General features: G+C 66.0%; 89 protein-coding genes. 56 read left to right on the top strand and 33 right to left on the bottom strand.

Going from position 1 to position 89,865, the window contains the following annotated elements; genetic code table 11:
- Positions 1 to 40 precede the first annotated feature (40 nt).
- Entirely contained in the window at positions 41 to 2,425 is a 2,385-nt protein-coding gene (locus NU1_RS21690) for a PEP-utilizing enzyme (protein ID WP_067523646.1), read from the bottom strand.
- Positions 2,426 to 2,592: 167 nt separating this feature from the next.
- Here NU1_RS21690 and NU1_RS21685 point away from each other — a divergent pair, with 167 nt between their 5' ends.
- From NU1_RS21685 to NU1_RS21670, 4 genes are all read left to right on the top strand, one after another.
- Positions 2,593 to 4,101, top strand: coding sequence for an FAD-dependent oxidoreductase (locus tag NU1_RS21685; RefSeq protein ID WP_067523645.1), 1,509 nt, complete (start codon positions 2,593 to 2,595; stop codon positions 4,099 to 4,101).
- A gap of 112 nt (positions 4,102 to 4,213) precedes the next feature.
- Positions 4,214 to 5,374 carry a 3-hydroxy-9,10-secoandrosta-1,3,5(10)-triene-9,17-dione monooxygenase oxygenase subunit gene (hsaA, locus tag NU1_RS21680; protein WP_067523644.1) on the top strand — a complete coding sequence of 387 codons (1,161 nt, stop codon included), beginning with the start codon at positions 4,214 to 4,216 and terminating at the stop codon, positions 5,372 to 5,374.
- Positions 5,375 to 6,229: an alpha/beta fold hydrolase gene (locus NU1_RS21675; RefSeq protein ID WP_067523643.1), complete on the top strand. Its 855-nt coding sequence runs from the start codon at positions 5,375 to 5,377 to the stop codon at positions 6,227 to 6,229.
- Between the two features lie 30 nt (positions 6,230 to 6,259).
- Positions 6,260 to 6,781: a DinB family protein gene (locus NU1_RS21670; protein ID WP_067523642.1), complete on the top strand. Its 522-nt coding sequence runs from the start codon at positions 6,260 to 6,262 to the stop codon at positions 6,779 to 6,781.
- Positions 6,782 to 6,787: 6 nt separating this feature from the next.
- Here the strand turns inward: NU1_RS21670 and NU1_RS21665 are convergent, their stop codons facing one another.
- The gene (locus tag NU1_RS21665) at positions 6,788 to 9,088 is read right to left on the bottom strand and encodes a LuxR C-terminal-related transcriptional regulator (RefSeq protein ID WP_067523641.1); all 2,301 of its coding nucleotides are present in this window, start codon (positions 9,086 to 9,088) and stop codon (positions 6,788 to 6,790) included.
- 195 nt (positions 9,089 to 9,283) lie between these two features.
- Between NU1_RS21665 and NU1_RS21660 the strand changes: the two genes are divergently transcribed.
- Positions 9,284 to 9,562, top strand: coding sequence for a TetR/AcrR family transcriptional regulator (locus NU1_RS21660; RefSeq protein WP_067523640.1), 279 nt, complete (start codon positions 9,284 to 9,286; stop codon positions 9,560 to 9,562).
- Positions 9,563 to 9,608: 46 nt separating this feature from the next.
- Positions 9,609 to 9,974: an MmcQ/YjbR family DNA-binding protein gene (locus NU1_RS21655; RefSeq protein WP_212762055.1), complete on the top strand. Its 366-nt coding sequence runs from the start codon at positions 9,609 to 9,611 to the stop codon at positions 9,972 to 9,974.
- Here the strand turns inward: NU1_RS21655 and NU1_RS21650 are convergent.
- Positions 9,952 to 10,794: an alpha/beta fold hydrolase gene (locus tag NU1_RS21650; RefSeq protein ID WP_067523638.1), complete on the bottom strand. Its 843-nt coding sequence runs from the start codon at positions 10,792 to 10,794 to the stop codon at positions 9,952 to 9,954. The genes NU1_RS21655 and NU1_RS21650 overlap by 23 nt on opposite strands.
- Positions 10,795 to 10,847: 53 nt before the next feature.
- Here NU1_RS21650 and NU1_RS21645 point away from each other — a divergent pair, with 53 nt between their 5' ends.
- Positions 10,848 to 11,450, top strand: coding sequence for a TetR/AcrR family transcriptional regulator (locus NU1_RS21645; protein WP_245720239.1), 603 nt, complete (start codon positions 10,848 to 10,850; stop codon positions 11,448 to 11,450).
- Positions 11,451 to 11,570: 120 nt separating this feature from the next.
- On the opposite strand, the gene NU1_RS21640 is transcribed toward NU1_RS21645, so the two are convergent.
- The 4 genes from NU1_RS21640 to NU1_RS21625 all read right to left on the bottom strand — a co-directional run bounded on the left by NU1_RS21640 (position 11,571) and on the right by NU1_RS21625 (position 16,159).
- Entirely contained in the window at positions 11,571 to 12,800 is a 1,230-nt protein-coding gene (locus NU1_RS21640) for a bifunctional 3,4-dihydroxy-2-butanone-4-phosphate synthase/GTP cyclohydrolase II (RefSeq protein ID WP_067523637.1), read from the bottom strand.
- Between the two features lie 155 nt (positions 12,801 to 12,955).
- On the bottom strand, positions 12,956 to 14,674 hold the full coding sequence (locus tag NU1_RS21635; protein WP_067523636.1) for an MFS transporter: 1,719 nt from the start codon (positions 14,672 to 14,674) through the stop codon (positions 12,956 to 12,958).
- Between the two features lie 81 nt (positions 14,675 to 14,755).
- Complete coding sequence (locus NU1_RS21630) at positions 14,756 to 15,379, bottom strand: PadR family transcriptional regulator (protein WP_067523635.1); 624 nt, start codon at positions 15,377 to 15,379, stop codon at positions 14,756 to 14,758.
- Between the two features lie 30 nt (positions 15,380 to 15,409).
- Positions 15,410 to 16,159, bottom strand: a complete 750-nt coding sequence (locus NU1_RS21625) for an IclR family transcriptional regulator (protein WP_307644502.1) — start codon at positions 16,157 to 16,159, stop codon at positions 15,410 to 15,412.
- A 308-nt stretch (positions 16,160 to 16,467) separates the two neighbouring features.
- Here NU1_RS21625 and NU1_RS21620 point away from each other — a divergent pair, with 308 nt between their 5' ends.
- The 7 genes from NU1_RS21620 (at position 16,468) to NU1_RS21590 (ending at position 22,963) form a co-directional block, all read left to right on the top strand.
- On the top strand, positions 16,468 to 16,971 hold the full coding sequence (locus NU1_RS21620) for a flavin reductase family protein (RefSeq protein WP_245720238.1): 504 nt from the start codon (positions 16,468 to 16,470) through the stop codon (positions 16,969 to 16,971).
- 105 nt (positions 16,972 to 17,076) lie between these two features.
- Positions 17,077 to 18,225 carry a 3-ketosteroid-9-alpha-monooxygenase, oxygenase component gene (locus tag NU1_RS21615; RefSeq protein WP_067523633.1) on the top strand — a complete coding sequence of 383 codons (1,149 nt, stop codon included), beginning with the start codon at positions 17,077 to 17,079 and terminating at the stop codon, positions 18,223 to 18,225.
- 11 nt (positions 18,226 to 18,236) lie between these two features.
- Positions 18,237 to 18,482 carry a hypothetical protein gene (locus NU1_RS21610; RefSeq protein WP_067523632.1) on the top strand — a complete coding sequence of 82 codons (246 nt, stop codon included), beginning with the start codon at positions 18,237 to 18,239 and terminating at the stop codon, positions 18,480 to 18,482.
- 182 nt (positions 18,483 to 18,664) lie between these two features.
- Positions 18,665 to 19,753 carry a ferredoxin--NADP reductase gene (locus tag NU1_RS21605; protein ID WP_067523631.1) on the top strand — a complete coding sequence of 363 codons (1,089 nt, stop codon included), beginning with the start codon at positions 18,665 to 18,667 and terminating at the stop codon, positions 19,751 to 19,753.
- A gap of 16 nt (positions 19,754 to 19,769) precedes the next feature.
- Positions 19,770 to 20,648, top strand: a complete 879-nt coding sequence (locus NU1_RS21600) for a VOC family protein (RefSeq protein WP_067523630.1) — start codon at positions 19,770 to 19,772, stop codon at positions 20,646 to 20,648.
- Between the two features lie 70 nt (positions 20,649 to 20,718).
- Positions 20,719 to 21,930, top strand: coding sequence for an LLM class flavin-dependent oxidoreductase (locus tag NU1_RS21595; RefSeq protein WP_067523629.1), 1,212 nt, complete (start codon positions 20,719 to 20,721; stop codon positions 21,928 to 21,930).
- A gap of 1 nt (position 21,931) precedes the next feature.
- Positions 21,932 to 22,963: a zinc-binding dehydrogenase gene (locus tag NU1_RS21590; RefSeq protein WP_067523628.1), complete on the top strand. Its 1,032-nt coding sequence runs from the start codon at positions 21,932 to 21,934 to the stop codon at positions 22,961 to 22,963.
- A gap of 248 nt (positions 22,964 to 23,211) precedes the next feature.
- Here NU1_RS21590 and NU1_RS21585 read toward each other — a convergent pair whose 3' ends face one another.
- Positions 23,212 to 24,936, bottom strand: coding sequence for a nitroreductase family deazaflavin-dependent oxidoreductase (locus NU1_RS21585; RefSeq protein ID WP_371859824.1), 1,725 nt, complete (start codon positions 24,934 to 24,936; stop codon positions 23,212 to 23,214).
- Positions 24,937 to 25,054: 118 nt separating this feature from the next.
- Between NU1_RS21585 and NU1_RS21580 the strand changes: the two genes are divergently transcribed.
- Positions 25,055 to 25,642: a TetR/AcrR family transcriptional regulator gene (locus NU1_RS21580; RefSeq protein ID WP_067523626.1), complete on the top strand. Its 588-nt coding sequence runs from the start codon at positions 25,055 to 25,057 to the stop codon at positions 25,640 to 25,642.
- A 52-nt stretch (positions 25,643 to 25,694) separates the two neighbouring features.
- Positions 25,695 to 26,495, top strand: a complete 801-nt coding sequence (locus tag NU1_RS21575) for an NAD(P)H-binding protein (RefSeq protein ID WP_067523625.1) — start codon at positions 25,695 to 25,697, stop codon at positions 26,493 to 26,495.
- An 8-nt stretch (positions 26,496 to 26,503) separates the two neighbouring features.
- Here NU1_RS21575 and NU1_RS21570 read toward each other — a convergent pair whose 3' ends face one another.
- The 6 genes from NU1_RS21570 to NU1_RS21545 all read right to left on the bottom strand — a co-directional run bounded on the left by NU1_RS21570 (position 26,504) and on the right by NU1_RS21545 (position 31,730).
- Entirely contained in the window at positions 26,504 to 27,358 is an 855-nt protein-coding gene (locus tag NU1_RS21570) for a ribokinase (protein WP_067523624.1), read from the bottom strand.
- Positions 27,359 to 27,468: 110 nt separating this feature from the next.
- A complete protein-coding gene (locus NU1_RS21565) occupies positions 27,469 to 27,801 on the bottom strand; it encodes a GNAT family N-acetyltransferase (protein ID WP_067523623.1) in 333 nt (110 codons plus the stop codon).
- A 33-nt stretch (positions 27,802 to 27,834) separates the two neighbouring features.
- Positions 27,835 to 28,380, bottom strand: a complete 546-nt coding sequence (locus NU1_RS21560) for a YceI family protein (protein WP_067523622.1) — start codon at positions 28,378 to 28,380, stop codon at positions 27,835 to 27,837.
- An 11-nt stretch (positions 28,381 to 28,391) separates the two neighbouring features.
- Complete coding sequence (locus NU1_RS21555) at positions 28,392 to 28,991, bottom strand: FMN reductase (RefSeq protein ID WP_067523621.1); 600 nt, start codon at positions 28,989 to 28,991, stop codon at positions 28,392 to 28,394.
- Positions 28,988 to 30,079 carry an LLM class flavin-dependent oxidoreductase gene (locus tag NU1_RS21550; RefSeq protein ID WP_067523620.1) on the bottom strand — a complete coding sequence of 364 codons (1,092 nt, stop codon included), beginning with the start codon at positions 30,077 to 30,079 and terminating at the stop codon, positions 28,988 to 28,990. The genes NU1_RS21555 and NU1_RS21550 overlap by 4 nt, the downstream gene beginning before the upstream one ends.
- 127 nt (positions 30,080 to 30,206) lie before the next feature.
- A complete protein-coding gene (locus tag NU1_RS21545) occupies positions 30,207 to 31,730 on the bottom strand; it encodes a DHA2 family efflux MFS transporter permease subunit (RefSeq protein ID WP_067523619.1) in 1,524 nt (507 codons plus the stop codon).
- A 405-nt stretch (positions 31,731 to 32,135) separates the two neighbouring features.
- On the opposite strand from NU1_RS21545, the gene NU1_RS21540 reads away from it, so the two are divergent.
- The 6 genes from NU1_RS21540 (at position 32,136) to NU1_RS21515 (ending at position 38,316) form a co-directional block, all read left to right on the top strand.
- Positions 32,136 to 33,404, top strand: coding sequence for a glutamate-5-semialdehyde dehydrogenase (locus NU1_RS21540; RefSeq protein ID WP_067523618.1), 1,269 nt, complete (start codon positions 32,136 to 32,138; stop codon positions 33,402 to 33,404).
- Between the two features lie 62 nt (positions 33,405 to 33,466).
- The gene (locus NU1_RS21535) at positions 33,467 to 34,351 is read left to right on the top strand and encodes an AAA family ATPase (protein WP_170264321.1); all 885 of its coding nucleotides are present in this window, start codon (positions 33,467 to 33,469) and stop codon (positions 34,349 to 34,351) included.
- A 55-nt stretch (positions 34,352 to 34,406) separates the two neighbouring features.
- Entirely contained in the window at positions 34,407 to 35,849 is a 1,443-nt protein-coding gene (locus NU1_RS21530; protein ID WP_067523656.1) for a vWA domain-containing protein, read from the top strand.
- Between the two features lie 177 nt (positions 35,850 to 36,026).
- Positions 36,027 to 37,685 carry a BCCT family transporter gene (locus tag NU1_RS21525; protein WP_067523655.1) on the top strand — a complete coding sequence of 553 codons (1,659 nt, stop codon included), beginning with the start codon at positions 36,027 to 36,029 and terminating at the stop codon, positions 37,683 to 37,685.
- 74 nt (positions 37,686 to 37,759) lie between these two features.
- Positions 37,760 to 38,095, top strand: a complete 336-nt coding sequence (locus NU1_RS21520) for an MmcQ/YjbR family DNA-binding protein (protein WP_067523617.1) — start codon at positions 37,760 to 37,762, stop codon at positions 38,093 to 38,095.
- Between the two features lie 17 nt (positions 38,096 to 38,112).
- Complete coding sequence (locus NU1_RS21515; protein ID WP_067523616.1) at positions 38,113 to 38,316, top strand: hypothetical protein; 204 nt, start codon at positions 38,113 to 38,115, stop codon at positions 38,314 to 38,316.
- Positions 38,317 to 38,331: 15 nt separating this feature from the next.
- Here NU1_RS21515 and NU1_RS43385 read toward each other — a convergent pair whose 3' ends face one another.
- Positions 38,332 to 38,934 carry a hypothetical protein gene (locus tag NU1_RS43385; protein ID WP_245720237.1) on the bottom strand — a complete coding sequence of 201 codons (603 nt, stop codon included), beginning with the start codon at positions 38,932 to 38,934 and terminating at the stop codon, positions 38,332 to 38,334.
- Here NU1_RS43385 and NU1_RS21505 point away from each other — a divergent pair.
- On the top strand, positions 38,858 to 39,634 hold the full coding sequence (locus tag NU1_RS21505; RefSeq protein ID WP_371859826.1) for a helix-turn-helix domain-containing protein: 777 nt from the start codon (positions 38,858 to 38,860) through the stop codon (positions 39,632 to 39,634). The two genes, NU1_RS43385 and NU1_RS21505, sit on opposite strands and share 77 nt — an antisense overlap.
- On the top strand, positions 39,625 to 39,981 hold the full coding sequence (locus tag NU1_RS21500) for a DUF397 domain-containing protein (protein ID WP_067523613.1): 357 nt from the start codon (positions 39,625 to 39,627) through the stop codon (positions 39,979 to 39,981). Before NU1_RS21505 ends, NU1_RS21500 begins: the two co-directional genes overlap by 10 nt.
- Before the next feature lie 94 nt (positions 39,982 to 40,075).
- On the opposite strand, the gene NU1_RS21495 is transcribed toward NU1_RS21500, so the two are convergent.
- Positions 40,076 to 40,717, bottom strand: coding sequence for a TetR/AcrR family transcriptional regulator (locus NU1_RS21495; RefSeq protein ID WP_067523612.1), 642 nt, complete (start codon positions 40,715 to 40,717; stop codon positions 40,076 to 40,078).
- 70 nt (positions 40,718 to 40,787) lie between these two features.
- Here NU1_RS21495 and NU1_RS21490 point away from each other — a divergent pair, with 70 nt between their 5' ends.
- Both NU1_RS21490 and NU1_RS21485 read left to right on the top strand, forming a co-directional pair.
- Positions 40,788 to 41,681 carry an NADP-dependent oxidoreductase gene (locus tag NU1_RS21490; protein ID WP_067523611.1) on the top strand — a complete coding sequence of 298 codons (894 nt, stop codon included), beginning with the start codon at positions 40,788 to 40,790 and terminating at the stop codon, positions 41,679 to 41,681.
- 220 nt (positions 41,682 to 41,901) lie between these two features.
- The gene (locus tag NU1_RS21485; protein ID WP_245720235.1) at positions 41,902 to 43,032 is read left to right on the top strand and encodes a serine hydrolase domain-containing protein; all 1,131 of its coding nucleotides are present in this window, start codon (positions 41,902 to 41,904) and stop codon (positions 43,030 to 43,032) included.
- 84 nt (positions 43,033 to 43,116) lie between these two features.
- Here the strand turns inward: NU1_RS21485 and NU1_RS21480 are convergent, their stop codons facing one another.
- Positions 43,117 to 43,527: a RidA family protein gene (locus NU1_RS21480; protein WP_067523610.1), complete on the bottom strand. Its 411-nt coding sequence runs from the start codon at positions 43,525 to 43,527 to the stop codon at positions 43,117 to 43,119.
- A gap of 79 nt (positions 43,528 to 43,606) precedes the next feature.
- Here NU1_RS21480 and NU1_RS21475 point away from each other — a divergent pair, with 79 nt between their 5' ends.
- Complete coding sequence (locus tag NU1_RS21475) at positions 43,607 to 43,990, top strand: winged helix-turn-helix transcriptional regulator (RefSeq protein WP_067523609.1); 384 nt, start codon at positions 43,607 to 43,609, stop codon at positions 43,988 to 43,990.
- 60 nt (positions 43,991 to 44,050) lie between these two features.
- Here the strand turns inward: NU1_RS21475 and NU1_RS41620 are convergent, their stop codons facing one another.
- The gene (locus NU1_RS41620) at positions 44,051 to 44,194 is read right to left on the bottom strand and encodes a hypothetical protein (RefSeq protein ID WP_157552738.1); all 144 of its coding nucleotides are present in this window, start codon (positions 44,192 to 44,194) and stop codon (positions 44,051 to 44,053) included.
- Between the two features lie 186 nt (positions 44,195 to 44,380).
- Between NU1_RS41620 and NU1_RS21470 the strand changes: the two genes are divergently transcribed.
- Positions 44,381 to 45,079 carry a glyoxalase/bleomycin resistance/extradiol dioxygenase family protein gene (locus NU1_RS21470; RefSeq protein WP_067523608.1) on the top strand — a complete coding sequence of 233 codons (699 nt, stop codon included), beginning with the start codon at positions 44,381 to 44,383 and terminating at the stop codon, positions 45,077 to 45,079.
- Between the two features lie 6 nt (positions 45,080 to 45,085).
- Here the strand turns inward: NU1_RS21470 and NU1_RS21465 are convergent, their stop codons facing one another.
- The gene (locus tag NU1_RS21465; protein ID WP_067523607.1) at positions 45,086 to 45,670 is read right to left on the bottom strand and encodes a GrpB family protein; all 585 of its coding nucleotides are present in this window, start codon (positions 45,668 to 45,670) and stop codon (positions 45,086 to 45,088) included.
- 175 nt (positions 45,671 to 45,845) lie between these two features.
- Entirely contained in the window at positions 45,846 to 46,313 is a 468-nt protein-coding gene (locus tag NU1_RS43380) for a sigma-70 family RNA polymerase sigma factor family protein (protein WP_067523606.1), read from the bottom strand.
- On the opposite strand from NU1_RS43380, the gene NU1_RS44320 reads away from it, so the two are divergent.
- Positions 46,209 to 46,742: a TetR/AcrR family transcriptional regulator gene (locus tag NU1_RS44320; protein WP_371859825.1), complete on the top strand. Its 534-nt coding sequence runs from the start codon at positions 46,209 to 46,211 to the stop codon at positions 46,740 to 46,742. The genes NU1_RS43380 and NU1_RS44320 overlap by 105 nt on opposite strands.
- Before the next feature lie 41 nt (positions 46,743 to 46,783).
- Here NU1_RS44320 and NU1_RS40525 read toward each other — a convergent pair whose 3' ends face one another.
- Positions 46,784 to 47,431: an HD domain-containing protein gene (locus NU1_RS40525; protein WP_245720233.1), complete on the bottom strand. Its 648-nt coding sequence runs from the start codon at positions 47,429 to 47,431 to the stop codon at positions 46,784 to 46,786.
- A 289-nt stretch (positions 47,432 to 47,720) separates the two neighbouring features.
- Here NU1_RS40525 and nadD point away from each other — a divergent pair, with 289 nt between their 5' ends.
- The 8 genes from nadD to holA all read left to right on the top strand — a co-directional run bounded on the left by nadD (position 47,721) and on the right by holA (position 55,714).
- On the top strand, positions 47,721 to 48,362 hold the full coding sequence (nadD, locus tag NU1_RS21445) for a nicotinate-nucleotide adenylyltransferase (protein ID WP_157552732.1): 642 nt from the start codon (positions 47,721 to 47,723) through the stop codon (positions 48,360 to 48,362).
- Entirely contained in the window at positions 48,359 to 48,772 is a 414-nt protein-coding gene (gene rsfS / locus NU1_RS21440; RefSeq protein ID WP_067523603.1) for a ribosome silencing factor, read from the top strand. The genes nadD and rsfS overlap by 4 nt, the downstream gene beginning before the upstream one ends.
- The gene (locus NU1_RS21435) at positions 48,769 to 49,428 is read left to right on the top strand and encodes a histidine phosphatase family protein (protein WP_067523602.1); all 660 of its coding nucleotides are present in this window, start codon (positions 48,769 to 48,771) and stop codon (positions 49,426 to 49,428) included. The genes rsfS and NU1_RS21435 overlap by 4 nt, the downstream gene beginning before the upstream one ends.
- Complete coding sequence (gene octT, locus NU1_RS21430) at positions 49,418 to 50,323, top strand: diglucosylglycerate octanoyltransferase (RefSeq protein WP_245720232.1); 906 nt, start codon at positions 49,418 to 49,420, stop codon at positions 50,321 to 50,323. The genes NU1_RS21435 and octT overlap by 11 nt, the downstream gene beginning before the upstream one ends.
- Entirely contained in the window at positions 50,320 to 51,162 is an 843-nt protein-coding gene (locus NU1_RS21425; RefSeq protein ID WP_067523601.1) for a DegV family protein, read from the top strand. The genes octT and NU1_RS21425 overlap by 4 nt, the downstream gene beginning before the upstream one ends.
- 110 nt (positions 51,163 to 51,272) lie before the next feature.
- Positions 51,273 to 52,304, top strand: a complete 1,032-nt coding sequence (locus NU1_RS21420; protein ID WP_084521681.1) for a ComEA family DNA-binding protein — start codon at positions 51,273 to 51,275, stop codon at positions 52,302 to 52,304.
- A gap of 512 nt (positions 52,305 to 52,816) precedes the next feature.
- Positions 52,817 to 54,148, top strand: coding sequence for a ComEC/Rec2 family competence protein (locus tag NU1_RS21415; RefSeq protein WP_245720241.1), 1,332 nt, complete (start codon positions 52,817 to 52,819; stop codon positions 54,146 to 54,148).
- Positions 54,149 to 54,745: 597 nt separating this feature from the next.
- Complete coding sequence (gene holA, locus NU1_RS21410) at positions 54,746 to 55,714, top strand: DNA polymerase III subunit delta (RefSeq protein ID WP_084521679.1); 969 nt, start codon at positions 54,746 to 54,748, stop codon at positions 55,712 to 55,714.
- A 143-nt stretch (positions 55,715 to 55,857) separates the two neighbouring features.
- On the opposite strand, the gene NU1_RS21405 is transcribed toward holA, so the two are convergent.
- Positions 55,858 to 56,337 carry an acyl-CoA thioesterase gene (locus NU1_RS21405; RefSeq protein ID WP_084521678.1) on the bottom strand — a complete coding sequence of 160 codons (480 nt, stop codon included), beginning with the start codon at positions 56,335 to 56,337 and terminating at the stop codon, positions 55,858 to 55,860.
- A 184-nt stretch (positions 56,338 to 56,521) separates the two neighbouring features.
- Complete coding sequence (gene rpsT / locus NU1_RS21400) at positions 56,522 to 56,785, bottom strand: 30S ribosomal protein S20 (RefSeq protein ID WP_067523598.1); 264 nt, start codon at positions 56,783 to 56,785, stop codon at positions 56,522 to 56,524.
- A gap of 361 nt (positions 56,786 to 57,146) precedes the next feature.
- Between rpsT and NU1_RS21395 the strand changes: the two genes are divergently transcribed.
- The 4 genes from NU1_RS21395 (at position 57,147) to NU1_RS21380 (ending at position 61,420) form a co-directional block, all read left to right on the top strand.
- Positions 57,147 to 58,745 carry a circularly permuted type 2 ATP-grasp protein gene (locus NU1_RS21395; RefSeq protein WP_245720240.1) on the top strand — a complete coding sequence of 533 codons (1,599 nt, stop codon included), beginning with the start codon at positions 57,147 to 57,149 and terminating at the stop codon, positions 58,743 to 58,745.
- Between the two features lie 15 nt (positions 58,746 to 58,760).
- Complete coding sequence (locus NU1_RS21390) at positions 58,761 to 59,729, top strand: alpha-E domain-containing protein (RefSeq protein WP_067523597.1); 969 nt, start codon at positions 58,761 to 58,763, stop codon at positions 59,727 to 59,729.
- A gap of 2 nt (positions 59,730 to 59,731) precedes the next feature.
- Entirely contained in the window at positions 59,732 to 60,574 is an 843-nt protein-coding gene (locus NU1_RS21385) for a transglutaminase family protein (RefSeq protein ID WP_067523596.1), read from the top strand.
- A 66-nt stretch (positions 60,575 to 60,640) separates the two neighbouring features.
- Positions 60,641 to 61,420 (top strand): aquaporin, encoded by a 780-nt coding sequence (locus tag NU1_RS21380; RefSeq protein WP_067523595.1) that lies wholly within the window; start codon positions 60,641 to 60,643, stop codon positions 61,418 to 61,420.
- Between the two features lie 280 nt (positions 61,421 to 61,700).
- Here NU1_RS21380 and NU1_RS21375 read toward each other — a convergent pair whose 3' ends face one another.
- Positions 61,701 to 62,282, bottom strand: a complete 582-nt coding sequence (locus NU1_RS21375; RefSeq protein WP_067523594.1) for a type II toxin-antitoxin system PemK/MazF family toxin — start codon at positions 62,280 to 62,282, stop codon at positions 61,701 to 61,703.
- Between the two features lie 144 nt (positions 62,283 to 62,426).
- On the opposite strand from NU1_RS21375, the gene lepA reads away from it, so the two are divergent.
- The 3 genes from lepA to NU1_RS21360 all read left to right on the top strand — a co-directional run bounded on the left by lepA (position 62,427) and on the right by NU1_RS21360 (position 69,225).
- Positions 62,427 to 64,286: a translation elongation factor 4 gene (gene lepA, locus NU1_RS21370; protein ID WP_067523593.1), complete on the top strand. Its 1,860-nt coding sequence runs from the start codon at positions 62,427 to 62,429 to the stop codon at positions 64,284 to 64,286.
- An 818-nt stretch (positions 64,287 to 65,104) separates the two neighbouring features.
- Positions 65,105 to 67,429: a hypothetical protein gene (locus tag NU1_RS42305; RefSeq protein WP_067523592.1), complete on the top strand. Its 2,325-nt coding sequence runs from the start codon at positions 65,105 to 65,107 to the stop codon at positions 67,427 to 67,429.
- Between the two features lie 23 nt (positions 67,430 to 67,452).
- Positions 67,453 to 69,225: a P-loop NTPase family protein gene (locus NU1_RS21360; RefSeq protein ID WP_307644486.1), complete on the top strand. Its 1,773-nt coding sequence runs from the start codon at positions 67,453 to 67,455 to the stop codon at positions 69,223 to 69,225.
- A 320-nt stretch (positions 69,226 to 69,545) separates the two neighbouring features.
- On the opposite strand, the gene NU1_RS21355 is transcribed toward NU1_RS21360, so the two are convergent.
- On the bottom strand, positions 69,546 to 71,621 hold the full coding sequence (locus NU1_RS21355; protein WP_245720231.1) for a glycoside hydrolase family 15 protein: 2,076 nt from the start codon (positions 71,619 to 71,621) through the stop codon (positions 69,546 to 69,548).
- A 64-nt stretch (positions 71,622 to 71,685) separates the two neighbouring features.
- On the opposite strand from NU1_RS21355, the gene NU1_RS21350 reads away from it, so the two are divergent.
- On the top strand, positions 71,686 to 71,925 hold the full coding sequence (locus tag NU1_RS21350; protein ID WP_067523591.1) for a hypothetical protein: 240 nt from the start codon (positions 71,686 to 71,688) through the stop codon (positions 71,923 to 71,925).
- 146 nt (positions 71,926 to 72,071) lie between these two features.
- The gene (locus tag NU1_RS21345; protein ID WP_067523590.1) at positions 72,072 to 72,323 is read left to right on the top strand and encodes a hypothetical protein; all 252 of its coding nucleotides are present in this window, start codon (positions 72,072 to 72,074) and stop codon (positions 72,321 to 72,323) included.
- A 138-nt stretch (positions 72,324 to 72,461) separates the two neighbouring features.
- Here the strand turns inward: NU1_RS21345 and NU1_RS21340 are convergent, their stop codons facing one another.
- Together NU1_RS21340 and NU1_RS21335 are read right to left on the bottom strand one after the other, a co-directional pair.
- Entirely contained in the window at positions 72,462 to 73,943 is a 1,482-nt protein-coding gene (locus tag NU1_RS21340; RefSeq protein WP_084521687.1) for a serine/threonine-protein kinase, read from the bottom strand.
- 85 nt (positions 73,944 to 74,028) lie between these two features.
- Positions 74,029 to 75,081 (bottom strand): M48 family metallopeptidase, encoded by a 1,053-nt coding sequence (locus NU1_RS21335; protein WP_067523588.1) that lies wholly within the window; start codon positions 75,079 to 75,081, stop codon positions 74,029 to 74,031.
- A gap of 41 nt (positions 75,082 to 75,122) precedes the next feature.
- Between NU1_RS21335 and NU1_RS44315 the strand changes: the two genes are divergently transcribed.
- From NU1_RS44315 to NU1_RS21310, 6 genes are all read left to right on the top strand, one after another.
- The gene (locus NU1_RS44315) at positions 75,123 to 75,236 is read left to right on the top strand and encodes an Ms4533A family Cys-rich leader peptide (protein ID WP_371859823.1); all 114 of its coding nucleotides are present in this window, start codon (positions 75,123 to 75,125) and stop codon (positions 75,234 to 75,236) included.
- A 185-nt stretch (positions 75,237 to 75,421) separates the two neighbouring features.
- Positions 75,422 to 76,462 (top strand): sulfate ABC transporter substrate-binding protein, encoded by a 1,041-nt coding sequence (locus NU1_RS21330; RefSeq protein ID WP_067523587.1) that lies wholly within the window; start codon positions 75,422 to 75,424, stop codon positions 76,460 to 76,462.
- 128 nt (positions 76,463 to 76,590) lie between these two features.
- Positions 76,591 to 77,391 carry a sulfate ABC transporter permease subunit CysT gene (gene cysT / locus NU1_RS21325; RefSeq protein ID WP_212762047.1) on the top strand — a complete coding sequence of 267 codons (801 nt, stop codon included), beginning with the start codon at positions 76,591 to 76,593 and terminating at the stop codon, positions 77,389 to 77,391.
- Positions 77,388 to 78,194 (top strand): sulfate ABC transporter permease subunit CysW, encoded by an 807-nt coding sequence (cysW, locus tag NU1_RS21320; protein ID WP_067523586.1) that lies wholly within the window; start codon positions 77,388 to 77,390, stop codon positions 78,192 to 78,194. The genes cysT and cysW overlap by 4 nt, the downstream gene beginning before the upstream one ends.
- On the top strand, positions 78,191 to 79,186 hold the full coding sequence (locus NU1_RS21315; protein ID WP_067523585.1) for a sulfate/molybdate ABC transporter ATP-binding protein: 996 nt from the start codon (positions 78,191 to 78,193) through the stop codon (positions 79,184 to 79,186). Before cysW ends, NU1_RS21315 begins: the two co-directional genes overlap by 4 nt.
- A gap of 95 nt (positions 79,187 to 79,281) precedes the next feature.
- Positions 79,282 to 79,617, top strand: coding sequence for a hypothetical protein (locus tag NU1_RS21310; protein ID WP_157552720.1), 336 nt, complete (start codon positions 79,282 to 79,284; stop codon positions 79,615 to 79,617).
- Here the strand turns inward: NU1_RS21310 and NU1_RS21305 are convergent.
- Positions 79,581 to 80,708: a CobW family GTP-binding protein gene (locus NU1_RS21305; RefSeq protein ID WP_067523583.1), complete on the bottom strand. Its 1,128-nt coding sequence runs from the start codon at positions 80,706 to 80,708 to the stop codon at positions 79,581 to 79,583. The genes NU1_RS21310 and NU1_RS21305 overlap by 37 nt on opposite strands.
- Positions 80,709 to 80,779: 71 nt before the next feature.
- On the opposite strand from NU1_RS21305, the gene NU1_RS21300 reads away from it, so the two are divergent.
- A complete protein-coding gene (locus tag NU1_RS21300) occupies positions 80,780 to 82,342 on the top strand; it encodes a PucR family transcriptional regulator (protein ID WP_084521677.1) in 1,563 nt (520 codons plus the stop codon).
- Here NU1_RS21300 and pucL read toward each other — a convergent pair.
- On the bottom strand, positions 82,324 to 83,244 hold the full coding sequence (gene pucL, locus NU1_RS21295; RefSeq protein WP_067523582.1) for a factor-independent urate hydroxylase: 921 nt from the start codon (positions 83,242 to 83,244) through the stop codon (positions 82,324 to 82,326). The genes NU1_RS21300 and pucL overlap by 19 nt on opposite strands.
- Before the next feature lie 183 nt (positions 83,245 to 83,427).
- Here pucL and NU1_RS21290 point away from each other — a divergent pair, with 183 nt between their 5' ends.
- Positions 83,428 to 84,834: a uracil-xanthine permease family protein gene (locus tag NU1_RS21290; RefSeq protein WP_067523581.1), complete on the top strand. Its 1,407-nt coding sequence runs from the start codon at positions 83,428 to 83,430 to the stop codon at positions 84,832 to 84,834.
- Positions 84,835 to 85,149: 315 nt separating this feature from the next.
- Here NU1_RS21290 and NU1_RS21285 read toward each other — a convergent pair whose 3' ends face one another.
- The 4 genes from NU1_RS21285 to NU1_RS21270 all read right to left on the bottom strand — a co-directional run bounded on the left by NU1_RS21285 (position 85,150) and on the right by NU1_RS21270 (position 88,330).
- Entirely contained in the window at positions 85,150 to 85,566 is a 417-nt protein-coding gene (locus tag NU1_RS21285; protein ID WP_067523580.1) for a molybdenum cofactor biosynthesis protein MoaE, read from the bottom strand.
- Positions 85,559 to 86,698, bottom strand: a complete 1,140-nt coding sequence (gene moaCB / locus NU1_RS21280; RefSeq protein ID WP_067523579.1) for a bifunctional molybdenum cofactor biosynthesis protein MoaC/MoaB — start codon at positions 86,696 to 86,698, stop codon at positions 85,559 to 85,561. Before moaCB ends, NU1_RS21285 begins: the two co-directional genes overlap by 8 nt.
- A 34-nt stretch (positions 86,699 to 86,732) precedes the next feature.
- Positions 86,733 to 87,047 carry a hypothetical protein gene (locus NU1_RS21275; protein WP_157552717.1) on the bottom strand — a complete coding sequence of 105 codons (315 nt, stop codon included), beginning with the start codon at positions 87,045 to 87,047 and terminating at the stop codon, positions 86,733 to 86,735.
- 77 nt (positions 87,048 to 87,124) lie between these two features.
- A complete protein-coding gene (locus NU1_RS21270) occupies positions 87,125 to 88,330 on the bottom strand; it encodes a molybdopterin molybdotransferase MoeA (protein WP_067523577.1) in 1,206 nt (401 codons plus the stop codon).
- Between the two features lie 85 nt (positions 88,331 to 88,415).
- Here NU1_RS21270 and moaA point away from each other — a divergent pair, with 85 nt between their 5' ends.
- Positions 88,416 to 89,474, top strand: a complete 1,059-nt coding sequence (gene moaA / locus NU1_RS21265; protein ID WP_067523576.1) for a GTP 3',8-cyclase MoaA — start codon at positions 88,416 to 88,418, stop codon at positions 89,472 to 89,474.
- Positions 89,467 to 89,709 carry a MoaD/ThiS family protein gene (locus tag NU1_RS21260; protein WP_067523575.1) on the top strand — a complete coding sequence of 81 codons (243 nt, stop codon included), beginning with the start codon at positions 89,467 to 89,469 and terminating at the stop codon, positions 89,707 to 89,709. The genes moaA and NU1_RS21260 overlap by 8 nt, the downstream gene beginning before the upstream one ends.
- The last annotated feature ends 156 nt before the right edge of the window (positions 89,710 to 89,865 follow it).

Genomic DNA, 89,865 nt, shown 5'->3' with positions numbered 1-89,865 from the left:
GAGGTGGGGCCGCTGATCTCGAGATGCGGCCTCGGAGGGGCTACTCCGCGTCGGTCAGCAGCGTCACCGTTCCTGCCGCACCGTCGACACGTACCCGCTGGCCGTCGGACAGCCCCGTACTGGCGGTCTTGGTATCCACCACGCAGGGCACGCCGAATTCGCGGGCCACAATGGCGGCATGCGATGCGGCACCACCGATATCGGTGACCACCGCGCCCGCGTAGGAGAACATGGCGGTGTGGCCGGTATCGGTGACCGCGGCGACCAGGATATCGCCGGGCTCGATATCGTCGTCGAGTGTCAGTACCCGCTTGACGGTCCCCTCCACGACGCCGGGGCTGACGCCGAGGCCGGTGAGGGTATCGCCGACCGCGATGGCGCCGGAGATCTCCTCCGGCTCCCAGCGGCCATTGACCAGATCGGGCATGCGGATGCCCTTCAGTCGAATGCGCTCGGCGCGGCGTCGGGCCACACGTTCCTTCAGATTCGCCGGGGCCCACAGGATTTCGTCGAGGGTCAGGAACGCCGAATCCTCGATCTCGGTGAGCTTGCCGACCTTGACCAGCCGCGCGGCGCGCTCCTGGGTGGCCAGACGCAGGCAGTTGGTGACGCGCACGACCGCGTCGCGGGCGCGCTCCCGGTTGACGGTCGCTCCGACGGCCATCTTGGCGGTGCGCGACGTCGGCTCGGCCACCGATTCACGGTGCGGGGCAGGCATTTCGGCCGCCCGCCCGGCGGCGGTGACCAGCAGTTCGGGGCGGTCACCGAAGGTCGGGTTGATGAGCTCGCATTCGCCGGGACCGCGATGGCCCATCGTGGCGAGTTCGGCATCGAGAGCCTTGGCGAATTCCGGCGACTTCTCGCGTGCGGCAGCGACATCGCCGCTGCGGGCTACCTCGTGCAGTCCGGCGTCCTTGCGGCACAGTGCCGCCAGTCGCTCCACGGCCAGCATGGGCCGGGCCGATTCCAGGCGCTCCAGGTTGATCTTCACCTCGCCCTTGTGGATGGCGGTGGCCGCACCGGTCATCATGACGCCGATGGACGCCGCCTGCCAGCCCTGGTTCAGGCGGTCGCGCCACAGTAGGGCGCGGGCGTGCAGCTGCTCGTCGGTGAGTTCGGAAATCTGTTCGCGGGTGAGAGCTTCCGCGTGTGAGGCGGCATTGATGTGCTCGGCGGTCCTGCCGTAGGCGAGGGCGGTCGCGGCCACCCGTCCGGTCGCCCTGAGCGTGCCGAGGCGGCCGCCCGCCATGGGCGGACGGCCCAGCGGGTGCAGCTCCAGATCGCCGATCGCGCCGTACACGTCCTTGCGGATGGATTCCTCATCCCAGCCGGGCATGTTCTCGGCGGTGAACACACCGATCGACGGGTTGATGTACATATGGTGGCCGAGCACGCTGGTGACGCGGGAAACCCAGTGCTCCAACGCGATTCCCTCGAGCGCGATCATGGCGCCCATGGCCTCGTTGCCGAGCCGAATCGCACCGGCCTGCAGGTCGATGGTGAGTGGGGTGAGCGGCCCGGGTAGCGCCTCGGAGGTATTGGTGGCGGTGTGCACCGGGATGCGCTCGTCGATCTTGTCGTCGAACTCGCCCTCGAACCCCTCTGGCGCGCCGGAGACCAGCCGATGGCCATCGGAGGTCGGAGCCGATTGCGGCACCACATGACTCGGCAGCGGGATAGCACCGCGGCGGGTGCGGAAACCGGAGCCGTCGGCCTTGCGGCCATGGAGGCCACGCGCGGTATCCGTGACCGTTTCGCGGGCGGTCCAGCCGTAGCGGAAATGCCATTCGTCGCGCGCGGCGCTGGTGTCCACCAGGGTGCGGCCCGCCGTCGAACGCGACAGCCACGCGGAGTATTTGACCCCCGCGTCCTTCAGGATCGTGCGTACGTCATCACCGGAAACCGTACCGGGAGCGGCCAATCCGACAACACCGGTGCGCTGCGAGACGGCGGCGAGCACCAGGAAGCGCTCCAGATCGTCGTAGTGCAGGACCTGCAGTCCCTCGGCTCGGCGGGTACCCGCCAGGCTCTCCAGGGCGCGCCAGCTGCCGCGGTCGACTCGGCGACCGGCCACCACCGGGATGCGCACGATCAGCGCGTCCGCGCCGCTACCGGTGACAATGCGCTCCACCGTCGAATCCGAGCCCGCCACAACGGGAATCACCAGTCGAGCGCCCGCACTCTCGGCGGCGCGGGCAATGGCGGCTACCGAATGTCCGGCCAGATGCAGCACGGTGTCGGCCTTGTCGACCGCCCGAGCGCACACCTTCGGATCGGACAGGTCGCCGACGATCGCCTCGGCCCGCGGGTCCACGTAGCGATGCCGTTGCCGGTCCAGGCCGACAACCTCATGGCCCGCGGCCAACAGCATCCGCGCCACGGCGCGACCACTGGGCTCGGTGACTCCGGTGACCAGAATCCGCATTGCTCTCCTCCTCGTGAGGCGTCGGAAACCGAGACGTGACGCCGTTCACACACCATCGCCCCAGGTGCTGGTAGGCGACGGGTTCCAGTCCCGGTCATCGGGATCTGAGAGTCATTGAGCAAGATGCGCCGCTATGTCGTTCGCCTTTCGAAGGGAATGTCGAGGGTATGACGGTGCGGAATTCGGTGACCCCACGCGCGGCGACCGACGTGAGCAACTACGACATCGAGACCGATGTGCTGGTGGTCGGCTACGGCGCGGCGGGCGCCTCGGCGGCCTTCGAGGCCGCGCGAACCGGGGCACGGGTGCGGGTGCTGGACCGGGCCGGTGGTGCGGGTGGCGCGTCGGCCATGTCGGGCGGCGAGATCTACCTCGGCGGCGGCACCCCCATACAGCTGGCGTGCGGATTCGACGACACCCCGGAGGATATGGCGGCCTTCCTGACCGCGGCCTTGGGACCGAGCGCCGATCCGGCCAAGATCGCCGAGTACAGCTCGGGCAGCGTCGAGCACTTCCAATGGTTGGTCGATCGCGGAGTGCCGTTCAAACCCTCGATGTGGGATGCGCCGACCTGGGTACCGCCGACCGATGACGGTCTCATGTGGCTCGGCGAGAACAGTTGGCCCTTCACGGAATTGGCGAAGCCCGCACCACGGGGACATCGACCGACCGCCAAGGATTTCGGCGGGAATCTACTGATGGAGTGCTTGGCGGGCGCCGCCGAAAAAGTCGGGGCGGAAACACTATTCGACACGTATGTCACCAGGCTGGTGGTCGCCGACGATCGGACCGTGGTGGGCGCGGTCGCGCGTCGGTACGGCAGGGAGATCACCATTCGCGCGCTGCGCGGTGTGGTGCTGACGACCGGTGGCTTCGTCGACAACGACGCCATGCTCGCCGATCACGCGCCACAGTTGTTGGGGCACACCAAGGTCAGCGCAGGAACCGATGACGGTAGCGGTATCCGAATGGCGCAGGCGCTCGGTGCCTCGGTGCGGCATATGGGTGCCGGGCAGGTCGGCATGTCACTGATTCCCGGACTCGCGGCACGCGGCATGGTGGTGAACGCGCGGGGGCAGCGGTTCATGAACGAGGACACCTATCCGGGGCGCATCGGGCAGGCGGCACTGTATCGGCAGAATATGGGCGGGGCCTGGGCGGGCGGCGATACCGCCGTGTGGGTGATCGTCGACGAGACGGGCTTCGAAGACGTACCCGCACCGCAGCGCTGGGGCGTACAACCCACCCACGTCGCCGAAACCCCCGAGGAACTCGAGCGGCTGGCCGGGCTCCCCGCCGGATCTCTCGTCGACACGATCGCGCGCTACAACGAATTCGCCGTCCACGGCACCGATCTCGACCTGCACAAAGCTCAGCGCTGGCTGCGTCCGCTGACCCCGCCCCTGGCCGCCATCGACGTCAAGGCCGGAATCCGCCCACCCTCGGAATCAGGTGACCGCCGCGGCACCGGTGCTTCGGTCTTCACCCTCGGCGGCCTGCACACCGATCTCGACGGCCACGTTCTCGACCACGACGGCTACCCGATCGGCGGCCTCTTCGCCGCCGGCCGCGCCGCCAACGGCCTGCACGGCTTCGGCTACATCAGCGGCACCTCATTGGGCGACGGCACCTTCTTCGGTCGCCGCGCGGGGACGGCCGCCGCACGAAATCTGTGAAGTGGCCGGTCGGTGGTGGGCGACGTCCGATCACCGGGACTTTTCCGGCCGGGTGGCATCGGCGGCCATAGCGTCGATGGTCAGAGGAATTGGACCAGGAGGGAACAGCTCAATGACGAACAAGGTGCTCGATCGGGTCCGGGATCTGCTGCCCGCGATTCGGGAACGGGCCGTGGCGGCCGAGGAGCAGCGGCGGGTCCCCGACGCCACGATTGCGGAACTGACCGAGGCCGGGGTGTTCCGCATGCTCCAGCCGTCGCGGTTCGGGGGCGCCGAGGAGTCGCCGGTGGCGTTCTACGAGGTCATCCGCAGTATCGCCACCGCCTGTCCGTCGAGCGCCTGGGTGGCGTCGGTGCTGGGCGCACATCCGTGGCAGTTGGCCCTGTTCACCGATCAGGCGCAGCAGGATGTGTGGGCCGAGAACCCGGACACCCTGGTTTCGTCCTCGTACGCGCCGACCGGCAAACTGAAGCCGGTCGAGGGCGGTTACGAGATGTCGGGCCGCTGGAGCTTCTCCTCCGGTTGCGATCACGCGCAGTGGGTGTTTCTGGGTGCGCTGGTGCCGTCGGAGCAGGGGATGGACTATTTCACGGTCCTGGTCCCGCGCACCGACTACCGCATCGAGGACGTGTGGAATGTTTCCGGCCTGTCCGGTACCGGCTCCAATGACATTGTCATCGAGAAGGCTTTCGTCCCCACCCACCGCACCTACAGCGCCACTGATCAGGCCAACCTGATCGGACCCGGTCAAGAGCGCAATACTGCTCCGCTGTACCGGATCTCGTTCGGCAGCGTCTTCTCCAACACCATTACCGCGCCCATTATCGGTGCCGCGCAGGGTGCGTACGAGGCGCATATCGCACGACAGCAGGAGCGCGTACGCCTGTCCTACGGCGGCCAGAAGGTGTCCGAGGACCCCTTCGCACACGTCCGAATCGCCCGCGCCGCTTCGGAAATCGATGCCGCCATTCTGCAGACCGACCGCAATATGACCGAGCAGCTGCGCTATGCCGAGGCGGGCGAGCCGATTCCCTTCGAATCCCGTCTGCGTGCCCGCCGTGATCAGGTCCGTGGCACCGAACGAGCGTTGGAGGCCATCGATTTGCTGTTCAAGAACTCCGGCGGCCACTCCATCCGGCGGCCGAATCCCATCGAACGGCACTGGCGCGACGCGCACGCGGGCAGCGTCCACGCCATCAATGATGTGGAGCGCGCCCTGGCCATGTTCGGCAAGGGCGCAATGGGTCTCGAAGTGACGGATCGGATGCTGTAGATGACTCTCACCGCCGAGAACACCAGCCGTTGGATCACCGTCGGCGGCATAAAGCTGCGGTATCACGAGGCGGGCTCCGGCGCGCCCCTCGTGCTGCTGCACGGCTCCGGCCCGGGTGTATCGGGCTGGGCCAATTTCGGCAATAATCTCGAGGTGCTGTCGCGGCATTTCCGCTGCCTGGTGCTGGACCAGCCCGGCTTCGGGGGGAGCGAGCGCCCGGAGGTCTACGAGCGCAATTATCTGCGGATCGCCTCGGACGCGGTAATCGCACTACTCGATGAGCTGGGCATCGAAAAGGCAAGTCTGCTGGGCAATTCCATGGGCGGCGGCGTCGCCACCCTGACCGCACTGGAGCATGCCGACCGGGTGGACAAGCTGGTCTTGATGGCCCCCGGGGGTGTCGGGGTGAACATTCTGGGTCCGGAGCCGTCGGAGGGCATCAACCGACTGATGGCCTTCAACGCCGACCCCACCGCCGAACGTGCCGTCGACTGGTTGCGGACCATGGTCTTCGACCCGGCCGTGCTGACCGAGGAACTCATCGCGACCCGAACCGCCGCCGCGACCGATCCCAAGCAGACCAAGGCCCTCGGCGACGCCTACGCCACCTTCTACAACCCGAAGATGGCTGAGACGCTACCGCTTTGGGCCCGGCTCAAGGGTCTGCGGCATCAGGTTCTGATGATGTGGGGTCGCGACGACCGCGTCACCCCGGTGGAGGGCGCACTGTTCCCGGCCCGCCAGCTCCCGAACGTCGACCTGCGCATCTTCTCCCGCTGTGGCCACTGGGTGCAGGTGGAGCGCAAGGACGCCTTCGAACGCTCCGTGGTCGACTTCCTCGAAAACGGGCTGTAACGACGAGGCGATCGGGATTAGATTGCGACCATGACGTGGATCGCACCCGAAACCGATCGCACCCCGTTCCTCGTGGTGGGTGATGAGCGGGCAATGCTCCGATCATTCCTCGATCGCAGTCGTGCCACTCTGCTGTGGAAGTGTCAGGGGCTCAACGAGACTCAGCTCGCTGCCCGGAGCGTTGAACCGTCGATCATGTCGCTGCTCGGATTGGTGCGGCATATGACCGAGGTGGAGCGGGGGTGGATGCGCGTAGTAGCGGCGGGGGAGCAGGTCGAGTACGCCTATTGCAGCGAGACCAATCCGGACGGCGACTTCGACGACGCCGTGGCGGCCGGTGCCGAAGCCGACCTCGCTCGGTACCGCGGAGAAATCGCACTGTGCGACAAGGCTACTGGTGAGCTGCCGCTCGAACATGTCGGGGTGCATCCGCATACGGGCGCGGAGCGGTCGGTGCGGTGGATCTATCTGCATCTGATCGAGGAGTACTCGCGCCACAATGGGCATGCCGATCTGCTTCGGGAGCGCATTGATGGGGCAACGGGATACTGAGCCCGTCTACAGCCCGTTCTCGTGCACCCAGGCCGCCACCTGGGTCCGCGACGTGAATCCCAGCTTCGTCAGAATGTGCTCGATATGAGTCTCGGCGGTCCGCACGGAAATCACCAGGTCGGTGGCGATGCGCTTATTGCTGTGCCCGGCCGCGACCAGCCGGGCGATTTCCTTCTCCCGCCGGGTCAGCACATTGGTTTCGGTGGTGGCCGCAGGCGATTTCCGAACCGGCCGACTCGCTACCTCGGGCTCGGGTTCGACGGGTGCGGGTGTGCGGCGCAGGGCATAGTCGATGGCCTCCTCGAGAGGTAGGTTGGCTCCCGCTCCAAATGCTTCACGGAAAGCCTTCTCGCCCAGCACCTCTCGTACTCGGCGACGTTCCTCGTCGGCGATGACGCCGGTAATGTGATGGGCCAGCAGCACTGTGCTGCGCTGCAAGGTTTCCCCCGCGCCCATGAGGCGGGCAGCACGGTCGAGATCGCCACGGGCGGCCTCGGTCCACGCAAGTCCGTCGAACGCCGAAGCGAGCCACACACAGCGTTCGAAAAGGGCCAGCTGTTCTATTGCGCGGCCGTGGAATTCGGCGGCGGTGTCCTGGTCGCCTCGACGCCAATGGACAATGCCCACGGTCCAGAGGGCCAGGCCGCCCAGTAGGTGCGAACCCGTGGCTTCGGTGAGTTCGAGGAAACGTTTGGCGATCTCGGGACCGCCGGGAGCCGATGTCACCTCCGCGCACATGAACGCGAATGCGTGGCTGTCCATTTCAATGGCGGGCTGGCCACCGTCGGCGGCGAGTTCGATGGCCCTGCGCGCCAGCTGCAGTGCCTGCGCGCCATCGCCCTCGGTGAAGGCCAGCAGGGATCGATCGAGATTGATCTCCGGCATGATGTCGGTGGTGCCGAGTGACGTCGCCAGTTCCAGGCATTCGGCCACCAGGCGGGCGGCCGATGCCCGATCCGAGAGCAGCGCGGCCAGTGAAGCCGCCGACGACAGTGCCCGGGCCCGCGCTCGGGTGGGTTCCGGATTGCGGTCCAGGGCTTCGGTGAGCCAGCGGTAGCCCTCCAACAGGAACCGATGGTGCTCCCAGAACGGCCGCAGCACGCTCACGGTCTCCATGGTTTCGAGCGGATCATCGCGGAGCCCCGAGCGCAGTGCCGCACGGAGATTGGCGTGTTCGCGGGCGAGATCTCTGAACCAGGCCACATCCTCGCCCGTCCAGTACGCGGTCTGCCCGCGCAATGCCAGTTGCCGGTAGTGCTCGCGGTGTCGAGCCCGCACCGCCGCCTCATCGCCGCGCTGGGTAAGCCGGTCGGCCGCGAACTGCCGGATCGGCTCCAACATCGAGTACCGGCCCACCGCACCGTCATAGCGCGGGGTCAGCACCGACTTGTCCACCAACCCGGTGAGCGCCTCCATGATCGATGCGCCACCCAGATCGCACACCGCCTCCGCGGCGTCGATGTCGAATCCACCCGCGAATACCGAAAGCTGTTCCCACAGCCGCTGTTCGGCAGGAGTGCACAGGTCGTAGCTCCAGCGGATCGCGCCTTCGATGGTCTGCTGGCGCTGCGGTGCGGTGCGCGGTCCGGCGCTCAGCAACTCCATGGTGTCGTCCAACCGCGCCAGTATCTGTTCGGGAGTGAACATCCGCAGGCGCAGCGCGGCCAGCTCCAGGGCCAGTGGCATACCCTCCAATCGCCCACAGATCTCGGCGAGCGTGGCCCGGTTGGCGGTGGACGCGGCGAAGCCGGGATTGGCCGCGGCGGCACGTTCGACGAACAGTCGCATGGCGTCGCTGTCTTCTCCGACACCGGCTCCCCGCACCGGCAGCGGCGGCACCGGCATCACCTGTTCGCCCGGAATACCCAGCACCTCCCGGCTGGTGGCCAGCACGCGCACATCCGGTGTGGTCGCGATAATTCGCCCGACCAGGGCCGCACAGGCATCGATGAGATGCTCACAATTGTCGAGAATGATCAGCAGCCGCTTATTGGCGAGAAATTCGGTGAGCCGGGGCAGCGGGGCCGAGGTCTCGTCACGCAGTTCCAAAGTCTCGGCGACGCTCAGGGTCACCATATTCGGATCCAGCACATCGGCCAGCTCCACCAGCCACACGCCATCCGGAAATGCGCGAGCCACCAATTGCCCGACCTGTCGTGAGAGCCGGGTCTTACCCATCCCGCCCGGGCCGAGCAGAGTCAGCACTCGCGTCGACGGCAGTAGCCGTTTCGCGGTAGCCAGCTCATCGCGGCGCCCGACGAAACTGGTGACCTCCGAAGGAAGGTTTCCGGTGACACGCCGCGCCATGGCCCCAACCTAAGGGATCGCTCGCCATTGCGACCAGTGACCGGCCATAAATCCAGTTCGCGACCGTGTGGTAAGCGCGATGTGCCGACGCTTACACCGGATCGACCGCCGAACAGGGCAACCAGTTGAGGGCTGTCCGATATACCCGGATCGGTGATGTGTACCGCGCATTAGTTCTCCGCGTAGCCTCGGGGTGTGACTGGACGGGCGCGACCGGGGTTCTCCGAGCGACAGCGGCGGGCCGAACGCCGTATCGCGATACTGGCCGCGGCTCGCGAGATTATCGAAACGCAGGGTGCGGATGCGCTCAGTGTGGCGGAGATTTGCCGTCGGGCCGGGGTGACCGAGCCCTTCTTCTATAAAGATTTCGCCGACCTGGACGCGGTTGTGAATACGGTCGCCGACGAGGCCGCGACGGAAATTCGTCGAAAGAATCGCCCGGGTTCGACCTCGAATCGACGCCGTGCCGAGTGAATCGCGCGGGGCCCGCCTCGACGATGTGCATGAGCGCGCCCAGGGTATGCCGCACGTCGCCCTGCTGCACGGGCCGAACGGCAATCCGATCTACCAGGTCGGCGGGAAGTCCTTTATCTACTTTCGCACTCCGAGTCGCGATGCCGTCGACCCCGAGACCGGTGAACGCTACGACGACGTAATCATCTTCTGGGTACCCTCGGAGTCCGACAAGCTCGCTCTCACTCAGGACCCCGACTCCCCGTTCTTCACCACCTCGCACTTCGACGGGCACCTCTCGGTGTTGTTGCGCGGCAGCCATATCGGCGAGCTCACCCCGCAGGAGCTCACCGAGGTGATACAGGACGCCTGGCTATCGCGAGCCTCCGCCACCCGCGCCCGTAAGTGGCTCAGTGAGCGGCGGCTCCCGTGAGGAATGACGATATGGCAGACCCGACGGCGTCGGGGCGATCGAGCATGGACAGCACGTAGGCGTTGTCGATCTCGACCAGTCGACCCTTCGGGATGAGTTCGGCCAAACGGCGGCCGTGCTCGCGTGGCATGACTTTGTCGGCCGAGGACCAGAGGATCAAAGCCTCGCCCGAGAAGTTCCGCAGCGCTTCGGTATTGGCAATGAGCTCTGCCGTCGTGAAACCGGATCGAGTGTAGGAGAGCAGGTCTCGGCGGATCCGCTTATCGCGCAGTCCGGGTTCGGTCCAGCCGTCCACCATCTCGTCCGAGAGTGGTCGGCGCGCCATCCATCCGAACATGAGCGGCGAGCTGCGGAGCCAGGAGACGCGTAGCTGCTTCAGTGCCAACCACACTCCGCCGGGCAGATACGCCGCGAGTTTCGCGGTCTTGCCCGGCAGCCCCGGCGGAAAGTTGTCGAAGGCCTCACTGGGCGTGATGATCAGCGCGCCGACCCGATCATCGAGGCCGTAGGCGGTGAGGAAGAGGCCCCCGCCCCAATCGTTGTGCACCAGCGTCACATCGCGCAGATCCAATGCGGTCAGGAAATCCGCGATGAGCTGATTCAGCCCCCGCAGGCTCAGGTCCGCATCCGGGCGCATCGGCTCCGGATGTGCCCCCAGCGGCAGATCCGGCAGGACGTACCGGAACCCCTCGGGCAGCCGGTCGAGTACCGGGTCCCACACTGTGTGATTCATCAAAAGGCCGTGCAGCAGCACCACCGGCGGCCCCTCGCCGTGTTCGACATAGTGGATTCGACCTGCGGGAATATCGACGGTAGCCATACCACTCCTCCGGTAGAGCATTTGCTCTAGTGTATTTGCTCTAGTCTGTGGGGGTGACCGAGAAGATGTCAACAGGTACCCGCGATCGCCTCGTCACGGCGGTCGCGGAGCTCATGCGGGTGCAGGGCTACAGCGCGATCACCGTCAAACAGATCACCGCTGCCTCGGGCGCGCCGATGGGCTCGCTGTACCACCACTTCCCAGGAGGTAAGGCGCAGATCGCGGCCGAGGCGCTGCGCACCTCCGGCGCGGCCTATATCCAGCTGCTGCCACTGTTGATGGACCCGTACGACGATCTGCGCGAGGCCGTGCCCGCCGCCTTCGCCGCCGCGGCCGAAACCATCGAGCAGGGCGGATGGCTGAATATGTGTCCGGTCGGCACGGTCGCGGGGGAGATCTCCGATAGCGAGCCGGAGCTGCGGGAGGTCGCCGCCGAGGTCATCGGATCCTGGATCGAGGAGGGCACAGGCTATTTCGTACGGCGGGGGTTGGTGGAATCCGACGCCCGCGAACTCATCCTGGCATTCCTGTCCGCGCTGGAGGGCGCGTTCATCCTCAGTCGCACCTTGCGCTCGGCGGAACCACTGCATGCCGCCGGACGCGGCATGGCCGCGCGTATCGACACCGTATTGGCCAGCGCCACGCCTCACTACTGAGGTTGAAGGGGCGGTGTCGGCACACCGCCCGTCATCCCGGCATGTTTGGCCGGGTTCCACTACTGCTGAGGTGTGGATTCCGGCCGAAAGCACGCCGGAATGACGAGGAAGGCGGTCCGTTCAGGAATAGCCGACGGCGGTATCGACCTCGGTCAGTTGGTGTCGCATCCGGTCCCGCTTGGTGCGCAGATAGTGGACATTGTGTTCGGTCGGCTGAGTTTGCAGCGGGATCCGGTCCGCGACCGCGATACCGTGCGCTTCCAGTCCGGATTGCTTGGCCGGGTTATTGCTGAGCAGCCGCACCGACCGCACACCGAGATCCGCCAGTATGCGCGCGGCGGCGCCGTAGTCACGAGCATCGATGGGCAGTCCGAGTCGCACATTGGCATCCACGGTATCGGCCCCATCATCCTGTAATTCATAGGCGCGCAACTTGTTCAGCAGACCGATGCCCCGGCCCTCCTGACCGCGCAGGTAGACCACCACACCGCGGCCCGCCGCGGCGACAGCCGCCAGCGCGGCATCGAGTTGCTCTCCGCAATCGCAGCGCAGCGAACCGAAGGCGTCGCCGGTCAGGCATTCGGAATGGACGCGGGTGAGCACGTCGGCGCCGGATGGATCGCCATAGACCAGGGCGAGGTGTTCAGCGCCGGAATGCTCATCGGCGTATCCGATCACCTGGAAATCCCCCGCGGGGGTGGGGAGCCGCGTCTCGACCACCCGAGAAATTCCGTGCTCCAGGCTTTTTCGGTGCTCGATGAGATCGGCGATGGAGATAATCGGCAGGTCGTACTCACGCGCCATCACCAGTAGTTCGGGCAGGCGCGCCATGGAGCCGTCATCGACTACCACCTCGGCAATGACTCCGGCGGGTCGCAGCCCGGCCAGTCGCATGAGGTCCACCGCGGCCTCGGTATGCCCCGGACGGCCAAGTACCCCACGGGGATCGGCGCGCAGCGGGAATACATGACCCGGCCGCGAGAGCTCCTCGGGTCCGGTGCGCGGATCAGCCAGCAGTCGCATGGTCCGAGCGCGGTCGGCGGCCGAAATGCCGGTGCTCACACCGGAAATCGCATCCACCGAGACGGTGTACGCGGTTCCCTTGGGGTCCTCGTTGACCGTTGTCATGGGCGGCAGTCGCAACCGGTCCAGATCCGCACCCGCCATCGGCACGCACACCACGCCGCTGGTGTGGCGCACCATGAAGGCGATGTTCTCCGGTGTCGCCCTCTCGGCGGCGAGAATCAGATCACCCTCGTTCTCGCGATCCTCGTCATCCACTACGAGCACCATGCCGCCGCGCGCGATCGCGGCCACCGCGACAGCGATCGCATCGAGTTCACCGGTCATCGTCGACCACCTCTCTGACGTGTATTTCAAATAGAAATATGTTTGCCGGAGAACAGCGAGGTCAGGTCCCGCTCAGCGGAAAGGAAATGACCAACGGCCCGGAGATGACAGGCCTCCGGGCCGCTGGCTGTTCAGTTGTGTATTCAGTTGTGGGTTCAGTGGGCCGTGCCGCCGGTGGCCGGGGTGCGGCCGTGCTTCATCCAGATCGCGCCGAGCAGGGCGATGAGTGAGGTACCGGCAATGAACCAGAAGGTGATCACGTAACCGCTATCGGCGAACACCAGCGGAATATCCTGGGTGACCGTCGGGGCGCCGGTTACCGTCACATCCGCTTTCACCGGATTGGCATGCAGGAAAGCGGTTGCCACCGCCAGGCCGATGGCCACGCCCATGGCCTGCATGACGCCCAGCATGCCCGCACTGACGCCCTGCTGTTTCGCGGGTACCGCCTCTACTATGAGGTTGGGGGTGGCCGCGTAGTAGATACCGAACGCGATCCCGAAGACCGCGCTGATCAGGGCCAAGGTCACCCAGCCGTGGCCGAGGACGGCATAGGCGACCGCCGAGCCGACAAAGATGACCAGGGCCAGGATCAGTGGTGCCCGCGCTCCGGATCGGCGGATCCACAATCCGGCGACGAGGCCGAAGATCATGGCGATGACGGCCTGGGCCAGGGCTATGTGGGTGGCGAATTTCAGCAGAGTGAAGCCCTCACCGTAGCTATAGCCCGGATTCATCTGTACCTGAACCATATTCGGCGGCAGCTGGGACAGCACCGCGTCCTCGGGCACCGTCACCGAACCCGGCGGCAGTTCGACGCCCGGTGGCAGCTGCGCCTTCGCCATGGCTTCGGCCTGCCCCTGCGCCTGAGCGAGTGCGCCCGCCTTGACCTGCTCGAAGGTGGCTGCCTCGATCTCGGTCACCACGGTGGCCTGCGGGGGCGACTGCGTCATATAGCCGACGGCGTAGGACTGGAAGCCGATCATGAACGAGGCCAGCAGGGCAATGAACAACACGACGCTCACCCGCGGCGTGAAGAGCAGCTTCATATCCATAATCGGTTGCTTGACCCGCATTTCCACGATCGGGAACAGTGCGAGCAGCGCCAAACCACCGATCAACCAGACCAGCGAACCGGGCTTGGTCCAACCCCACGCCTGACCGTTGTCCAGATAGATGAGGGTGAGCACCGCGCCCGAGCCCAGCAGCGCCGCGCCGATCACATCGAGCTTCTGTGGCACCCGCAGTTTCGACTCGGGCACCACGACCATCACCAGCGGAATCATCACCACGGTGAAGATGAACAGGAACCAGAAGATGGCCCGCCAGCTGTTGTGCTCCACGATCCAGCCGCCGATGAGCGGACCGGCGAGTGCGGAGATGCCCAGACCGGTTGCCGCTACGCCGATTCCGACCGGAACCAGATGGCGCGGCATGAGATCTCGAATGAGTCCGTAGGAGATGACCGCGGTCGCGATGGCCGTCGCCTGGAGGCCGCGGCCGATCAGGAACAGCATCCAATTGCTGGTGACCGCGCAGATGACGCAGCCGATCATGAACAGCACACCGCAGACCAGGAACATCCGCTTCTTGCCGTAGATATCGCTGAGCTTCCCGATCAGCGGTGAGGTCGCGGCACCGACGACACCGAAGATAATGATGGCCCAGTTCAGATTCGCGCCCTGCGTGGGAAAGGTGGGAGCGATCTGACGCAACGCCGCCGACACCATGACGTACTGCATGGGTGCGACCTCGGTGAACAGCACGATCACCGCGAGGACAGAAAAGATCCGGAACTTCGATGCGCCGTCGAGACGGCCGGTGTCCTCATCGCCGACGTCGGGTAACGCCGTGGTTTCGACGGAGGTGGACATAATGCGTCCTCCAGGTGGGTAGGTAACACGATGTCGTGAACCGTGTCACACCGGGAGATCGCCGAGAATAAGTCGATCCGGTCAGTGGGAATTGTTGGAATTCTGCTTCCCGATCGCCTTCCGGTGGTTACGCTTCCTCGCCAATTTGTCCAGGTCGGCCAGCAGCTCTTCAGCGAATTCCTTCTCGGCCTCGTAATGCTTTACGCACCAGCGCAATACCGCACTCGGATATGCCCAATCCGGATTGACTTCCGCGCCGTCCGCATCCGCCTGTGCCCGCCGCTGCATCGTTTCGGTGTATTCGATGTGCCGGGTCAGGATTTCGCGCATTCGATCCGGCTCGGCCAGATGTCCGAGCCAGGCTCGCAGCATAACGCTGTGTTTCAGTACGGGCGGCTCCACGGGCGCGTGGTTCACCCAGTGGGATGCGGCCTCGCGCCCGGAGTCGGTAATGGCGTACATACGTTTACCGCGCATACCGTCCTCGGACACCACGGTCCGGGACGTCGCGTAACCGTATTTCTCGAGGCGTTTGAGTTCGGCGTAGATCTGACTGAACGATGGACTCCAGTAGAAGAACTGCAGGCTCCAGTCGGCCCACTTCTTCAGGTCGTAGCCGGACAATTCCTCTGCGTGCGAGAGCATTCCGAGGACGGCCCAGGAGGTGGTCGGCAGGTCGGGCCGCGCGGAAGCGCCATCGGTCATCACTGAAATGTACCCCCGGGTAGCTTCGGGTCAGCGCCAGTGGGCACGACGCGGGAACAGGGTGCGGCCGGCCTCGTGCGCGACCTCGAGGACGACGCGGGCCAGTCGGTCGAAGCTCATGGCGTCGGCGCGACCGGATAGCGAGATGGCGGCCGGAGCGGCACCGCGACCACGGAGCGGCGCTGCCACGCAGGCGATTCCGACGACGGCCTCTTCACGGTCGATGGCCACGCCCTGCCGCATGCGGATCTGCTGGAGTTCACGGTTGAGTGCGTCCGCCTCGCAAATCGTGCGCGGGGTCAGGCGCGGCAACCGGGAGCGGACCGCGGCCTCGGCGATATTCGGTTCCAGACAGGCGAGCATGGCCTTGCCGACACCCGTCGCGTGCGCGGGCATCCGGCCGCCGAGCCGGGTCGGCAAACTGGCGGCGAAGCGGCCCCCGGCCTTGTCCAGGTAGACCACATCGCGCCCGTCGAGCACCGCGAGGTGACCGACCATGCCGGTGCGCTGGCTCAACTCGTGCAGCAGCGGGCTGACGGCATCGCGAATCTCATTGTGGTCGGCGGTGAGTCCGCCCAGTTCCAGGGCACGCATACCGAGGCGGTAGCCACCGGAGGTGTGTGCCAGCCAGCGCAGCTTGATCATCTGATCCAGAATGCGATGAACCGTCGAACGCGGCAGCCCGGTGCGCTCGACCAGGCCGAGCAGGGTGAGCGTCGGGGTGGAGGCGTCGAAAGCGTCCAGGATGAGCGTCATTCGCTCGATCATCGAGACCGGCACTTCGCCGATGCTACGGGATTCCTTGGCGCGCATTGGGTTTCGTGTCTCCGCCGGAGGGAGCAGGACGACGGACATATGTACCTCCGTTGGTTCATATCCAGTCTAGGAACATTCCGATTAGGCATGTGCCGGTTTCGGACCTTGTGCTACCCATCACAGTGCCCCGCGCCACACGCTGGGGAATCGGGGGAACTACGTAGTTTCTACGGATCCGTGTCTCGGTGACCGAACCCCGATATTGACGCCGCCACGCCCCGACCTGCTGTCATGACTGGTAGCTATATTTCGGATCGAAATAAGGAGGCGCCGTGGAACCGGTGCTTGCACAAGCCCCGGCGATCGATGCGACGGCCTTCAAGGCCGTACTCGGACGGTTCTGTTCTGGGGTTACGGTGATAACCGCCCTCGACGACGGCGAACCTGTCGGCTTCGCCTGTCAGTCCTTCGCATCGCTGTCCATCGACCCGCCGTTGGTGAGTTTCTTCCCCGCGAAGACCTCGAGTACGTGGCCGCGCATCCGGCGCGCGGGCCGATTCTGCGTGAATATCCTGGCCGACCACCAGATCGACATCTGCCGTCGGTTGGGGCGTTCCGGCGCGGATAAGTTCGCGGGCGTGGACTGGATCGCTTCCAGCAATAGCTCACCGCTATTGACCGGTGCGCTGGCCACCATCGACTGCGAATTGCACGACGAGGTCGACGGCGGCGATCACACCATTGTCATCGCCCGGGTGACCGGTCTGAACGAGCATTCCGACGCGACGCCGCTGCTGTTCTACCGGGCGGACTTCGGGCGTCTGGCCGCGCAGTAGCTGCGTCTCGCACACCAGTAGCAACCTCCCGGCCAGTGGGACTCGGCTGTCATCGCCATCACACCGGCCGCGACCATCGAAATCAACGCTAGGAGAGGAATTCACATGACCACCACGGACGGTGAAGTGCGAGTTATCGATGCGGGCGCTCCGCCTACTCGATTCGCGCGCGGCTGGCACTGCCTGGGTCTGGCCGATTCCTTCCGCGACGGAAAGCCACACGCCATCAAGGCTTTCGGCACCGAAATCGTGGTGTTCGCGAGCGAGGACGGCGCGCTCAATGTACTCAATGCCTACTGCCCCCATATGGGTGGCAATTTGGCCGACGGCACCGTAAAGGGCGATTCCCTCGCCTGCCCATTCCACGATTGGCGCTGGAACGGCAAGGGGAAGTGCACCGGCATTCCATACGCGCGCCGGGTGCCGCCGCTGGCCCGCACCAGGGCGTGGCCGACACTCGAGGAGAATAAGCAGCTCTTCGTGTGGAATGACCCGGAGAACAAGCAGCCGCCCGCCGATATCGGTATTCCGCGTATCGACGGCGCGTTCAGCGATGAGTGGACCGACTGGACCTGGAACACCATGGTCGTCGACGCCAATGCCCGCGAGGTTATCGACAACGTGGTCGACATGGCGCACTTCTTCTACGTGCACTACGGCTTCCCGACCTTCTTCAAGAATGTCTTCTCCGGCCACACCGCCAGCCAGTACATGACCTCCATCTCACGCGAGGACATGATGGGCGAAACCGCGAAAGCGCTGGGCGGCAAGAATGTTCTGCAATCGGAGGCGTCCTACTACGGCCCCTCCTACATGATCGACTACCTGAAGAGCGAAAGCGCCGGGCTGACGGTCGAGGGCTACCTCATCAACTGCCACTACCCGGTCTCGGAGAACCAGTTCGTGCTGCAGTACGGCGCGATCGTGAAGAAGCCCGCCGGACTCCCCGAGGAGCAGGCCCTCGATATCGCCAATAAGTTCGCGGGCGGTCTGGGTAAGGGCTTCGAGCAGGACGCCAATATCTGGAAGCGCAAGTCGCGCATCAACAATCCGCTGCTGTGCGAGGAGGACGGGCCGGTCTACCAGTTGCGTCGCTGGTACGAGCAGTTCTACACCGATGTCGCCGACGTGACGGAGGAGATGACCGCCCGGTTCGAATTCGAGGTGGACACCACGCGCGCGGTCACCGCGTGGGAGGCCGAGGTCGCCGACAATCTGGCCAAGCGCGCCGAAACCGCCTCGGCTCAGGGCTGAGAGCGACTGCCATGGAACAGGTTTCGTGCCGGTCCTGCGGGACATGCGTGCTGGCGGAGAAGTTCAGCCCGCAGCACACCAGCGTGCAGTGGAATAACGCGGCCGTCGCGGCGTGCACGGAACTGTCCGGCAGCGGGGTGAACTCGCACACCTGCCAGGCGCTGCGGGCCAGCATCGACCACGCCGTCGAGTCGGGTGCGCTGACCGTCAACACTCGGGACTTCGACGTCCATACGCGCGGAAGGACGTTGGCATGAGCGACTCTCTCATCACGCCGGAGTGGATACGCCCCGTCATCCCGGCGTGCTTTTGGCCGGGATCCACCGCTCGAGCAACTCCCACAGTGTGGATTCCGGCCAAGAACACGCCGGAATGACGATGTGCGTCGGGCACGAATCGACCGAGATCGAACAACTCAGGAACGGAACTGGGAACGCGGATGGGAACGGTGACAGAACTCGAACCGGCAGAGGTGCTCGAAGCATCGGCCAGCGGTGTCGCGTCGGTGCGAGTCGTGCGGGTAGTGCGTGAGACACATGACGCGGTATCACTCGAGCTCACGCCGGATACCGCGCATGCCGATCGATTCGGTTACCGGGCCGGACAATTCCTGACGCTGCGCATTCCCAGTGATATGACCGGTTCGGTGAGCCGGTGCTATTCGCTGTCCAGCGCACCGCACGAGGGTGGCCCGCTCAAGGTGACCGTCAAACGTACTCCGGACGGCTACGGCTCGAACTGGTTGTGCGACAACGCCACCGAGGGTATGGCCCTGGAGGTGTTGCCGCCCGCCGGGCTGTTTACGCCGGGGTCGTTGGATACCGACCTCTTGCTCTTCGGCGCGGGTAGCGGTATCACTCCGGTGTTGTCGATCCTGAAAGCCGTACTGGCCGAGGGCACCGGCCATATCACCCTCTTCTACGCCAATCGCGATGCCGATTCGGTGATCTTCGCCGCCGAACTCGCCGAACTCGCTGCGGCGCACCCGGATCGACTGCTTGTATGGCACTGGCTCGAAGCTGTGCAGGGCCTGCCGACCGTTGCGCAATTGGCCGCGGTAGCTCGTCCATGGGCGAGCCGGGAAGTCTTCGTCTGCGGTCCCGGCCCGTTCATGGACGCGGTGGGCGCGGCCATGACCGCCCTCGGCGCGGAACGCACCCGGGTGCACCTGGAGAAGTTCGTATCCCTGTCCGGCGATCCGTTCGCCGACGCGGCCGCACCGCTCGACCTGGAGGCCGCCGTCGCGGTCGGTGACAATGCCACCGTCGAGGTCGAACTCGACGGCGAAAACCACGAAATCACCTGGCCGCGGCAGCAGACACTCTTGGATGTGCTGCTCGCCAAGGGCTTGGAAGCACCGTACTCGTGCCGCGAGGGCGCCTGCAGCGCCTGTGTGTGCCGAGTGGTGTCCGGCGCGGTGACGATGCGGCGCAATGAGGTTCTCGAGGACGAGGACCTGGCCGACGGCTATGTGCTGGCCTGCCAAGCCGTTCCGGTCACCGACGACGTATCCGTCACCTATTCCTGAACCGCGAGGAGAGAACATGGCTGCCTTCAGCTCGCTCGGCTACGTACGCGCCCGCATCGCCGATGTGCAAGCCTGGCGCGAATTCGCCTTCGACACCATCGGTTTCGCCGAAGGGAACGGGCCCAACGCGGAGTCCGTCTATCTGCGCACCGATGAGCACACCTATCGCTTCGAGTTGGTGCCCGGTGAGCGCGATGAAGTTCTCGCAATCGGCTGGCAGGTCGCCGACAGCGGATCCCTCGGCCTGGTTCGCGAAACCTTGGAGAAGGCCGGTGTCGCGGTGACACCGCTGTCGCTCGCCGAGGCGGCCAACCGGCATGTCGAAGAGGCCATCAGCTTTACCGACCCGTCCGGTTTCACCATCGAGGTGTTTCACGGTCCACTGCTCGACCACAGCCCGGTCCTCACCAAATACGGCGCACGGTTCGTCAATGGTGATCTGGGCCTCGGCCATGTGGTGCTGCCGGTGCGCGATATCGAGTCCGCCCGCCGGTTCTATACGGAGGTCCTGGATTTCGCGTCCCGTGGTTCCTTCCGCGTCGGTCCGCCCGACCATCCGATCTGGATTCGGTTCATGGGCGTCAATCCGCGCCACCACAGCCTCGCGTTGATACCGGGCAGCCGTCCGGACGGTCCGGGCATCGTGCACGTCATGGTCGAGGTCGACGCCCTCGACGATGTCGGCCGGGCCCTGGACCGCGTCACCAAGGCGGGCTACCACCTCTCGTCCACGCTGGGCCGCCACACCAACGACAAGATGATCTCCTTCTACGTCCGCACCCCGGGCGGGTGGGATCTCGAATTCGGCTGCGAGGGCATGCTCGTCGGCCCGGACCATGTCGCCGAGGAAATGACTGCCGACAGCTACTGGGGCCACGAATGGGCCAGGGGCTAGCCCTCCGCCCGGACTCGACCCCGTAGAGGTTTCGACCCACAACTGCATACGCGCAAAGGAGCGTCCAAAATTGAATCAGCCCACCGCACCCGAACCCACCCGGTTCGGATTCTTCATCGCGCCGTATCACCCCCTCGACGGCAATCCGACCCTGCAAATCCAGCGTGACCTGGAACTGGTAGAACTGGCCGACCGGCTCGGCTACGCCGAAGCCTGGGTGGGCGAACACCATTCGGCCGGTATGGAGATCATTGCCGCCCCCGAGGTATTCCTGGCCGCCGCCGCCCAGCGCACCACCCACATTCGACTCGGCACCGGTGTGAATTCGCTGCCGTACCACCAGCCGATGATGCTGGCCGACCGGCTGTGCCTGGTCGACCACCTCACCAAGGGTCGGTTGATGATGGGTATCGGACCGGGCCAATTGGCTTCCGACGCTTCGATGATGGGCGTTCCGCAGCCGCGGCAGCGGGACATGATGCACGAGTCCATGGATGTACTCGCGCAACTGTTCCGCGGCGATGTGGTGACCGCCAAGACGGATTGGTTCGAGCTCAACGAAGCGCGCCTGCAACTGCTGCCCTATCAGCCGGGCGGTCTGGAAATGGCTGTGGCATCGACGATCTCACCATCGGGCGCGGTGCTGGCCGGACGCCACGGCGCGGGCCTGCTCTCCCTCGCCGCCTCCGACCCGAGCGGTTACGAGGCGCTGCTGCCGAATTGGAAGGTCTACGAGAAGACCATGGCCGACAACGGTCATGCGGTGAACCGCGCCAACTGGCGGCTGGTGGCGCCCATGCATATCGCGGAGACGCGGGAGCAGGCGCGACGTGAAGCCGAATGGGGCGTCGGACATCTCGTGGAGTACATCAAGCGGCTCAGCGGTATGGAGGTGCCGTGGGGTGATACCGCCGCCGAAGCCGTCGAACAGTGGACCGGACCGGGCTTCCCGGCGTTCGGTCGCGCGGTCATCGGCACCCCGGAGGATGCGATCGCCGCCATCGAGGCGCTCACCGAACAGTCCGGCGGTTTCGGCACCTTCCTGCAGCTGGCCCTGAATATCGGCGACTGGGATGCCACCCGGCGATCGGCACGTCTGTTCGCCGAACACGTCATCCCGCACTTCACCGGCGCGAACCGCAATCGCATCGCCTCCCTGGACTGGGCGAATGCCAATAGCGAACGGCTCATGTCCGGTATGCGGGCCGGTGTCGAGGCCGCCTTCGAGCGGCACGGCCAAGCACTCGCCGCCGCTCTACAACCCGGTACGGAAGGACAGTGATATGCGTGCGGTAGTAATGCGCGACCGGAAACTCGTCGTCGACGACGTGCCGGAACCGGTACCCGGACCCGGACAGGTGCTGGTGGAAACCATTGCCTGCGGTGTGTGCGGATCGGATAAGCAGGCCCTCGACTACACCGATGAGTTCCTGCAGGCCTCGCGCGACAGCGGTGTGCCGACCTTCCTGTTCGATCCGCACCGCGACCTGGTCATGGGGCATGAGCTGGCAGCCCGGGTCATCGGCGCGGGGCCGGACACCGCATTCGTCGAGGGGCAGAATGTCGTTGCCCTGCCGTGGGCGCTCGATACGGCGGGCGGTATCCACGGCGTCGGTTACTCCAATGACTTTCCGGGCGGGTACGGCGAGCGCATGGTGTTGCAGGCCATGGCGCTCGAACCCATTCCCGACCATGTCCCGGCGCACGTCGCCGCCATGACCGAACCCCTGGCGGTCGGCTTCGGCAATGTGGCCCGCACCGGTATCGGGCCGGAAGGTACCGGGATTGTGATCGGTTGCGGCCCGGTCGGTTTGGGTGCGGTGGCGGCGTTGGTCGAACGCGGCGTCGCGCCCATTGTCGCCTCCGATCCCGCCAAGCTGCGGCGGGAGGCCGCGCTGCGGCTCGGCGCGCACCGGGTGGTGGATCCGGCGGTCGAGGATCCCCTCGAGGTGTGGCAGGAGCTGGCCTCGCCCGGCCAGCAGCTGCACATCTGGGTGTGCGCCTCGGTGCCCGGACTGCTCAACGAACTCATGTACAAATGCCCGCGCGAAACCAAGATCCTGCAAATCGGCGCGGTCATGACCGATGACGTCATTCGGCCGATCGTGGGTATCTACAAGGACATCTCACTGCAGATGTGCATGGTGTACCCGCACGAGGAATACGCGAAGACATTGCAGCGCATTGCCGACGGCACCGTGGACGCGGCATCGCTGATCACCGATCAGGTCGGGCTGGACGGCGTCGCGGGAGCCATTGAGTCGCTGCGCAATCCGGAGGATCACATCCAGATCCTGGTCCGACCGGAGTTGTAGCGCGCGGCCCGCTCACCCAGTTGTCATCCGGGCTGTCTCCCGTCATTCCGGCGTGCTCCGATCGCCCCGTCATACCGGCGTGTCTCCCCCCCCCCGGGTCATACCGGCGTGTCTCCCTCCGTCATACCGGCATGCTTTTGGCCGGGATCCACTACCTGCCAGAGGGTGGATTCCGGCCAAAAGCGCGCCGGAATGACGGCGAATGACGGGGTGAGGGTGGTTGGGCCGTGACGGCTTGCGCGGTCCCGCTACCGGCTCGAGTCTGGGAAGGTGACTCGCACCGATATCGGTGTGGTCTCCAGAACGGCGAACATGGATCGGGCCAGCGGCGCGAGCAGTGGATGCGGCGCGAAGGTGCGGGCGCGGGCCACCACATTGTCCTCGGGGAGCAGCACCGCAGTGCCGGTGCGCCACCGATCACCCTGGCGCACCCTAACTTCCGGATTGGCGCTGATATTGAGGCCCCAGCCCGAGCGCATACCGTGCTGGCAGATCATCCACGCGCCGTCCTCGTCGAACAGCACCGATACCGGAACTCGACGCGGCTGGCCCGACTTACGGCCGATGGTTTCGATCTCGGTCGCGAGGGCGGTGCGCACACCGATGCGGTCCAGGGCGCGAACCGTCGGGTTCATGATGTAGCGACCCAGCGCGCGCTCCCTGCGGAACTTGCGGGCCGCGCGATCGGCGGGGGAGCTCGGTGCGGGAGACCGCTTGGAGCGGAAGGCATCTACACCGTGATGGCGCACCATCATCACGGCGGTACGCCACGGGGACCGGGCCGGGTCGGGATCCGCACCGGACCCGATCAGATGCAATTGGTCTGTGTGCCACTGCAGGTCGAGAGCACCGTCGAAGGCCTTGAGATTGCTATTGGTGCCGAGGCGGGGCGGTAGATTGAGCGAGATCTGCGGCGGGCGCAGCGCATCCGTGGCTCCGGTGAGCAGATCGGCTGCGGCGGTAGGGAATACGGCCGCCGGGCGACCGAGACCGACCATATCGCAGATGCCGGAGTCGACCGCCTCGGACATGGCCGCCCGGGACCGGAAGCCACCGGTCACCGCGATCGGCGTCGCACCGGCAATGCGGCGTACCGTTTCGGCGTAGTCGAGGAAGTACGCCTCCCGCGCCCGGGTACTGGCGCCCACCGTCTGCGGCCGACCCATCATGGCGGGGGATTCGTAACTGCCACCGCTGATTTCGATGAGATCCACCGCTTCGGCCGCCAGCCGGGCAATAACGGTCTGCGACTCCTCCTCGGTGAATCCGCCGCGCTGGAAATCGGCGGAGTTCAGTTTGATGCCGAGGGCGAAACCGGGACTCACCTGTGCCCGAATCGATCGCACCACCTCGAGTACGAACCGAGCCCGCCGTTCCGGATCGCCACCCCAGGCGTCGGTGCGCTGATTCGACAGCGGAGACAGGAACTGCGACACCAGATATCCGTGCGCGCCGTGAATCTGCACACCATCGAATCCGGCGGCCTCCACCACCCGAGCGGCCGTGCCGAAACGGGCGATGATATCCACGATCTCGTCCTCGGTCAGCGCCCGCGGGGCGGGCAGACCGGGAATGGTCAGCGCGATGGCCGATGGTGCCACCGGGCGATTGCGCGTGACCAGGGGATTGGCCTGACGGCCGGGGTGGTTGAGCTGCACCCAGACCGGCGTTCCGCCGTCCTTGCCGGCCTTCGCCCATCGGGTGAGCGCGTCCAGATGCCGGTCGTCCTCGATGGCCACATTGCCCGGCTCGCCGAGATGGCGGCCGTCGACCATGACATTGCCGGTGACAAGGAGCCCGAACCCGCCCGCGCCCCAGCGGCGGAACAGCCGCTCCAGGCGCTCATCGGGTCGGCGGTCGGGGGTGCCGAGCCCTTCGCTGAGGGCCGATTTCATAATTCGGTTGGGGAGGGCCTGGCCGCAGGCCAGCGGCAGGGCATCGTGCAGGGTCGTCATCGCTGGGGCCCCGTTCATGGCGGTGTGAATACGATCCGAGTAGACCGATCAGTGTAATCCGACGGTAGTACACCGATTGGTCTAGAACAAGCCGTAGTATGGCAATACGACGTCGACGCGGGAAGGGGGTGTGCTCATGGGAGCCAGAGATAAGCTCATCGACAGCGCGATTCACCTCATGCGCCGCTACGGCATCGCGGGCACCGGGATCGCACAGCTACTCGACCACAGCGGCATCTCCCGTCGCTCGGTCTACCTCAACTTTCCGGGCGGCAAATCCGAACTCGTCGCCGAGGCCACCCGCGCCGCGGGCGAAGCCTCCAGCGCCCTCATGCGCACCTTGACCGCCGGTGCGGATGTGGCCTCCTCTATCGCCGCTTTCCCCGCCATGTGGCGCGAAACCCTCATCGCCAGCGACTTCACCTCGGGCTGCCCGATAGTCGCCGCCGCTCTCGGCCGTTCGGAATCCGACGCCGCCGCCGACGCGGCCGGGCAGACCTTCGCCGACTGGGAACGGATCATCGCCGACCGCCTGCGCGCCGAGGACGTCGAAGCCGATACGGCCGACACCCTGGCCACCACCATTGTCGCGGCCGTCGAGGGCGCGATCGTCATGTCGCTGGCCGCCCGCTCCACGGTGCCGCTGGACCGCACCGGAAAACAGTTGGCGGAGCTGGTATCTCAGCACACCGGTCAGGCCCACAGCGTCGCGACGCGGGGATGAATCGCTGAAATTGCCATATGCGCGAATCCTGCGCGCCGCCTAGCTTGGGGGCATGAAGATTCTCGTGACAGGCGCCACCGGAAGTGTCGGCCGAATGGTCGTAGACCACCTGGTGAGCATGGGGGCCGACGATATTCGCGCACTATCGAACCACCCGGAACGCACCGCGTTCCCGCCCGAGGTGGAGGTGGTCGAGGGCTACCTGCGGCGGCCGTCCTCACTGCCGGCGGCATTCGAGGGCGTCGACCGGATGTATCTCGCACCCGCCCTCGAAACCGTCACCGAGGTAGTCGATCTGGCGCGTCAGGCCGGGATCGGGCAGATTGTCGATCTCTCCGGCGATGAAACCACCGACTGGCTGCCCATCGCGCAGGCGGTCGAGAAGTCCGGTGTCGGCTGGACACACCTGTTCACGGGTGAGTTCATGGAGAACACGGTGATGTGGGCCGAACAGATCCGCACGACGGGCGAAGTGCGCGAACCGTATCCGGCCGCCGCCAACGCCCCGATCGCCATGGACGATATCGCCCGGGTGGCGGCGACGGTACTGCTCGGCACCGGACACCTCGGCGCGACCTACAACCTCACCGGCCCGGAAACCATTACCAGGGCAGGGCGGGTGCTGGCGTTGGGTGAGGCACTCGGCCGCGATATCTCTTTCGTGACGGTGCCACCCGGGGAGGCGGTCGCGCTGCTCGAACCGGCGATGGGCGAGTTCGCGCAGTGGTACGTCGACGGCCTGGCCGCCATGGTCGAACACCCGCAGGTCGCCACCACCACCATCGCCGACCTCACCGGACGCGCCACCACGTTCGCCGAATGGTCTGTCGCCAATGCCGAAGAGTTCCGCTGAGTAGGTCGTCAGACGAGGGCCTGTTCGATAGCCTCGCGGGTCGGAATCGAAGCGCTCGCACCGAGTTTGGTGGTGGCGAGCGCCCCCGCGGTGCAGGCCCAGGACAGTGCGGTCTCGGGTCCCTCGTGCCAGTGGGCGGCCAGCGCGCCCGTGAAAGTGTCGCCGGCGCCGGTGGTATCCACCACTTCGACGGGAACGCCCGGGTGGGAACGGGTCTCGCCATCGGCTCCGCGGTAGTTCGCTCCGGCCGCGCCGAGGGTGGTGATCACATGGGGGACCGCTTTCAGGACGGTACCGAGGTGAGCGGCTTCGCCCTCATTGACCACCGCCACATCTATCTCCGCCCACAGCTCGGGTGGCAGTTCGCGTACCGGTGAGGGATTCAGCAGCACCGTGGTGTCGTGTGCCCGTGCGTGCCGGGCGGCGGCGAGGACGGTCGACACCGGAATCTCCAACTGGCACATGAGGGTATCGGCGGCGGCGATGGCGTCGAGGTCCGCCGGGGTCAACTCGGTCATGGCCGCGTTCGCCCCACCGACCACGATAATGGTGTTCTCGCCGCCGCCGTCCACGACTATCGCCGCCACACCGCTCGGCCCGGCGACGGTGCGCAGCTGTTCGGTTCCCACGCCGGAATCGCTCAATACCCGACGCAGTTCCGCCGCGAATACGTCATCGCCGACCGCACCCACGAACTCCGCCTCGGCCCCGGCCCGTCGCGCGGCAATCGCCTGATTCGCACCCTTTCCGCCGGGCACCAGCGCGAATCCCTCCCCGGCCACGGTTTCGCCGGGTTCCGGCCGCCGCCGCACGCGCGTCACCAGATCCATATTGACACTGCCCACCACCACAATCCGCGCCATGGGCGTCACGCTAGTCGTCGCTCGGGCCCGGATCCGTGATTTCATCGGCGGCCTGCCGTGGCGTGAACCGGCCCGTGTCGGTTCGCTGCGTATCCGACCTCGAGGTCGGATCAGGCCTGCGCGGCCTGGGCCGCGGCCAACGCCTGCGGTGTCACGGGATCCACCAGATCGTCGAATTCATGGTGCTTGCCTACGAATTTCGCGACGAACGGGCAGACCGGGACGATGCGCTTACCCGCCGCGCGCGTGTCGGCGAGAGCGGCGCTGATGAGCTTGCTGGCCAGTCCCTGACCAGCGAAACGCTCATCCACCTCGGTGTGGAAGAAGATGCGCTGCTCGTCGTTGTCCACGTAGGCGGTCAATCCCGCGTGTTCGGCGTCCACACTGATTTCGTAGTGCTGCGGGCTGGCGTCGGGCCGTTGGATGACGGTGGTTTCGCTCATGGCTCCTCGCTTCGATCAATCCGCCGGGACGGGTCAGCTCTGCTTGACGACCTCGATGCCGAGGGTCAGGGTGATCTTGTCACCGATCACCGCGCCGCCATCGGCCAGGGGCATATCGATGGTGATGCCGAAGTCGCGGCGATTGATGACGGTGGTGGCCTCGAATCCGGCGACCGGACCCTGGCCCATACCCGCGTTCACGCCGAGGAATTCGATATCGAGGGTGACCGGTTTGGTGACACCGGCAATGCTGAAATCGCCCTCGACCACGAAATCCGAACCATTGACCCGGAATCCGGTGGCCTCGAAGGTCGCGACCGGGAAGTTCTCCGCATCGAAGAAGTCCGCGGTGCGTAGGTGAGCGTCGCGCTGCGGGTTATCGGTGCTCACCGAGTCGACGCGAATCTCGGCGTCGGCCTGCGCGGAACCGTCCTCGCCGACAACGAGCTTGCCGGAGAAGTCGGTGAAACGGCCGCGGATCTTGCTCACCATCAAATGGCGTACCGAGAAGGCGAGCGTGGAGTGAACCGGATCGATGGTCCAGGTACCGGCGGTCAGGGCGGTGGTGCTGGCGGTCATGTGTTTCTCCTCTAGTTGTTGGCGAGCAGTTGTTCGAACGGGATGGGGTTGTCGTAGGGGTCCTGGACGCGCCGCGTGGGACGTCCGGTCAGTAGGTCGGCGAATTCGGTTGCGGCACGGTCGATACGGGTATCGAGTCCGTTGTCCGCTCCCCAATCCTCGGTCGCCGCGTATACGGCGGTCGGGCTGGTGAGCGCCCGCAGATAACTGAACAGTGGGCGCATGGCGTGCTCCACCGCCAAGGAATGGCGAGCGGTGCCGCCGGTCGCGCCCAGCAGCACCGGCATACCGGTCAGCGAATCCGGTTCCAGGACATCGAAGAATGTCTTGAACAGGCCGCTGTAGGAGGCGGTGAAGATGGGGGAGACCGCGATCAAGGCATCGGCCTTCACCACCCGGTCGCTGGCCGCGCGCAGCTCGGCGGCCGGGAAGCCGGTCAGCAGGTTGTCGGCGAGTTCGTGTGCGTGGTCCCGTAATTCGACGATATCGAAGTCGACCTGCTGTCCGGTGGTGGCCAGTGCCCGTTCGGTCGCGGCGGCGAGCCGATCGGCCAGTAGTCGTGTCGACGAGGGCTGTGACAGCCCTGCCGTGACGACGGCGATCCGGGTCATGACTTCACCTCCGCGGTAGTGCGAGCGACCAGGCGCGCGGCGTGGGTGGGTCCGTCGGGCACCTGCGCCGGTCGCCCAGCGGCGAATTCCTCGCGCAGCACCGGAATCACTTCCTCACCGAGTAGATCCAGCTGTTCCAGCACGGTTTTCAGCGGCAGCCCGGCGTGATCCATCAGGAACAACTGCCGCTGGTAATCGCCGAAGGATTCGCGGAAGGTCAGCGTCTTGTCGATGACCTGCTGCGGGCTGCCCACGGTCAATGGGGTCTGGTCGGTGAAATCCTCGAGTGACGGGCCGTGTCCGTAGACCGGCGCGTTGTCGAAGTAGGGCCGGAATTCGCGGACGGCGTCCTGGGAGTTCTTACGCATGAACACCTGCCCGCCCAGACCGACAATGGCCTGGTCGGCGGAGCCGTGCCCGTAGTGCTCGTAGCGCTGCCGGTACAGCCGAATCAGGCGCTGGAAGTGCTCTTTCGGCCAGAAGATGTTGTTGGCGAAGAAGCCGTCGCCGTAATAGGCGGCCTGCTCGGCAATTTCGGGACTGCGGATCGATCCGTGCCATACGAAGGGGGGTACCCCGTCGAGCGGGCGAGGCGTCGATGTGAACGATTGCAGTGGGGTGCGGAACTTCCCCGACCAGTCGACCACATCCTCGCGCCACAGCTTGTGCAGCAGCGCATAGTTCTCGATGGCGAGCGGGATGCCGTCGCGAATGTCCTTACCGAACCAGGGGTAGACCGGTCCGGTATTGCCGCGGCCGAGCGTGAGGTCGACGCGGCCGTCGGCCAGATGCTGCAGCATGGCGAAGTCTTCGGCGATCTTGACCGGGTCATTGGTCGTGATCAGCGTGGTCGCGGTCGACAGGATGATTCGCTCGGTGCGGGCCGCGATGTACCCGAGCATGGTGGTCGGCGAGGACGGTACGAATGGCGGATTGTGGTGCTCGCCGGTGGCGAATACATCCAGCCCCACCTCCTCGGCCTTCTGCGCGATCGTGACCATGGCCTTGATGCGCTCGGCCTCGCTGGGGGTGCGGCCGGTCGTCGGGTCGGTGGTGACATCCCCGACCGTGAAGATTCCGAACTGCACGCGTCCTCCTCGGATCTCTGACATCCACGCTTGGTGGATGTGGCAACCATATCTACCTTTTGTGGACATGGCAACCAAGTCAACGGCGGAGTGGTGCGCGAATATTCCAGGAGCGGTCAGTTCACTGCTATAGATCCGGGTCCGAGGTCGAAAGCCCTGGTCGGCCACTCGGCTCCAGGGGCGGCCCGGTTACGGCGCAGTGGATCTTGCATTCCGGCTCGGCCGACGGCGGTGCGGCGCTCAGGGTGTCATCGCGGACGGTGAGGACGGTGAGGACGGCGGCACCCACCATGAGCACCACACAGACCATCAGGGCGATACGGAAGCCGCTCGCGAAAACCGACGGGTTGTTGTAGGCATCGCCGGTGAGGCCCACGAGCGGCGGAATGGCGGCGACGGCCAGCAGACCCGCCGTGCGGGCAACCGCATTGTTGACGCCGCTGGCCACGCCCGCGCGCCGGTCGGAGGCGGCGGCGAGGACGGCCGCGGTGAGGGGGGCGACGGCCAGTGCGAGTCCGGCGCCGAAAACCAGTGCGGCCGGTACGACATCGGCGAGGTAGGAGGCGTCGGGGCCGATCCGGGTCATGAGCAGCATTCCGGCCGCGGACAGCAGGATGCCGATGGTGATGGGTAGTCGTGGACCGATGCGCTGAGCCAGGGCTCCGGCGCGGGCGGAGAACAACAGCATGAGGACGGTCACGGGCAGCAGGGCCGTACCCGCCGCGATCGGATTGAAGCCCGAGACCACCTGCAAGGTCAGCACCAGCAGGAAGAACACCACACTCATGGCCCCGTACATGACGAACGTGACGAGGTTGATGGCCGTGAACTGTCGAGAGGTGAAGACATCCACCGGCAGCATGGCCTGCGGATCGCTCCGGGCGGCCGAGCGGCGCCGCTCCACCACCACGAAAGCGGTCGCGGCGGCGATACCCGTGACCCCGGTGGCCACCACCAACGGCGACGTCACCCCCGCCTCGGGACCCTCGGTGAGCGCGTAGGTGAGTCCGCCCAGGGTCACCGCCGCCAGCACCGCGCCGAGTACATCGAACCTGCCGTGCGCCTCCTCGTCGAAGGTCTCCGGCACATGCCGAATCGCGACGGCGATCACCAGCGCCGCCAGGGGCAGATTCAAGAGGAACACCCACCGCCAGCCCGCCGCGTCCACCAGCCACCCGCCCAGAAACGGCCCGATGGCACCCGCGACACCACCGAGTCCGGACCACGCGCCCACCGCTTTCGCCCGATCCTCCGGTGCGAACGACGCCTGAATAATCGCCAGCGAGCCGGGCGTGAGCAGCGCCCCGCCCACACCCTGGAGCGCTCGCGCCGCGATGAGCATCGAAATATCTTGCGCCGCACCGCATAACGCCGACGCGATGGCAAACCACACGACACCGATCAGGAATATCCGCTTCCGGCCGAACCGGTCGCCGAGCGATCCGCCCAGCAGGATCAGCCCGGCCAGCGTCAGGGTGTAGGCATTGACCGTCCACTGCAATCCGGCCATCGATGACCCGAACTCACCGGCGATCTTGGGCAGCGCCACATTCACGACGGTCGCGTCGAGCATGGCCATTCCGGACCCGAGCACCGTGGCGAGCAATACCCAGCGGCCGGTTCCCGACGACATCTGAACGCTCACAGCCATGCGCTCACCGTAAACCGGACTTACCGGCCCCGCCCGGCAATACGTCCCCCGCGGCGCTGAGCGGGGGTCTGGTGCTGAGTCTCAGAGTCGGCTGCGTGTCGGCAGTGCTGAGCGGGGGTCCGTTGCCGAGTCTGCGGGTCGGTAGGTATCTGCCGGTGCTGAGTCCGAGAGTCGGCTGTGTGGCGGAGGTGCCGAGCGGGGGGAATGGTGCCGAGCCTGAGAGTCGGTGCGTGTCCGCCTGGCGAGCTGTGGTCCGGAGTGGAGGCCCCGACCGTTGACGCGTGCGCGCCGCGCCGCGAAGGGGGTTCGGGGGCGAAGCCCCTGAGGGTCTTCGACAGTCGGACTTCCCGCTCTCGGCGGCAGTGCCCGGTGGGCGCGACCGGCCCGGTCAGTAGGCTGTAGCCCATGACAGCAGGAACTGCCACTGATACGGACGCTGTCCGCGCGGTGGTGCATGAGGCGGCGCGCCGAGGTCGGGTGGCGTCGCGGACGCTCGCACAGCTCACCACCGCGGCGAAGAACACCGCACTGCACGCGGCCGCCGATGCGCTGCTCGCCGCCAAGGATCGGCTGCTCGCCGCCAATGCCGAGGATATCGAGACCGCCAAGGCCGGGGGCACCGCCGAAGCGCAGCTCGACCGTCTGCGCCTGACCGCTGCCCGGATCGACGGCATCGCCTCGGGTCTGCGGCAGGTCGCGGGTCTGCCGGATCCGGTGGGCGATGTGGTGCGCGGCTCGACGCTGCCGAACGGACTGGAACTGCGGCAGGTGCGTGTGCCGCTCGGCGTGGTCGGCATGGTCTACGAGGCGCGGCCGAATGTCACCGTCGATGCCTTCGGTCTCACGCTGAAGTCGGGTAATGCCGCCCTGCTGCGGGGTTCCTCATCGGCGGTGCGTTCCAATGCCGCGCTGGTCGAGGTGCTGCGGGAATCGCTTACCGCACAGGGGCTTCCGGCGGATGCCGTGCAGCTGCTGCCCGCCGATGACCGGTCCAGCGTCACCCATCTGATTCAGGCGCGCGGACTCGTCGACGTGGTGATTCCCCGCGGCGGTGCCGGGCTCATCAATGCCGTGGTGCGCGACGCGCTGGTGCCGACTATCGAGACCGGTACCGGCAATTGCCACGTCTTCGTGCACCGGGACGCGGATCTGGATATGGCGGAAGCGATTCTGCTCAATGCCAAAACCCGTCGCCCGAGCGTGTGCAATACCGCCGAGACGGTGCTCATCGACAAGGCCATCGCCGATACCGCCGTGCCGCGGCTGCTCGAGGCCCTCGAGGGCGCGGGCGTCACCATTCACGGTGATCTGCCCGGGCTGGTGCCGGCCACCGATACCGACTGGGCCGATGAATACCTCTCCCTCGATATCGCTTTGAAGGTGGTCGACGACCTCGATGCCGCCGTCGAGCACATCAATGAGTGGGGCACCGGGCATACCGAGGCCATTGTCACCGGTGACCTGCGGTCCGCCCGGGAATTCACCAATCGGGTGGATGCGGCGGCCGTTATGGTCAACACCTCCACCGCCTTTACCGACGGCGAGCAGTTCGGCTTCGGCGCGGAGATCGGTATTTCCACCCAGAAGCTGCACGCGCGCGGTCCGATGGGCCTGCCGGAACTGACCTCCACCAAGTGGATCGTGTGGGGTGACGGGCAGGTTCGGCCCGTGTAGTACAACGGTGTGGGTGGGTTGTACGCCGTACAGCCCATTCGCCTCCAGGAAGGACAGCACCCTTGGCTCCGATATCCACTCCCCTCCAGGAGCCGATCTTCTCGTCGGTCGACGATGTGATCGCGCGTCTCGCCACGACCGGCTATCTGGCCGATAAGGCCACCGCAACTTCCGTTTTCCTCGCCGACCGGCTCGGTAAGCCGCTGCTCGTCGAGGGTCCGGCCGGCGTCGGCAAGACCGAGCTGTCCAAGGCTGTCGCCGAGGTCGCCGGGGCGGAACTGGTGCGCCTGCAGTGCTATGAGGGCGTTGACGAGTCGCGTGCGCTCTACGAGTGGAACCACGCCAAGCAGATCCTGCGCATTCAGGCGTCGTCGGAGAACGATTGGACCGAAACCAAAGCCGACGTTTTCACCGAGGAATTCCTGCTGTCGCGGCCGCTGCTGACCGCCATCCGGCGTGACGAGCCGACCGTCCTGCTCATCGACGAGACCGATAAGGCCGACGTCGAGATCGAGGGCCTGCTGCTCGAGGTACTGAGCGACTTCTCGGTCACCGTGCCGGAATTGGGCACCATTACCGCCACCCGCAAGCCGTTCGTGGTGCTGACCTCCAATGCGACGCGCGAGCTGTCCGAGGCCCTGAAGCGTCGCTGTCTCTACCTGCACATCGACTTCCCGGATGAGGACTTGGAACGTCGCATTCTGGCCAGCCGGGTGCCGGAGCTCAAGCCCGCGGTCGCGGCGCAGTTGGTGCGGATCGTGCATGTGCTGCGCGGTATGCAGCTGAAGAAGCTGCCGTCGGTCGCCGAATCCATCGACTGGGCCCGGACTCTGCTCGCGCTCGGTGCGAAGGATCTCGACGATAAGACCGTGCGCGCCACGCTGGGTGTGGTGCTCAAACATCAGGCCGACCACTTGCGGGCGCAGTCCGAGCTGAAGCTGGCGTGACATGCCCGGTGGCGGACCCAACCCACGTGCCATTGTCTCGGCCGCCAAGCGCGCCGTGAGCGGTAGTGCGACACCGTCTTCCAAGCGCGAGGCTACCGGGCTCAGCGCGCCGCACGGATTCTCCGGGCACCTGGTCGGCTTCGTAGAAGCCCTGCGCGCCAGGGGAATTCCCGTCGGACCCTCCGAAACCGTCGATGCCGGACAGGTTGTCACCGTCCTGGACTTGATGGATCGAGAGGTGCTGCGCGAAGGTCTGGCGTGTGCGCTGCTGCGCCGCACCAGTCAGCGCACCACCTTCGACGGGCTGTTCGACCTGTGGTTCCCGGCCGCGCTCGGGGAACGCCTCGGTGCCGAGGATGTCGATATCCCACGCAAGCCCAATGGCGAGGTCGACATTATCGAGCTGCGGAAGATGTTGGCGGAGTTGCTGCTTCAGGACCCGACCGGGGAGCGGTCGCAGCAGTTGCAGATGCTGGCCGCGCAAATGGTCGAGGAGATGGGGCAGTACCAGTCCGCCAGCGGGCCGTCGTTCTCGGCGTATCAGGCGATGAAGGATCTGCAGCCGGAGTTGCTGGTCAGCAAGCTGTTGGCCGGGCTCGCGGCGGGTATGGACACCTCCGACTTCGATAGCGAGGTCGCCAGGCGTACCGCGCGTCAGCGCATCAAGGCCTTCCGCGGCACCGTCGAGGCCGAGACCCGCCGACGGGTCGCCGAACGCCTCGGCCGCGACCGCGTCGCCACCTACGGTGTGGCGCGACAAGCCGAGGACGCCGACTTCCTGCGCATCTCCGAGAACGAATTGGCCGAACTGCGTCGCAGCAGTCAGCGCATGGCGCGAATCATGGCTTCGCGCTTGGCATCTCGTCGTCGTCGCGCCCGCCGCGGTGAGATCGATCTGCGCAAGACGCTGCGCAAATCCATGTCCACCGGTGGTGTGCCGGTCAACCTTGTTACGCGCAAGCCGCGCCCCGGTCGTCCGGATCTCGTGCTGCTGTGCGATATCTCGGGTTCGGTCGCCGGATTCTCCAGTTTCACCATGCTGATGGTGAACGCGCTGCGCGAACAGTTCTCCCGGGTGCGGATTTTCGCATTCGTGGACCGCGCGGACGAGGTGACCGGGCTGTTCGATCAGGTGACCCCGCTCGATCAGATCACCCGCCGCATCTTCACCGAAGCCGAGGTCGTCGGCGTGGAAGGGCATTCGGATTACGGCTCGGCCCTGAAGGGTTTCGCCGAGAAGTGGCCCGACGCCGTCACCAGCCGCACCTCCCTGCTCATCCTGGGCGACGCCCGAAACAACTACCGCGACCCGGAACTGGCAATCCTGCGTCAGCTGGCCGATACCGCCAAGCATTCCTATTGGCTCAATCCGGAGGCGGAGAAGATGTGGGGCACAGGCGATTCCGCTGCCAACCGCTACGCGGAAATCGTCGAGATGCACGAATGTCGCAATGCCCGCCAGCTCACCACCGTCGTCGGCCGCCTGCTGCCGGTTTGACGAGTAAACACGCCGCGCGCCAATGGTCCGGCGGGTCTCGATGTCGCTGAGCCGCGCCCATGAGGTTTCACCAGTATTACGAAACTCGCGGCAAACTGCACCACGAACTCCTTCATGCCATCATCATCGACACGTATCGGAATTCCCGACCGGGTCTGCTGAAGGGGAGTGGTGGCAGTGACCAAAGTCGATCCGCCCAAACGCCAGCAACACGTATACACCGGGTTCGGACTACGCACCGACCCCTATATCTTCTTCGTTTCGGCGGGGTTGGTCGCGTTGTTCGTCTTCACCGCGATCGTGTTCACCAAACCGCTCAATGACGGCTCCAAGGCAGCCAAAGACTGGATCGTCAGCAACCTGAGCTGGTTCTTCATCTTCAGTGTCACCGGCATGCTGCTGTTCCTGATTTGGATCGCGCTCAGCAAGTACGGCAATGTGCGACTCGGCGCACAGGATTCGAAACCCGAGTACAGCAACCTCTCCTGGTTCGGCATGTTGTTCGCGGCGGGTATCGGCACCGTGCTGATGTTCTGGGGTGTCGCCGAGCCGATCTCCCACTTCGGCAACCCGCCCCGTGAGGGTGTGGTTCCCGAATCGGTCGAGGCGGCCGACGACGCGATGGCCTTCTCGCTCTACCACCTCGGCCTGCACACCTGGGCGATCTTCTGTCTGCCCGCCCTGGCATTCGCCTACTTCATCTACCGGCGCGGGCTGCCGATGCGTATGAGTTCGGCCTTTCATCCGCTGCTCGGGGACCGGATCTACGGACCGATCGGGAAGGCGATCGACATCCTGGCCGTGCTCGGGACGCTATTCGGGGTCGCGACCTCGATCGGGCTCGGCACCTTGCAGATCAATAGCGGGCTGAACTACCTGAGTGACTCGATCCCGGTCGGCAAGGGGACACAACTCGCGATCATCGCGGTCGTGACGGCCATTGCGACAGTATCGATCGTGGTGGGCCTGGACAAGGGCATCAAACGGCTGTCCAACCTCAATATCGTGATGGCCGTAGCGCTGCTTATCTTCGTCTTCCTCGCCGGATCCACCCTGTTCCTCGCCCGGGGCGTCTTCGAGACATTCGGCAATTACTTCGGTGAATTGATCGGGCTCTCCTTCTGGAACGACAGCTACGCCAACCTGCTGGAGAATCGCAGCTGGGGCTGGCAGGGTGATTGGACGGTGTTCTACTGGGCGTGGACCATTACCTGGGCACCGTTCGTCGGCATCTTCGTAGCCCGAATCTCCAAGGGCCGCACCATCCGTGAGTTCGTGCTCGGCGTACTGGCGGCCCCGACCGCGTTCACCATAGTGTGGTTCTCGATCTTCGGACTGTCCGCGATCGATATCGAGATCAACGGTGGTGGCGGCCTGGTCGAGGAAATGGACACCGACTCCGGTGGCGGCGGCGCGCCCTTCGCCTTGTTCACCTTCTTGGAGAACTTCCCACTGACCACACTGATGGTCGCCTTCTCGGTGCTCATCGTGGTCATCTTCTTCACCACGTCCTCCGACTCGGCTTCCCTCGTGGTCGACATGCTCTGCTCCGGCCAGCAGGAAACCGGAACCCCGACCCGGCAGCGCGTCTTCTGGGCGATCACCGAGGGCGTGGTCGGTGGCACGCTGCTGGCGGCCACCACCGGCAGTAGCGGATTGGAAGCGCTCCGAGAAGTCATTACGATCGCGGGCCTGCCCTTCCACGTCCTGGCGTTCTTCATGATGTGGGCGCTGGTGCGGGCCCTGCGCGAGGACGTCGAAGTCGTCACCGTGACCCCGAGGGAAAAGACACCCATCGAGACTCCGAAGGAAAAGGCGACACCCATCGAGACCTGAGGCCCGTGTCGGTCCCCGCGCGTAGTGTGCGGGGACCGGCCATCGGCCGCCCGCTACTGGCCCGAGGAGGAGATATGGACGAGTGGCTCGCCTACTGCCTCACCAAACCCGGTGCGTGGCAAGACGAACCGTGGGAGAACGACGTCGTCGCGAAAGTCGGCGACAAGATCTTCGCCTTCCTCGGCGGCACGTCCATCGGCCTCAAATGCGGCCGCAACCGCGAAGAGGCAGACGAACTAGTCCGGATCTATCCCGACGACGTCTCCTCTTCCCACTACATCGGCCGCTACGGCTGGAACAGCGTCGGCATCACCGGCAAGGTCCCCGAGGATGAGATCCGCGAACTCATCGACCAGTCCTACGACGCCATCGTGAGCAAGCTGCCGAAGTCCAAGCGGCCGGTGATCTGAGCACCATCGCGTGGTCAGTGTCAGGGAGACGGTCCTCGCGGCCGGAACGGCTTCCGCTACCCCTTGCCAAGGGTGCTATTTCATTCCGCTCGGGCGGCGACGAGATCCCCGATGCCTACGAGTGGGACATCGGCGGAGTCACAATCTTCTACACCCTGATCGAAACCGGCCCGCTTTTGATTCAGGTGGTCGTACAGGTGATCGTGATCGACGCTCTTTGACTCCGGCGCGGAGTCTCACAGGATCGATGTGATCGCCGCGACGACTTCCGATAAGAACGGCAGTGATTCGTCTCGTTGGGGAGCGCGGGCCCACCAGCGGCCCTCCTGGGTGTGGCGGCCGAAACTGGTTGGCAGGATGACGTTTCCGCGATGGAGGCCGATGTCGATGCCGTTGCGTTCCAGGAGGGTAAGGCGGTCGGGGGAGGGGGTGCCGTCGGAGACTACGAGGAAGGTGCGGCGGGGTGGGCGTTCGCGGACCAGGACGGGGCCGGGGACGCCACGGATGGTGAGTTCGCCGAGAATTAGAACTCCGAGTGGCTCGGGGGTGTTGATCGCCGCGATCGAGTCGATCAGCGGTAGGACGACGAAGCCGGGGGCGGTGACGTGTACTCGTGGTAGTCCGAACAGTGATCGGTAGGTTGTTGCCCAATCCTGGGCTGTCGCAAGCTCTCTCAGACGTATGGCCGACTCGCGAAACGTGGCGACACTCCGTTCCCAGTGGCTTGGCCAGCGCCTTCGGGACCTACGGGACGCCGCAGGCATAACCCTGGCGGATGCCGCGGAGTACTTGGGGGTCAAGAACACCTCGACCATGAGCCGGTACGAAACCGGCATCATCCCGCTCAGGTGGACTGACGTCGACGCTCTGCTCACCATGTACGGCGTTGCAGATCAGGGGTTACGGTCGGAACTGATCAGCCTCGCCAAGGAAGCCTGGCGCAAGGGGTGGTGGGATGAGTACCGAGATGTGGTGGGCGACAAGCGGTATCTCGATGCCTTCTGGCTCGAGGGTCGCGCCCGCCACATCCGTACCTTCAATCTCGGCTTCATCCACGGGCTCCTCGAGACGCCGGGCTACATGGGCGCGATCTTCCGCAACGACTCGTCGTTCGATGAAGCGGCGGCAGCACGTGCTGTCGAACTTCGGCTCGCCCGCCAGCGGATTCTCGATACCGGGCAGGCGTCAATGACCGCCATCATCAGCGAATTGGTTCTGCGCCAAAGGATCGGGAGTCCGGCGATCATGCGCGAACAGCTGACTCATCTGTTGACCTTGAGCGAACGCGACAGCATCACGATCCGCGTATTGGACTTCGACGCCACCGTTTACCACGCGCTCGCAGGCGCTTTCACGCTCTTCGATCTGGGTGAACCATTCACGCCGGTCGCCTATGTCGAGAACCTCGCAGGCTGCCTCTACGTCGAATCTCCGGCCGTTGAACGCTATCTCGGTGCGTACGATGAGATCGAGAAGGCAGCGCTCACCCCGAGCGAGTCCGCGAGAGTCATCAGGCAAGCGTGCGAGGTATGGAAGTGACGGAAGGGTGGCGCAAGAGTAGCCGCAGCCAGGGCAGCGAACATTGTGTCGAGGTCCGCTATGTCGGGGAAACGATCCTCATCCGCGACAGCAAATACCTGCGGGACAGCGCGAATGACCCTGCGCTGCAACCCATCATCGCAGTAGCAGCAACGGATTGGCCCGCATTTCTGGGTATCGCCGCTGGCCGATCCATCGTTCGGCCACGTGAGCTACCGAGCGTCGAGCGCTTGTCCGACGGCACTGTGACAGTTCGCGATGCCGAAGGTGTCACCCTCACCTACACAGCAGCGGAGTGGCACGCTTTTACCGCGGGGGTTCTCGCCGGAGAGTTCGACGCAGCTTGATCTGAGCCGTCGGAATCGTTGTCGGTTCTCAAACTGGTGTTCTCCAGAATCCGCATGCCAGCTGCGTGTGCGGATCGACGTCGAAACCAAGCGTTCAGCGACTTGTAGCAGCCTGATCGGCCTCCGTCCTACCTGGAGGAACAGTTCCGCGCGCACGTCGAGAAGGGCGGGCGACCTCCCAGGCCGCTTCGATCATCTGGAAGATCTCGTCTACCGCGGCGTCGGGATCGGTGGCTTCGCGGGCCAGCGAATGGGCGTCGATCACGAATCTCGCGATGGTCGCGCAGGCCGTTGTGGTCTGGGGCAGGTCGAGGTCGGCTGCGATGGCCGTTGCGAGGGACTCGGCGTGGCGCAGCCGCATCGATTTCTCGTACTGCAGCAGGGCGGGCGATTCGTCGATCAGGCGCCGGATCGGGGCGCCGCCCGGCGCCGTGCAATGCCGCACCAGAGCCCGGATTTCGGTGCGCAGCGCGGGGATGAGCGGCTCGTCCGGCGTCCGGCTGCTGACCGCCTGCGTGAGGCGTTGCTCGAAGTCTTCGTCCTGCTCGAAAACCAGCGCTTCCTTCGAGGCGAAGTGGGAGAAGACCGTGGTGACGGCCACGTCGGCGGCGGCGGCCACCTCACGGATGCCTACCGCGTCGTATCCGCGGTCCAGGAATAGCCGCAGGGCCGTATCGGCGATCTTCTGGCGGGTCGCGGCCTTCTTACGTGCACGGCGCCCGGGCGGCATGGTCATCCCTTGACGCTATCAGATACAAAATAGGAGCAGCTTCAAAATGCTAACCGTTAGTGTTAGCGTCGATCGCATGAAGAGAGTGAGCTTCGCCGAGTTCGGCGGCCCGGACGTGCTGCGACTCGTCGACGCCGAGGAACCTCACGCGGGCCCCGGCCAGATACGCATCGCCGTCCGGGCGGCGGGCGTGAACGCCGTCGACTGGCGGATTCGTGAAGGCCAGTTCCAGCAGGCCCATCCGATCGAATTGCCCGCCGGAGTCGGTCTCGACGCCTCCGGGGTGGTGGACGAGGTCGGCGCGGGTGTCGAAGGGGTCGAGGTCGGCGACCACGTGTTTGGCGAAGGCTCGAGCACCTATGCCGAGTTCGCCGTGCTGTCGGCCTGGGCCCGCATGCCCGAGGGCTTGACGTTCGACGAGGCGGCCGGATACCCCTCCGTCGTGGAGACCGCGCTGCGCATTATCGGTGAGGTAGAGGTGCGATCCGGGCAGACGCTGCTGGTCAGCGGTGCGTCCGGGGGTGTGGGGTCGGCGGTGCTGCAGATCGCCCGCGACCGCGGCGTCACGGTGATCGGCACGGCGGGGGCCGCGAACCAGGACTATCTGCGAAGCCTGGGCGCCGTCGCCACGACGTACGGTGAGGGCTGGGTCGAGCGGGTGCGGCAGCTCGGACACGTCGACGCGGCTCTCGATCTGGCGGGCTCGGGCGTGATCGGCGAGCTCGTCGAGCTGACCGGGGATCCACGGAAGGTGGTCTCCATCGCCGATCTCGGTGCGCCGGAGTTCGGTGTCCGATTCTCCGGCGTGGCCGGGAGCGTATCGGCGGCGCTCGCCGAGGCCGTCGACCTCATTTCGCGGGGAAAGCTCCACCTCCCGGTCGAGAGGTCGTACACGCTCGCCGAGGCCGCGGCGGCGCATGTCGACAGCCGTTCCGGTCACACGCGGGGGCGACGGGTCATCGTCGTCTGAGCCGTTTGTCGCACAGTCGCACAGTCCGGCAAGCCTGAATGGCGGAACGCACCCGTCGCCGAGTCTGCTGGGCAGGGATGGCGGTCGTTGAGCCGGTGCCCGTGGCAGCATCCGCACACGCACCGGCTCACCCGTCCTGTGCGGCCTGGTGCTCCAGTGTGATGTGCTGCGGTACTGCGGTCCGATGTGTTCGCGGGCCTTGGGTTCCTACCGTCGGGGCATGCGCATACGAGCCTTCGCTCTTCCGATCTGCACAGCCGCGGTGCTCCTGGTCGGCTGCGCGACTAGCCCGGTCGAGCCCGCTTCCGTACCGTTGGTCGCCGTCGACCGTGCGGACACGGTGCGCGGCGATCTCGACGCGGTGGTCGACGCGGGAGCCGTCGGGGCCATCGCGACGCTCACCGAAAACGGTGCCACCACCGTGGTGACCTCCGGCCTTGCCGATATCACCGCGGGGACCCCGATCCCGACCGATCCTCCCCAGTACGTCCGGGTCGGAAGCCTCACCAAGACCTTCACCGCCGCGATTGTGCTGCAACTGGTGGCCGAGGACCGGATTGTTCTCGACCAGTCGATCGATACGTATCTGCCCGGTCTGCTCGCCGGTGACGGCGTGGACGGGCGCGCTATCACGGTCCGCCAGATCCTGGGCCATCGAAGCGGGCTGCCCGACCCGGCCGCGTCCCCGGAACTGAACGAGTTCGCGGCGGCACGCGACGGCCGTACCTTCACCCCGCCGCAGGAGATCGCACTCGCCCTGCAACATCCCGCGCGGTTCACCCCCGGTGCTCAATTCGAGTACGCCAACATCAATTACATTGTCGCGGGCATGCTGATCGAGGCGGTGACCGGACACCGCTACACCGATGAGCTGCGTGATCGCGTCCTCACTCCGCTGAGTCTGTCGGACACCTATCTGCCGACTACCGGTGAAACCGGTCTGCGCGAACCGCATCCGACCGGTTACGCCACCGTCGACGGGGCGGTTGTCGATACGACGCTGATGGAGCCGTCGCTGCCATGGACATCGGGCGCGATGGTCAGCACCGGTCCCGATCTGAACCGGTTCTTCCTCGCGCTGCTGGCCGGTCAGGTGGTGCCGCAGACTCAACTGCGGCAGATGCTCGACGGCGTCGATATGGGCAACGGTGACGGCATGTCCTATGGTCTCGGCATCGGGTACACCCAACTACCTTGCGGCGCACAATATGTCGGCAATGTTGGTGGCGTTGTCGGTTTCTCCGCCATATCCGGTGCCACCGCGGCTGGGCGCGCCGTTACCTTCTCCTACACCGGCACACCCTCCACCGTGGATATCGGCAAATCGCTCACCCATGCACTATGCGAGTGAGCCTCCGCCCCCACTGAAGCGGTGCGGCCCCACCCGGGAATCCGAACGGGGCCTACCTGCTGTCCGTAATGCGACGGCCCGTCCTCAGTCGAGTACGGCGACCGCCTCGACCTCGACGAGCACGTCGGGCTCGAAAAGGTAGTCGACGCCGATCGCCGACAAGGGCGGCATCGGCCGCGGGATCGCGAGCTCGTCGGCGACGCGCTCGATACCCGCGACGAAGTCGTCGTACTTGTCCGGGCTCCAATGCGTGACGAAGAACCGCAGTCTGACGACGTCCGCGAAACTCGCTCCGGCACCGGCCAGCCCGCGCGCCGTATTGCGCATCGCCTGCGCGACCTGCCCGGCCAGATCGCCCGTCGCGACAGGATTGCCCTCGCTATCACGTGCGATCTGGCCCGCCACGTGCACCTGACGAGTGCCCGTGCTGATCGAAACGTGGTGGTACGGAACAGGAGCGAACATGCCCTCCGGGGTCAGCAGCTGCACTGCCATGGTGTGGTCCCTTCGTCAACGGAGTTGGTATCCGATGTCTACCTGGTGCTAGGAGGGAACTTCAACGAGACTAGGTGTCATGCTGGAAACCTCCCCACCCGCTCCGCAGCTCACCGAGCACCACCGTGAGCTGCTCGATCAGGTCCTCGACAAGTGGTCGCTGCAGATCCTCGACGCCCTGTGCGAGAAGCCGCTGCGCTTCAACGAACTTCGTCGCGCCATCCCGGTCGTGACGCAGAAGCCACTGACGGCCGCCCTGCGTCGCCTCGAACGCAATGGAATGGTCGAGCGCGTCGTCACCAGCACGCGACCGGTCGCCGTCGAGTACCGAATCACGCGGATCGGCAAGTCATTACAGGACCTCATCGACGCACTCCTGCGCTGGACCACTGTCACATTGCCCGCTGTCGAACGCGCACGGGCGCGGTTCGACGACCAGGCTGAAGCCGAAGAAGCGACATAACCTCGAGGGCGGAAGCACTGGCGGCGGTGTCACCGGGATGACAGTTGCGGCAACCAACGACTACTGCAGGACAAGGTCCGGGCTGTAGATCCGAGCAATGCCCTGACCATCCTTGGTGATCTCGGTGAAACTGCGATAGAGATGCCCGGGCTGCGCCAGCGCCGCGTCCACGGTCAACGGCGGGGAGGGATACCGCCCGTTCATACAAGGCCCTAGTAGTCGGGGCACCCGAGACGGTAGCGATCGGTGCCGTGAAGCGATGAACTGCGCCGACCAGCGGGCAAGTCTTGATTGACCTCCACAGATAGATCCGAACCGCCGATGACCAGGGAAAGTCGGGGTTCTCACCTTTATGTGCGTGCGGAGGAGTCGATCTCTACCTTCGGAAACATGACGGAGAAAACGATTCCCAGGCTGATGGCCCAGTCGATCGAGTCGGTAGCCGACTTCTACACCGCATTGGGGTTCGAGATCACTTTTCAGCAGACGGCGCCCTACCAATTTCTGAGCGTGAAGCGCGGCGGTATCGAGCTGAACTTCTACGGAGACAAGAAGTTTGATCCGATGTCCGCCACACATGGCTGCCTCGTCGATACCGATGACGTCGACTACCTGTACGCGGCCTTCACCGAAGGACTACGGGAGGCCTTCGGGGCGGTGCCCACGCAGGGACTGCCGCGGGTGGGTGCGTTGAAGGATAAGACCTACGGGGTGCGAGAGTTCCTGGTGAACGATCCCGGTGGGAACACCATCCAGATCGCGCAGCCGATCAGCGAGGACCAGCGCCACCGGCCACTGCCGAAGGCGACATTCGACCGAGCCATCCACATGGGCTCACTATTCGCCGATTCCAAGCAGGACCTGGAGCTGGCGGTGAAAGTCCTGGACCGAGCCCTGCACCGAACCGATGAGCAACCGACCCCGGTCCAGCTCGTGAAGCTGCTGATACTCCGGGCCGATGTGGCGGTCCGCCGCGGTGAGCCCGCCCTGGCCCAGGAACTGCTGGCCCGCGCCAGGGCCGCCGAGGCCAGCGGACCGGAACTCGCTGACGACCTCCGCCGACTCGCGGAGCTCGAAGCCGGGCTGTGAGCACGGTCAGCCCTGCAGGGCGCGGGCCATGATCGCCTCGACGACATCGCTTTTCGCGTCGGCGTAATGCTGCACGTATTTCCAGCTGCGTTGGGCGAGTTCCCGCTTGGTCGCGTCGTAGTACGCCCGATCCCCGTCGTGCGTACGCAGTCGGTCACGGAAGGCGAGCATGCGTTCGATCTCCACAGCCGCGAGCTCTGGCGAGAAGACATGCAGGTTGACGTTGTACGGCGCGCCGTCCTCCACTCGTCGGATGAGGCACCGGTGCTCGTACCAGTGCGGTTCGCGGATGCGCAGCGTGTACCCGATACCTTCGAGCGCCGGGATATAGGCGGCCTCGTCGGTGGTGTCGGGGACGGCCAGCAGGATGTCGATGACCGGTTTGGCCGCCAGCCCCGGCACCGAGGTGGAACCGGTGTGCTCGAGGCGCAATACCAGCGATCCGAGCGCGTCGCGCACCGACGCCGCTTCGGCGGCATACCAGTTCGGCCATCGCGGGTTGTAATCCTCGAGAACCACCTGAATCGCATACGGTTTCAACTCGCCGATCGTGGCGGCGGCAAGGTCATCATCTGAGCCCGAGGTTGCCATGCCTCACCATATCGGCGGTCTTCGTGACCGACAGCGCGGCGGTCGATCCGGTCGGGTTTTCCGACGCCCACGGGCCGCACTCATGGCCCCGCTGACGTGGTGGCGGCTCGGCGGGCGGGCAACCACGGCGACAGTGGTGGTGGTCCGGGCGTGTAGGCGCCGTGCTGTCTGCTGCTCAGCGCAGGGTGAGTGGGGTTTTGGATTCGATGTGAGTCAGTTTCTCCGGGTTGCGGACGAAGTAGACACCGGTGATGTGGGCGTCGTCGATGCGGAAGGTCATGATGCCATCGAGTTCGCCGTTCAGGCGCACGGCGAGTGCGGGGTTGCCATTGGCGGTGGTGAGTTCCGTGGTGAGGGCGGCGCCGACTTTCTCGGTGCCGGTGATGAGGTAGCGGATTACCTTCTCGGCGCCGCAATAGGCACGATGACCAGCGACGACCCGATCCGTCGCGGCGGACGAGAAGCGCAGCGCCGCCGCACCCGCAAAGCGATCCTCGACGCGACGGTCCAACTCAGCGCCAGTGGCGCGACGCCGAGTATCGACGAGATCGCCGCCGCCGCCGACGTATCGCGCCGCACCATCTACACGTACTTCCCCGCTCTGGACCAGTTGCTGATCGACGCGACGGCCCGCGCGCTTCATGAGCCTCCCGTCGAAGCGGCCCTCGCGGATCCCGCGCTCGCCGACGACCCCGCCGGTCGCGTGGACGCTCTCATTCGAACCCTGCTGGCATACTCGCCGCAATCACTTCCCCTAGGCCGCCGAATGATCCGCCTGACCGTCGATACGCCCACGAGTGACACCCGAGAACCAGGTAACCCGATCCGCGGCCACCGCCGGGTGGAATGGCTGGAGCAAGCCTGTGAACCGCTGCGAAAAACCCTGAGCGAAGCGGCTTTTCAACGTTTGATCTCGGCCCTGACCATCGTTGTCGGCTGGGAGGCTCAGATCGCCCTGCGTGACGTGCGCGGCCTCGGCCCGCAGGCGGAAGAGGAGGCCATTACCTGGGCCGCGCGTGTACTGGTTGAGGCTGCGATCGAGGAACACGAGGCAAGCGCCGACGTAGGTTGATTCGCCGGTCGCCGCGCCGGCCTTCGATCAAGCGGACCGAATCAGTCCTGCCACCCGCTCGCCTCGATAATGGAATCCCAAGTCATATAGGGCAGTTCGGGGTGCCGCTGGTGGACGATCTCCCCGGCGAGGGTGGCCGGCCACGCTTTGCGCGGATTGGCGAGGGCCTGCGTTTCGATCGACGTGGTGAGGGCTCGGGTGCCACCGAGGCGCGGGTAGGTCGCGTGCACCTGGTCCGCATAGCCCGACGGTAGATCCGATGGGCCGCCTCCGACGTCGATTCCTATGCCTTCCACGGCAATCCAGCTCGCCGCCGGACGCCGGCGGCGGTAGACGGGGGAGTCGGTGAAGCCGGAGGTGTGGGAGGCGATGGCGTCCCACACGGTGTCGACGCGAGTGTCGGTGACGCCATTGTCTTCGAGGAACTGGGCCGCGTAGTCCGCGCCGTCGATTTCGAATGGCTGGTCGCCATTGGCGATTTCGGCCAACCCGATGTCGTGCAGCACACAGATGAGAAACATCGTCTCCTCGTCGTAGTCCGTGTCCGGACGTAGGCCTTCCCGCGACGCGACGGCCTGCCCGAACAGGAACCCGCGCACACTGTGATTCAGCAGGTGCGGCTTCAGCGTTCGAGTGGCGAGTTCAATTGCCTTGTCCGCGAGTGGAGTTGATGGCAGCGGTTGGGGCACGGTGGTCTCCTCGAGTGAGTGGATGCGACTGTGCCCAGTCTGCGAAAACACGGGAATGTCGACAAGGACATACTGCCCACAGATCCAGTCATCGTGTGCCGATCGCCGGATACGTTGACCTACTCGTCCACACAGCGCGAAAGAGGTCGGGGAGAACCCCACGACCCCGGCGAAATCATCTGTGTCGCGGTGGGCGTGATCCAGCAATTCAGTGAACAGCAAATTTCTGGCAGCGATCGGTGCCTGGCGCGGAGGTATATCGGTAACCCTCCCGGTAAGCTCGGCATTCGTGCATACGACAGGGCGCCGCAAGTTGGGGGTGATGGGCGGCACCTTTGATCCCATCCACCATGGACACCTGGTTGCCGCCAGTGAGGTGGCCAATCGGTTCGATCTGGATGAGGTCGTATTCGTACCCACCGGGGTGCCCTGGCAGAAGTCGGGGAAGACGGTGAGTGCCGCCGAGGATCGGTACCTCATGACCGTTATCGCTACGGCGTCGAATCCGCGATTCTCCGTGAGTCGGGCGGATATCGATCGCGGGAAGATGACGTATACCGTGGATACTCTGCGCGACCTGCGGGAACACTATCCCGACGCGGATCTTTACTTCATCACCGGTGCTGACGCACTCGCGAACATCCTGACGTGGCAGGATTGGTCGGAGTTGTTCGAGCTGGCGAAATTCGTGGGCGTGAGCCGTCCGGGGTTCGAGTTGAATATCGATCATCTGGCCGAGCATCTTCGTGACTACCCTGCCGACGCGGTCACCATGATCGAGATCCCCGCCCTGGCGATCTCGTCCAGTGAGTGTCGTCGGCGGGCGAGCGAGGGGCGGCCGGTGTGGTACCTGGTTCCGGACGGGGTCGTGCAGTACATATCTAAGCGGCATCTCTATGTGCCGGAAGCGAACGGGAAGGTGGCAGGGTGAGCGCATCGGTCGAGGCACTGGAGATGGCACGGGTGGCCGCTCGGGCGGCCGACGAGAAGCTGGCCTCCGATGTGTTGGTGCTGGACGTTTCGGAGCAGTTGGTAATCACCGACTGTTTCGTGATCGCGTCCGCGCCGAACGAGCGGCAGGTCAACGCGATCGTCGACAATATCGAGGACAAACTGCGAGACGCCGGACGCAAGCCGGTCCGTCGGGAAGGCACCCGCGAAGGGCGTTGGGCGCTGCTCGATTACGTCGACATCGTGGTGCACATCCAGCACAACGACGAGCGTGACTTCTACGGCCTCGATCGGCTGTGGAAGGACTGCCCGCAGGTGCCGGTGGACGGTCTCCAGAACGTCAATGGCGCGGCGAAGGCCGATGAGAACGAGGTCGGGGACGACGAGTGAGCAAGCTCGCCGGCGTGCGTCGGTTGGTCCTGCTGCGGCACGGGCAGACCGAATGGAACGCCACGGATCGTATGCAGGGCCAGATAGATACCGAACTCAGTGAAGTCGGTCGACGGCAGGCCAAGGACATCGCACGCGAATTGTCCGGCTGTGGTGCCGTCCATATTGTTTCATCGGATTTGAAGCGCGCCCACGACACCGCCCTCGCTGTCGGTGACAGCATCGGGCTGGACGTGGTGACCGATGAGCGGCTGCGGGAAACCAATCTGGGCGATTGGGAGGGCCTGACTCATATCGAAGTCGACGCCATCGCACCCGGCGCGCGCGTCGCGTGGCGAATGGATGCCAATTGGACTCCGCCCGGCGGCGAATCCAAGCTCCAGGTCGGGATGCGCGCCCTGCCGGTGGTGCACGAACTCTTTACCGAGCGGGCGGACTGGCCGGGTCGTACCATCATCCTGGTTGCGCACGGCGGGCTGATCGCGGCGCTGACCGCGGCCGTGCTCGACCTGCCGCCCCAGAACTGGCCTGCGTTCGGCGGGCTGGCCAATACGAGTTGGGTGCAGTTGAGCAGCCACGGTCCCAGCCTCGACCGGCCCGGTTGGCGTCTCGATGTATGGAATGCGGCGGCGAAAGTAGCTCCAGATGTCCTCTGACTCGGTTCAGAATCCCGGCGAACGACAGGTGTCCGACGAGCTGCTGCGGCAGGCGTCCGACGTGAAGCGGGTCCGGCATTTGCCGGACACGCTCTTCGGTGGGCCTGCGGCACCGCCGGAACAGGAGCCGGAACCCGAACCGGAGGCAGAACTAGAACCGGTGGTGAAAGAGCGACCGGTACTGTTGGTGATCGCCGATTCGCTGTCCTACTTCGGCCCGAAAGGCGGCCTGGCCGCCGACCACCCCCGGATCTGGCCCAACCTGGTTGCGGCCGAGCTGGATTGGGATGTGGAACTGGTGGCGCGGATCGGTTGGACCTGCCGGGACGCCTACTGGGCACTGATCGGCGATCCGCGCGTGTGGGCGTCGGTGCCGCGCGCCGGGGCCGTGGTGTTCGCGACCGGCGGTATGGATTCGCTGCCCTCGCCGCTGCCGACCGCGCTGCGTGAGCTGATCCGCTATACCCGCCCGCCTTTCGTGCGACGGCTGGTGCGCAATGCGTACAACTGGTTGCAGCCCAAGCTGTCTCACCTCGGATTCCCGGTGGCGCTGCCGCCGTCGGTGAGTGTCGACTACCTGGAGCAGTCGCGAAACGCGCTGGCGGGGTTGCGGCCCGAGCTGTCGATGGTTGCCGTGCTGCCCTCGGTGCACAGGTGCGACGCGTACGGCCGGGTGCACAAGGGGCGTGAGCCGCAGGTGCGTGCGACCACGGCGTGGGCGGCGAAACACGAGGTGCCGCTGGTGGATCTGGCTGCGGCCGTGCGTGACAATATCTTCTCCGATGACGCTAATCCCGATGGCATCCACTGGGGTTGGGAAGCACACAGCGCCGTGGCGCGCGCCATGGTCAAGGTGCTGTCCGAAGTGACATCCAACGAGGTCCACACTGCATGACCGTGGTCGTTGTCACCGACTCATCGGCGAGTCTGCCCGCGGATCTCGTCGCCGACCTCGGTGTGGTCACCGTGCCACTGCATGTGCTGGTGGACGATCGTGAAATCCGCGAGGGCGTGGATGAATTCGAGATCGATTACGCGTCGTCGTCGGTGACCACCTCGGCGGCGTCGCCGGGTGAACTGCGGGCCGCATACGAGCGGGCCCTGGAGCTCAGTGATGGCGATGGTGTTGTGGCCGTGCATCTTTCGCGGCAGCTGTCCGGCACCTGGGAGGCCGGACGGCAGGCGGTGCGCGATATGGATGCCGCCCACCGGGTGCTATTGGTCGATTCCCTCAGTGCCGGTGTCGGTACCGGACTGACGGTATTGGCCGCTGCTCGCCGTGCCCGTTCGGGTGCGGAGTTGGATGTCGTCTACGACACGGCCGTGGCGGCCTCGGTTCGCGGTCGCGCGTTCATTGTGGTCAACCGCACCGAGCAATTGCGTCGTGGTGGGCGATTATCCAGTGCGGCAGCGTTTTTCGGCACCGAATTGGTGACCAAGCCGATCCTGCAGATGGTGGACGGCCGTCTCGAACTTCGCGAGAAGGCGCGCACCCGCTCCAAGGCGTTCACGAAACTTGTTGCGGCAGCGGTTGATGCGGCGGGGGAGGACGGCGCCGCGGTCGCCGTGCAGCATCTCGGCGCGGAAGAGGCCGCCAACACCATCGCGGGCCAGCTGCGCGATCTCATCCCCGGGATTCGTGAGCTGATCGTCTGCGAATTCGGTCCGACGCTGGGTGTGCACCTCGGTATGGGAGCCGTCGGCGCCCTGGTCGTGCCGGGCGGATGCGGCTGAGATACGGCCGTTCGAAGCTGGTTGTCCACAACCCGTGAACTATCCACAGACTTTCTGAAAGCCCAGGTCACCGGCATCGAGGGCGATTTGGGCCGCCATACCGTGGGCCTATGCCACGAATCGACGAACATACGCAGGTCCGCCAGCGGCTCGGCTCGCTCACGGGACCCGAGCCGCCGCAGGACCCGGACGAACTCGTTCCGGGCCCGCCGCATGCCGGGCATTGGGATGACGACGCACTCGACCCTCCGGAACGGCCCGCGGCACGCGAAGGGGCATACGGGCAGGGAGCTGGTTCTCCAGCATGGGTAGGCGAGCCGGGTGGCGGGATGGCGGCGTGGCACGAGCGTCTGGTGCCGCAGCGGGTCCGGGGGACTCGGTGGGATCCGGGGCATCGGGGAGCGTTGGTGCTTGCCGGGGTGGGATTGACGGTGGTGTTGGTGGCCGGGGTGGTGTCGCTGCGGGAAAGGCCGGTGGCGCAGGCGGTGCCGTCGATCGCCGCGGTGCGTACCGAAGCGCTGTCGACCGCCGAGCCGGGCCAGTTGACCGCGGCGCCCGGATCGGCGAATCCGGAGGGTGGTGCGCCGTCGACCGTGGCCGCGCCGCCGGGCAGCCGGGATCCTTCGGGTGGTCCCACCGGTATCAATGGGCATCCGGCCGCCAGTGAGCTCGTTGTCAGTGTCATCGGCATGGTCGAACGTGGTGGGCTGCTGCGGTTTCCGGCCGGGGCACGGGTCGCGGACGCGCTGACCGCGGCGTCTCCTCGGGCCGACGCCGACCTGTCCGGATTGAACCTTGCGCAGCATCTGGCCGACGGGGATCAGATCGTCATCGGAAAGACCGGTCCCCGTCCCGACGTATCCCAGGTCGGCAGCACGATCGTGGGTGCCGCACCGCCATCGCCCACCGGCGCGGCCGCATCGGGTACGTCGCAGCCGTCCGGTGTCGCGAAGAAAGTCGACCTCAATACCGCTACCGAGGCCGACCTCGAAGCTCTTCCCGGCGTCGGACCGGTTACGGCTCGCGCCATTCTCGGCTGGCGGACGCAGCACGGCCGGTTCACCTCCATCGATCAACTCGCTGATATCGATGGGATCGGACCGGCTCGCCTCGCCAAACTCCGCGTGCTGGTGACGATATGAGCACCGCTACCGGGAACCCGCGCGGTGCGAACTCGGCTTCCGGTGACCGGGAACCGACCCGGGTGCAGGAGACGCTGGACGCGCGACTGGTAACCCCGGCGCTGTGCTGTTGGGGCGCAACGATTGTGGCGATCACAATCGGCTCCCGAGCGGGTGCACTGCTGGCCGCCGTATTCATGACGGGGGCTCTCGTGCTGTGGGCCTTGATGGTTCGGGGGCGGCCGGATGGGGGAGCGGGTGTCAGCCCGGACGGCGAGACAGGGAGGAGGCCCGAGGGGGATTCGCGGGGCAGGCCGGTCGGGAATGTGCGGGGGACGTCAGAAGGAGCTGCGCAGGGGAGGCCGGTTGGGAATGCGTGGGGGAGTCCTGATCGGGCTGCGCTGGGGAGGCTCGAGGGAGCTGCGCGGGGCGGGCTGGTTGAGAACGCGCTGGGGAGGCCCGCGGGGGCTGTTCGGGGCAGGCTGGTAGGGAACGCGCAGGGGCGGCGGGCCGCGTTGGTGGCCTTGGCCGCCATGTTGATCGGCGCGGGGTTCGCGGCGGCCGCCGCCTGGCAGCAGCATCGGGTGGACGCGCATCCACTGCGCGGTCTGGACCGTGGGACTCACGTGTGGGTGCGGGTGGTCCCGGTGGATGATCCGAAAGCACTGCCCACCAAATCATTTCGGGGACAGCAGTGGATGATGCGATCCGAACTCGTGGAGTACCGGTACGGGGCGGATAATGTTCGGGCGGGTGGCGCGGTGCTGGTGCTGGCGCACGGGGCGGGGTGGTCGCAGCTGCTGCCCGGTCAGCCGGTGACGTTTCGGGCCAGGGTGGACCGTCCGTGGCGATCGGACCTGACCGTGGCGGTCCTGCGGGCACAGGGATCACCGGCTTCGATCGGGCCGCCGCCCTGGTGGCAGCGCATCGCGGGTTCGGTGCGGGCCGATTTCGCCGAGGCGGCGCAGCGCGTGCTGTCGCCGGATGCCGCGGGCCTACTGCCCGGCCTGGTCATCGGCGACACTTCGCGGCTGCCGGATCATGTTCGCGCGAACTTCCGCGAAACCCACCTCACTCATCTCACGGCTGTCAGCGGCGCGAACATCACGATTCTTCTCGGCGCGGTGCTGCTTTCGATGCGCGCGCTCACCGTGGATCCCCGAATCGCCGCCGTGGCGGCCGGGCTCGTCCTGATCATGTTCGTCATTCTGGCCCGCCCGACACCGAGTGTGCTGCGGGCCGCGGTCATGGGTGCGGTCGCTCTTCTCGCACTATGTACCGGTCGGCGCAAAACGGCATTACCCGCTCTGTGTACCGCCGTCATCGCCTTACTCGCGTGGTCTCCGGCCTTGGCGGTGGATGCCGGTTTCGCACTGTCCGTGCTTGCCACCGCGGGTCTCATCCTGCTCGCGCCGGGGTGGTCGAGTTGGCTTCAGTCGCACGGCTTCTGGCGCGCCCCAGCCGATGCCCTCTCCGTATCGACCGCCGCCTTCGTCGTCACCGCCCCGGTGATCATCGGCCTTACCGGACATTTCAGTTTTATCGCCATAGTCGTCAATGTCCTGGTGGAACCGGTGGTCGCGCCCATCACCGTGATCGGGGCACTCGGCGCAGTGCTGTCCTGCATCTGGACCCCGCTCGCCCATCTGGTCCTGTTCTGCACCGGCCCACCCCTGTGGTGGTTGCTCACAGTGTCCGCCCGCGCCGCCGCCCTGGGCGCCTCGGTCGCCCTGCCCAGCGGTCTCGGCTCCGGCCTGATCGTCGCGGTCGTCTGCGCCATCCTGATCATCGCGCTGCGTAGTCGCCCCGCGCCGAGACGGCAGCCCCGTGCGTCCGACCGGACAGCCGGGCAGCAGGGCCCGTGACTCCGGGTGATCGGCCGGGCGGCGGCTTCGCGAGTCCGGGTGATCAGCCCCCATGAATCCGAGCGGACAGCTGCGGGCAGCTACTGAGCTTGAATGCGTAGTGTCCCCCGCCCTCTCGTCATTCCGGCATGCTTTTGGCCGGAATCCACCTCTGATCAGTAGTGGTCCCGGCCGAAGCACGCCGGGGATGACGGGGGTCGGCGACATCGCACGGACAATTTCGGTAGTCGAGTCCGAGCAGGCAACTGGACGGGCACGCTGATCGGCGAGGACGGGGGTCAGCGGTGCTCTCGACGGAGCAAACACCGCGACGGAAACATCTGCCCTGCCACCGACGCGACCTGCCTGCCACTGCGGCAACGTGCCTGGGCTCATCGCGTGGCACAGCGCAATTGAGCGTGGTGTCGCAAGTACGGCACCTTTCATGGCGGACCGCCGAGGGGTGTGACGAGGGCTGTTACGTGGAGAACTTCTGGCCAGGCACTTAGTGCTGGGTAAGCCGTGCCGAATCGCGGAACCGGCCTCCAGATCGCGACATTCGAGTGTCTCGCGTGACGGGTGCCAACCTTGTCGGCTCGAACTCGTAGGATCGGCAGCGTGACCGAACGCCCCGCGCCCCTGCATCTCGTGCTCGGTGAAGAAGAACTGTTGATCGAGCGGGCTATCGCCGCTATTACGGCGCAGGCGCGCGCCGTCTCCGATAATGCGGATTCCATGCCCGTGGATCGAATGCGGGCCGGTGATGCGAGTACCGCCGAGCTGGCGGAGATGTTGAGTCCGTCGCTGTTCGCCGAGGATCGCGTGATCATTCTGGAGTCCGCCGCCGAGGCGGGTAAGGATGCGGTCGCGGTGGTTACTGAGGCCGCTACCGCACTGCCCGACGGGGTGGTGCTGATGGTGGTGCACTCCGGAGGCGGTCGAGCCAAGGCCCTCGCACCGGCGCTGCAGAAGCTGGGCGCGCAGGTACACAATTGCGCCAAGCTCAAGAGCAATGAGAAGGCCGAGTTCGTCCGCAATGAATTCCGGGCCGCCGGGGTGCGACCGCCCGCCGATGTCGTGCAGACAATGCTCGAGGCGGTCGGCTCGGAGCTGCGGGAATTGGCTGCCGCCTGTTCGCAATTGGTGGCCGATACCGGCGGCAAGGTCGATGTCGCGGCGGTGCGGCGCTACTACTCCGGCAAAGCCGAGGTCTCCGGCTTCGATGTCGCCGAACTCGCGGTCACCGGCGACCGCCCCGCCGCCATGGAGGCACTGCGCTGGGCCACCGATCGCGGCGTCCCCGCCGTCCTGCTCGCCGATGCCCTCGCCGATTCGGTCCACACCATCGCCCGTGTCGGCTCCGCGGGCCGCGGCGACCCGTTCAAACTCGCCCCCGAACTCGGCATGCCCCCCTGGAAGGTGAAGAAGGCCCAGGCACAAGCCCGCGGCTGGAACCCCGGCACCATCGGCCAGGCCCTCCAGGTTGTCGCGGGCCTCAATGGCGACGTCAAGGGCGGGGCGGCCGATACCAATTACGCCCTGGAGCACGCCCTCTCGCGCATTCTGGATCTACGCGCACAGGGCTGACCAGGCCGGTTATCGGAAGTACCGCACATTTGGTGATCGAACCGTCCCGTTATCCCGGCGCGCTTCTCGGAATGGATCCCACTGTGCGGCGCGTGTTCTCCGGCGTGGATTCCGGCCACGAGCACGCCGGAATGACGAGGGCACTACGCGCAGGGCGGCTGGCTAGCCACTGAGACCCCTTCCGGGGCACACTCCAAGCCGAGTACCGTCGGATCCGTAGCGCGCGCGGCCCATTCGGCGGCCGGATTCGCAATCAGCTTGCGCTGCTTCAAGTCCAGCAGTCCGCACACATAGCTCAAGGTCGCCGCCAACTCGCCATCGGCGCGACGTAGCGTGTTCTCCACGCGATACGTCTTGCCCGCCCCCCACACCCACGCACAGGTGACCGTCACATAGTCACCGACTCGCAGCTCCCGGTGGTACTTGATGACCGCCTCGAGGTTCACCGGCCCCAACCCGTCCCGCAGCAGCTCATCCACCGAAACTCCGGCGGCCTGCACACATTCGTACCGTGAATGATCAGCGAACTGCTGATATGCGGCACTGGTGACATGCAACTGCGGGTCGATATCGGAGATCCGGACATCAATTCGGATCTGGAACGGCTCAGACACACTCGTCACCCAGCCACCCTCGCAGACCCCACCGACAAATTCCGGCGCAATTCCGCCACGTCGGTGCGAACCCCGAGAGAACACTCCCTGCTCGCAGGACACCCGTTCCGGGGCACAGATACAGCAAAGGCCGCCGTGGTCATCGTGGCCACGGCGGCTGCGTAAAGCTTGTCCGGCGGAACGCCGGGGTGAATCAGCCGAGCTTGTTGAAAGCCAGCGACAGCGCCGACTTCTTGTTGGCGGCCTGGTTGGCGTGGATAACGCCCTTCGAGGCAGCCACGTCGAGGCTCTTGCTCGCCGTGCGCATCAGCTCCTGCGCCTGATCCTTCTCGCCGGCCGCAGCGGCCTCGCGGAACTTGCGGATCGAGGTGCGCAGCGCGGACTTGACCGACTGGTTGCGCTGACGCGCCGCCTCGTTGGTACGGATCCGCTTCATCTGGGACTTGATGTTGGCCACGCCTGTTTCCTCGTGTTCCTTCGTTTGGTGGTTTTACTCGGGATAGAAAGTCTGCGGGCGCGCACCACATCGTGTAGCGCAGCACCGACGAACGAGGTTACCAGGCGGGCCACCGCGGAATGAAATCGGCCCGGACTCGGCTATCGCTCCGTGATAGTCACATTTACGGCTGATGCAAGAAATTTACCTGGGTCGACCTGTGTGTTGCCCCCGCGTGATGGACCATTTTGGCATGACCCCCGCCGCAGCCGGACGTTCGGCCGCGGCCGCTCCCCCGATCGGCCGTGCCGCGATCGACAATGCCGTGGTGGGGGTATTCGCCGACTATCGGCCGGGCCGCTACGACCTGGCCTACGACGAAATGTTCGATGTGGGCGGCCGGGTGCGCACCCCCTACCGCGGCGTGCACGCCGCGCTCGCCTCCATAGACGTTGCCGACCTGGCCGGACGCGCCGAGGCACTGGCCCGCGCCTTTATCGACCAGGGCATCACCTTCTCGCTGTCCGGGCAGGAGCGGCCGTTCCCGCTCGACCTGGTGCCGCGGGTGATCGCCGCCACCGAATGGACCAAACTCGAACGTGGGATCAAACAGCGGGTGCGGGCCCTGGAGGCATTCCTCGCCGATGTCTACGGCGACCAGATGATCCTGCGCGACCGGGTGGTCCCGAAACGCCTTGTCACCTCCTGTCAGCACTTCCACCGGGAGGCCGCCGGGCTGGTGCCGCCCAATGGGGTCCGTATCCACGTCGCCGGAATCGATCTGATTCGCGATGAACGCGGTGAATTCCGGGTCCTGGAAGACAATCTGCGCTCCCCGTCCGGGGTGTCCTACGTGGTGGAGAACCGCCGCACCATGGCGTGCGTCTTCCCGGACCTCTTCGCCTCGCACCGCGTACGCGCGGTCGGTGACTACCCGACCCACCTGATGCGGGCGCTGTGCGCCGCGGCCGCGCCCAATGAGGCCGACCCGACCGTGGTGGTGCTCACCCCCGGCGTACACAATTCCGCCTACTTCGAGCACTCCCTGCTGGCCCGGCAGATGGGCGTGGAACTGGTGGAGGGCCGCGACCTGTTCTGTCGCGACAATGTCGTCTACATGCGCACCACGGCGGGGGAGCGGCAGGTCGATGTCATCTACCGCCGTATCGACGACACCTTCCTCGATCCCATGCAGTTCCGTCCCGACTCCATGCTCGGGGTCGCGGGCATTCTCAATGCCGCCCGCGCCGGAACCGTGGTGCTGGCCAATGCCGTCGGCAATGGTGTCGGTGACGACAAGCTCATCTACACCTATGTGCCCGCCTGCATCGAGTACTACCTGGGTGAGAAGCCGGTACTGCCCAATGTGGACAGTTTCCGCTGCTGGGAGACCGATGAACGCGACTATGTACTCGACCGGATCGCCGAACTGGTGGTGAAACCCGTTGAGGGGTCCGGTGGTTACGGCATAGTCATCGGACCCGACGCGACCGCGAAGGAATTGGAGTCGGCCCGGCGCAAGATCCGCGCCAATCCGCGCGGCTGGATCGCGCAACCGGTGGTGCAGTTGTCCACCGTCCCCGCCAAGATCGGCAATCAACTGCTGCCCCGGCATGTGGATCTGCGCCCGTTCGCGGTCAATGACGGCGACGACATCTGGGTGCTGCCGGGCGGTTTGACCCGGGTGGCGCTCCCTGACGGTTCACTGGTGGTGAATTCCAGCCAGGGTGGCGGCAGTAAGGACACCTGGGTGCTGGCCCCGCGCACCTCCGTCGAGCAGCGCGAACTGGCGGGCACCGAATTGGTGGGCGAACTGAGCATCGACCGCGATCGTGACCAGTCCCCCGATAACGCCCACGGCCGCAATCAACAACAGCAGCAACAACAAGCACAGCGGATGCGCCCGTCCCCAGCGCCGCGGGCCGCGCACCGTCCCCACAGGCCGCAACCCGATACGGGCAGGCCGCTACCGAATATGTGAGGTGGGTTCGGAACCATGTTGGCGCGCAATGCCGAATCCCTGTACTGGATCGGCCGTTACGTCGAGCGCGCGGAGTACACCGCGCGCATTCTCGATGTTGCGGTCCATCAACTCCTCGAGGATGCGACGGTCGACCCGGACCGAACATCGCGAGTTCTGTTGCGGGTCTTGGGAATAGAATCGCCAGAGTACGAACTCGACGTGTGGTCGGTGACCGAATTGGTCGCCTTCAGTCGCGATCGGGACGGTTCGATTGTCGATTCCGTTGCCCGGGCCCGCGAAAATGCCCGTGGTGCAAGGGAAGTCACTTCGACTGAAATGTGGGAGTGCCTCAATGCCACCTACAACGGGCTGTCCGCCGCCGAACGGGCAGCGCGTGCCCTCGGCCCACACGAGTTCTGTCACTACATCACCGACCGTGCCGCCATGTTCGCCGGTTTATCGGACTCCACCCTCAGCCGTGACGACGGCTACCGCTTCCTACTCTTGGGCCGTTCCATCGAACGCGTGGATATGACTGTGCGCCTGCTGCTTTCCCGTGCCGGAGACCGCACTTCCTCACCGGCCTGGGTGACGGTACTTCGATCGGTGGGCGCACACGATCCGTACCTGCGCACCCACCGTGGTGTACAGGACGCCACCCTCATCGCGGAATTCATTCTGCTGGACCGGCTTTTCCCGCGTTCGGTCTTCCATTCGCTGCGGGTGGCCGAAACCTGCTTGGAGGAACTGGATCAGCGACCCAGCAGCCGCTTCGCCGCACGGTACGAGGCGCATCGACTACTCGGCCGCGCCCGCAGCGAACTGGAGTTCCTGCCGTCGGGCGTGCTGCTGGAAGACCTGCCGCATCGGCTGGTGTGGTTGCAGGAGACCTGCCGCGATGTCGGAGAAGCCGTGGCGCTGCAGTACTTCCACGCCGAGTCGTGGGTGGCGTGGACGGGCCTGCACGGGCACCGCAATGGACTGGTCGAGGAAGCGGTGTGAGTATGAGTTGGCGGATGCGGGTGGTGCACACCACCGGATATGCGTACCAGGTACCGGTCTCCCGGTCGTTCAACGAGGCCCGGCTCACCCCGCGCGCCGACAGTCGGCAGAATGTGATCCTCAATCGGGTGGAGACGGTGCCGTCCACCCGCTCCTACCGATACGTCGACTACTGGGGCACCACGGTCACGGCCTTCGATCTGAACGCGCCGCACACCGAATTGGAGGTCACCGGCTCGTCGGTGGTGGAGACCGAGCCGTTCGCCGGTCCGGCCGAGGAACTGTCGTGGGAGCAGTTGCGCGACACGCCGGTCACCGACCGCTTCGACGAATTGCTCGCGGCTACCGACTACGTGCCGCGTGACCGCCGACTCGCCGGGGTGGCGCGGCAGCTCACCCGTGGGATGCCGCCCGCCAAAGCCGTTGTGCGCGCGGCCGAATGGGTGCATCGGGAGATGAACTACCTGCCCGGAACCACCGATGTGCACACTTCCGCACCGGAGGCCTTCGCCGAACGTCGCGGGGTGTGCCAGGACTACGCGCACCTGAGCCTGCTGCTGTTGCGCGGCATGGGAATTCCCTGTCGTTACGTCTCCGGGTATCTGCATCCGGATCCGGAGGCAGAGGTGGGGCGCACTGTCGCGGGGCAGATGCACGCCTGGGTGGAGGCCTGGACCGGGCAGTGGTGGGGCTACGACCCGACCAACGATATTCCCGTCACGGAGCAACACGTGTCAGTCGGAGTGGGCCGTGATTACGCGGATGTGCCACCCCTCAAAGGTATCTTCAGCGGGAGTGGTTCGACCGGTCTCGAGGTCGTGGTGGAGATCACCCGCCTCGCGTAAGGCGTAAGTCAGCAGGACACAGGTGTTCTCCGCGCTCAGAGCGGGGACGATCCCGGAAGGTGGCTGATGTCTCCCACAGCGCAGGAAGTCGTCGAGGATCTAACGGAGTACGAGGACGTATCGCTCGGGCGCAAGCTCTTCGCCGAGGCTTTCGGCACATTCGTGCTGGTGCTCGGTGGTGTCGGCACCGCGGTCATCGCTGGTAGCCGGGTGGGGGCGCTGGGTGTGGCGCTGGCCTTCGGTTTCACCCTGTTGTTCCTGGTCTACGCCATCGGACCGATCTCCGGCTGCCATGTGAATCCGGCCGTCACCATCGGACAGTATCTGCTCGGGCGAGTCTCGGCCGGTGTGGCCGGGGCGTACATGCTGGTACAGATTGTCGGCGGTCTCATCGCGGGTGCGGTGATCTACGCCGTCGCGCAGAACCTGCCGGTCTACGACCGAGCCAAGGATGGTCTGGGCGCCAACGGCTGGGGTGAGCACAGCCCGTCCGCCACCGAGATCGCGGGCATCACACTCAACGGCTACGGCCTGGCGGCGGCCATCACGGTTGAAATCATCCTGACCGCGCTGCTGGTCTTCGTGGTCCTGGCCTCCACAGACCAACTCTCCGATATCCCGTTGGCTGGTCTGTCCATCGGCATCACCCTCGCGGTGATCCACCTGATCTCGATCCCGATCGACAACACCTCGGTGAATCCGGCGCGGAGTACCGCGGTCGCCTTCTATCAGGATGGAGCGCCCGCCCAGTTGTGGGTGTTCATTGTGTTCCCGCTGCTCGGCGGCGTACTGGGCGCGTTCATGTACAGCCTGATCTTCGGACGTTCCAGGACCATGGTGAGCTGAAACTCTTGTAGTTCCCGTGCCCCGTTCCGTTCCGGAACGGGGCACGGTCGTGAATAGAGGTTTGTGCGAGCCGCGCCCGCGCCAGCGGACACCCCTGATTCACCGCCGTGCTCCGGCCAGGGGCGGTGGCGTGGTCCTGATTCTCCGTCGTGCGTGGGCCAGGGGCGGTGGCGTGGCCCCGATCCTCCGTCGTGCTGGGGTCAGGGGAGTGGCGCGGCCCCCGAACTCCCTGCCGTGCCCCGTTTCGTCAGGAACGGGGCACGGGATTTGCAGAGTTCGTTCAGTGCCAGTGGTATTCGGCGACCAGGCGGTGTGCGACCAGGTCGAAGGTTTTGCGGGCGAGGATCGCGCCCTCGCGGCGGATGCCTGCCTCCGGGACGTCGAGGACCCGGTCGAGGCGAACCCAGCTGGATCGACCGGCGTGATCCCACGGGCCCGGGCCGATACCCACCCAGTTCGAGTCGTGGGCGCGTTCCTCATTGGAGGAGAGCATCAGGCCGAGCAGCGTTCCGCGCTCGCGGCCGACGACCAGGACCGGCCGGTCCTTGCCATTGTTGGGGTCTTCCTCGTAGGGCACCCAGGTCCACACGACCTCACCTGGATCGGCACGCCCGTCCAACTGCGGGCTGTACACAACCTGCCGCGAGCGCTCACCCGTCGGCACACCCGCCGACGCCGTGGGCCGCACCGCGACACCCGGCCCCTTCTTCTCGGAGCCCATCGCCTTGAGCGTGCGCGTCCACATCGCCGACTGCTGTACCCGCCCGATCAACCTCGGCCCCTGCTGCCTGACCAGTTGGGAACCCTGTTCCTTAGCGATCAGGCCCAACTGTTTCCCGAGAGCGTTCCAAGTGCCCGCCATGCCGCCACCTTAACCGGGGCGGGCCCACTTCTCACCCGGGCGGATTCGCCTGCTGCTGAACGGCGTTCAGCACACGTGCCCGGCGGGGGCGATCCGCGTCATCGCCTCCCCGTAGACTTCCATGCGACATGCCGCTGTTTCGCCATGCCTAGGAGTCCTCCGATTAGCAGCTTCGCCGATACGACGTTCACCGATCCCGCGCGGATCCGGAACTTCTGCATCATCGCGCATATCGACCACGGGAAATCGACCCTGGCCGACCGCATGCTGCAACTCACCGGTGTCGTGGAGGAGCGCGCGATGCGCGCTCAGTACCTGGACCGCATGGATATCGAGCGTGAGCGCGGTATCACCATCAAGGCCCAGAACGTGCGACTGCCCTGGGTGGTCGATGGTGAGGAATTCGTCCTGCACCTCATCGACACCCCGGGCCACGTGGACTTCACCTACGAGGTCTCGCGTGCGCTGGAGGCGTGTGAGGGCGCGATCCTGCTGGTCGACGCCGCGCAGGGCATCGAGGCGCAGACCCTCGCCAATCTCTACCTGGCGATGGATAAGGACCTGACCATCATTCCGGTCCTGAACAAGATCGATCTGCCGGCCGCCGACCCGGACCGCTACGCCGCCGAGCTCGCCCACATCGTGGGCTGCGAGCCCGAGGATGTTCTGCGTGTCTCCGGAAAGACCGGTGTCGGCGTGTCCGCGCTGCTCGACGAGGCGGTCCGGTTGGTCCCGCCGCCGGTCGGCGAGGCCGATGCGCCCGCCCGCGCCATGATCTTCGACTCGGTCTACGACACCTACCGCGGCGTCGTCACCTATGTGCGTGTGGTGGACGGCAAGCTGACTCCGCGCCAGAAGATCAAGATGATGTCGACCGGCGCGACCCACGACCTGCTGGAGATCGGCATCGTATCGCCCGAACCCAAGGCCACACAGGGCCTGGGCGTCGGCGAGGTCGGCTACCTCATCACCGGTGTGAAGGACGTTCGTCAGTCCAAGGTCGGTGACACCATCACCAGTGCCCGCGACGGTGCGGCCCAGGCGCTGACCGGGTACCGCGAGCCGCGGCCGATGGTCTACTCGGGCCTGTACCCGGTGGACGGTTCGGACTACCCGAACCTGCGTGACGCCCTGGACAAGTTGCAGCTCAACGATGCCGCGCTCACCTATGTACCGGAAACCTCGGTGGCGCTGGGCTTCGGCTTCCGCCTCGGCTTCCTCGGGCTGCTGCATATGGAGATCACCCGCGAGCGCCTGGAACGCGAGTTCGGCCTGGACCTGATCTCCACGGCGCCCAACGTGATCTACCGCGTGGTCATGGAGGACGGCACCGAGCACGTCGTCACCAACCCCTCGTACTGGCCCGAAGGTAAGGTCCGCGAGATCTACGAGCCGGTGACCAAGTGCACCGTCATCGCGCCGAGCGAATTCATCGGCACGATTATGGAGCTGTGCCAGGCCCGTCGCGGTGAGCTGCTCGGGATGGACTACCTGTCCGAGACCCGGGTGGAGATGCGCTACACGCTGCCCATGGCGGAGATCATCTTCGACTTCTTCGATTCGCTGAAGTCGCGCACCCGCGGTTACGCCTCGCTGGACTACGAGGAGGTCGGCGAGCAGTCGGCCGCGTTGGTCAAGGTCGATATCCTGCTGCAGGGCGAGGCTGTCGACGCGTTCTCGGCCATTGTGCACAAGGACGCCGCGCAGGCGTACGGCCACAAGATGACCACCAAACTGCGCGAGCTCATCCCGCGTCAGCAGTTCGAGGTGCCCATCCAGGCCGCCATCGGATCGAAGGTCATTGCCCGCGAGAATATCCGCGCCATCCGCAAGGACGTGCTCGCCAAGTGCTACGGCGGCGATATCTCGCGTAAGCGCAAGCTGCTGGAGAAGCAGAAGGAAGGCAAGAAGCGCATGAAGACCATCGGCCGGGTCGAGGTGCCGCAGGAGGCCTTCGTGGCGGCGCTGTCTACGACGGAGTCGTCGGACAGCAAGAAGAAGTAGGGGTTCGGCGGACTCTGCGGTTTCTCGTGCCCCGCTGCCTGCGGCAGCGGGGCACAGGCATGGAAAGGGGAGGAGCGGTGTGCCCCGCTGTCTGATGTCGGGGGACCATGCCGAAGGGGTTGGCCGCCATCAGGTCCAGGCGAACAGTCGTCGTCACTCATGATCGGTACCCGCGCGGAAAGGGTTGGCCACAGCGGCGGGTGAACAGTCGTCGTCGCTCACGATCGGTGCTGCACGCGAAGGGGTCGGTGCCAGCACCGGGCGGAGGGGTGTCGTCGCTCATGATCGGTACCCGCGCGGAAAGGGTTGGCCACAGCGGCGGGTGAACAGCCGTTGTCGCTCACGATCGGTGCTGCGCGGAAAAGGGGTGGTCGAAGCACCGGGTGGAGGGGCCTCACCCATTGTGAGCGACGAGGCGGTGTCCGGATCGAGGAGCGGTCCATGGTGATGTGGTCGCCGTGCGAGGAGGTCGTGGGGACGTCGTGTGCTTGCGGCCGTCCGATGCCCGCGGGCCCGGTGCTCGGGAGGCGCTGAAATTACTCTGCTGCGCTCGGGGCGGGTGCGATGTTAGGGTGCCCGCTCCGGATTTTCCGGGGCGGACGCCGTTGTTTTGAACAGTCGTGCGGTTCGCTTGCGGGTGAAATCTGGGGCTTGGCGTCCGGATAGGCCGGATGACAAGCTATTCGTTGCACCACTGGGCACACCTCTCATGACCTGGAGGATGTGACAGGCCCGATTTCGGGAAATAAGGTGTGAAACGATCCGAATTTCGACTGCGCCGCGGGTAGCCGTCGAACACCCCAGAGCGGAGCTACTGCATGACGCGTGATCTGCCCCTCGGCGACGATGAGTCCGGTCCGGCCGAGGATGCGGACACCGCGTACCGCGTCGCCACCGGAGTCTCCCGGGTAGCCAGGGCCGGCGCGTACGTCACCGGCGGCGCACTCGTCGCCGCCAACGGCACCTCGGGACTGCCGAACAGCGACGCCCACGACAGCCGCAATGTCGGGTGGGCGCAGCCGAACGATCCGCAGCCGGACGCCCCGAGCCCCGTGGTCACCTTCCCGGAACTCGACTTCTATTCGGTACCCCCGATCCTCGGTGGGGGACCGGAGGTATCACCGATCGCCGAGCAGCTCGGCAGCGATGCGGACCTCTTCCCAGCCGAATTCGGCGCCGCGAGTATGTCCACCATGCCGGGCTACAACCAATCGGCCGGTAATCCGACCACCGGGTGGGACCCGTCCGCCGGTCTGGAGCGTCCCAGCGGCTACGACCCGTCAGCCGGGTTGGGAAATCCCAGCTATGACCCCTCCTCGGGCGTGGGTGCGCCCGGCGCCCACGACCCCTCCGAGGGTTTGGGACAGCAGCCCGGCGCCTTCGACCCGTCCGCGGGATTGGGACAGCAGCCCGGCGCCTTCGACCCGTCCGCGGGATTGGGACAGCAGCCCGGCGGTGTTTTCGATCCGTCCGCGGGACTGAGCCAGCCCGGTGGGTTCAACCCCGGCGCCGGTCTGGGTTTCGATGACTCGCAAGGCGATTGGGGCCAGCAGTTCGGTCAGTTCTTGAAAATGCCTGGCGCTGATGGACTGCAGCTGCCGGGGATGAACGGCATGGGGCTCGCGCAGGCGCAGGCCACACCCGGAAGCCCTTTGAATTCAAACGTTTTCGACGGTGTCGGCGAGGATGGTTTCGGTCTGTTCGTCAGCACCGATTCCGGACTGTCGGTACACGTCGGACTCGACGGTGTGTGGGTGGACTCGCATTTGAAGGTCGAGATCGGTGTCGGCGATGTCGGTGGTCAGTTCGACCGGTTCAATCAGTCGGCCAAGGACGCGTTGGCGGACCCTGCCAAGATCCAAGGGTCCGGCGCGGTCGATCAGTCGGCAACCGGTGGAATGTCCGGACTGCGCGCCACCGGTGGGCAGGGCTCCGCGAATTCTCCTGCGGCGGTGCCGAATTCGGCCCCGACCGGTGCCGCACCCGCTGCTCCTGCCGCGGTGGCTCCGGCCGCCGCGCCGATAGCTCCCGTCGCTCCCGCTGTCGCGCCCGCCGCGGCTCCCTTCGCTCCGGCTCCGGTAGCTCCGGCTCCGGTAGCTCCGGCTCCAGTTGCTCCGGCCGCAGTGGCTCCGGCCCCGGTCGTTCCGGTTCCCGTAGCGCCCGCCCCGGTAGCTCCGGTCGCTGTCGCCCAGCCGGTGGTCGCCACCCCGTTGCAGACCACCATCCAGCCCGATGTCGCGACCACCCCGATGGCCAATGTGTGGGCCGCCCCGGCCGGACAGTCTCCGCTGACCGCGCCCGCCGTCGCCACCCCGGCACTGTTCGACCGGCCCACCGAAACTGTTCCCACACAGCAGCCTTCGGAGACCGTGATCGCCCAGCCGACACCGGTTACCGGCACACAACCCACCGTGCCGCCGGTCAGTACACCCGATAAGCCCGATACGGGTGCGGGCTTGACGACCGCCCCGGCGATACCGACCAAGATCCCCGGTGTCACCGATCCGGCCACCACCAAACTCCCGGGTGCGACCGATCCGGTCACCAAGCTGCCGGGTGCGACCGACCCGGCCACCACCAAGGTCCCCGGTGCGACCACCGCGCCGACGACCCCGGGCGTGGATACCCCGGCGACCACGCCGGATCTACCCGCCAGCACCGTGGCCCCGGTCCCGACCGCCGACGGTCCCGATATCGGCACCACCCCGACGGTGCCGGACGATATCGATACGGGCTCCACACCGGTGCCGACGGTGAGCAAGCCGGCACTGCCGACCGCCAGCATCCCCGACAACTACTCCACCCCGGGTCTGACCACCCCGGACGTGACCGTCCCGGACGCGACCGTTCCGACGATGGCACCCACCCAGCCGACTATCGAGCCGATGCCGACCATGACGCAACCGGCACCGATCAAGCCCGCGGCCCCGACGAATCCCGCGAAACCCATTGCGGATACCTCGGATAGCGGTGCTGCCCACTCCGCCCTGTTCGTCCGCGACGGCAGTGCGTTCGACAGCGCGTATGCGCACGACGGTGTCGACTATGACGGCGGCACGCTGTCGACACACCTGATGTCCGAGGCCACCCTCGCCGAGACCCACTACCCGGTACACGGCCCATTCGACCTCACGCTTCTGTGAGCGGCGGCGATCGTCTCGCCGTCGTGAAAAATCCGGATGCGATGGCGCCGCTGATCGAGTTGCTCGACGAGCTGCTCGAACTCACGCGTGCCGCCGCTCGCGCCGATCTGTCCGGCCGCTTGGCCATGGCGCGCGCCCGCGTCGCCGATTCGCGGGTGCGTCTGGTGGTGGTGGGCGATCCCGGTAGTGGGACCACCACGCTGGTCAACGCCCTGGTCGGATCCGATGTCAGCGCCGCCGACGGTCGGGTGCCGGTGATTGTCGAATACGGGCCGCTGTCGCGGGTGACCGTGGTCCGGCAGGGTGCCGGTGGTCGGGCCGAGCGGGCCGTGATCGATCCGGCGGAGCGGATTTCCACCCTCGCCACCGAGGGGGTGATCCGTGCCGAACTCGCCGAGCCCAGTCCGCTGCTGGCCGAGGGGTTCGTGGTGCTCGAAGCGCCCGGTTCGGTCGCCGAGACCCCGGCCGCCTGGTCGCTGCTGGCCGCCGCCGACGCGGTGCTCTACGTGGCCGATGCGGGCGCGCCCTTCAGTTCGGAACAGATCGCGTTGCTGAGTCGCATTCAGCAGGTCTGCCCCGTGGTGGTGTGCGTACTCAATAAGATCGACCGGTATTCGCACTGGCCGCAGGTGCAGCAGCAGGACCGGCAATTGCTCGACGAGGCCGGGCTCGGTTTCGCCGTGGCTCCCGCCTCGGCGCAGCTGCACGGACATGCCGCCGCCACCGGTGATCAGCAGCGGGACCTGGAATCCGGTGTGCCGCAACTGCTCGATCATCTGCGCGGGTATGTACTCGGCCGGGCCGACGCCGTGGCCGCCGAGGCGGCGGTGCGCGATATTCGGCTCATCACCGACCATTTGGCGCTGGCATTGCGCAGCGAGGCCGAAACCTTGCGTGATCCAAGGCGTTTCGGCGAGATCACCGAGCAGCTACGTCGGGTCCGCGAGGAAGCCGATCAATTGCGGCAGCGCACCGCCAATTGGCAGGTCGCGCTCGCCGATGGCGCCGCCGAGCTGATGGCCGATATCGAACATGATCTGCGGCATCGGCTGCGCAGCCTGATCCGCGATGCCGAGGCCGAGATCACTGTTGGCGATCCGGCCAAGGGCTGGAAGGAATTCGGCGCCGACCTCGATGCCAAGATCTGCGAGGCGGTGGAGGAGAACTTCGTCATCGCCCACTACCGGTCGGTGGAACTGGCCGAGCAGGTCGCCGGGAAATTCCCCGACGGCACCGTACCCGCCGCCGATCTGCGTCTGGAGAATCCGGGCGAGGTCCTCGAACCGGTGGCCGCGCTCGACCCCCTGGTCAGTGGGAAAGCCGGTGTGACACAACAGGCACTGAGCGCGCTGCGTGGCTCCTACGGCGGCATCCTCATGGTCGGTCTGGCCACCAGCCTGCTCGGGATGTCCCTGGTGAACTGGTATTCGGCGGGTGCGGGCGTACTTCTGGGCGTGAACGCGCTCTGGGATGACCGCAGAACCCGTACCCAGCGCCGCCAGGCCGAAGCCAAGGTCGCTGTCGCCCGGCTCATGGACGATGTGATCTTCCAGGTCAGCAAGGAATCCCGTTATCGCCTGCGCGGCGTACAACGCAACCTCCGCGACCACTTCACCGAAATCGCCAGCGCCACACACCGTTCCGCCGACGAGTCGCTGCGTGCCGCCGAGGAGGCGGTAGCGGTGCACTCCGGTGAACGGCGCGAACGCCGCCTGACCGAGATCGAAACGGCGCTGGTGCGGCTGCGGGAACTGCGTGAGTACGCCGATACCCTCGGTGAAAATCAGCCGAACTGACGGCGTCCGGCACGGCTGATACCCCGGCGTAGTCGAGAGTCCCGGTACTGCCGATACCCGTCATCCCGGCGTGCTTTTGGCCGGGATCCACTACTGCTCAACGGGTGGATTCCGGCCAAAAGCACGCCGGAATGACGAGGTGTGTGGCACGGAATGACGAGGTGGGCTGTATGGGAGGTGTGCTGCCTGGACCGGCGGGATCGCGCCTGGGGGCCGCGCGCATCAGGGTGAACGGGCTGGGCGGTCACAAAACCGCCATGCGACGACGATTCCTGTCGCCTCGTGGCGAGCTGTGGCGCTCAGACCGCACGACCCGGCGGCTACCGCCCCGGGTGCGCCGGGTTGAACTGCCCGGCTCGATGCGATTCCTCCGCCCGGATCACATGCATTACCGCGTTGATCAGCGCCAAATGCGTGAACGCCTGGGGGAAGTTGCCCAGGTGCCTGCCGGTGCGGGTGTCGATTTCCTCGGCGTAGAGCTTGAGCGGGCTGGCGTAGCCGAGGAGGCGTTCGCACAGGTGCTTGGCGCGTTGTAGTTCGCCGATCTCCACCAGGGCCGACACCAGCCAGAAGGAGCAGATGGTGAAAGAGCCTTCCTCGCCGGACAATCCGTCATCGGTGGTCTCGGTGCGGTAGCGCAGCACCAGGCCGTTCTCGGTGAGTTCGTCGGCAATGGCCAGGACGGTGGCGCGGACGCGGTGATCGTCGGGTGGCAGGAATCTGGTCAGGACCACCAGGAGCAGTGAAGCGTCCAGGGTGTCGCAGTCGTAGCTCTGGGTGAAGACCCCGCGAGCGTCTACGCCGTTCTCGAGGATATCGGCGTGGATCTCGTCGGCGATATCGTGCCACTTCTTCGCATAGTCGTACTCCCCGTGCAGCTCAGCGAGTTTCGCGCCGCGATCGAGGGCGACCCAGCACATCACCTTCGAGGAGGTGAAGTGCTGTGGTTCGCCGCGCACCTCCCAGATACCGCGATCGGGTTTGCGCCAGTTCTCGATTGCCGCCTGCACCTGCCGTTCCAGCATGGGCCACAACGTTTCCGGCACCTGGCGGCGCGACTTCACGTGCAGGTACACCGAATCCAGCAGGGTGCCCCAGATATCGTGCTGGTCCTGCTGATAGGCGGCATTGCCGATGCGCACCGGTCGCGCACCGTCGTAGCCGGACAGGTTCGGTAGTTCGTACTCCTTGATCTCGCGTTCACCGCCGATACCGTAGAGCACCTGCAACGGCAGCGCGTCGCCATTGTTGCCGCGGCAGACGTCGTGCAGGAACGCGAAGAAGTCGTCGGCCTCCCGGTCCAGGCCGAGGGTGTAGAGGCCCCACAGCGCGAAGGTGGAGTCGCGCACCCAGGTGTAGCGATAGTCCCAATTGCGTTCCCCGCCGGGTGTTTCCGGCAGCGATGTGGTGGCCGCGGCCAGCAGCGCCCCGGTCGGCGCGTAGGTCAAACCCTTCAGGGTGAGCGCGCTGCGCTGCAGGTACCCGCGCCACGGGTGATCGGGGAAGCGGCCCAGGGTGATCCACTGCCGCCAGCATTCGATGGTGGACCACATTTTCTCGGCCGCCTGGTCGAACGTACGCGGCGGCGGCAGGTCCGACCAGGACAGCGCCACGAAGGCCTGATCGCCCTCCTTCATGCGGGTGCGTACGCGGGCCTCCCGGCCCTCCAGCCCCAGTCGGAGATCGGTGGTCAGGGTCAGGGTGGGGGAGTCGACGTCGCCGCGCGCGGTGGCCTGCTCGTAGACGTCGCCGGAGTATTCCCAGTGCGCGGGGACGCTGTGGTGCGCGAAGGCCGGTTCGCAGCTCATCTCCAGTTCGACCACGCCGTTCACGCATTTCACGGTGCGCAGCAGCATGTGCTCGGCATCCCAGTCCATCGGTGTGCGCCGGTGGGTCTTGGAGCGCTCCGTATTGTTGTGCCACGGTCCCAGCACCAGCGCGTCGCGCACAATGAGCCAGCCGGTCTCGGTTTGCCAGGTGGTCTCCACTATGAGTCCGCCGGGCAGATAGCGGCGGGCCGCGGGCACATTGCGGCCGTACGGGCCGAGTCGGAAATGCCCGGCGCTGCGGTCCAGGATGGCGCCGAAGACACTGGGGGAGTCCGGCCGCGGCAGACATAGCCATTCCACCGCGCCATTGCGGGCGATGAGGCAATTGGTTTCGCAGTCGGACAGGAAGGCGTAGTCGTCGATCGGCGGAAATGCCGAATGGTGGCTGAGGCCCGAGGGAGCGGGCAGGTAGTCGCTTGGGACGTCGGGTGGGTCGCCCAAACCGTCGCGTGGCGGCAGGTCAGCGCTATTGTCGTGCAACCCGCTGAAGGTGTCGCTCAGGGTGCCGACCGTATCGTCGGCCCCACGCGATCTGTCGATGGGCTCCGGTTCGTCGTAGGACGCCATATCTCATCATGGGTCCGCAGAGCCCAGATAGTCCACCTCGACGCGTTCGGCATAGGCTGATGTCGTGCATCAGATCGCAGATTGGTGGGACGGCGTCGAGCTGTGGGTTGCCGGATTGCCTTTCGTACCCCAGTTCGCCGTGGTATTGGCTGCCATGGTGCCCGTGTGCTTCGGCATCGCCTACCTGCTGGACCGCGTGCTCCGGGTGGCTCTGCGCCTGTTGGGCCGGGATCGGGTCGCCGCCCGTGAAGCCGTGACGCCCGCCCCCGCCGCCCGCAGTATCCGCAGTAAGGAAGCCGCCTGATGCCCCGCTCACGTGTCCAGCTCGCCCTGATTGCTCTGATCATTCTGGTGATCGTCGCCTGGTTCTTCACCCGCTGACTGGAATTCACCCGCCCGTCGCCAGGTTCCCGTGCGAGTCGTCAGACCCTCCGGCTACGCTCCTGCCCCATGACAACCGATGAGGGTGTGGAACTGGACCAGCTCCTCGAAATCGAGGAGTACGAAGACGAGCCCCGGCTCATCGCAACCCACTTGTGCGGGCCCGAAGAGGCCCTCGAAATGGTGAAGGCGGCACAGCTTCTCGGCCTGGGCGTGCGTCTGACCAACCGTATTCGTCCCGATGAGGACGATGCCGAATCCGCCACCGAGGAATGGCTCCTCGACATCCTGGAGACCCCGCCGGTGGTCGACGAGGACTGAGCGACCTACCGACCCGAGAACGAGACAGCTGAGAACGAGACAGCACAGAGCCGCTCGGTCGAATCTTCGGCCGGGCGGCTCCGCATTGTGCCGCGAATGCCTCCGGGGCCCCGCGTTTCCGCCGAGCCGGGATGTTCCCTAGCGCCGGACCGCCAGCGTGCAGCCGATCGCCCCGATCGCCAGCACAATGCCGATCGCACCGCCCGCGACCGCCAAGGGATCCAGCAGTGGCAGCAACAGGTGGTGCAGCCACATCCGGTACTCACTGCCATAAGCGGCACCGCCGAAATAGCGGACGGCCAGATGGCTGCCCGCTGCGCCGACGATGAATCCGAGACTGCCGAGCACCGTCATGATGCGGCCCTTGCGCCGTCGCATCAGCAGCCGGATGGCACCGCCGACGAGCAGTAGCGTGACGAACGCGGTGCACACCGTTGCCGCGACCAGGACCTGGGAATCGGTGTAGCCGAGGTTGCGGACCACCTCCGGCAGGCGGCCCACTCCGCCATACGGATCACTCAGTTCGAAGACGAACCAGACGGCCATCGCGGCACACGCCAGCGCCATGGTCGCGGCGGCCACGGCAGGACCATTCGTGTTCCTCGGCGGCGCGGATACGCCCGCAGGGGGCCGGTCGGCCGGGGCGCGCCGGACATCCGGTGCCGGAGCCCGACGGGTCGCGAATGCGGTCGAGCCGGGCGTCGGGGACTGGGGCACAACCGGAATCGTCCTGGTGGGCGCGGGACCCTGCCGATGCGCGGTAGGTACTCGCCCGTGCAGCGCGGCCATGGCCGCGGCCGCGAATTCCGTACAGCTGCCGAACCGTGCGTTGCGATCCTTCGCCGCCGCGCGGGCGATCACATCGTCGAGGGCGGCGGGAACATCGCCCCGGACCTGGCTCAGGCGCGGCACCGGTTTGCTCAGATGGCCGGCCACCACCTGCCCGGGATTGGTCGCGGAGAACGGGCCCTGCCCGGTGAGCAGCGCGAACAGCGTGCAGGCCAATGAGTACTGATCGGCGCGGTGATCCACCCGCTCCCCGGACAGCTGTTCCGGCGAAGCGAAAGCCAGTGTGGCGGAGAAAATCCCGGTGGCCGTCAGCTGGGTGTTGTTGTCGGCCAACGAGGCGATGCCGAAATCGGTGAGTACCGCGCGTTCCTCACGGCCGGTCTCCGGTGTGGACAGCAGGATATTGGCGGGCTTCACGTCTCGGTGCAGAATGCCGCAGCTGTGCGCGTAGTCGAGCGCTGCCCCGGTTTGGGAAATGATGCGCAGCGCGCGGTCGACCGACACCGTGCGCGGATCGACCCGCGCCGCATCGGTCCCGTGGACATACTGCATGGCGATCCACAGGTGGCCGTCCTGTACGCCTCGGTCCTGGATACTCACAATGCCCGGGTGATCGAGGCGCGCAATGACATTTGCCTCTCGATCGAAGCGGCGACGCATCTCCTCGTCCGCCGAAACATCGCGATTGAGCAGCTTCAGGGCGACTTTGCGCGGCAGCCGCGGATGAGCCGCGAGGTACACGGAGCCCATACCGCCTTGGCCGAGCATGCGTTCGACCTGATATCCGGCGAAGGACTCGTTCACACCGAGTTGCACCACAGGTCCCCTCATCCGGTCGAACATCATGTCTCGCGTCGCGAAGTTTAATCGGCCGGAAGGGGGCACTGCGTTTCGCGCAGGTGGGGCAGGCGCGCGGCTAGGAATCCCGGTTCTGCCAGCCGCCCAGCCGCTTACCGAGTTTGGTGACCGTATCGGCGACCTCCGCGCCCACCGTACCGACCGCCGACGCGGCATCCTTACCGAGATTGCGAACCACCTTGACCAGCGGATCATCGGACTGATCGAAGGATTCGCGATAGGAGCGGGCCGCATGCTTGATCTCATCGCTGATGCGCGCGTGCTTGTCCTGGTCGCGGCGCGGGTATTGGCCGTCGAGCACGCGGTTGTATTCACCGCTGGCGATCCAGCGCCGCAGCTCGGCGGCGCGCAGCACCGAGAAGGGATGGGTCTGCAGTTCCAGATTGAGCAGTTTCAGGACGCCATCGCGGAGGTCGCCCGATTTGTCGTAGTCATCGGCCTGCTGGAGGAAGGCGGCATGGCTCATCTGATCCACCCGGGACCCGCCCGCCAATTTCATATGGACGCGAACGGAGGCGTCCACGTCCTGACCGCAGAGCAATCCGGCGCGATCGCCGGAGAGTTCGGATTTGCGGCTCCACTCCATCAGGGCGGCAATGATGGCGCGCAGGGCCCACCCGCCGATCGGCATCCAGCCGATACCGGCGGCCAGCCGCATGAGGTGCATGAGCATGGTGCGGTAGACGGCGTGCCCGGACAGCGCGTGGCCCAGCTCGTGACCGACCACGAAGCGCAACTCCTCGTGATCGAGCAGATCCAACAGCCCGGTGGTGAGGATGATGAACGGCTGATCCATACCGATGGTGAAGGCATTGGCCCTCGGGTCCTGCAGCACGAACATCTCGGGAATGGTGGGGGCGTCGAGTATTTCGGCGGCATCCTGGCGCAGCTGATCAATGGCCTTGAACTGTCGCTCGTCCACGCGCACGGCGGTCGCCAGATAGAGCAGCCGATGCTGCCGTTCGGCGAGCAGTCCGGACAGGGTCCGCAGGACGGTATCGAACCCGTAGAGCGAACGCAATGTCACCAGGGCGGTGCGGTCGGCCGGGTGCTCCCAGGCGCGGGTGCTGATCTCCGGGAACCGCGTCCGGAGTCGGTCAGGGCTTGTCATCTATATCCCCCGTATGGGTATTCGGTGATTCGCGACGTCAGATGCCACTCTGTTACAGTCTGCCCGTGTCGTCGAGTGCTCTGCCCCAGGTCCGCCATGAATTGGCGTTGATCGCGGTGGGCTGCCTCGTAGTCGCGGACATCCACTGTCGTTGATCGCCGACCGGATATAGCTGCACGTCTGTTCAGTAGACTGGCGCGCGTTCCTGCGCAGCTGTACTCATTCCGGCGGCCTTCGGGCCGGTAGCGCCACCGTCACGTTATCGCGTGGCGGGTCTACGGCAGTACCCAGTTCTCCGCCGACGATTATTGTTCGGCGGGCGGTAGGAAGGTCCATCCGAATGTCCCGCAGTCCCCGGCTCGTCCGCCGTTCCCTCGCCACCGCGCTGGTCGCGGTCGCGGCCACCGCTCTCACCGCCTGTGCGGGCGGATCCAGCGATGTGGTCGGCGGCGAGAAGGTCGACAACAGCGCCGGCACCCTCAACCTGTACGCGTACGCGGTGCCGAAACCCGGCTTCGAGAAGGTGGCTCCGAAGTTCAACGAGTCCGAGGCAGGTAAGGGTGTCGAGGTCGTGGCGTCCTACGGGGCGTCCGGTGACCAGTCCCGCAAGGTGGCCAAGGGCGCGGACGCCGATATCGTCAACTTCTCCGTGGAGCCCGATATCACTCGCCTGGTCGACGCCGGATTGGTCGACCCGGACTGGAATGCCGACGCCAATAAGGGAATTCCGTTCGGCTCCGTGGTGGCGCTGGTGGTTCGCGAGGGCAACCCCAAGGGCATCCAGGACTGGGATGACCTGCTGCGGCCGGGGGTCGAGGTGGTGACTCCCAACCCGTTCAGCTCCGGCTCGGCCAAGTGGAACCTGCTGGCTCCCTACGCCGCCAAGAGCGAGGGCGGCAAGAATCCGCAGGCGGGGCTCGACTATCTCGGTCAGCTGATCTCGCCCGAGCATGTGAAGGTGCAGCCCGGTTCCGGTCGTGAGGCCACCGACGTCTTCCTGCAGGGTGTGGGCGATGTGCTGATCAGCTATGAGAACGAGGCCATCTTCTCCGAACGCAATGGCGACCCGATCGAGCACATCATCCCGCCGATCACCTTCAAGATCGAGAATCCGGTGGCGGTGCTGAAGAACACCCGGCATCCGCAGCAGGCGCTGGCGTTCAAGGACTTCCTGTACACCCCCACCGCGCAGCAGGCCTGGGCCGAAGCAGGATTCCGTCCGGTGGACCCGAAGGTTCTCGCCGCCTTCGCCGCCGAATTCCCGCAGCCGCAGACCCTGTGGACCATTGCCGACCTGGGTGGATGGGAAACCGTGGACGCCGAACTCTTCAAGCAGGGCAGCGGCAGTATCGCCGCCGTCTACGAGAAGGCGACCAAGTAGTCGGGTGACGTGAACCACACAGGATACTTGCCATTGTGAAAGACAGCAGCGGAAGCGCGGAGATCGGGCAGGACTCGCGCGCATCCACCGGAAAACCCGGCAGCACTCGCCCAGGACTCCCGTCCTGGCTGCGGGTCACCGGGTCGGTCGGCCCCCTCGGTATCTCGACCGCGGTCCTGTGGCTCAGCATTATCGTGCTGCTGCCGCTGGCCGCATTGACCTTCAATTCCTTCAGCGACGGCTGGTCCGGATTCTGGACGGCGGTGACCGCGCCCGCCGCTCTCGACGCACTGCGGGTCACCGTATTCGTCTCGGTGATCGTGGCGCTGCTCAATGTCGTCATGGGCACCCTGATCGCCTGGGTACTGGTGCGTGACGATTTCCCTGGGAAGGGCATCGTCAACGCGCTCATCGATCTGCCGTTCGCCTTGCCGACCATTGTGGCCAGCATTGTGCTGCTGTCGCTGTACGGGCCGCAGAGTCCGATCGATATTCAGCTGAACGCGACCAAGCCCGGCCTGGTGGTGGCGCTCGCCTTCGTGACCCTGCCATTCGTGGTGCGGGCGGTACAGCCGGTGCTGATCGAGGTGGATCAGGAAGTGGAACAGGCCGCACTGTCATTGGGCGCGAACAACCTCACCACCTTCCGCCGCATCGTATTGCCGACCCTGGTGCCCGCCGTCCTCAGCGGCGGCGGGCTCGCATTCGCCCGTGCCATCGGCGAATTCGGGTCGGTCGTGCTGATCGGCGGCAATATCCCGCGCGAGACGCAGGTGGCGTCGCAGTACATCCAGCAGCAGATCGAGGTGGATCGTCCCGTCAGCGCGGCAGCGGTTTCGGTGGCGCTGCTGACGATCGCGTTCGCGACGCTGCTGGTGCTGCGGCTGTTCGGCCAGCGGGCGGCGCGGAAAGAGCAGGATGCCCAATGAAACTGTCTGCCTTCACGCGTATTTCGTTGCGCAGCGTCGCGCTGGGGTACCTGCTGGTGCTGCTGGTGCTGCCGTTGGGCATCATTCTGTACCGCAGTTTCGAGCACGGTATCGGTCAGTTCATCGATTGGATCTCCACACCAGCGGCGATCTCGGCCTTCAATCTGTCGATCACCATCGTTGCCATTGTGGTGCCGGTGAATGTGGTGTTCGGCGTGGTCACCGCCATCGCGCTGGTGCGCGGGCGGTTCCCGGGCCGAAATCTGATGCAGAGCGTGGTGGATCTACCGATCGCGGTATCGCCCGTGGTGGTGGGTGTTTCGCTCATCCTGCTGTGGGGTGCGGGTGGCTGGTTCGGTGGGCTGGAGAATCACGGCCTGAAGATCATCTTCAATTTGCCGGGCATGGTGATCGCCACCATCTTCGTGACGCTGCCGCTCGTGGTGCGCGAGGTGGAGCCGGTGCTGCACGAGATCGGTGACGATCAGGAGCAGGCGGCCGCCACGCTCGGCGCGAACCGCTGGCAGACGTTCTGGCGGATCACCCTGCCCGCGATTCGCTGGGGTCTCACCTACGGGGTGGTGCTCACCGTGGCGCGCTCGCTCGGCGAGTTCGGTGCGGTGATCATGGTGTCCACGGCGATGCCAGGTCAGTCGCAGACGCTGACCCTGCTCGTGCACGATCGCTACACCGACCACAACACCTACGGCGCGTACGCCGCGGCGACCCTGCTCATGGGTATCGCCCTCGTTGTCCTCCTATTGATGACCCTCCTCGAACGCAAGCGGGACACTGTCAAATGATCACCGTGACCAATGCCAATAAGCGCTACGGCACCTTCGCCGCACTCGACGATGTCAGCATCGACATTCCGTCCGGTGAACTGACCGCGCTGCTGGGGCCGTCGGGTTCGGGCAAATCCACGCTGCTGCGGTCGATCGCGGGCCTGGAGTCGCTGGACTCCGGCATCGTCGTCATCGCCGGGCGCGATGTGACCCGGGTGCCGCCGCAGAAGCGCGATATCGGCTTCGTATTCCAGCATTACGCCGCGTTCAAACATATGACCGTGCGCGATAACGTCGCCTTCGGCCTGCAGATTCGCAAGCGGCCCAAGCCCGAGATCAAGAAGCGCGTCGACGAACTGTTGGAGATCGTCGGCCTCGACGGCTTCCAGCATCGCTACCCGGCGCAGCTGTCGGGCGGTCAGCGTCAGCGCATGGCCCTCGCCCGCGCGCTCGCCGTCGACCCACAGGTGCTGCTGCTCGACGAGCCGTTCGGCGCGTTGGACGCGAAGGTCCGTACGGACCTGCGTAAGTGGTTGCGTCGTCTGCACGACGAGGTCCACGTCACCACCGTCTTGGTCACCCATGACCAGGAGGAGGCCCTCGACGTCGCCGACCGGATCGCGGTCATGAACCGCGGCCGCATCGAACAGTTCGGCACCCCCGAAGACGTCTACGACCGTCCCTCCAATGATTTCGTCATGTCCTTCCTGGGCGACGTAGCGAAACTCAACGGCCATCTGGTCCGCCCGCACGATCTCCGCGTCGGTCGCGACCCCAGCATGGCCCTGGCGGCGCACGAGGGCACCGCGGTCTCCGCCGGTGTCACCCGTGCCACCGTGGAACGGGTCGTCCACCTCGGCTTCGAAGTCCGCGTCGAACTCCGCAATGCCGCGACCGGAGATCTGTTCACCGCGCAGGTGACCCGTGGTGACGCGGAAGCGCTGCACCTGGCCGCGGGCGAAACCGTCTACGTCCGCGCGACCCGGATTCCGGAACTGCCGATCTCCTGAATCGCGTTCCCGGACCGGCGCACCTCGGCATATCAGTGCGCGGTTCGGAGATCAGCCGATTGCTCGCTGCGCTTTAGCTCTGGCATTCTGGCGCAGTGACTTTCGTGCGGTGTGTGGCTGTGCGCTGGGGCGGATGGGACCCGCAGCCGGGCATAGTCGAAGTTCGGCTGGTCGACGTGCACGGCGTCGCACACCGGTTCATCCACAAGGTGCCCTACTTCGGTTCGAAGCCCCAACTCGGTCCGGACACCGCTTATCCGGTCGAGGTGGAGTTGGACTGCGAGATCCTCGACACGGAGTTCAGGGACGGGCTGACGGTGCTTTCTGTCACCACCGAACGGCCGTCGGATATCGAGACCGTGGACGGTCGAACGGAATTCGAGGTATCGCCGGATCAGTTGGCCGATAGCGCGTCGGGCTCGAGGACATAGCGCCAGACCGGGAGCAATTCCTGCTCGGGGAGGGGTTCGGGCTCCGTGTGGGCGGTGGTCTCCAAGCGGGCCAGGGCCGCGGCGGTATCCAGGCCCGCGCCGATCAGCACCAGGTTGGTGGTGCGGGGTTCGTGGCGGGGCCAGGGGGTCGGTTCGATGACAATGTGGCGGCCGACCATGTGCAGGACGAACTTTCGGGTGTCGTCCGGGGTGGCGAAGGCGATGGTGCCCTTGGCTCGGAACAGGCCCGGGGGTGGGTTCTCGAAGAAGTCGATCAGGGCGCGCGGGTTGAGATCGGTTGTGCTGGTATAGGAGACGGTGTCGTAGCCGTCGTGCAGGTGCCGGTGATCGTGGCAACCGTGTTCGTGGTGATCGTGATCCGGGTCGTCGTGGTCGGCGAAGAGTTCGTCGAAGCTCAATTGTTCGCCGACGCGTGGTGTGCGTGCACCGTGCTCGGGGGTGTCGAAGAGCAGGCCCGGATCGATGCGGCCCCGGGTGGTCGCGTAGACCGGGGCGGGGTCGGCCAGCGCCGTGACCTCGGTGCGCAGGGCGTCGAGGGCTTCTGGGGTGATTCGGTCGGCCTTGTTCAGGACCACCAGATCCGCCATCCGGAGATGGGCGGCGAGTTCGGGGTGCTGGACGCGGGATTCGGGGAAGTGCTCGGCGTCGACGAGTTCGACCAGGCCGCCGTAGGTGATGCGTGGATTATCGCTGTTGACGATCATGCGGATGAGATTGCGCGGTTCGGCCAGACCACTGGCCTCCACCACAATGACATCGATCTTGGCGCGGGGTTGGGCGAGTCGATCGAAGAGTTCGTCGAGTTCGGAGACATCCACCGCGCAGCAGACGCAGCCGTTGCCGACCGAAACCATGGCATCGACCTGCCCGGCGACCAGCATGGCGTCGATATTCACCGCGCCGAAGTCATTGACCACCACTCCGATCCGGATGCCGCGGCTATCGCGCAGCAGATGGTTGAGCAATGTCGTCTTACCGGCTCCCAGGAAACCGGCCACCACCAGAACAGGAATCCGCCGACCCACCCCGACCACCCTACCGAGGGCCTCGTTGTGAACCACCCGCAGCATCGCGGAAACGTGGCGGCAACACCCGACTCCTACGGTGTCGGACAGTAGAACCGAATCATGGGAGGTGTGCCGTGCGGGTACGGGACATTCTCGATGCGCCGCAATTGCGGATGGGGCTGTTGCACGGCGATGCGGCGGCGCTGGAGCGCGCGGTAGCGCGGGTGTGCGTGACCGATATGCCCGACCCGCGACCATTCGTGACATCCGGGGCGCTGGTGTGCACCGGGCTGGTGTGGCGGCACGGTGCCGATGACTCGGAGCGCTATATCGCGATGCTGGCTCGCGCCGGAGCGACGGGAGTGGTGGCGGGGCAGGCGTTGCACGGATTCGTGCCGGAGGATGTCGTGGCCGCTTGCGCCCGCCACGACCTGCCGCTGCTGTCCTCCCCGCAGAGTGTTCCGTTCAGCCGCGTCATCGAGCACCTCGCCGAGCAGGCCGCCGAAACTCGCTGGCAGCGGGTGCGATCGGGGCTGCTGCGGCAGCGCCGGTTGCTTGCGGCGGTCGCGGACGGGTCCGAGATCGGCGACCTACTGACCGACATCGCCGCGGAATGCGGCTTCTCGGCCTGGCTGCTGACCGCGACCGGCGCGATGGTGGCGGCTACCGCACCACTGTCCGAGGGCGACATCGACCGGGTCCTCGCTACCGCCCTCACCGCACCCCGGCTGCCAGCCGTCGCCGCCGGTGGTATCACCGTGCTGCCGGTATGCGGTCGCTCAGGCGATCGGATCAGCGCGTGGTACTTGGTGATTCGTACCGAAACCGGCTGCGACCGGTTGGACGCCGATTCGGCGGGCGCGGAGCTGGCGGCGGTCGCTGAACTGTATCGAGTCCGACAATCCGAACGCCTGCGACTCAGGTGGGATCTCGCGGACCGGCTTCCGGAAGCCTTCCCCGAGGCATCGGGTGACCCGTTGGTCGCGATCGTATGTGAGGTGTGCTCACCGGGCCCGGTGGGAGATATCGAGTCCGATGCCGACGGATCCGCCACCGCCACCGGTATCGACTCCACGCCGATTCCCACCGGACCGGCGTCGAGTCCGATGGCCGTGCGTTCGATGCTCCACGACGTATTGGCCGATGTCGTAACAGGTCTGGACCGTGCGGGCCGGGTTGTCGGATACCTTCCGGGCGACGAGACCGAGGTGGCCGCGCTGCTGCTGCGCGGGTTCGGGCGGTTGCGGCCGGTGCTCGGTAGTGGCGGCATCGGGATCGGCGTGAGCGCACTGCGGCACGGTGAAACACTGTCCGGGGCACTCGCTTCGGCGACCGCCGTCGCACCGGCGGAATCCGGGCAGGTGCGGGTGCGGGTCGCCGATATCGACAGTGCCGCCGGGCTTTTCACCGCTATACCCGATCAGTTGCAGCGGCGCTTCGCCGAACGCGTGCTCGGGGCGGTCGTCGACTATGACCGCCGCACCAATGCGGGTCTGCTGCACACCCTGGAGGTATTTCTCGGATGCGAGGGTTCCTGGCGGCTAGCGGCGGAACGAATGCATCTGCACCTCAATACCGTTCGCTATCGGATCGGCCGGGTCGAGGAGCTCACGGGGCGGGATCTGGGACGCCTCGACGACCGGCTCGATCTCTATCTGGCCGTGCGCACACTGGCCGGTTACACCGCGCCTGTATAAGGGTCCCAAGCGATTCCGGCGTCCGGTGCGCCCTCGCGCAGCACGCTCGCGTGAATGAGCCCGTAGGGGCGGTCGGCGGCGTAGTAGACCTCGCCATTGTTCTCGACGCCGAATCGGTCCAGGTCGTAGGCGAAGTGGTGTTTATTGGGTGCGGACAGGCGAATCTCAGCCAGACACGGAAACGCTTCCACGGCGGCGACACCCATCTCGAACAGCGTCTGTTGCAAGGCTTTCGAGTGCAGGGTGGCGAACTTCTCGATCATCGCCGCGCGAATACCCGCGTATGCGTCATCCCAGTCGGCGGGTGCGGTGGCGAAACGCCAGCGCACCATGAGACTCGTCGCCAGAATCCGGTCGTGGGCGGGTTCGAGCACCGTGTACTCATCGGTGAGGAATCCGGCGAATTCGGATCCGGTGGATTTGAGGATCACCAGATCCTTGACGCCGCCGATCACCCATTCACGCCGTTGCGGTCCGGTACCGCTCACCGTGATCGCGGCAATGCGCACCTCGGGACCGGTCCGGGTCCAGCTGTGGTCGTGTCCGACACCCCCGGCCGGAACCCGCTGCCACGCATACTCTTCGATCTCGATGCGCGCCGAATCCACCGGTTCGACATCGTCGACGAAATGCCGGGCCAGCGCCAGCCCGTACTCCTCGATACTGCCGTCGCCGTGCTCCTTGGCGTACGAGTAGATGGTCTGCTTCTGGGTGTCGGTGGGCAGCACAGCGCCCTGATCACCGTCGGTGTGCGCCGGATCGAACGCGCCGCGCAGACAGGACGAGACATTCAGATCGCGGATATCGTGCCGGTCGGTATCGCGGTAGATCCGCACCACCCGGTTCTCCGCCTTGCCGTACTGATGCGGGCCGAGCACGATCTTGCCGGGCGATTCGGTCACGGACGGCTCCTCGGTCGATGAATACCTGTCCTGCACTCTGCTGCATAACCGGGCGGCCGGGCGCTGGTTGCCGACACAAAATGCGGCGTGTCCGCCGCCACCGTTTCAGCGAATCGGACAAACTTCCGGATGCGGTCGCCCGCCTACCGTGACGATGGAACCGCCGCACCGTAGGGAGCCCCCATGACCTCGCCCCATCCTGTCGATACCAGATTGCCGTGGACACGGCTACTGGCCTTCGGCATTCAGCACGTGCTGATCATGTACACCGGATGTGTCACCGTCCCATTGGTTTTCGGTGCGGCCGTGGGCCTCGACCGCGCCACCATCGGCCTGCTGATCAGCGCCGACCTGCTGGTCGCGGGCTTTATCACGGTGGTGCAGAGCCTCGGTGGTGGACGCTTCATCGGCGCTCGGTTGCCGATCATCTGCGGTGCGACCTTCGTCGCCATGTCCCCGATGATCCTGATCGCCAAGGAATACGGGTTGCCCGCCGTATACGGGTCGATGCTGATCGGTGGTCTGCTGGGATTGGCGTTGGCGTGGCCGTTCGCCATGGTGGTGCGGTTCTTCCCGCCATTGGTGACCGGCACCGTACTCACCGTTGTCGGTATCTCGCTGATCGGCGTGGCGGGCGGTCTCATTGTCGGCACCAACCCGGACGACGCCGCATTCGGCGATCCGGCCAGCATCGGACTGGCCGCCCTGGTGCTGCTGATCGCCCTGGTCTTCACCTGTCTGGGGCGCGGGGTGTGGTCACAGCTCGGGGTGCTGATCGCCTTGGCCGTCGGGGTGCTGATCGCCATTCCCATGGGGCTGGTGACCATGGATGGTGTCGGAGCGGCCGATTGGCTGGGCATACCGAGTCCGTTCCACTTCGGCGCACCGGAGTTCCCGCTCACCGCGGTGGTGGCCATGACCATTGTCATCGCGGTCGTCTTCGCCGAATCCACCGCCAGCATGCTCGCCATCGGTGAGATCACCGGCAAGAAGGTCGGTCGCGCCGAATTGGGGCGTGGACTGGCCGGTGATGGTCTGTCCGCGGTCCTGGCAGGCGTATTCAGTTCCTTCATCGACACCGTGTTCAACCAGAATGTCGGCGCGGTTGCCGCCACCCGTGTGTACAGCCGCTACGTAACCGCGGTGAGCGGTGCCCTGCTCATGGTGCTCGGCGTGGTGCCGCGCTTCGGTGCCGTGGTGGCGGCGGTGCCGAAACCGGTGGTCGGCGGCGTCGGCCTGGTGCTCTTCGCGACCGTGGCGGTCATCGGTATCAACACCCTCCGCAAGGCCGACCTCACCGACCGCGTGAACCTGACCATTGTCGCCACCGCGGTGGGCGTCGGCCTGATCCCCGTCCTGACCAAGGATATGTTCGACAGGTTCCCGCCCTCGGCCCAAATCCTCCTCGACAGCGGCATTACCCTGGCCGCCGCTACCGCCTTCATTCTGAACCTGATCTTCAACCACACCCGGGTAGGTCAATTCGCGCGCGCCACAACCGAACCCACGACCCAGGCGGAACCTCAGAACACTGCCCCGCCCGAGAAACCACAGGAACCCAAGGGGCCGCAGGACCCCGTAAACGCCTGATACCGGAACGGCACGCCGGGAGAACGGGAGCCGGCGGCGCGGTACTACCGAGCGTGAAGGCGCAGTATCGGCACAGCCCCCCGTCATCCCGGCGCGCTTCTTGGCCGGGATCCACTATCGCGGGTGTGGATTCCGGCCACAAGCACGCCGGAATGACGGGCCGGGCAGGCGACACCGCGCCTTCGATCCCGGCAACCGGGCGTGCGGCAGCGGCGTGCCCGGACGCCTCGATACATCGAGGGGAACCGGTGGCGTGGCGCTCTCGCACCCCGTCCGCCCACGGAATCCCCTGATCAGCTACCCGGATAGGGAATCTCAGCAGGCGTTGACCCACTCCGAGAGGCCGTCGGCGAAGAGTTGGCGTTTCCAGATGGGGACCTCGTGTTTGATGCGGTCCACCAGGTTGGCGCAGACGGTGAAGGCTTCGGCGCGGTGGGGGGCGGCGACAGCGACGGTGATGGCGAGGTCGCCGATGGTGAGGGAGCCGATGCGGTGGATGGCGGCTACCGGGAGGCCGCTGGCTTCGGCGACCTCGGCGCAGACCTTGTGCAGGAAGCGCTCGGCGTCGGGGTGGGCGGAGTATTCCAGGGCCGAAACCGATTGGCCGCCATCGTGATCGCGCACCTTGCCGGTGAATACCACGACGGCCCCGTGCTCCGGTCCGGTGACCGCCCGCTCGACCTCGTTCGGGTCGAGCGGCTGATCGCTGATACGGGCGAGCAGATCACTCATGGCCGCCTCCTCCGGCCACCTGGGCCAGCAGATGTTCGAGCAGTGGTTCCAATACGGCGATTCCGTCCTTGACCCCACCCGGTGACCCGGGCAGGTTGACGATCACCGTGCGCCCCGCGAGCCCGGCGACACCGCGGCTCAACGAGGCCAGGGGGAACTTGGCCGTCCCACGTTGGCGAATGGCCTCCGCGACGCCAGGCAACTCCCGATCCAGCAGGGCGAGAGTCGCTTCCGGCGTCGCATCGGTGGGGGAGGCACCGGTTCCGCCGGTACTGACCACCAGCGCCGGTTCCCCGGCCAGCGCCTCCGAAAGTCCGTACGCGATATCGGTATCGGCGTAGACCAGCGGCCCGCGCACCGAAAACCCCAGTCCGCCAAGCCACTCCGCCAGTCTCGGTCCGGTGGTGTCGACCCGGCTACCCGCCGCGACCCCGGTGGACGCGACCAGTACCACGGCCATCCGCCCCGCCCCGTATGCCGGGCTTTCGGTCCGCGCGGTCTCCGCAGGTTGGGAGTGCGCCACGCCCGCAGTGGTATTCGGCTCGCTCGCAGACACCGGGGCGCGGCCCTGATCGGCGACGGCAGGGGAGGTCGACCGCTCGGGAGCTGCCTCGGCAGGGCTGTGCCCGGTGGCCGAGGAGGCCGACGTGGTGCCGTTGGCGTCCGTCCGCTCCCAATGTCCGCGCTTGCCACCATCTTTGGTCAGCAGCCGAACACCATTGAGGGTTGCGGCGGGGTCGACAGCCTTCACCATGTCATGCAGCGTGAGCCCGGCGACGGCGACGGCGGTCAACGCCTCCATCTCGACCCCGGTCGGCCCCTTGGTCTTCGCGCTCGCCTCGATGGTGATGCTGGTGTCGGTGAACCCGAACCGCACATCCACCGACGACAGCGCCAGCTGATGGCACAGCGGAATCAGCTCGGAGGTCTTCTTCGCGCCATTGATTCCCGCGATCCGCGCGGTCGACAGCACATCCGCCTTCGGCATGTCATCGGCGCGGACCAACCGCACCACCTCGGGCGTGGTGTGCAATTCACCGGCCGCCACCGCTATTCGCGTGGTGTCGGACTTGGCGCTCACATCGACCATGCGAGCGCGTCCCTCACGGTCGACATGGGACAACTCACTCATGGCACCAGCGTTCCATAACCGGCTCCCGCGGGTGTCATAGGGCGGCCCGGATTGTCAGTTCCGCGCTGAGTTGGTTGTCGTCAGCGTCGACTCCGACGTAGTCGATCTCGGATTCCAGCCCCCGCAGACGGCATTGCGCGACAAGTGCACGCAGCAGTGGCATCGCCTCGTCGGGCGGGATATTCACATAACCCTCCAGTACGAAGTGTCCGCCGGAAGCACACAGCGCCTCATGACAGAACAGTTCGACCGCGGCGTCGGCATAGGTCAGCTCGCAGCCGAACGGCCTGTTCTCCACACGCAGGATCTCGACATTCAGCCCGGCGACCAGCAGCCAGGACCGGATCACCCGCTCGACGGTGTCGTGCTCCGTCGAACCAATCCATCCGCCATACGACGTGCGCCGCATCGTCCGCGCGCGACCGATTACAGCCAACGAACCCGCACCATCGACCCGGCGGGCAGTTCGGTCGTCTCGGCCGGGATATCGATCAGCACATCGGCGTTCGCCATGGTCGCGATGAGGTGCGAACCGGGTCCCGCCACCAGTGCGACGCTCTTATCGGCCACCCGCCCGCGCAGGAATTGCCGTCGCCCGGCGGGGGAGCGGACCGGGTCCACCAGCTCCAGCTCGGCGGTCGCGACCTCCGGTAGCCCGGCCAGCCAGCGCAGTATCGGCCGGGCGAAAACCTCGAACGACACCATGGTCGAGACCGGGTTGCCCGGGAAACTCAGCACCGGCACCCCGTCGATCACGGTCAGTCCCTGCGGTCCGCCCGGTTGCACCGCGACCGAACCGAATTCGCCGCCGAGGGTGGCGAGCACATCCTTGACTACCTCGAAGTCGCCCTTCGACACGCCACCGGAGGTGAACACCACGTCGGCGGTGGCGACAGCGGCAGTCAGTGCGCGCCGGAACTCCTCGGGGTCGTCGGTGCTGTGCGCCACCGACAGCACCTCGACCCCGTTATCGGTCAGGGCCGCCGCCAGCGCGATCCCATTGGAGTTGTAGATCTGTCCGGGGGCCAGCGCCGATCCCGCCGGGACCAGCTCATCCCCGGTGGTCAGTACCGCCGCCCGGACGCGTCGCGTCACCGGCAGATCGCCGAACCCGACGGCCGCCAGCGCCGCCACATGCCGGGGGGCCACCACCGTGGTCGCGGCGACAAGCAGGTCCCCGGCCCGCACGTCCGTGCCGGGTTCACGCACGAAATCTCCTGCGACCCGGGTTTTCTCGATGGTGACCGTCGCACCGTCGCCGTGGGTGTCCTCGACCGGCACCACACAGTCCGCGCCCGGCGGAATCGGTGCGCCCGTCATGATCTTCACGGCCGACCCCGGGGGCAGCGGGTGCAGTCCGGCATTGCCCGCAGCGACCACCCCCGCCAGCGGCAGGGTCACCGGTACGGTTGCCACCGAATCCGCCCGAACCGCATAGCCGTCCATGGCGGAATTCCGGAAGACCGGCAGATCCAGGGGTGCGTACACCTCCTCGGCCAGCCGACGACCCAGTGCCGCCGCCATCGGCACCCGTTCGGTCTCGCGCTCGGCGAGTGGCCGCAGCAACGCTTCGATACGTTGCCGGTGGTCGTCGACGGATCGGGCCGGAGCCAGCGCGGGCCGGGAAGTCATGCGCGTCAGCCTATAGCGGTCCGTTGTGAGATTTCTTCGCGCGGACCCCTGTGCGACACCCGGGCGAACCGGTAATAATGGGCGAATGACCGTGGTCGTGATGGGGATCCCCGCCGTTCGAGCCGGGCGTCCCTCGCTAGACGGTCGCCCCGATACCCCATTCCTCGTCGATCGCTTCGGTCGAACCGCACGTGACCTGCGGGTTTCCATTACCGAGAAGTGTTCGCTGCGCTGCACCTACTGCATGCCGGAGGAGGGTCTGCCGCCCATTCCGGCCGATGAACTACTCACCGCCGACGAGATCGTGCGCTTGGTCGTGTTGTCCGTGCGTGAACTCGGGGTGCACGAGGTGCGCTTCACCGGCGGTGAACCGCTCATGCGCCGAGATCTGGAGAAGATCATCGCGGGCTGTCGCGCCGAGCTGCCCGATACGCCGCTGGCCATGACCAGCAATGGCATCGGCCTGGAGCATCGCGCCCGAAAACTGGTCGAGGCCGGACTCAATCGGGTCAATGTCTCCCTCGATACGGTCGACCCGGCCGGATTCGCGACCCTCACCCGCCGCGACCGCCTCGATTCGGTCCTCGCCGGAATCCGCGCGGCGCAGAAAGCGGGCCTTGCTCCCGTCAAGGTGAACGCCGTTCTCATGCGCCAAACCCTTGCGGGCGCGGCCGACCTGCTGCAATGGTGTCTCGACGAGGGCGCCGAACTGCGCTTCATCGAAGAGATGCCGCTCGACGCCGACCATGAGTGGGCGCGCAACAATATGGTCACCGCCGCCGACCTCCTGGCCGTCCTGCGCACCCGCTTCGACCTCACCGAGATCGGCCGTGACGACCCGGCCGCCCCGGCCGAGAACTGGCTCGTCAATGGCGGTCCGGGCACGGTCGGCATTATCGCCTCGGTGACCCGCAAGTTCTGCGGCGACTGCGACCGCACCCGCCTCACCGCCGACGGCCGCATCCGCTCCTGTCTGTTCAGCGACCAGGAATACGATGTCCGTGCGGCCCTGCGCAACGGTTCCTCGAACGAGGAGATCGCCACCCTTTGGCGCGGTGCGATGTGGCAGAAATGGGCAGGTCACGGCATAGACGCCGCCGACTTCCAGCCCCCCGAACGGTCGATGGGAGCAATCGGTGGTTGAGGTCCGCTATTTCGCCGCCATCGCGGACGCGGTGGGCAAGGACAAGGAATCACTCGACCTCCCACCCGGTTCCACCATCGCCGACCTCCGCACCAGGTTGATCACCACCTACGGCCCAGACCTCGACAAGATGCTCAATGTCTGTGCCTACCTGGTCGGCGACGAACTCACCAGGGACGCAACGACTCCGCTCCCCGCTCGCATCGACGTACTCCCACCCTTCGCGGGCGGCTGACGCGTCGGCGCTGCTCTAGCGCCACGCTCGGCTTTGCGACGGCGCGCGATCAGGGGGCACGCGGGGTAACTCACGGCCGGGGGCCGGTGGGCAACTGCTGTTCTCGGGGCCTACGTAGCCGAGTTTTCGAGCGGGCGTGACCGTTCCAGCCGGGTG

The organism is Nocardia uniformis NBRC 13702, assembly GCF_001613345.1.
GTDB classification, from domain to species: domain Bacteria; phylum Actinomycetota; class Actinomycetes; order Mycobacteriales; family Mycobacteriaceae; genus Nocardia; species Nocardia uniformis.
This window is presented reverse-complemented; position numbering and strand designations above follow the sequence as displayed.

What these genes read in the sequence shown, in the direction of transcription:
- NU1_RS21690 (WP_067523646.1), bottom strand. Translation starts at nt 2,425, where the DNA reads ATGCGGATTCTGGTCACCGGAGTCACCGAGCCCAGTGGTCGCGCCGTG.
- NU1_RS21685 (WP_067523645.1), top strand. Translation starts at nt 2,593, where the DNA reads ATGACGGTGCGGAATTCGGTGACCCCACGCGCGGCGACCGACGTGAGC.
- hsaA (WP_067523644.1), top strand. Translation starts at nt 4,214, where the DNA reads ATGACGAACAAGGTGCTCGATCGGGTCCGGGATCTGCTGCCCGCGATT.
- NU1_RS21675 (WP_067523643.1), top strand. Translation starts at nt 5,375, where the DNA reads ATGACTCTCACCGCCGAGAACACCAGCCGTTGGATCACCGTCGGCGGC.
- NU1_RS21670 (WP_067523642.1), top strand. Translation starts at nt 6,260, where the DNA reads ATGACGTGGATCGCACCCGAAACCGATCGCACCCCGTTCCTCGTGGTG.
- NU1_RS21665 (WP_067523641.1), bottom strand. Translation starts at nt 9,088, where the DNA reads ATGGCGCGGCGTGTCACCGGAAACCTTCCTTCGGAGGTCACCAGTTTC.
- NU1_RS21655 (WP_212762055.1), top strand. Translation starts at nt 9,609, where the DNA reads ATGCCGCACGTCGCCCTGCTGCACGGGCCGAACGGCAATCCGATCTAC.
- NU1_RS21650 (WP_067523638.1), bottom strand. Translation starts at nt 10,794, where the DNA reads ATGGCTACCGTCGATATTCCCGCAGGTCGAATCCACTATGTCGAACAC.
- NU1_RS21640 (WP_067523637.1), bottom strand. Translation starts at nt 12,800, where the DNA reads ATGACCGGTGAACTCGATGCGATCGCTGTCGCGGTGGCCGCGATCGCG.
- NU1_RS21635 (WP_067523636.1), bottom strand. Translation starts at nt 14,674, where the DNA reads ATGTCCACCTCCGTCGAAACCACGGCGTTACCCGACGTCGGCGATGAG.
- NU1_RS21630 (WP_067523635.1), bottom strand. Translation starts at nt 15,379, where the DNA reads ATGACCGATGGCGCTTCCGCGCGGCCCGACCTGCCGACCACCTCCTGG.
- NU1_RS21615 (WP_067523633.1), top strand. Translation starts at nt 17,077, where the DNA reads ATGACCACCACGGACGGTGAAGTGCGAGTTATCGATGCGGGCGCTCCG.
- NU1_RS21610 (WP_067523632.1), top strand. Translation starts at nt 18,237, where the DNA reads ATGGAACAGGTTTCGTGCCGGTCCTGCGGGACATGCGTGCTGGCGGAG.
- NU1_RS21605 (WP_067523631.1), top strand. Translation starts at nt 18,665, where the DNA reads ATGGGAACGGTGACAGAACTCGAACCGGCAGAGGTGCTCGAAGCATCG.
- NU1_RS21600 (WP_067523630.1), top strand. Translation starts at nt 19,770, where the DNA reads ATGGCTGCCTTCAGCTCGCTCGGCTACGTACGCGCCCGCATCGCCGAT.
- NU1_RS21590 (WP_067523628.1), top strand. Translation starts at nt 21,932, where the DNA reads ATGCGTGCGGTAGTAATGCGCGACCGGAAACTCGTCGTCGACGACGTG.
- NU1_RS21585 (WP_371859824.1), bottom strand. Translation starts at nt 24,936, where the DNA reads ATGAACGGGGCCCCAGCGATGACGACCCTGCACGATGCCCTGCCGCTG.
- NU1_RS21580 (WP_067523626.1), top strand. Translation starts at nt 25,055, where the DNA reads ATGGGAGCCAGAGATAAGCTCATCGACAGCGCGATTCACCTCATGCGC.
- NU1_RS21575 (WP_067523625.1), top strand. Translation starts at nt 25,695, where the DNA reads ATGAAGATTCTCGTGACAGGCGCCACCGGAAGTGTCGGCCGAATGGTC.
- NU1_RS21570 (WP_067523624.1), bottom strand. Translation starts at nt 27,358, where the DNA reads ATGGCGCGGATTGTGGTGGTGGGCAGTGTCAATATGGATCTGGTGACG.
- NU1_RS21565 (WP_067523623.1), bottom strand. Translation starts at nt 27,801, where the DNA reads ATGAGCGAAACCACCGTCATCCAACGGCCCGACGCCAGCCCGCAGCAC.
- NU1_RS21560 (WP_067523622.1), bottom strand. Translation starts at nt 28,380, where the DNA reads ATGACCGCCAGCACCACCGCCCTGACCGCCGGTACCTGGACCATCGAT.
- NU1_RS21555 (WP_067523621.1), bottom strand. Translation starts at nt 28,991, where the DNA reads ATGACCCGGATCGCCGTCGTCACGGCAGGGCTGTCACAGCCCTCGTCG.
- NU1_RS21545 (WP_067523619.1), bottom strand. Translation starts at nt 31,730, where the DNA reads ATGGCTGTGAGCGTTCAGATGTCGTCGGGAACCGGCCGCTGGGTATTG.
- NU1_RS21540 (WP_067523618.1), top strand. Translation starts at nt 32,136, where the DNA reads ATGACAGCAGGAACTGCCACTGATACGGACGCTGTCCGCGCGGTGGTG.
- NU1_RS21520 (WP_067523617.1), top strand. Translation starts at nt 37,760, where the DNA reads ATGGACGAGTGGCTCGCCTACTGCCTCACCAAACCCGGTGCGTGGCAA.
- NU1_RS43385 (WP_245720237.1), bottom strand. Translation starts at nt 38,934, where the DNA reads ATGATGCCGGTTTCGTACCGGCTCATGGTCGAGGTGTTCTTGACCCCC.
- NU1_RS21500 (WP_067523613.1), top strand. Translation starts at nt 39,625, where the DNA reads ATGGAAGTGACGGAAGGGTGGCGCAAGAGTAGCCGCAGCCAGGGCAGC.
- NU1_RS21495 (WP_067523612.1), bottom strand. Translation starts at nt 40,717, where the DNA reads ATGACCATGCCGCCCGGGCGCCGTGCACGTAAGAAGGCCGCGACCCGC.
- NU1_RS21490 (WP_067523611.1), top strand. Translation starts at nt 40,788, where the DNA reads ATGAAGAGAGTGAGCTTCGCCGAGTTCGGCGGCCCGGACGTGCTGCGA.
- NU1_RS21485 (WP_245720235.1), top strand. Translation starts at nt 41,902, where the DNA reads ATGCGCATACGAGCCTTCGCTCTTCCGATCTGCACAGCCGCGGTGCTC.
- NU1_RS21480 (WP_067523610.1), bottom strand. Translation starts at nt 43,527, where the DNA reads ATGGCAGTGCAGCTGCTGACCCCGGAGGGCATGTTCGCTCCTGTTCCG.
- NU1_RS21475 (WP_067523609.1), top strand. Translation starts at nt 43,607, where the DNA reads ATGCTGGAAACCTCCCCACCCGCTCCGCAGCTCACCGAGCACCACCGT.
- NU1_RS41620 (WP_157552738.1), bottom strand. Translation starts at nt 44,194, where the DNA reads ATGAACGGGCGGTATCCCTCCCCGCCGTTGACCGTGGACGCGGCGCTG.
- NU1_RS21470 (WP_067523608.1), top strand. Translation starts at nt 44,381, where the DNA reads ATGACGGAGAAAACGATTCCCAGGCTGATGGCCCAGTCGATCGAGTCG.
- NU1_RS21465 (WP_067523607.1), bottom strand. Translation starts at nt 45,670, where the DNA reads ATGGCAACCTCGGGCTCAGATGATGACCTTGCCGCCGCCACGATCGGC.
- NU1_RS43380 (WP_067523606.1), bottom strand. Translation starts at nt 46,313, where the DNA reads ATGAAGCGCGCGGGCCGTCGCGTCGATCAGCAACTGGTCCAGAGCGGG.
- octT (WP_245720232.1), top strand. Translation starts at nt 49,418, where the DNA reads ATGTCCTCTGACTCGGTTCAGAATCCCGGCGAACGACAGGTGTCCGAC.
- NU1_RS21425 (WP_067523601.1), top strand. Translation starts at nt 50,320, where the DNA reads ATGACCGTGGTCGTTGTCACCGACTCATCGGCGAGTCTGCCCGCGGAT.
- NU1_RS21420 (WP_084521681.1), top strand. Translation starts at nt 51,273, where the DNA reads ATGCCACGAATCGACGAACATACGCAGGTCCGCCAGCGGCTCGGCTCG.
- NU1_RS21415 (WP_245720241.1), top strand. Translation starts at nt 52,817, where the DNA reads ATGTTGATCGGCGCGGGGTTCGCGGCGGCCGCCGCCTGGCAGCAGCAT.
- NU1_RS21395 (WP_245720240.1), top strand. Translation starts at nt 57,147, where the DNA reads ATGTTCGATGTGGGCGGCCGGGTGCGCACCCCCTACCGCGGCGTGCAC.
- NU1_RS21390 (WP_067523597.1), top strand. Translation starts at nt 58,761, where the DNA reads ATGTTGGCGCGCAATGCCGAATCCCTGTACTGGATCGGCCGTTACGTC.
- NU1_RS21385 (WP_067523596.1), top strand. Translation starts at nt 59,732, where the DNA reads ATGAGTTGGCGGATGCGGGTGGTGCACACCACCGGATATGCGTACCAG.
- NU1_RS21380 (WP_067523595.1), top strand. Translation starts at nt 60,641, where the DNA reads ATGTCTCCCACAGCGCAGGAAGTCGTCGAGGATCTAACGGAGTACGAG.
- NU1_RS21375 (WP_067523594.1), bottom strand. Translation starts at nt 62,282, where the DNA reads ATGGCGGGCACTTGGAACGCTCTCGGGAAACAGTTGGGCCTGATCGCT.
- lepA (WP_067523593.1), top strand. Translation starts at nt 62,427, where the DNA reads ATGCCTAGGAGTCCTCCGATTAGCAGCTTCGCCGATACGACGTTCACC.
- NU1_RS42305 (WP_067523592.1), top strand. Translation starts at nt 65,105, where the DNA reads ATGACGCGTGATCTGCCCCTCGGCGACGATGAGTCCGGTCCGGCCGAG.
- NU1_RS21355 (WP_245720231.1), bottom strand. Translation starts at nt 71,621, where the DNA reads ATGGCGTCCTACGACGAACCGGAGCCCATCGACAGATCGCGTGGGGCC.
- NU1_RS21345 (WP_067523590.1), top strand. Translation starts at nt 72,072, where the DNA reads ATGACAACCGATGAGGGTGTGGAACTGGACCAGCTCCTCGAAATCGAG.
- NU1_RS21340 (WP_084521687.1), bottom strand. Translation starts at nt 73,943, where the DNA reads ATGAGGGGACCTGTGGTGCAACTCGGTGTGAACGAGTCCTTCGCCGGA.
- NU1_RS21335 (WP_067523588.1), bottom strand. Translation starts at nt 75,081, where the DNA reads ATGACAAGCCCTGACCGACTCCGGACGCGGTTCCCGGAGATCAGCACC.
- NU1_RS44315 (WP_371859823.1), top strand. Translation starts at nt 75,123, where the DNA reads ATGCCACTCTGTTACAGTCTGCCCGTGTCGTCGAGTGCTCTGCCCCAG.
- NU1_RS21330 (WP_067523587.1), top strand. Translation starts at nt 75,422, where the DNA reads ATGTCCCGCAGTCCCCGGCTCGTCCGCCGTTCCCTCGCCACCGCGCTG.
- cysW (WP_067523586.1), top strand. Translation starts at nt 77,388, where the DNA reads ATGAAACTGTCTGCCTTCACGCGTATTTCGTTGCGCAGCGTCGCGCTG.
- NU1_RS21315 (WP_067523585.1), top strand. Translation starts at nt 78,191, where the DNA reads ATGATCACCGTGACCAATGCCAATAAGCGCTACGGCACCTTCGCCGCA.
- NU1_RS21305 (WP_067523583.1), bottom strand. Translation starts at nt 80,708, where the DNA reads ATGCTGCGGGTGGTTCACAACGAGGCCCTCGGTAGGGTGGTCGGGGTG.
- NU1_RS21290 (WP_067523581.1), top strand. Translation starts at nt 83,428, where the DNA reads ATGACCTCGCCCCATCCTGTCGATACCAGATTGCCGTGGACACGGCTA.
- NU1_RS21285 (WP_067523580.1), bottom strand. Translation starts at nt 85,566, where the DNA reads ATGAGTGATCTGCTCGCCCGTATCAGCGATCAGCCGCTCGACCCGAAC.
- moaCB (WP_067523579.1), bottom strand. Translation starts at nt 86,698, where the DNA reads ATGAGTGAGTTGTCCCATGTCGACCGTGAGGGACGCGCTCGCATGGTC.
- NU1_RS21270 (WP_067523577.1), bottom strand. Translation starts at nt 88,330, where the DNA reads ATGACTTCCCGGCCCGCGCTGGCTCCGGCCCGATCCGTCGACGACCAC.
- moaA (WP_067523576.1), top strand. Translation starts at nt 88,416, where the DNA reads ATGACCGTGGTCGTGATGGGGATCCCCGCCGTTCGAGCCGGGCGTCCC.